At 69.3% G+C, this 115343-nt stretch carries 99 protein-coding genes, 2 tRNA genes and 1 riboswitch (1 of these 102 running past the window's edge); of the genes, 66 read left to right on the forward strand and 35 right to left on the reverse strand.

The features are described 5' to 3' along the window. Positions 1-54 precede the first annotated feature (54 nt). The gene (ilvD, locus tag ACFVW6_RS19475) at positions 55-1896 is read right to left on the reverse strand and encodes a dihydroxy-acid dehydratase (protein WP_378832286.1); all 1842 of its coding nucleotides are present in this window, start codon (positions 1894-1896) and stop codon (positions 55-57) included. 296 nt (positions 1897-2192) lie between these two features. Further along, positions 2193-2918 carry a PH domain-containing protein gene (locus ACFVW6_RS19480; RefSeq protein WP_378832284.1) on the reverse strand — a complete coding sequence of 242 codons (726 nt, stop codon included), beginning with the start codon at positions 2916-2918 and terminating at the stop codon, positions 2193-2195. 348 nt (positions 2919-3266) lie between these two features. Here ACFVW6_RS19480 and ACFVW6_RS19485 point away from each other — a divergent pair, with 348 nt between their 5' ends. The 6 genes from ACFVW6_RS19485 (at position 3267) to ACFVW6_RS19510 (ending at position 10574) form a co-directional block, all read left to right on the forward strand. Continuing rightward, positions 3267-5204 (forward strand): acetolactate synthase large subunit, encoded by a 1938-nt coding sequence (locus tag ACFVW6_RS19485; RefSeq protein WP_378832280.1) that lies wholly within the window; start codon positions 3267-3269, stop codon positions 5202-5204. Further along, complete coding sequence (gene ilvN / locus ACFVW6_RS19490) at positions 5201-5704, forward strand: acetolactate synthase small subunit (protein ID WP_019048314.1); 504 nt, start codon at positions 5201-5203, stop codon at positions 5702-5704. The genes ACFVW6_RS19485 and ilvN overlap by 4 nt, the downstream gene beginning before the upstream one ends. A gap of 50 nt (positions 5705-5754) precedes the next feature. Beyond that, positions 5755-6756, forward strand: coding sequence for a ketol-acid reductoisomerase (gene ilvC / locus ACFVW6_RS19495; protein ID WP_355282871.1), 1002 nt, complete (start codon positions 5755-5757; stop codon positions 6754-6756). A 129-nt stretch (positions 6757-6885) separates the two neighbouring features. Continuing rightward, positions 6886-8250, forward strand: a complete 1365-nt coding sequence (locus ACFVW6_RS19500) for a DUF2252 domain-containing protein (protein ID WP_378832278.1) — start codon at positions 6886-6888, stop codon at positions 8248-8250. 25 nt (positions 8251-8275) lie between these two features. Continuing rightward, positions 8276-9163 carry a MoxR family ATPase gene (locus tag ACFVW6_RS19505; protein WP_355282751.1) on the forward strand — a complete coding sequence of 296 codons (888 nt, stop codon included), beginning with the start codon at positions 8276-8278 and terminating at the stop codon, positions 9161-9163. 22 nt (positions 9164-9185) lie between these two features. Continuing rightward, positions 9186-10574, forward strand: a complete 1389-nt coding sequence (locus ACFVW6_RS19510) for a VWA domain-containing protein (RefSeq protein ID WP_378832276.1) — start codon at positions 9186-9188, stop codon at positions 10572-10574. A gap of 12 nt (positions 10575-10586) precedes the next feature. Here the strand turns inward: ACFVW6_RS19510 and ACFVW6_RS19515 are convergent, their stop codons facing one another. Together ACFVW6_RS19515 and ACFVW6_RS19520 are read right to left on the reverse strand one after the other, a co-directional pair. Then, complete coding sequence (locus tag ACFVW6_RS19515) at positions 10587-11039, reverse strand: nitroreductase/quinone reductase family protein (RefSeq protein WP_357344077.1); 453 nt, start codon at positions 11037-11039, stop codon at positions 10587-10589. Positions 11040-11090: 51 nt separating this feature from the next. Next, entirely contained in the window at positions 11091-11546 is a 456-nt protein-coding gene (locus ACFVW6_RS19520; RefSeq protein ID WP_218719210.1) for a carboxymuconolactone decarboxylase family protein, read from the reverse strand. Between the two features lie 174 nt (positions 11547-11720). On the opposite strand from ACFVW6_RS19520, the gene ACFVW6_RS19525 reads away from it, so the two are divergent. Beyond that, complete coding sequence (locus ACFVW6_RS19525) at positions 11721-14231, forward strand: tetratricopeptide repeat protein (RefSeq protein WP_378832272.1); 2511 nt, start codon at positions 11721-11723, stop codon at positions 14229-14231. Here ACFVW6_RS19525 and ACFVW6_RS19530 read toward each other — a convergent pair. After that, positions 14191-14724: a DinB family protein gene (locus ACFVW6_RS19530; protein WP_378832270.1), complete on the reverse strand. Its 534-nt coding sequence runs from the start codon at positions 14722-14724 to the stop codon at positions 14191-14193. The genes ACFVW6_RS19525 and ACFVW6_RS19530 overlap by 41 nt on opposite strands. Positions 14725-14787: 63 nt before the next feature. On the opposite strand from ACFVW6_RS19530, the gene ACFVW6_RS19535 reads away from it, so the two are divergent. Further along, positions 14788-15744, forward strand: coding sequence for a helix-turn-helix transcriptional regulator (locus tag ACFVW6_RS19535; RefSeq protein WP_378832267.1), 957 nt, complete (start codon positions 14788-14790; stop codon positions 15742-15744). A gap of 3 nt (positions 15745-15747) precedes the next feature. Here ACFVW6_RS19535 and ACFVW6_RS19540 read toward each other — a convergent pair whose 3' ends face one another. The 5 genes from ACFVW6_RS19540 to ACFVW6_RS19560 form a co-directional block, all read right to left on the reverse strand. Continuing rightward, positions 15748-16140 carry a hypothetical protein gene (locus ACFVW6_RS19540; RefSeq protein WP_355282769.1) on the reverse strand — a complete coding sequence of 131 codons (393 nt, stop codon included), beginning with the start codon at positions 16138-16140 and terminating at the stop codon, positions 15748-15750. A gap of 113 nt (positions 16141-16253) precedes the next feature. Beyond that, on the reverse strand, positions 16254-16496 hold the full coding sequence (locus tag ACFVW6_RS19545) for a hypothetical protein (protein ID WP_378832264.1): 243 nt from the start codon (positions 16494-16496) through the stop codon (positions 16254-16256). A gap of 77 nt (positions 16497-16573) precedes the next feature. Continuing rightward, positions 16574-17887 (reverse strand): hypothetical protein, encoded by a 1314-nt coding sequence (locus ACFVW6_RS19550; protein WP_378832262.1) that lies wholly within the window; start codon positions 17885-17887, stop codon positions 16574-16576. Between the two features lie 154 nt (positions 17888-18041). Then, positions 18042-19316 carry a hypothetical protein gene (locus ACFVW6_RS19555; RefSeq protein ID WP_355282775.1) on the reverse strand — a complete coding sequence of 425 codons (1275 nt, stop codon included), beginning with the start codon at positions 19314-19316 and terminating at the stop codon, positions 18042-18044. Then, on the reverse strand, positions 19313-19498 hold the full coding sequence (locus ACFVW6_RS19560) for a hypothetical protein (protein ID WP_355282778.1): 186 nt from the start codon (positions 19496-19498) through the stop codon (positions 19313-19315). Before ACFVW6_RS19560 ends, ACFVW6_RS19555 begins: the two co-directional genes overlap by 4 nt. 274 nt (positions 19499-19772) lie before the next feature. Between ACFVW6_RS19560 and ACFVW6_RS19565 the strand changes: the two genes are divergently transcribed. The 6 genes from ACFVW6_RS19565 (at position 19773) to ACFVW6_RS19590 (ending at position 32736) form a co-directional block, all read left to right on the forward strand. Further along, positions 19773-20897 carry a Shedu immune nuclease family protein gene (locus ACFVW6_RS19565; protein ID WP_378832257.1) on the forward strand — a complete coding sequence of 375 codons (1125 nt, stop codon included), beginning with the start codon at positions 19773-19775 and terminating at the stop codon, positions 20895-20897. Positions 20898-21890: 993 nt separating this feature from the next. Then, positions 21891-23255: a DNA cytosine methyltransferase gene (locus tag ACFVW6_RS19570; protein WP_378832255.1), complete on the forward strand. Its 1365-nt coding sequence runs from the start codon at positions 21891-21893 to the stop codon at positions 23253-23255. A 398-nt stretch (positions 23256-23653) separates the two neighbouring features. After that, entirely contained in the window at positions 23654-24088 is a 435-nt protein-coding gene (locus tag ACFVW6_RS19575; protein ID WP_387792560.1) for a very short patch repair endonuclease, read from the forward strand. A gap of 358 nt (positions 24089-24446) precedes the next feature. Further along, positions 24447-26258 carry a hypothetical protein gene (locus ACFVW6_RS19580; RefSeq protein ID WP_378832252.1) on the forward strand — a complete coding sequence of 604 codons (1812 nt, stop codon included), beginning with the start codon at positions 24447-24449 and terminating at the stop codon, positions 26256-26258. 47 nt (positions 26259-26305) lie between these two features. Further along, complete coding sequence (locus tag ACFVW6_RS19585) at positions 26306-27700, forward strand: hypothetical protein (RefSeq protein WP_378832250.1); 1395 nt, start codon at positions 26306-26308, stop codon at positions 27698-27700. Further along, positions 27700-32736, forward strand: coding sequence for an FtsK/SpoIIIE domain-containing protein (locus ACFVW6_RS19590; protein WP_378832248.1), 5037 nt, complete (start codon positions 27700-27702; stop codon positions 32734-32736). Before ACFVW6_RS19585 ends, ACFVW6_RS19590 begins: the two co-directional genes overlap by 1 nt. 268 nt (positions 32737-33004) lie before the next feature. Here the strand turns inward: ACFVW6_RS19590 and ACFVW6_RS19595 are convergent, their stop codons facing one another. Beyond that, positions 33005-33649 carry a hypothetical protein gene (locus tag ACFVW6_RS19595; protein ID WP_378832477.1) on the reverse strand — a complete coding sequence of 215 codons (645 nt, stop codon included), beginning with the start codon at positions 33647-33649 and terminating at the stop codon, positions 33005-33007. 65 nt (positions 33650-33714) lie between these two features. Here ACFVW6_RS19595 and ACFVW6_RS19600 point away from each other — a divergent pair, with 65 nt between their 5' ends. Then, positions 33715-34140, forward strand: coding sequence for an NUDIX domain-containing protein (locus ACFVW6_RS19600; RefSeq protein ID WP_378832245.1), 426 nt, complete (start codon positions 33715-33717; stop codon positions 34138-34140). On the opposite strand, the gene ACFVW6_RS19605 is transcribed toward ACFVW6_RS19600, so the two are convergent. Beyond that, complete coding sequence (locus ACFVW6_RS19605; RefSeq protein WP_378832243.1) at positions 34137-35426, reverse strand: hypothetical protein; 1290 nt, start codon at positions 35424-35426, stop codon at positions 34137-34139. The two genes, ACFVW6_RS19600 and ACFVW6_RS19605, sit on opposite strands and share 4 nt — an antisense overlap. A 286-nt stretch (positions 35427-35712) precedes the next feature. Between ACFVW6_RS19605 and ACFVW6_RS19610 the strand changes: the two genes are divergently transcribed. Further along, positions 35713-35916 carry a cold shock domain-containing protein gene (locus tag ACFVW6_RS19610; RefSeq protein ID WP_355282800.1) on the forward strand — a complete coding sequence of 68 codons (204 nt, stop codon included), beginning with the start codon at positions 35713-35715 and terminating at the stop codon, positions 35914-35916. Here ACFVW6_RS19610 and ACFVW6_RS19615 read toward each other — a convergent pair. Together ACFVW6_RS19615 and ACFVW6_RS19620 are read right to left on the reverse strand one after the other, a co-directional pair. Further along, on the reverse strand, positions 35913-36188 hold the full coding sequence (locus ACFVW6_RS19615; protein WP_378832240.1) for a hypothetical protein: 276 nt from the start codon (positions 36186-36188) through the stop codon (positions 35913-35915). The two genes, ACFVW6_RS19610 and ACFVW6_RS19615, sit on opposite strands and share 4 nt — an antisense overlap. Positions 36189-36278: 90 nt before the next feature. After that, positions 36279-37061 (reverse strand): MHYT domain-containing protein, encoded by a 783-nt coding sequence (locus ACFVW6_RS19620; RefSeq protein WP_355282803.1) that lies wholly within the window; start codon positions 37059-37061, stop codon positions 36279-36281. Between the two features lie 408 nt (positions 37062-37469). Here ACFVW6_RS19620 and ACFVW6_RS19625 point away from each other — a divergent pair, with 408 nt between their 5' ends. Further along, complete coding sequence (locus ACFVW6_RS19625) at positions 37470-37673, forward strand: cold-shock protein (RefSeq protein ID WP_014987157.1); 204 nt, start codon at positions 37470-37472, stop codon at positions 37671-37673. 59 nt (positions 37674-37732) lie between these two features. On the opposite strand, the gene ACFVW6_RS19630 is transcribed toward ACFVW6_RS19625, so the two are convergent. Continuing rightward, positions 37733-38542: a DNA polymerase beta superfamily protein gene (locus ACFVW6_RS19630; RefSeq protein WP_378832237.1), complete on the reverse strand. Its 810-nt coding sequence runs from the start codon at positions 38540-38542 to the stop codon at positions 37733-37735. Between the two features lie 133 nt (positions 38543-38675). Here ACFVW6_RS19630 and serA point away from each other — a divergent pair, with 133 nt between their 5' ends. Together serA and ACFVW6_RS19640 are read left to right on the forward strand one after the other, a co-directional pair. Beyond that, positions 38676-40274: a phosphoglycerate dehydrogenase gene (serA, locus tag ACFVW6_RS19635; protein ID WP_378832235.1), complete on the forward strand. Its 1599-nt coding sequence runs from the start codon at positions 38676-38678 to the stop codon at positions 40272-40274. Positions 40275-40392: 118 nt separating this feature from the next. Then, complete coding sequence (locus ACFVW6_RS19640) at positions 40393-41400, forward strand: 3-isopropylmalate dehydrogenase (protein ID WP_378832232.1); 1008 nt, start codon at positions 40393-40395, stop codon at positions 41398-41400. A 69-nt stretch (positions 41401-41469) separates the two neighbouring features. On the opposite strand, the gene ACFVW6_RS19645 is transcribed toward ACFVW6_RS19640, so the two are convergent. Beyond that, the gene (locus ACFVW6_RS19645; protein WP_378832475.1) at positions 41470-42627 is read right to left on the reverse strand and encodes an MFS transporter; all 1158 of its coding nucleotides are present in this window, start codon (positions 42625-42627) and stop codon (positions 41470-41472) included. Positions 42628-42959: 332 nt separating this feature from the next. Here ACFVW6_RS19645 and ACFVW6_RS19650 point away from each other — a divergent pair, with 332 nt between their 5' ends. The 4 genes from ACFVW6_RS19650 to ACFVW6_RS19665 all read left to right on the forward strand — a co-directional run bounded on the left by ACFVW6_RS19650 (position 42960) and on the right by ACFVW6_RS19665 (position 45578). Continuing rightward, positions 42960-43733: a fumarylacetoacetate hydrolase family protein gene (locus tag ACFVW6_RS19650; RefSeq protein ID WP_355282817.1), complete on the forward strand. Its 774-nt coding sequence runs from the start codon at positions 42960-42962 to the stop codon at positions 43731-43733. A gap of 18 nt (positions 43734-43751) precedes the next feature. Then, the gene (gene gltX / locus ACFVW6_RS19655) at positions 43752-45227 is read left to right on the forward strand and encodes a glutamate--tRNA ligase (protein ID WP_378832230.1); all 1476 of its coding nucleotides are present in this window, start codon (positions 43752-43754) and stop codon (positions 45225-45227) included. Positions 45228-45405: 178 nt separating this feature from the next. Then, positions 45406-45477, forward strand: a tRNA-Gln gene (locus ACFVW6_RS19660). A 28-nt stretch (positions 45478-45505) separates the two neighbouring features. Further along, positions 45506-45578: transfer RNA gene (locus ACFVW6_RS19665), tRNA-Glu, on the forward strand. Between the two features lie 44 nt (positions 45579-45622). On the opposite strand, the gene ACFVW6_RS19670 is transcribed toward ACFVW6_RS19665, so the two are convergent. Then, positions 45623-46324, reverse strand: coding sequence for an IclR family transcriptional regulator (locus tag ACFVW6_RS19670; RefSeq protein ID WP_218719237.1), 702 nt, complete (start codon positions 46322-46324; stop codon positions 45623-45625). Positions 46325-46387: 63 nt separating this feature from the next. Here ACFVW6_RS19670 and leuC point away from each other — a divergent pair, with 63 nt between their 5' ends. The 3 genes from leuC to ACFVW6_RS19685 all read left to right on the forward strand — a co-directional run bounded on the left by leuC (position 46388) and on the right by ACFVW6_RS19685 (position 49284). After that, entirely contained in the window at positions 46388-47812 is a 1425-nt protein-coding gene (gene leuC / locus ACFVW6_RS19675; RefSeq protein WP_378832226.1) for a 3-isopropylmalate dehydratase large subunit, read from the forward strand. Positions 47813-47844: 32 nt separating this feature from the next. After that, on the forward strand, positions 47845-48453 hold the full coding sequence (gene leuD, locus ACFVW6_RS19680) for a 3-isopropylmalate dehydratase small subunit (RefSeq protein ID WP_378832223.1): 609 nt from the start codon (positions 47845-47847) through the stop codon (positions 48451-48453). A 156-nt stretch (positions 48454-48609) separates the two neighbouring features. Continuing rightward, a complete protein-coding gene (locus tag ACFVW6_RS19685) occupies positions 48610-49284 on the forward strand; it encodes an HU family DNA-binding protein (protein WP_357344301.1) in 675 nt (224 codons plus the stop codon). 121 nt (positions 49285-49405) lie between these two features. Here ACFVW6_RS19685 and ACFVW6_RS19690 read toward each other — a convergent pair whose 3' ends face one another. The 3 genes from ACFVW6_RS19690 to cofC form a co-directional block, all read right to left on the reverse strand. Further along, positions 49406-50326, reverse strand: coding sequence for an NUDIX domain-containing protein (locus tag ACFVW6_RS19690; RefSeq protein ID WP_378832472.1), 921 nt, complete (start codon positions 50324-50326; stop codon positions 49406-49408). A gap of 20 nt (positions 50327-50346) precedes the next feature. Then, the gene (locus tag ACFVW6_RS19695) at positions 50347-52515 is read right to left on the reverse strand and encodes an RNA degradosome polyphosphate kinase (RefSeq protein ID WP_378832221.1); all 2169 of its coding nucleotides are present in this window, start codon (positions 52513-52515) and stop codon (positions 50347-50349) included. A 72-nt stretch (positions 52516-52587) separates the two neighbouring features. Further along, on the reverse strand, positions 52588-53268 hold the full coding sequence (gene cofC, locus ACFVW6_RS19700) for a 2-phospho-L-lactate guanylyltransferase (protein ID WP_378832218.1): 681 nt from the start codon (positions 53266-53268) through the stop codon (positions 52588-52590). 31 nt (positions 53269-53299) lie between these two features. Here cofC and ACFVW6_RS19705 point away from each other — a divergent pair, with 31 nt between their 5' ends. Both ACFVW6_RS19705 and ACFVW6_RS19710 read left to right on the forward strand, forming a co-directional pair. After that, positions 53300-54295 carry an NAD(P)H-dependent glycerol-3-phosphate dehydrogenase gene (locus ACFVW6_RS19705; protein ID WP_378832216.1) on the forward strand — a complete coding sequence of 332 codons (996 nt, stop codon included), beginning with the start codon at positions 53300-53302 and terminating at the stop codon, positions 54293-54295. Between the two features lie 43 nt (positions 54296-54338). Next, positions 54339-55433: a D-alanine--D-alanine ligase family protein gene (locus ACFVW6_RS19710; protein WP_357344306.1), complete on the forward strand. Its 1095-nt coding sequence runs from the start codon at positions 54339-54341 to the stop codon at positions 55431-55433. Positions 55434-55470: 37 nt separating this feature from the next. Here ACFVW6_RS19710 and ACFVW6_RS19715 read toward each other — a convergent pair whose 3' ends face one another. Beyond that, a complete protein-coding gene (locus ACFVW6_RS19715; protein WP_378832213.1) occupies positions 55471-56193 on the reverse strand; it encodes a DUF3515 family protein in 723 nt (240 codons plus the stop codon). Positions 56194-56287: 94 nt separating this feature from the next. On the opposite strand from ACFVW6_RS19715, the gene ACFVW6_RS19720 reads away from it, so the two are divergent. From ACFVW6_RS19720 to ACFVW6_RS19730, 3 genes are read left to right on the forward strand one after another with little or no spacing between them, the layout of a single operon-like run. Next, positions 56288-57292 (forward strand): thiamine-phosphate kinase, encoded by a 1005-nt coding sequence (locus tag ACFVW6_RS19720; RefSeq protein WP_378832469.1) that lies wholly within the window; start codon positions 56288-56290, stop codon positions 57290-57292. A gap of 11 nt (positions 57293-57303) precedes the next feature. Continuing rightward, positions 57304-57987: a uracil-DNA glycosylase gene (locus ACFVW6_RS19725; RefSeq protein ID WP_355282844.1), complete on the forward strand. Its 684-nt coding sequence runs from the start codon at positions 57304-57306 to the stop codon at positions 57985-57987. 49 nt (positions 57988-58036) lie between these two features. Continuing rightward, a complete protein-coding gene (locus ACFVW6_RS19730) occupies positions 58037-58288 on the forward strand; it encodes a hypothetical protein (RefSeq protein WP_365007057.1) in 252 nt (83 codons plus the stop codon). Between the two features lie 7 nt (positions 58289-58295). Here ACFVW6_RS19730 and ACFVW6_RS19735 read toward each other — a convergent pair whose 3' ends face one another. The 3 genes from ACFVW6_RS19735 to rpmB all read right to left on the reverse strand — a co-directional run bounded on the left by ACFVW6_RS19735 (position 58296) and on the right by rpmB (position 59828). Then, the gene (locus tag ACFVW6_RS19735) at positions 58296-59084 is read right to left on the reverse strand and encodes an enoyl-CoA hydratase-related protein (RefSeq protein WP_357344312.1); all 789 of its coding nucleotides are present in this window, start codon (positions 59082-59084) and stop codon (positions 58296-58298) included. A gap of 9 nt (positions 59085-59093) precedes the next feature. Next, the gene (locus ACFVW6_RS19740; protein ID WP_378832209.1) at positions 59094-59555 is read right to left on the reverse strand and encodes a GNAT family N-acetyltransferase; all 462 of its coding nucleotides are present in this window, start codon (positions 59553-59555) and stop codon (positions 59094-59096) included. A gap of 81 nt (positions 59556-59636) precedes the next feature. Continuing rightward, positions 59637-59828 carry a 50S ribosomal protein L28 gene (gene rpmB, locus ACFVW6_RS19745; protein ID WP_011210730.1) on the reverse strand — a complete coding sequence of 64 codons (192 nt, stop codon included), beginning with the start codon at positions 59826-59828 and terminating at the stop codon, positions 59637-59639. Positions 59829-60116: 288 nt separating this feature from the next. Here rpmB and ACFVW6_RS19750 point away from each other — a divergent pair, with 288 nt between their 5' ends. Both ACFVW6_RS19750 and recG read left to right on the forward strand, forming a co-directional pair. Further along, a complete protein-coding gene (locus tag ACFVW6_RS19750; protein ID WP_378832207.1) occupies positions 60117-62258 on the forward strand; it encodes a DAK2 domain-containing protein in 2142 nt (713 codons plus the stop codon). Then, positions 62258-64522 carry an ATP-dependent DNA helicase RecG gene (gene recG / locus ACFVW6_RS19755; RefSeq protein ID WP_378832203.1) on the forward strand — a complete coding sequence of 755 codons (2265 nt, stop codon included), beginning with the start codon at positions 62258-62260 and terminating at the stop codon, positions 64520-64522. The genes ACFVW6_RS19750 and recG overlap by 1 nt, the downstream gene beginning before the upstream one ends. Before the next feature lie 3 nt (positions 64523-64525). Here the strand turns inward: recG and ACFVW6_RS19760 are convergent, their stop codons facing one another. After that, positions 64526-65950 carry a short-chain fatty acyl-CoA regulator family protein gene (locus ACFVW6_RS19760; RefSeq protein WP_355282861.1) on the reverse strand — a complete coding sequence of 475 codons (1425 nt, stop codon included), beginning with the start codon at positions 65948-65950 and terminating at the stop codon, positions 64526-64528. Positions 65951-66262: 312 nt separating this feature from the next. On the opposite strand from ACFVW6_RS19760, the gene ACFVW6_RS19765 reads away from it, so the two are divergent. The 3 genes from ACFVW6_RS19765 to ACFVW6_RS19775 are packed head-to-tail and all read left to right on the forward strand — an operon-like array spanning position 66263 to position 69842. After that, positions 66263-67786 (forward strand): MmgE/PrpD family protein, encoded by a 1524-nt coding sequence (locus ACFVW6_RS19765; protein WP_378832200.1) that lies wholly within the window; start codon positions 66263-66265, stop codon positions 67784-67786. Further along, positions 67786-68700 carry a methylisocitrate lyase gene (prpB, locus tag ACFVW6_RS19770; RefSeq protein WP_378832198.1) on the forward strand — a complete coding sequence of 305 codons (915 nt, stop codon included), beginning with the start codon at positions 67786-67788 and terminating at the stop codon, positions 68698-68700. The genes ACFVW6_RS19765 and prpB overlap by 1 nt, the downstream gene beginning before the upstream one ends. A 2-nt stretch (positions 68701-68702) precedes the next feature. Continuing rightward, positions 68703-69842: a bifunctional 2-methylcitrate synthase/citrate synthase gene (locus ACFVW6_RS19775; protein WP_378832196.1), complete on the forward strand. Its 1140-nt coding sequence runs from the start codon at positions 68703-68705 to the stop codon at positions 69840-69842. Between the two features lie 89 nt (positions 69843-69931). On the opposite strand, the gene metE is transcribed toward ACFVW6_RS19775, so the two are convergent. Further along, on the reverse strand, positions 69932-72187 hold the full coding sequence (gene metE, locus ACFVW6_RS19780) for a 5-methyltetrahydropteroyltriglutamate--homocysteine S-methyltransferase (RefSeq protein WP_378832194.1): 2256 nt from the start codon (positions 72185-72187) through the stop codon (positions 69932-69934). A gap of 140 nt (positions 72188-72327) precedes the next feature. Then, a riboswitch (cobalamin riboswitch) is annotated at positions 72328-72537 on the reverse strand. Between the two features lie 260 nt (positions 72538-72797). On the opposite strand from metE, the gene ACFVW6_RS19785 reads away from it, so the two are divergent. From ACFVW6_RS19785 to coaD, 3 genes are read left to right on the forward strand one after another with little or no spacing between them, the layout of a single operon-like run. After that, the gene (locus tag ACFVW6_RS19785; RefSeq protein ID WP_378832191.1) at positions 72798-76196 is read left to right on the forward strand and encodes a pyruvate carboxylase; all 3399 of its coding nucleotides are present in this window, start codon (positions 72798-72800) and stop codon (positions 76194-76196) included. Then, entirely contained in the window at positions 76193-76756 is a 564-nt protein-coding gene (gene rsmD, locus ACFVW6_RS19790; RefSeq protein WP_378832188.1) for a 16S rRNA (guanine(966)-N(2))-methyltransferase RsmD, read from the forward strand. Before ACFVW6_RS19785 ends, rsmD begins: the two co-directional genes overlap by 4 nt. 3 nt (positions 76757-76759) lie before the next feature. Continuing rightward, positions 76760-77245: a pantetheine-phosphate adenylyltransferase gene (gene coaD / locus ACFVW6_RS19795; RefSeq protein WP_355280450.1), complete on the forward strand. Its 486-nt coding sequence runs from the start codon at positions 76760-76762 to the stop codon at positions 77243-77245. Here the strand turns inward: coaD and ACFVW6_RS19800 are convergent. Then, positions 77242-77772, reverse strand: a complete 531-nt coding sequence (locus tag ACFVW6_RS19800) for a GtrA family protein (protein WP_365007048.1) — start codon at positions 77770-77772, stop codon at positions 77242-77244. The genes coaD and ACFVW6_RS19800 overlap by 4 nt on opposite strands. Positions 77773-78021: 249 nt before the next feature. Here ACFVW6_RS19800 and ACFVW6_RS19805 point away from each other — a divergent pair, with 249 nt between their 5' ends. The 10 genes from ACFVW6_RS19805 (at position 78022) to ACFVW6_RS19850 (ending at position 88222) form a co-directional block, all read left to right on the forward strand. Next, the gene (locus tag ACFVW6_RS19805; protein ID WP_378832184.1) at positions 78022-78795 is read left to right on the forward strand and encodes a DivIVA domain-containing protein; all 774 of its coding nucleotides are present in this window, start codon (positions 78022-78024) and stop codon (positions 78793-78795) included. Between the two features lie 87 nt (positions 78796-78882). Continuing rightward, entirely contained in the window at positions 78883-79566 is a 684-nt protein-coding gene (locus ACFVW6_RS19810) for a YceD family protein (RefSeq protein WP_378832181.1), read from the forward strand. Positions 79567-79568: 2 nt separating this feature from the next. After that, on the forward strand, positions 79569-79751 hold the full coding sequence (rpmF, locus tag ACFVW6_RS19815; RefSeq protein WP_138447171.1) for a 50S ribosomal protein L32: 183 nt from the start codon (positions 79569-79571) through the stop codon (positions 79749-79751). 3 nt (positions 79752-79754) lie between these two features. Beyond that, positions 79755-80498 carry a ribonuclease III gene (gene rnc / locus ACFVW6_RS19820; protein ID WP_365007046.1) on the forward strand — a complete coding sequence of 248 codons (744 nt, stop codon included), beginning with the start codon at positions 79755-79757 and terminating at the stop codon, positions 80496-80498. 2 nt (positions 80499-80500) lie between these two features. Further along, a complete protein-coding gene (gene mutM, locus ACFVW6_RS19825) occupies positions 80501-81361 on the forward strand; it encodes a bifunctional DNA-formamidopyrimidine glycosylase/DNA-(apurinic or apyrimidinic site) lyase (protein WP_378832177.1) in 861 nt (286 codons plus the stop codon). A 63-nt stretch (positions 81362-81424) separates the two neighbouring features. Further along, complete coding sequence (locus ACFVW6_RS19830) at positions 81425-82006, forward strand: dihydrofolate reductase family protein (RefSeq protein WP_355280462.1); 582 nt, start codon at positions 81425-81427, stop codon at positions 82004-82006. Between the two features lie 6 nt (positions 82007-82012). Next, positions 82013-83047, forward strand: a complete 1035-nt coding sequence (locus ACFVW6_RS19835; RefSeq protein WP_378832175.1) for a PHP domain-containing protein — start codon at positions 82013-82015, stop codon at positions 83045-83047. A gap of 92 nt (positions 83048-83139) precedes the next feature. Next, positions 83140-84627: a PstS family phosphate ABC transporter substrate-binding protein gene (locus ACFVW6_RS19840; RefSeq protein ID WP_378832172.1), complete on the forward strand. Its 1488-nt coding sequence runs from the start codon at positions 83140-83142 to the stop codon at positions 84625-84627. 284 nt (positions 84628-84911) lie between these two features. Continuing rightward, the gene (locus ACFVW6_RS19845) at positions 84912-86081 is read left to right on the forward strand and encodes a glycosyltransferase family 4 protein (RefSeq protein ID WP_355280673.1); all 1170 of its coding nucleotides are present in this window, start codon (positions 84912-84914) and stop codon (positions 86079-86081) included. Then, on the forward strand, positions 86078-88222 hold the full coding sequence (locus ACFVW6_RS19850; protein WP_355280467.1) for a glycogen debranching N-terminal domain-containing protein: 2145 nt from the start codon (positions 86078-86080) through the stop codon (positions 88220-88222). Before ACFVW6_RS19845 ends, ACFVW6_RS19850 begins: the two co-directional genes overlap by 4 nt. Positions 88223-88277: 55 nt before the next feature. On the opposite strand, the gene ACFVW6_RS19855 is transcribed toward ACFVW6_RS19850, so the two are convergent. Genes ACFVW6_RS19855 through ACFVW6_RS19875 form a run of 5 tightly spaced genes read right to left on the reverse strand, consistent with a single transcriptional unit; the run spans position 88278 to position 93135 of the window. After that, a complete protein-coding gene (locus ACFVW6_RS19855) occupies positions 88278-89147 on the reverse strand; it encodes a potassium-transporting ATPase subunit C (RefSeq protein WP_378832170.1) in 870 nt (289 codons plus the stop codon). Between the two features lies 1 nt (position 89148). After that, positions 89149-91296, reverse strand: a complete 2148-nt coding sequence (gene kdpB / locus ACFVW6_RS19860) for a potassium-transporting ATPase subunit KdpB (protein WP_378832167.1) — start codon at positions 91294-91296, stop codon at positions 89149-89151. Position 91297: 1 nt separating this feature from the next. Continuing rightward, entirely contained in the window at positions 91298-92968 is a 1671-nt protein-coding gene (gene kdpA / locus ACFVW6_RS19865) for a potassium-transporting ATPase subunit KdpA (RefSeq protein ID WP_378832165.1), read from the reverse strand. After that, entirely contained in the window at positions 92969-93055 is an 87-nt protein-coding gene (locus ACFVW6_RS19870; protein WP_110035905.1) for a potassium-transporting ATPase subunit F, read from the reverse strand. Next, entirely contained in the window at positions 93052-93135 is an 84-nt protein-coding gene (locus tag ACFVW6_RS19875; protein WP_110035904.1) for a potassium-transporting ATPase, read from the reverse strand. The genes ACFVW6_RS19870 and ACFVW6_RS19875 overlap by 4 nt, the downstream gene beginning before the upstream one ends. Positions 93136-93417: 282 nt before the next feature. On the opposite strand from ACFVW6_RS19875, the gene ACFVW6_RS19880 reads away from it, so the two are divergent. From ACFVW6_RS19880 to ACFVW6_RS19930, 11 genes are all read left to right on the forward strand, one after another. Continuing rightward, positions 93418-93582 (forward strand): hypothetical protein, encoded by a 165-nt coding sequence (locus ACFVW6_RS19880; protein WP_355280474.1) that lies wholly within the window; start codon positions 93418-93420, stop codon positions 93580-93582. Next, entirely contained in the window at positions 93579-96122 is a 2544-nt protein-coding gene (locus ACFVW6_RS19885; RefSeq protein ID WP_378832161.1) for an ATP-binding protein, read from the forward strand. Before ACFVW6_RS19880 ends, ACFVW6_RS19885 begins: the two co-directional genes overlap by 4 nt. A 59-nt stretch (positions 96123-96181) precedes the next feature. Continuing rightward, a complete protein-coding gene (locus ACFVW6_RS19890) occupies positions 96182-96889 on the forward strand; it encodes a response regulator (protein ID WP_365007038.1) in 708 nt (235 codons plus the stop codon). A 92-nt stretch (positions 96890-96981) separates the two neighbouring features. Continuing rightward, positions 96982-97425: an OsmC family protein gene (locus ACFVW6_RS19895; RefSeq protein ID WP_355280478.1), complete on the forward strand. Its 444-nt coding sequence runs from the start codon at positions 96982-96984 to the stop codon at positions 97423-97425. Further along, positions 97422-97703, forward strand: coding sequence for an acylphosphatase (locus ACFVW6_RS19900; RefSeq protein ID WP_355280480.1), 282 nt, complete (start codon positions 97422-97424; stop codon positions 97701-97703). Before ACFVW6_RS19895 ends, ACFVW6_RS19900 begins: the two co-directional genes overlap by 4 nt. Positions 97704-97914: 211 nt before the next feature. Continuing rightward, the gene (locus tag ACFVW6_RS19905) at positions 97915-98451 is read left to right on the forward strand and encodes a hypothetical protein (protein ID WP_378832465.1); all 537 of its coding nucleotides are present in this window, start codon (positions 97915-97917) and stop codon (positions 98449-98451) included. Further along, complete coding sequence (locus ACFVW6_RS19910; RefSeq protein ID WP_357344357.1) at positions 98451-99614, forward strand: glutathionylspermidine synthase family protein; 1164 nt, start codon at positions 98451-98453, stop codon at positions 99612-99614. The genes ACFVW6_RS19905 and ACFVW6_RS19910 overlap by 1 nt, the downstream gene beginning before the upstream one ends. 34 nt (positions 99615-99648) lie before the next feature. Next, positions 99649-100104: a DUF350 domain-containing protein gene (locus tag ACFVW6_RS19915; protein WP_357344358.1), complete on the forward strand. Its 456-nt coding sequence runs from the start codon at positions 99649-99651 to the stop codon at positions 100102-100104. Between the two features lie 85 nt (positions 100105-100189). Then, on the forward strand, positions 100190-100696 hold the full coding sequence (locus ACFVW6_RS19920; protein ID WP_378832154.1) for a DUF1707 domain-containing protein: 507 nt from the start codon (positions 100190-100192) through the stop codon (positions 100694-100696). 200 nt (positions 100697-100896) lie between these two features. After that, on the forward strand, positions 100897-104523 hold the full coding sequence (gene smc, locus ACFVW6_RS19925) for a chromosome segregation protein SMC (RefSeq protein ID WP_378832152.1): 3627 nt from the start codon (positions 100897-100899) through the stop codon (positions 104521-104523). Positions 104524-104594: 71 nt separating this feature from the next. Beyond that, on the forward strand, positions 104595-105242 hold the full coding sequence (locus ACFVW6_RS19930; protein WP_378832150.1) for an HAD family acid phosphatase: 648 nt from the start codon (positions 104595-104597) through the stop codon (positions 105240-105242). Positions 105243-105276: 34 nt separating this feature from the next. Here ACFVW6_RS19930 and ACFVW6_RS19935 read toward each other — a convergent pair whose 3' ends face one another. Both ACFVW6_RS19935 and ACFVW6_RS19940 read right to left on the reverse strand, forming a co-directional pair. Then, complete coding sequence (locus ACFVW6_RS19935) at positions 105277-106485, reverse strand: MFS transporter (protein ID WP_378832147.1); 1209 nt, start codon at positions 106483-106485, stop codon at positions 105277-105279. A gap of 103 nt (positions 106486-106588) precedes the next feature. Next, complete coding sequence (locus tag ACFVW6_RS19940) at positions 106589-107500, reverse strand: NmrA family NAD(P)-binding protein (protein ID WP_378832145.1); 912 nt, start codon at positions 107498-107500, stop codon at positions 106589-106591. Positions 107501-107611: 111 nt separating this feature from the next. Here ACFVW6_RS19940 and ACFVW6_RS19945 point away from each other — a divergent pair, with 111 nt between their 5' ends. Then, a complete protein-coding gene (locus ACFVW6_RS19945; protein ID WP_378832142.1) occupies positions 107612-108376 on the forward strand; it encodes a TetR/AcrR family transcriptional regulator in 765 nt (254 codons plus the stop codon). On the opposite strand, the gene ACFVW6_RS19950 is transcribed toward ACFVW6_RS19945, so the two are convergent. Then, a complete protein-coding gene (locus tag ACFVW6_RS19950) occupies positions 108360-108749 on the reverse strand; it encodes a DUF2237 family protein (RefSeq protein WP_019048221.1) in 390 nt (129 codons plus the stop codon). The two genes, ACFVW6_RS19945 and ACFVW6_RS19950, sit on opposite strands and share 17 nt — an antisense overlap. A 155-nt stretch (positions 108750-108904) precedes the next feature. Here ACFVW6_RS19950 and ftsY point away from each other — a divergent pair, with 155 nt between their 5' ends. The 5 genes from ftsY to ACFVW6_RS19975 all read left to right on the forward strand — a co-directional run. Beyond that, the gene (gene ftsY / locus ACFVW6_RS19955) at positions 108905-110419 is read left to right on the forward strand and encodes a signal recognition particle-docking protein FtsY (protein WP_378832140.1); all 1515 of its coding nucleotides are present in this window, start codon (positions 108905-108907) and stop codon (positions 110417-110419) included. A 341-nt stretch (positions 110420-110760) separates the two neighbouring features. Further along, positions 110761-112077 carry an ammonium transporter gene (locus tag ACFVW6_RS19960; RefSeq protein ID WP_355280497.1) on the forward strand — a complete coding sequence of 439 codons (1317 nt, stop codon included), beginning with the start codon at positions 110761-110763 and terminating at the stop codon, positions 112075-112077. Between the two features lie 5 nt (positions 112078-112082). Continuing rightward, positions 112083-112421, forward strand: coding sequence for a P-II family nitrogen regulator (locus ACFVW6_RS19965; RefSeq protein ID WP_110036141.1), 339 nt, complete (start codon positions 112083-112085; stop codon positions 112419-112421). Positions 112422-112503: 82 nt separating this feature from the next. Further along, positions 112504-114945 carry a [protein-PII] uridylyltransferase gene (locus tag ACFVW6_RS19970; RefSeq protein ID WP_355280499.1) on the forward strand — a complete coding sequence of 814 codons (2442 nt, stop codon included), beginning with the start codon at positions 112504-112506 and terminating at the stop codon, positions 114943-114945. A 133-nt stretch (positions 114946-115078) separates the two neighbouring features. Beyond that, positions 115079-115343: the 5' portion of a hypothetical protein gene (locus ACFVW6_RS19975; RefSeq protein ID WP_378832136.1), read on the forward strand. It continues 50 nt past the right edge of the window; 265 of the gene's 315 nt are visible here — the first part of the coding sequence; its start codon is at positions 115079-115081; its stop codon lies beyond the right edge, outside the window.

The following is a 115343-nucleotide window of genomic DNA, read 5'->3' on the forward strand; positions in this document are numbered from 1 at the left end:
CGCATCGACGACCGGCGGCGCACTCGTATCTCGCCTCAGTTTCGAGTCGGGCGCTTACGGCACTTTGCGGACGGCGCCCTTGTCGGCCGACGTCGCCAGGGCGGCGTAGGCGCGCAGCGCGGTGGTCACCGGGCGGACGCGGTCCACCGGTTGCCACGGACGCTCCGAGGCCTCCATCTTCGCGCGACGTTCGGCCAGCACCTCGTCCGACACCAGCACCTCGAGCGCGCGGGTGTGCACGTCGACGCGGATGCGGTCGCCGTTCTCGATCAGGCCGATCACGCCGCCCTGGGCGGCTTCGGGGGAGATGTGGCCGATCGACAGGCCCGAGGTGCCGCCGGAGAAGCGGCCGTCGGTGATCAGCGCGCACACCTTGCCCAGGCCCGCGCCCTTCAGGAACGCGGTCGGGTGCAGCATCTCCTGCATGCCCGGGCCGCCGGAGGGACCCTCGTAGCGGACCACGATCACGTCACCGGGCTGGATCTTCTTGCCCAGGATCATCGAGACCGCCTCCTCCTGGGACTCGACCACCACGGCCGGGCCCTCGAAGGTGAACAGCTCTTCGTCGATGCCCGCGGTCTTGAGGATCGCGCCGTCCGGGGAGATGTTGCCGCGCAGCACGCACAGCCCGCCCTCGACGGTGTAGGCGTGCTCGATGTCGCGGATGCAGCCGCCCGCCGCGTCGGTGTCCAGCGAGGACCAGCGGTTGCTGGTGGAGAACGGCTCGACGGTGCGCACGCCACCGGGCGCGGCGTGGAACAGCTCGATCGCCTCGTCGGAGGCCTTGCCCGAGCGGATATCCCAGGTGTCGAGGAATTCCGCGTAGTCGGCGGTGTGCACTGTGGTCACGTCGGTCTCGAGCAGGCCGCCGCGACGCAGTTCGCCGAGGATGGCGGGGATGCCGCCGGCGCGGTGCACGTCTTCCATGTGGTAATCCGAGTTCGGCGACACCTTCGACAGGCACGGCACCCGGCGGCTGATCTCGTCGATGGTGCTCAGATCGAAGTCGATCTCACCCTCCTGCGCGGCGGCGAGGGTGTGCAGCACGGTGTTGGTGGAACCGCCCATGGCCACGTCGAGCGCCATCGCGTTGCGGAAGGCCTTGGCGTTGGCGACATTGCGCGGCAGGACCGAGGCGTCGTCGTCCTGGTACCAGCGCTTGGCGATGTCGACGATGACGGTGCCGGCCCGCTCGAACAGCGCGCGGCGCGCCGAATGCGTGGCCAGCGTGGAACCGTTGCCCGGCAGGGCCAGGCCCAGCGCCTCGGTGAGGCAGTTCATCGAGTTGGCGGTGAACATGCCCGAACACGAACCGCAGGTCGGGCAGGCCGAGCGCTCGACCTCGTCGAGGCCCTCCTCGGACACCGCCGGGCTCGCGCTCGCCGAGATCGCGCTGACCAGGTCCAGCGGCGCGTGCGCGACACCGTCGACGACCACGGCCTTACCGGCCTCCATCGGGCCGCCCGAGACGAACACCGCCGGGATGTTGAGCCGCATCGCGGCGTTCAGCATGCCGGGAGTGATCTTGTCGCAGTTGGAGATACAGACCAGCGCGTCGGCGGTGTGCGCGTTGGCCATGTATTCGACCGAGTCGGCGATGATCTCGCGCGAGGGCAGCGAGTACAGCATGCCGCCGTGGCCCATGGCGATGCCGTCGTCGACGGCGATGGTGTGGAACTCACGCGGCACGCCACCGGCGGCGCGGACGGCCTCGGCGACGATGTCGCCCATGTTCTTGAGGTGCACGTGACCGGGCACGAACTGCGTGTAGGAGTTCGCGATCGCGACGATCGGCTTACCGAAGTCGGAGTCGGTCATTCCGGTGGCGCGCCAGAGCGAGCGAGCGCCCGCGGCGTTGCGGCCGATGGTGGTGGTGCGTGAGCGGAGCGGTGGCATGGGGGAGTCCTCGTAGTGTCGCTGGGGGCGTCCAAGCGTGCGCGCAGGGGGCTGACCTGCGCGGCACAGAGCGAGTGCGCGGTGCGTCCGGCAACCCCGCACGTTACTCCGGCGCGCGCTGGTCGCGTCGCGCCGGTGGTGCGTGCGGAGGTGATGGAACCGGGCTCGAGGCGGGAGTGTCGCTCCGGAGGGTGTCGCCGCGGTGGTGCCGTCGGCGCGGGGTGCCCGGTGCCGTCAGCTTACCGGTGCAACCGCGCGCCGCACCGTGCCGATTCCCACAGTGATCGAGCGAACGCTCACTCCTCGGTGTCGGCCTCCTCGGCCTTCGCCTTCTCGGCCGCCCGCTCGGCGGCGACGCGCTCGGCCTCGGCCTGCTCGGCGGCGGCGAACACGTCGGGCAGGCGGCCGCCGGAGGCGTCGATCAGCTCACGCAGCCGGTCGTAGCCCACCGCGGGCAGCCGCACCTCGGAGTCGTCGGCCAGCCGGGCCTTCACCGCGCCGCGCTTGGGGATGCTGATGCCCTTGACCTGCGCCCAGTCGAGGTGCTTCTTGCCGATCATGGAGCTCAGGTCCAGCCCGGCGTCGGAGACCGTGGTGTGCGTCCGGACGACCCACCAGATCGCGACGAGCGGGAGCAGCAGCAGCCACCACAGCCCGGCGGGCCAGCCGACGAACGGGAAGAACACGCAGAACGCGAGCACCAGCACGCCGATGTAGGCCAGCCGCGGCACCCCGATGACGTACACGCCCGGCGTCGGCGTGCTCGGCCTGCGCGGGACCAGCAGCCAGATGATCACCGCGGTCGGCACGATCAGGCCGATCCGCAAGCCGAGCGACCAGTCCTGCACGGTGCCGACGACGACGAAGATCAGGTACGCGAGCACCACCGCGGCGATGGCCGCGAGCCTGCCCGGGCTCGCCGAGCGCAGACCGCCGGGTCGCGAGGGGCGACCCGTATCGGTTCCCTCGTCGGCGGTGTGGGACGATTTAGCCGGTGGCACGGACTGATGCGGTGATGACACCCTCCTATCCTCGCATCCTGGTACACGGACCCACGCAACCACTCACGTCCCACATAATGGGACGCCGAGAGTAGTCTGTTTGACTCTTCGGTCCACGCGCGCTTAACGTCGTGCACGTGAATCGAAACGAGTTGCTCGTACTCGGCCGGCGCGTCCAGCGTTGAGCCTGACTGCCTGAGTCGAATACGTCAGCTCGCGTTGCGACGCGCCACCCTCGAACAGCCATGCGCTGGTCGGGGGCTTTTTTGTGTTCGGGCATTACCCGATGCGCGACGGGTCGCAAGACACCGCGTGTCAGGCACAACTGTGTTGTCCGGGGTCAGAACGACAAAGTAAGGAACGTAGACGGTGAGTGCACCAACCGCACGACCCGGGCCATCGGCCCGCAGGTCAGCGCCTTCGGCGAACCAGCCTGCCGCTGGTAGCCCGGCGACCAACCCCACCCGCCGCCAGGTCGCGCCCGAGCGCGTCACCGGCGCCCAGTCGGTGGTCCGGTCCCTCGAAGAGCTCGACGTCGACACCGTATTCGGCATTCCCGGTGGCGCGGTCCTTCCCGTCTACGACCCGCTCTTCGACTCCACCAAGGTCCGCCACGTCCTGGTGCGCCACGAGCAGGGCGCCGGTCACGCGGCGACCGGCTACGCGCAGTCCTCGGGCAAGGTCGGTGTGTGTATGGCCACCTCCGGTCCCGGCGCCACCAACCTGGTGACCCCGCTGGCGGACGCCCAGATGGACTCGGTCCCGATCGTGGCGATCACCGGTCAGGTGCCGTCGAGCCTGGTCGGCACCGACGCGTTCCAGGAAGCCGACATCTCCGGCATCACCATGCCGATCACCAAGCACAACTTCCTGGTCAAGGACCCGATCGACATCCCGCGCATCCTGGCCGAGGCGTTCTACCTCGCCGCCTCCGGCCGCCCGGGTGCCGTCCTGGTCGACATCACCAAGGACGCCCTGCAGGCGCAGACCACCTTCTCGTGGCCGCCGGAGATGCGGCTGCCCGGCTACCGTCCGGTCACCAAGCCGCACGGCAAGCAGGTGCGCGAGGCCGCCAGGATGATCCTGGAGTCCAAGTCGCCGGTGCTCTACGTCGGCGGCGGTGTGATCAAGTCCGACGCCTCGGCCGAGCTGCTCGAGCTGGCCGAGCTGACCGGCATCCCGGTGGTCACCACCCTGATGGCGCGGGGCGCGTTCCCCGACAGCCACACCCTGAACATGGGCATGCCCGGCATGCACGGCACCGTCGGCGCCGTGGCCGCGCTGCAGCGCTCGGACCTGCTGATCACCCTCGGCGCCCGCTTCGACGACCGCGTCACCGGTCAGCTGGACTCCTTCGCGCCCGACGCGCGGGTCATCCACGCCGACATCGACCCGGCCGAGATCGGCAAGAACCGCCACGCCGACGTCCCGATCGTGGGCGACGCGCGTGAGGTCATCGTCGAGCTGATCGAGACCCTCAAGGCCGATCCGCAGTCCGGCGCCGCGCCGCTGCTCGACCTCACCGAGTGGTGGGGCTATCTCAGCGGGATCCGCGACAACTACCCGCTGGGCTGGAAGACCCCGAGCGACGGTTCGCTCTCGCCGGAGTTCGTCATCGAGACGCTGGGCCGGCTGGCCGGTCCCGACGCGGTGTACTGCGCCGGCGTCGGTCAGCACCAGATGTGGGCCGCGCAGTTCATCAAGTACGAGAACCCGCGCACCTGGCTGAACTCCGGTGGCCTCGGCACCATGGGCTACGCGGTGCCCGCGGCCATGGGCGCCAAGATGGGCACCCCGGAGAAGGAGGTCTGGGCGGTCGACGGTGACGGCTGCTTCCAGATGACCAACCAGGAGCTGGCCACCTGCGCCGTGGAGGGCGTGCCGATCAAGGTCGCGCTGATCAACAACGGAAACCTCGGCATGGTCCGCCAGTGGCAGACCCTGTTCTACGAACAGCGCTACTCCAACACCGATCTCGGCACGCACACCCTGCGGATCCCCGACTTCGTCAAGCTGGCCGAGGCGCTGGGCTGCGTCGGCATCCGCGTGGAGAAGGAAGAGGACGTCGAGGCCGCGATCCGGCAGGCGCAGGCGATCAACGACCGCCCGGTCGTGATCGACTTCATCGTCGGCAAGGACGCCCAGGTGTGGCCGATGGTCGCCGCGGGCACCAGCAACGACGAGATCATGTTCGCCCGCGGCATCCGCCCGCTCTTCGACGAGGACGAGCAGGTCTCCGAGCCCGCCGTCATCCACGAGGCGATGGAGCGCGAGCAGGCGGCCTTCGAGAAGGGTTCCCCGGAATGAGCACCACCCACACCCTGAGCGTTCTCGTCGAGGACAAGCCGGGCGTGCTGGCGCGTGTCGCGAGCCTGTTCTCGCGCCGTGGCTTCAATATCGAGTCGCTGGCCGTCGGCGGCACCGAGATCCCCGAGATCTCGCGCATGACGATCGTCGTGACCGTCGACGATCTGCCGCTCGAGCAGGTCACCAAGCAGCTCAACAAGCTGATCAACGTCATCAAGATCGTGGAGCAGGACGCCGACGCCTCGGTGGCCCGCGAACTGATCCTGGTGAAGGTGCGGGCCGACGCGTCGGTGCGCACCCAGGTGATCGAGGCCGTGCAGTTGTTCCGCGCCAAGGTGATCGACGTGTCGCCCGACGCGCTGACCATCGAGGCCACCGGCACCCGGTCCAAGCTGGATGCCCTGCTGCGCATGGTCGAGCCCTACGGCATCCGCGAGATCGTGCAGTCGGGCGTGGTCGCAGTCGGACGCGGTCCGAAGTCGATCACGGCCACCCGCTAACTTTTACCCACCAGAAATTATCCAGAAGGGACTCCACAGTGGCAGTCGAGATGTTCTACGACGACGACGCTGACCTGTCGATCATCCAGGGCCGCAAGGTCGCCGTGATCGGCTACGGCAGCCAGGGCCACGCGCACTCGCTGAGCCTGCGCGACTCCGGCGTCGACGTCCGCGTCGGCCTCGCTGAGGGTTCGAAGTCGCGGCCGAAGGCCGAAGAGGCCGGTCTGACCGTCGGCACCCCCGCCGAGGTTTCGGAGTGGGCCGACGTGATCATGGTGCTGGCGCCCGACACCGCCCAGGCGTCGATCTTCACCAACGACATCGAGCCGAACCTGAAGGACGGCGACGCGCTGTTCTTCGGCCACGGCCTCAACATCCACTTCGGTCTGATCAAGGCTCCGGCCAACGTCACCGTCGCGATGGTCGCCCCGAAGGGCCCCGGCCACCTGGTGCGTCGTCAGTTCGCCGACGGCAAGGGCGTCCCGGCCCTGATCGCCGTGGACCAGGACCCGACCGGCGAGGGCCAGGCGCTGGCGCTGTCCTACGCCAAGGGCATCGGCGGCACCCGCGCCGGCGTCATCAAGACCACCTTCAAGGAAGAGACCGAGACCGACCTGTTCGGTGAGCAGGCCGTCCTCTGTGGTGGTACCGAGGAACTGGTCAAGACCGGTTTCGAGGTCATGGTCGAGGCGGGCTACGCCCCCGAGATGGCCTACTTCGAGGTGCTGCACGAGCTGAAGCTGATCGTCGACCTCATGTACGAGGGCGGCATCGCGCGCATGAACTACTCGGTGTCCGACACCGCGGAGTTCGGTGGCTACCTGTCCGGTCCGCGCGTCATCGACGCCGGCACCAAGGAGCGCATGAAGGCGATCCTGGCCGACATCCAGTCCGGCGAGTTCACCCGCCGCCTGGTCGCCAACGTCGAGAACGGCAACACCGAGCTCGAGGGTCTGCGCAAGGCCAACGCCGAGCACCCGATCGAGGTCACCGGCGCCAAGCTGCGCAGCCTGATGAGCTGGGTCGACCGCCCGATCACCGAGACCGCGTAAGTTCTCGCTGTTCTTCTGAAGGGCCCGTTCGCCACGCGCGAGCGGGCCCTTCGGTTTGCCGGGCGTCCGCTGCGTTCCGGCCCGGCGCGGATCCTTGCTGTTGATCACCGATAGCGCGAGACTTGCTCGATGACGAACAAGACGGTGGAGGACTTCGCGGACGAAGCGGTCGAACAGGGAAAGGCGGCGCGCAAGCGGATCTCGCGCTCGGAGCTGGGGGAGTGGGGTGCGGGCCCGGATCGGGAGGACCCGGTCACCATTCTGGAGCGCCAGGCCGAGTCCAGGGTGCCGGAGCTGGTGCCGATCAGGTACGCCCGGATGAGCGTGTCACCGTTCACCTTCCTGCGCGGCGCGCCCGCGATCATGGCGGCGGATCTGGCGCAGAGCGCGAACAGCGGCCTCACCGTGCAGCTCTGCGGTGACGCCCACCTGTCGAATTTCGGTCTCTACGCCTCGCCGGAGCGCAATCTCGTCTTCGACGTCAACGACTTCGACGAGACCCTGCCCGGCCCGTTCGAATGGGACGTCAAGCGCCTGGCCGCGAGCGTCGCGGTCGCCGCCCGCGACAACGGCTGCGAGGACGATCGGGCCGCCACCGCCGCCGAGGCCGCCGCGCGCGGGTATCGCGAGGCGATGGACATGCTCGCCGAATCCGACAGCATGACCGTGTGGTACGAGCGGGTCGACGCCGATCAGGTCGCCGATCTGATCCGCAAACCCAAGACGCGCAAACGGTTCGACAAGACCGTCGACACCGCGCGGAGCAAGACCAGCCTGCAGGCGCTGAACAAGCTCACCGAGCCGGACGCCAACGGCGTCCCGCGGATCAAGAGCCAGCCGCCGCTGCTGGTGCCGATCGAGCTGGCCGACGGCAAGATCATCAAGGAGGTCTTCGCCGACTTCCGCCGGAGCCTGCCCGACGAGCGCCGCGTGCTGCTCGACCGGTATCGCGTCGTGGATCAGGCGATGAAGGTGGTCGGCGTCGGCAGCGTCGGCACCCGGTGTTTCATCGCGCTGATGATGGACAAGGAGTCGGGCGCGCCGCTGTTCCTGCAGATGAAGGAGGCCGAGACCTCGGTGCTCGCGCCGCACCTGAAGCCGAGCAAGTATCACCACCAGGGGCACCGGGTGGTCGTCGGTCAGCGGCTCATGCAGTCGGCCAGCGACGTCTTCCTCGCCTGGGCGACCGGTCCGGCGGGCCGGTTCTTCTACATGCGGCAGTTGCGCGACATGAAGGGATCCGCCGACGTCGGCACGATGACCCATCGTGAGCTGGCCCGGTACGCCGAATTGTGCGGCTCGGTCCTGGCTCGCGCGCACGCGCGCTCCGGTGACCGGGTGGCCATCGCCGCCTACCTCGGCGGCAACGATCGATTCGATCGCGCGATGGGCGAATTCGGCCTGTCCTACGCCGATCAGACCGTCACCGACCGGCACTCCCTGCTCGCCGCCATCGACTCCGGGCGGATCACCGCGGCCGCGCGCGCCTACTGAGCCGAGGCCACTACACTGGTTACCGATGAGTAAGTTCTTTGCCTCGGTGGACCAGGTGCAGGACCGGCTGACCGCGGCCGGCTACCTTCCGTCCCTCGACATCGCGACCGCGGTCTTCCTGGCCGATCACCTCGGCAAGCCGCTGCTGATCGAGGGACCGGCCGGTGTCGGCAAGACCGAGCTGGCCAAGGCCGTCGCCACGGCGGTCTCGGCCGAGCTCATCCGCCTGCAGTGCTACGAGGGCATCGACGAGGCCCGCGCGCTCTACGAGTGGAACCACGCCAAACAGCTGCTGCGGATCACCGCGACCTCGGGGGAGACCTGGGAGGGCACCCGCGACCACGTCTTCACCGAGGAGTTCTTGCTCGCCCGGCCGCTGCTGGCGGCCATCCGCAACCCCGATCCGACGGTGCTGCTGATCGACGAGCTCGACAAGGCCGATGTGGAGCTGGAGGGTCTGCTGCTGGAGGTGCTCGGCGACTTCCAGGTGAGCATTCCCGAGCTCGGCACGGTCACCGCCGTCCGCAAGCCCTTCGTGATCCTCACCTCGAATGCCCATCGCGACCTGTCCGAGGCGCTCAAGCGGCGCTGCCTGTACCTGCACATCGACTATCCGACGGCGGAGCTGGAGAAGGCGATCGTGCGGCTCAAGGTGCCCGAACTGGACGCGGCGCTGGCCGAGCCGGTCGTGGCCACGGTGAGCGCGCTGCGGCAGCTGTCCCTGCGCAAGGCGCCGTCCATCGCCGAAACCGTGGACTGGGCGAAGACCCTGGTCGCGCTGGGCAGCCGGACACTGAGCGCGGGGGTCGTCCGGGCCACGCTGGGTGTGCTGCTGAAGTATCAGTCCGATCATCGGGTGGCGATCGAGAAGCTCGGCCTCGACGAGCGGCCCGACGGCAGCGTGGTCCGATGACCGCCCCCGGTACGGCGTCGTGGTGACCATCGTGCCCGCGCACGGCGGGATCGCGGCGCCGATGTCCGATCGCCTGGTCGGCTTCGTCGGGTTGCTGCGTGAGCACGGCATCCACGCGGGCCCCAGCGAAACCGTCGACGCCGCCGCCACGATCGTCGCCCTCGGCACCGCGGACGCCCGGGTACTGCGCTCGGGGCTGGCCGCCTGTCTGCTGCGCCGCAACGGCCAGCGCACGGTGTTCGACCAGCTCTTCGACCTCTACTTCCTCGACGGGACCAGGCCGGTCGCGGCGGCGGGCGCGGACACCGATCCGCTGCGCGAGCGGGTGATCGCGGCCCTGATCCAGGGCGCCGACACCGCCGAACTCGCCAGGGAGGCGCTCAACACCTTCGGCGCCTACGGCGGCGCGGGGGAGAGCGCGGGGCGGGTCACCTCCGCGTCGGGCGCGGGCTGGTCGTCGTATCTGACGATGAAATCGCTGCGCCCGGACGAGATCTCCGAGCAGGTCGCCCAAACCATGGGCGGGACCGGACAATTCGACGCGGCGGTGCACACGATCGAGGCGCGTCGCCGGGTCGAGCGGTTCCGCACCGAGGTACAGGCCGAGGCCCGGCTGCGCTCGGCGCAGCTGCGCGGCACCGACTACATCGCGCGCCGCGGCGTCGAATCCGGTGCCGACAGTACGGATTTCCTGGGTGCCCGCGAACAGGACCTGGCCGAGATGCGCCGGCTCGTGCATCCGCTGGCCCGCAAACTCGCGACCCGGCTGGCGGTGCGCCGCAAGAAGGCCGTGCGCGGGCAGATCGACCTGCGCCGCACCCTGCGCCGGTCGATGGCCACCGGCGGTGTCCCGATCGATCCGGTGTTGCGTGCCCGCAGGCACGGACGCCCCGATCTCGTTGTGCTGGCCGATGTCTCGGGCTCGGTGACCGGTTTCGCCGAGTTCACCCTGCAGCTGGTGCAGGCCCTGCAGGACCAGTTCAGCAAGGTCCGCAGCTTCGGCTTCGTCGACGTGTGCGCCGAGATCACCGGCTACTTCACCCCGGGTGAACCGCCGCCCGCCGGCTTCGCGCGCGAGATCGTCCGCGACGCCGGGGTCGCCCGGTTCGGCTCGAGCAACTACGGCGAGGCCTTCCAGGGTTTCGTCGACCACTACCTCGACGCGCTGGGCCCGCGCACCTGCGTCCTCATCCTCGGCGACGCCCGCACCAACCGCACCGACCCGAATCTGGCCGCGCTGCAAGCGATGACCGAACGGGCCAAGGCCGTGTACTGGCTCAATCCGGAGCCGTCGCGCTCGTGGTCGACCGGTGATTCGGCCGCCCACGTCTACACCGACATCGTCACCATGCACGAATGCCGCACGGTGCGGCAGCTGGCCGAGGTGATCGGCCGGCTGCTGCCCGCGTGAGCGCGCGGTCGGTCAGCGCGCGCTGAGCCGCACCACCGCGTATTCGTGCTCGCTCTTGTCCTGGTACTTGCCGTACCGCGGCTGCGCGGCGGTGATCGACTCCCAGGCCGTGGCGCGGTCCGCGCCGGTGAGCACGTGCGGGGTGACCGGCAGCGGCGCCGCGCCGGGCAGCTCGATGGTGGCCTGCTCCGGGTGTCCCATCAGGTTGAGGTGCCAGTCGGGGTGCCCGTTCTTGCCACCCGAGGCCACCAGCAGCCAGGAGTCGCCGTCGGCGAACCAGGAGAGCGGGGTCTGGCGCGGCGCGCCGCTGCGGCGGCCGACGGTGTGCAGGATCAGCACGTCCATGCCCATGAAGGTGCCCTTGCCCGCGCGGACCTTGCGGTTCATCCTGGCGTTCATCCGGTGCTGCATCCACCGGGAGAAACCCCCGTGCGAGTTCTTCTTTGCGGACTGGTTGGTGGTCATCTCGAAGGTTTCCTTTCGGTGGATCAGGACGGGTCGGGGGAGGGGTGGGGCTCAGCCCCAGGCGCCGGCGATCTGGCGGGTGGTGGCGTTGAGCCGGTTGAACATGTTGGTGACGCCGATCATCAGCACGATCGAGGCGAGCTGGCGCTCGTCGAAGTAGCTGGCGGCCGCGTCCCAGATCTCGTCGGTGACGGCGTTGGGGCGGTCGGCCAGGCGGGTCGCCGCCTCGGCCAGTTCGAGCGCGGCGCGCTCCTCGTCGGTGAAGTACGGGGTCTCGCGCCAGGCGACGACCGTGGCGAGGCGATCCTCGCTGACACCGGCTTTGCGGGCGGTCTTGGTGCCGCCGTCGACGCAGGCGCTGCAACCGTTGATCTGGCTGACCCGCAGGTGCACCAGCTCCAGGATCTCGCCGTCGACGCCGCCGGTCTGCACCGCCTTCAGCACCTGCTGGATCGGGCCCATCGCGTCGGTGAGGACCATGGCCGGGTTCTGCATCCGAGACTGCATGTCGTGCTCCTTGTTTCCGTTGTGCTCCGCTGCTTGCGGTGTGACTCAATAACAGCCCGCCGGGCGACGGAACACGATGGCTGTGGGACACTGTGGGACAGTGGAAAACGGCCCTGACCTCCCGATTGTCATCGGGAAACTCGATGATCCGGGCCGGGACAACGACAGTGGGAAATGGTGGTTGTGCAACAGCAGACGGCAAGGGCCTACCCGCAGGACGAACTCGCGGCGCGCCTGCGCCTGATCCAGGAGCTGTCGGGTCGCGGCGTGCGCGCGCTGGCGCGCGACACCGGGCTGAGCTCGTCGTCGCTGTCGCGCTACCTCAGCGGGCAGACGGTGCCGCCGTGGCCGGCCGTGCTGGAACTGTGCCGCCTGGTCAAACGCGATCCGCGCCCGCTGCGGCCGCTGTGGGAGCGCGCCAACAACCCGCTGCCGGCGCCGCCGAAGACGAGCCGCCAGGTCGCCCCGCCGAGCCCGCCCGCCGACGCCCCGCCGCCGCCGCGCAACGACCTGCCCCGCGACGTCCCCGACTTCACCGGCCGCGACCAGGCCATGGCCGATGTGCTGGCCGCCGTCCGGGCCGACCGGGTGGTCGCCATCGACGGGATGGCCGGGGTCGGCAAGACCTCCCTGGCCGTGCACGCCGCGCATCAGCTGACCGCCGAATATCCCGACGCCCAGCTCTATCTCGACCTGCACGGCTTCACCGACGGCCGCCAGCCGCTCGACCCCGACGCCGCGCTGCGCGCGCTGCTGGCCGCCCTGCAGGTGCCCTCGGAGAAGGTGCCGCAGGACGGCGGGGTCGAGCTGCGGGCGGCGTGCTGGCGCTCGGAGCTGGCCCGGTTGCGCGCGGTCGTCGTGCTCGACAATGTGGCCGACGCCGCGCAGGTCAGCCAGCTGCTGCCGGGCGCGGGCGCGTCTGTTGCCATCATTACCAGCCGCAATCGGCTGCTCGAGCTCGACGAGGTGCCGCCGGTGACCCTCGACGTGCTCACCGCCGAGGAGAGCGCGGAACTGCTGGTCCGGGCCAGCGGCGACGCGCGCGGACCCGACGGCAGGCTCGCGCGGGAACCGGAGCAGGCCGCCGAGGTGCTGCGGCTGTGCGGCAATCTGCCGCTGGCGCTGCGGCTGGCCGCGGCCCGGCTGCGGCATCGTCCTGGCTGGTCGGTCGGCATCCTCGTCGAGCGAATGGCCGAGGGCGCCACCGAATTCGACACCGCGTTCGGCATGTCGGTGCGCCAGCTCAACCGCGATCAGCGCAGGTTGTTCCGGCTGCTCGGCCTGATCCCGGGATCCACCTTCACCGACTACGTCGCCGCCGCGGTCGCCGATGTGCCGCTGCGCACCGCGCGCGCCATGCTCGAGGACCTCCTCGACGCGCACCTGGTCCAGCAGCCGGCCGAGGGCCGCTACCGCCTGCACGATCTGGTCCGCCAGCACGCCCGGCACGCGAGTTCCGAGCAGGATTCCGACGTCGATCGCGAGCGCGCGCTGGGCCGGATCCTCGACTACTACGTGCACACCGCGGCCGCCGCCGACGCCGCGATGCCGTTCCTGTCGCCCACCCGCCCGGTCTCGGCGGGCTCGCCCCCGGCCGACCTACCGGTGTTCCCGCACCGCGACGCCGCGTTCTTCTGGTTCGTCTCCGAGTACACCAACCTGATGGCGGTGTTCTACGCGGCCGTCGAGGTGGGCGCGAACGTCCATGTGTGCGAGCTGCCGCGGTTCATGCGCGCGTTCTTCGCCCGGCGCTGCGGCACCACCCATCTCAACGCGCTGTTCGAGCAATCCCTCACCGCCGCAAAGCATCTCGGTGATCCACGGCAGCTCGCCGAAGCGCACAGCGACCTCGGTTTCGCCCGCTACAACGCGGGCCGGATGAGCGAGGCGGCCGCCGCCTACGCCGCCGCGGCCCCGCTGATCTCGGCCGCGGGCGACCCGCTGCCGCGCGCCGAGCTGACCATGCGCTGCGCCCACTTGCGCTGGGACGAGGGCGATACCGAGGAACCGCTCGAACTGTTCCGCCAGGCCCGCGACCTCTACGCCGACAGCGGGTGCCCGATGAGCGCCGCCGACGCCATCGCCAGCGAGGCCTGGGCCGTGCTGCAACTGGGCCATCGCGAACAGGCCGCGGCCCTGGCCCGCGAGGCACTCGACCTCCCCGCGGGCGACCCGTCCTGGCCGCCGTCGCTGCAGGCCCAGATCACCCTCGGGGTGGCCATCGCCGCCGACGAGCCGGAGGAAGCGCTCGAGCACCTGAGCAGCGCGCTGGCCCTGGCCCGCGCCGACGGCCACAAGCACAACGAGGCCTGGGGCCTGAACTGCCAGGGGGTCGCGCTGCGCCGGATGGGCCGCTACGAGGCGGCGCTGGCCAGCCATCGCGAGGCGTTCGCCCTGCTCGACGACCTGTTCGAGGAGCACTGGAAGATCCACTTCCTCAACGGCTACGCCGAAACCTGCCGCCTCGCCGGCCTGCCCGACGAGGCGCTGCGCCTGCATCGCCACACCCTGGAGCTGGCGCCGAGACTCGGCTACCGACTCGAGGAGGCGCTGGCCCACCAGGGCATCGCCGAGGTCCTCGAATCGACCGACCCGGACGCCGCCGCCGAGCATCGCGCGGCGGCCGAGGCCATCCAGTCCGAGCTCAGCCCATCGACTTCGCCCCGTCGAGGGATTCCCGGATGATGTCCGCGTGGCCGGAGTGCTGCGCGGTCTCGGTCATGATGTGCATGAAGACCCGGCGCGCGCTCCAGCGTCCGCCGGGCTCGAACCAGGGCGCCTGCGACAGCGGCTGAGTCACGTTCAGGTCGGGCAGCGTGCGCACCAGTTCGTCGGTGCGCGCGGCCACCCGCTCGTACTCGGCCAGCACGCCGGCGAGGGTCTCGTCCGGGCGCAGGACGAAGGCGTCGCCCCACGCGGCGATCTCTTCCTCGGTCATCGCGGAGAAATCGGGCGCGGCCTCGGGCCCGTCGAGGATGAACGTCGCCCAGTTCGCCTCCACCGCCGCCACGTGCTTGATCAACCCGCCCAGGGTCAGCTCGCTGGCGGTGGTCCGCGTCCTGGCCTGCTCGTCGGTCAGCTCGCGGGTGGTGAAACGCAGGAAGAACCGGTGCTTGGCCAGCATCTCCAGCAGGTCGGAGCGCTCGGCGTCGAGGAGGGTGGGAGTTGTGTTCGTCATGAAAACCAAGGTAGAACCCATTGCGGTCACTTTCTGTCCGCAATGTGCGCGAGAATGAAAAACATGGCCGACACGAGCGCACGCACCCTCCGTCTGCTGTCGCTGCTGCAGACCCATCGCTACTGGCCGGGCACGGAACTCTCCGGGCGCCTGGGTGTTTCGGCGCGCACCCTGCGCCGCGACATCGACCGGCTGCGCGACCTCGGCTACCCGGTGGACGCTCGTCCCGGCGTCGACGGCGGCTACCAGCTCGCCGCGGGCGCCGCGCTCCCGCCGCTGGTCCTCGATGACGACGAGGCCGTCGCCATCACCGTCTGCCTGCAAGCCGGGTCGCAGGGCGCGGGCGACGGCCTGGCCGAGCCGTCGATCCGCGCCCTGGCCAAACTCGTCACCGTCCTGCCGACCCGCCTGCGTCGCCGGGTCGACGCGCTGCGCGCGATGACCGTCTCCACCGGCTGGAACGCCGTCCCGCTCTCCGACGTCGACCCGGCCGTCCTCACCGACCTCGCGCTGACCTGCCGCGGCGAGGAACGCCTCACCTTCACCTACACCGCCGCCGACGGCCGCACCAGTACCCGCGAGGTCGAACCGCACCGCCTGGTCTCGCTGGGCCGCCGCTGGTATCTCGTCGCCTACGACCTGACCCGCCACGACTGGCGCAACTTCCGCGTCGACCGCCTCAGCGCCTCGCGCGCCACCGGCGTCCGCTTCCGTCCCCGCGAGCTGCCCGCCCCCGACGCCGCGGAGTTCGTCCGCGCGGGAATCGGTTCCCGCCGAACGGGTTACACCGTCACCGCCGAGATCGAAGCGCCCGCCCTCGACGTGCACGCCCGCGTCGGCCGCTGGTGCGTCGTCACCGCCCTGCCCGCCGACCGCACCCACATCGAGATGACCGTCGACAACCTCGACTGGCCGATGCTGTTGCTGGGCAAGGTGGCGGCCGAGTTCCGGGTCCTCGGACCGCCGGAACTGACCGAGCGAGTGGCGGAATGGGGAGCGCGGTTCAACGCCGCGTCCTAGCCCTCAGGCCCTGGTCGCGCAGGGGTGATAGTCCGCGGAACCTGGCTCGGTGGCGTCGGGCGAGATCGTCGCGACCGTCACCAGCGTCGCGTACACGCCGACCCCGACGAGCGCGAGGCCCGCCACCGTGATCGCGCCCGGTCTCCACCGCCCGGGGACGCGGGTCAGCGCCACGATCAGCCCGGCCAGCAGCACCACGGTGCCGAGCAGCAACCCGGCCCCGAGGGAGTTCAGCAGCACCGCCCCGCCGGGAACGTCGACCACGGTCGCGCAGTGCGCCGCGAGCAACGCGCGTTTCCGCTCGCCCAGCAGCGAGTCCGCGGCGACGAGCGCGCCGACCGCGCCACAGAATGCCGCCACCGCGGCACCGACGAAGACCAACGGCCCGCGTGTCACTACCAGAACTCCTCGCATCGAGATGATGCGCTCATTCTGGATATCCCGCACCGCCGCTGGCAATTCCACGGCGGCCAGGGCCCGCCCCGACCCGGAGGACGGGCCCCGATCGCTCAGTCGCAGCTACCGAACGCACCGTGCGGCAGCAGCTGATGCAGCCACTTCCGCAGCGGGTTGTGTCCCAGATGCAGGCCGTTGTCGTGGTCGTGCCAGCCGCGGTCGACGAACTCGGCAGCGGCGGGCGCCTGCTCGGCCTGCGCGCCGGCCGGACCGGCGACACCGACGAGTGGGAGGGCGAGGAACGCGCCGGTCAGCGCGAGTCGGAGCAGACGACGGTGGGGTTGTTTCGAGCTCACAGGTGAAATCCTTTCGAACCAGATCTTGCAGGGCTACACCCTGCCCCAGATTCCCGCCCCTGTCGTGCCCTGATCTGTCAGGCCCGGTATCCATCCTGCGGGCGATGATCCTGCAGGGGCACGCGATGTCCCTGCGGAGGGCCCTGATTCGGTGACGAGCTGTCCGGACGCTGGGCGTCGGGACTCAGCGGTGCGCTGGGATAGGGAGCCTGGGCGTCGGGCCGAGGGGCGTCCGGTGCGGGTTGGGCCCCGCCCGCGTTGGGCGCACCGGGTGCAGGTTGGGCGCCTATGGAGGGCACACCGGGCGCGGGGTGAGCCCCCGCGTAGGGCGCACCGGGTCGGGGCTGGATGCCCGCGTAGGTCGCACTGGGTGCGGGTATGGCCCCGACGGAGGGTGCACCGGGCGCCGGGTGGGCGCTCGCGTTGGGCGCACCCGGTGCGGGTTGGGCGCCTATGGAGGGTGCACCGGGTGCGGGGTGGGCGCTCGCGTATGGCGCGCCGGGTGTGGGCTGAGCGCTCGCGTAGGGCGCGCCGGGTGCGGGTTGGGCGCCCGCGTAGGGCGCGCCGGGTGTGGGCTGAGCACCCGCGTAGGGCGCGCCGGGTGTGGGCTGAGCACCCGCGTACGGCGCACCAGGTGTGGGTTGGGCGCTCGGATACGGAGTGCCCGGCGTCTGCTGCCCGCCCGGATGAGGCGCATCGACGAGCGGCCGCATCCCGGGATGCGGTGCACCGCCGACGAACTGAGCCCCAGGAAGTTGGCCATGGAGCGCGTGCTGCGGCGCGCCCGGCCCGGGTCGGCCCGGCGCACCGGCCACCGGCACCATCCCCCGCGCCCACGCCCCACCAGGCGGCCGCTGTGCTGCGGCCCCCTTGCACCACCGCTTGGTCGACGGCAGCACCGCGAGCACGAACGTCACCACCGGAAACACCAACAGCAGCACCGACACCACCCACGGCAGGTTGCGCTCCATCGAGTACAGCCCGTTGAACACCGACTGTCCCAGCACCACGTCGATATGCCGCCCGATCGGCAGGTCGTACTGGATCAGCTGAACCGCGGTCGACAGCGCCGTCACCACATACGCGCCCACCGTCCCGACGCTCCCCAGCATCACCATCGTCGGCCCCGCCGCACGCCGCCGGAACACCAGAATCGCCCCCACCAACAGCGCCACCGCGGACACCACGTCGACCAGCAAGGTCACCCCGGACACCACCGACACCCACCCCGGCGCGATCCCCCACCCGAACACCCCGGTCTCACTCCGCACCATCTTGTACAGACCGAACACCACCCCCACAACCCCGGCGATCCCCCCGAGCAGTGCGAGCACCGCCGCCACCACGGCCGTCCCCCCACTGGCCGGCCGCTGATCGGCAACCCTGTACATCCGCTCCTCCTCGCTGTTTCCGGTCGACCCCACCCTCTCCCGAATCCGCCCAGCTGTCCTGTCCACCGAGCCCGCGAGAGAGCCCGCCGCCCCTACCCAGTTACCCCGAGCGGCGGGCGACTACACGATGTCCGCGTCCGAGCCATCGGTCCGCTCAGCCGTTGCGATACCGCTGCATCCGCCGCCGCCGGAAGAACAGCTGATCCACCGCGACCGGATCCACCGCGGCCGTGATGTCCGCCAGCCGGGTGTCGTAGTGGTGCTCGTGGATGCACCGATGCAGATGCGCCCGCCGCTCCGGCACCAGATCCGACCACACCGCGCCGAATCGCCCCTGCGCGTCGGCCCCCGACACCGCGACCAGATCGAGCAGCGCGGGCCAGGACCCGGTCTCGGTGGCGTGCGCGGGCAACTCCGCGACCGTCGCGTCCGACAGCGCCGCCAGCGCGTACCCGACGACACCCCGAATGGTCTCGTCCATCCGCGACATCAACACGAACAGCCCCCGCCAGCTCCCCACGTCACTGCGATCGTCGAGCGGCGCGACCAGCCCGACCCCCACCCCCGGATCACCGAACACCGGATTCCCCACCAGCGTCCACAGCCCGAGCGGCGTGAGATGCCCGACCACCGTGAGGAACTCGGGCACCGCCCCCACCTCGATCGCGTTCCGCACCAGATTGGCGACCTCCCGCTGCGAGGCGCTGCCGAACAGCACGTCACCGACCCGGCTGATCACATCCGGCGCGCACCGCGAGAACACCGACAGCGCGGCGTGTTGCAGCGCGGGCCGCCCCGCCATCACCGCCTGCGCCATCCGCGGGATCCGCCGATGCGGCCCATCGAGCAACTGCCGGATGACCGAGCTCAGGATGTCGGAGTCGTAGGAGTACGCCGCCGAGTGGATCAGCCCCGCGTCGTCCTGCACGTCGGCCTCGACGGCGGCGATCAATTCCGGTGTGGCACAGGACAGGAACGGCCCCGCCGTCACGTAGTCACACCGCCGCAGCAGCTCGTTGACGATCTCCACCACCGGCCCCGGCGGCGCCACGTCCGCCAGCTGCGCGATGGCCCGCGGATCCAGATAGGGCGCGCAATCCGCCGCGTACCCCGGGTCCAGCATCATCAACGTCTCCGCGGCCTTGACCGGATGCTCCACCCCCACCGACCCCGCCGCCCGCCCGGTCGTCATCGGCGGAACCAGCCGCTGTACCAGCGGAATCGAGATCGACAGCGGAATGAACGGCACCAGCGCGCTGATCCGCCGAAACGTCTCGGTGTGCTGATCGAACAGCACCCCCGCGATCTGCTGCTGCAACTCGTGCAACCGATCGGCCCCCAGATACCGCAGATGCTGCACCCGTTGCGGATGCACATGCAGCGTGCGAGCCAGCAGGATCAACTGCGCCCGCGTCGTCAGATCCGTCATCTGCCGCCGAACATGATCTTCTTCGTCACCGCGCGAAACGGCCGCGGCAACGCCCCCAACATCGAGTCGATCGACTTGTCCAGCGCCTTCGCCTCGAACGTCACCGCCGCCCGCATCAACTCGAACAGATCCCGAGCCTCATCGGCAGGCAAACTCTGTAGCGAAGGCAGCGTCGCGGGCACGCCACCCTCACGGTCACTTCGACTCATCATGTGACTCCTGGGTAACGCGAACTCCCCACCGAGCATGCCGTCTCCCCCCACCCCCGACCACAACTTCGCGAATATCTGTGCACAGCAACGAAAACAACGGCACGAATACATGTGAACCGACGTCCCACCGACGATGTTCAAGGACTATGTCTATCGGCAGTGAGCTCGCGCCGATTCCTACCTAGCCCGCACTACGGGGTTATCCATGTCTTGACGACGACTGATTAGACAGATCGCGGTTGGAGTGTGGCCGAGTCGCGCAGGTTTTGGCACTGTTGCTGAGGGCTGCATCGACTGGCTATCGCCATGTGGTGCGGCTGCGCTGTCGGACTCAGGGGGTTGGGGCATGGCCAGGGTGACGAAGGTCGTCAAGAATTCGCAGCGAATCCGACCACACAGCGCCGAATCGAGTGTGGAGTGCCGATACCAGGAGATCACCGACGGCGACGGCGAGAAGCTGTTGCACCTGTCGACGTTCGGATCCAAACATCGAGCGTCCGAACCGAAGAGCAGTCAATCGCTGCAGGTTGATCGGACGATCGGGATCAGCCTCGTCGAGTTGTTCTGCGAGACGTTCGGGTTGGCCGCGCCCGGTGACGACTACGAGCCGCGTCTGGTCGAGGCGTACCGCGCCAATCCGGCCCTGTTCCGCCAGCTCATCGCCGAAGATGTCACCGCGAACGACGTCATCGGATGGGCGCACCGTCGGGTGCAGGTCGAACGATTCCGACGACTGATGACCGACGACGACGCCTTCGCCGAGGAGGCCGCCGAGATTCCCGGCAAGGGCACGGAGAAAGTGTGGCAGCGCTTCTTCGAGCAGAATTCGTGGATTCTGGGCACCTCGCTCGCTACCCAGCTGTTGACCTCGTGGAGCGACGATCGGCTGGAACAAGTGGTCGCCGGCTATTCGATCGCGGAGGTCGGCAAACGGACCGACGCGTTGATGCTCACCGCGGGTCGGGTGCGGTCGATGGTTTTCGTCGAGTTCAAAACGCATAAGACCGAGCTGCTTCGGGAGAGGGAGTACCGCTCCGGCGTGTGGATGCCGTCGTCCGAACTCTCGGGAGCGGTTGCCCAGGTGCAGTCGACGGTTCACCTCGCCACGAAGACGATCCACGACCGACTGCAATCGAAAGACGCCGAGGGCTTCTATGTCCCGGACGACTGGACCTACATGCTGCGGCCGCGTTCCTATGTGGTGGTCGGGCAGCTGGGTCAGTTCCTCGCCCCGTCCGGGGGGCATCACGAGCAGAAGATCCGATCGTTCGAGCTGTACCGCCGCGACCTGACATCGCCCGAAGTCGTCACCTTCGACGAGCTACTCGCCAAAGCCGAATGGATGGTGTCGACCCCGTTCGCGGGCTAGTCACGAACCTGCCCTGGCTGGGGCATGCCGCCCCTGCGTGTCGCGTGTAACGGTCATCTCGCCGGCCCCGGGACAGTTCTACGAATATTGGTGCCGGTGATGCGGGGTGACGATGATGGGCGACTGGCAGTTCGATGTGCCGACGATGGGGCGGAAGTGCCTACCGCCAGTCGCTCGGCATTGGAGGCGCAAGCCAGTCAAGGCACGGTTACGGCTACGACAGCACCGAGCTCACGACCCTTCGGTACCGCTTCACCACCCTCGACGCTGACCGACTCCAGTGCGTTACCTACCTCTGGCGGGCGGTGCGCTTCCAGCTCGTCTTCGACGCGGCGGGCAGGCTGGCTTACCGACGCTATCCAGGTCGATCGCGCTGCGTACGGCGCGATCGATCCTCGGACCCGACAGGAAATCGGTCAGAGCCGCGCCGGCGGCACCGCCCAGCGTATGGACCTCCTCGGCGAGGTCGTCAGCCGCGTCCGTGCAGTAGCTGCCGAGACGAACCGCACCGCTATCCGCTCCGTAGCCTGGTGCGCCCACATCGCCTTGTCCATGTTCGGAGCGGGTGCAGGATCGGATGACAGTGCCGTCTATCCACGCATATGCCCCGGGTCCCGTCAGGGCGGCCTTGACGCTGCTTGCTGACCGTTAAGAATCCCTCATCGAACTAGCTGACGATGCTCGCTTCCGCGGGCGGGCGAGGACGGCCGCGACGCCATCCAACACGCCCGCTATGGGTCGCCTCCTTGTCCAGGCGTGGCCAACTGGCTGATGCTACTGGGCGCTTGGTGCGTTCAGCGGTGCTCCGCAGGAATCCGAGTCGATCGCGGTGGTGTCGGAGCCGAGCAGCCTGTGGATCGTTCGAGGACTTCCGAGCCTTCCTTGGCCGCTGTCGTGACGATTTCGTCGGCGGTTGCTGTGCGACCTTGCTCCGCCGAAGTCGCTACATCGAGCATGCGTTCGATTGCGCCGTTCCGCGGTATGGTTTCCGCTATGTCGCAGCAGCCCAGCGAGGAAGTCCACGAGCGCACCAGCGTAGAGCTCTTCGCGGGCGGTGGCGGGTTGGCGATGGCCGTTGGCCGGGCCAAGTTTCGGCCGCTCCTATTCAACGAGTTCGCGAAGCGCGCGTGTGAGACGCTCGCTGACAACGCGGCCAGACGTGTCGAAATTGGTGCCACGCCGTGGATCCCCGTGGGTGAGCAGCGCCCGCCCCTGGTGGAGGGGGATGTGGCGAAGGTTGATTTCGAGTATCTTCGTGGCCGAGTCGATGTTCTCGCTGGTGGCCCGCCGTGTCAGCCGTTCTCCCTCGGTGGGGCGGCGCGCGGCGACGAGGACGACCGCAACGGCTTCCCTCACATGTTTCGCGCCATCCGCGAGATGCGCCCCAAGGCGGTGATCTGCGAGAACGTGCGTGGCCTATTGCGCCCGTCGTTCAGGCCGTACTTCGACTACATCGAGCGGGAGCTGTCTCTCCCGTTTGAGCGACGGGCCGAGGGATCAGACTGGGAGGAACACAACGCGATCCTTCGTGGACTGTCGAACTCCTCGTCGATTCCGGAAGACGAACGGTATGAGGTGGATCACTTCCCAGTGAATGCCGCCGACTACGGCGTACCGCAGATCCGAAACCGGGTGATACTCATCGCCTTTCGCCGGGACCTCGGCGTCGACTTTGACAGGTTCCGGGAACTCGTGCGCCCCACGCACTCCGATGCGCGTCTGTACGCGGACATGCACGACGGCACGTATTGGGATCGGCACCGGAGGGCGAACATCCCTGCGGCCGTGCGGAAATCGGCCGTAAGCCGGATCCCTCCTATGTCCCAGAGACCGCTGCTGATGGACGAACCGCATCTTCAGCCGTGGCGGACCTTACGTGACGCGCTGCTCGGCGACGAGGCCAATGGAATCCCGCCCCTGCCGGAAATCCCTCTACATCATCTGGACCGCAAGGACCACTGGAGGGATCTTGCCAAAAGGCACTGGAGCCCCGTGACCAGGGCGGTCGTGGTCACGGACCACGTCGGCTGGCCGGACGCGCGAATCTATCAGGGCCATACACCGAACGAGCTGGACCGGCCGGCGAAGACGGTCAAGGCGGGAGTGCACGGCGTTCCTGGCGGAGAATCGGTGATGCGGCTCGACGACGGGACCCATCGCTACATGACAGTCCGCGAGACGGCCAGGGTGATGACGTTCCCTGACGACTGGGCGCTCTCTGGCCCTCGCGGCGAGAAGATGAGGCAACTTGGGAACGCGGTGCCGGTCCGGCTTGGCGAGGTATTCGCGACCGCAGTGGCCATGGTACTCACAGAGGCGGAGGCCAGGGTCGCCGAAAGGGCCAAAGGCGAGAATTAGGTACGACGGTGACTGGATTGAACCCAAACCGGTGGCACGACGGGATACCACCGGACAGCGCGTGGAAGTGTCGGCCCGGGTTGGACAGGGCCAAGCGGACCGCGGAGCAGGACAGAGCTGCGGGCGGAAACCGCAACCGGCTGGTAGGGCTCGACGACGACCGGGTCGCCCATGCATCAGTCGTTTTGAAGGTGTTGCCACGTACGCGCCGGATCCGCGCCTACGTTCGCTGGTACGACCGTGACAGGACTGTCACGCGCTACGTCGGGGAGGTCGATGCCAGTACGCGGAGGGGGAACCTCGAGCAGGCATGGAAGTCGGTTATCGCGATGGGACTTCTGCCGGCTCCGACCGACACGGCGGGTTCCTGGGCGAGCGCCCCTGCGGTTCGGGCTGTGATGCGAGGCAACAAGAGCCGCAACACCAAGCCGGAACTCACGTTGCGCAAATACCTTTGGGCGCGAGGCCTCCGGTATCGGGTCGACGCGCGACCACTTCCGCAGCTCCGGCGACGAGCTGACGTCGTCTTCGTGGGTGCACGGGTCGCGGTCTTCGTGGACGGTTGCTTCTGGCATGGTTGCCCGGATCATCACAGGCCGTCACGGAAGAACGCCGAGTTTTGGGAAGGCAAGATCGCGGATAATCGCGAGCGTGATGCCGACACCGACGTTCGACTCGTCGAGGCGGGGTGGACCGTCCTCCGAATCTGGGAGCACGAGGACCCGGCCGCAGCGGCCATTCGTGTCGAGGACGCGGTGCTCCAGCACCGGCACAACCCCTCCGCTAACACGGTCGTTCGCACTACCACTTCGGCTCGGCCTCGCTCGCCGTAATCGAGGCGCGGACGCGGCCGGAGGGGACTAGATCGTTGGTCAGACAGTCGCTCAACAGAATCTGCTGTCTCGGCCAGTCCAGCTTGGCTGGACGAACATAGGCCGTTCCAGCATCGATCCGGTTGACGTGGCTTTGGCCACCCCGATGCTCCAGAGTTTGCCCTGGTCACGGGTACCATCCGGAAGCTAGGAGTTCCAGACTCCCAATCGGGGCACGAAGACCTGAGTCGACCACGCTACACCGTCGCTCACAACGAGGTACTCCGAACTCTCCGACAACGGATTTGAATTTCCGTCGGCAGCGCTTCCGGCTAGAATTTTGCAGCGCTTCAGGGTCGGTCGATGAGGGGAAGTCAGTATGCCGCTTGAGGTCAACAAACACGTCCAACGCATACGTCGCTACCAACCATTCGACGCCGATGCCTCCGAGATGATCTACGAGCAGCAGGCGGACTCTACGCAGACGCTGTTCACTGTCGCCACGCTCCCCTATCTACAGGCGGCTATCGAGAGGCCGACGACGAAAACCATCGTCCTGACCGGGGACGCCGGACACGGGAAGACGAGTCTGTGCGCCAGCCTTCTCGCTGAGCTGCGGTCCGATACGGCGTCGGTCACGACCGAAGCCGCCCGGAAGGCGGTCTTCCGTGAGCTGTTGGATGCCGGCGACGCGAGCCGCCCGATCGGCTGGACCCATGCCGGTCGGCCGCTGTACATCATCAGAGATCTCAGTGAGCTCAGCGTGCCGATCGGGGCCGAGACGCTCGTGAAGCTGCTCGATCCTCCGGATGGGGGTGTTGCGATCATCTGCGCCAACGAGGGCCAGCTACGCAAGTGTGTCGCCGAGGACGACACCGGGCGCGCGAGGATTCTGGTGACTACACTCGCGGCCGGTATCATGCGAGGACAGGTCAGCGACCCTGACGGCCTGGTCACGGTCATCAACCTCAACTACCAGTCCGTCGCGGCCGACAGCCGCAGCGGCGGACTGATCCAGTGGGTCCTTAAGCAATGGACGATGCAACAGCGGTGGAAGACCTGCGAGACCTGTGATGCGCGAAACGTCTGCCCAATCCTGGCCAACCGCAACGAACTAAGCGACCCCACTCGTGGGCCTCAGCGCAGGACCGCGATCCGAGACGTGTTCGCTGCGGCCGAGCGCACCGGGGCCGTTGTCACTACCCGTCAGGCGCTTTCAGTAACCAGCTACATGCTGACTGGCGGCATGTCTTGTGGAGACGTCCATGCTAAGTACAGAAGGTCGCACACGGACACGTCCTGGCAGGCTCCCCACATGTATCACCAGGCACTCTTCGGAGACCAGCTGACCCAGCAGCAACGTCATCGGGTTGCAACTTTCCTGGCCTTGCGAAAGTTGGACCCGGGCAAGGTCTCTCGCCGCCAAGTCGACGACCAACTGGATCCAGACGCGGCCGGCGACTTCCCTCCCTCGGACGCCAGTAGCTACCTACAGAAGGTCCGTACGAATCGAGAAGTTCAGCGACAGGCCGAACAGTTGCGTGGCTTGTACACGTTCCTTCGACGGGCTGACTTCTTCAACTGTGACAACAACAAGGACCGGTTCGCCCGCATGGGCCTGCTGGCCGGGGACGATTTCATCAGTGTCGAGGATGAGAATCGGGACCCGGCAGACACCCGAGTGCGAGATGGGTTCCTCAAGGGCCTGGAGGCTGTCCAAGGTATCTACCGAGCAGGGCGCAACCCCGATTTCTTGATACTCGACCCAGCGTTCCTTACACACCACGCCCGCGCTGCCGTGATCTCTCGGCGGGAGACAAGTAAGGACATCGAGGTCGTCGACCAGGTGACTCAGTGGCAGCGGGAAAGTCAGACGAACCTCACTCCGGAGATGCAGGACGCCGTAGAGTGGCTGAACCGGGCTATCTACATCCGAATCCCGGCCGTCTCCCCGGGCGATGCCGCGGTTTCCGTGGAAGCCGATCTTCTCCGCTTCGAGATGCTGACACGGTGGGCTGCGGGCCTGCGGAGCGAGGTCCAGCATGAGGCGGAGATCCGGGGTTTGAGCGCATCCCTCGCTCGGCTCACCGATTCGACGGACAACGTCAAAGAGATCCAGGTGCTGGTTGGCGACGAGATGAGGAAGCTCATGATCGACGTCGGCGACAAGATCAGATCGGTGCGTGCGTGATGGTGGCTGACTATTCCAGGTCCGAGGTCGTCCGTGGCCTCTTCGGCGTGAATCTTGAAGAGCACGGCCGGGGATTTTATATACCGCTTGAGATGCTCGCTATCGCCCGTGGTGTCTACCTAGCGCATCAGGACGACCCGGATAGATTCGCGGGACTTCTGGCGGATGGAGATGACACAGCTTTCAAGCGCACCTCGCACGACTTGGCGCGGCGGATCGCCACCAAGACTGTCATCGCCGAAGGCGACGAGGAACTCGGCAAGGCCATTGATCTGGACTCGAGTGAGACACTCGCGACGCTGCATGCCCTGTTCTCGTCTCTGTTGGTCGAAATCCCGGGGCGTCGTGTCCAACCCAGCTGGTTCGCCGCGCACTTCTATCCGTTCGTCGGTGAGCTCATCCACTACGACGCGGTTGACCGGAGGATCAAGCAAAGCGATGCCTCTAGGGGCTCAAGCGCAAAGAAGCGGGCACTGGCTAGCAGGGTCTCAGCTGGAACCAGCACCAAGGCTCCGAATATAGAGCGCTACCTCTTTCGCGATGGTGGTACCTGGGCCTACAAGGTCCTACGCACCGACCGTGACCTTGACCGCAAGGAGTTGACCCGCCAGGGTCTCACCGAGCTCGTACGGGACAGCGGCACGCCCCTCGGCGATCTCGCCAAGGCCCTCAGCGCACACGACTTCGCCTCCGACGACGGGCCCATGAGAAACTCGGATGCGGAGATTGAGCTTCACGAGAATCTCAGCCCGTGGCCCGATCTGCTGAGAGAAGGGACCCGCAACATCGTCACACGGGCGAACGCTCCTCGGGCCAAACGCACGGAGAGCCTCATGCGCTGGGTCCCTTACTGCTTGGCGCGCCATCAACTGCATTTGGCACACGTGAAGCTCGGTGCCACCGATCGCGGGTCGATCCTGTTGGACTTCGGCAACGAGACGAGTCCACTTCGCAGTGAATCACAAAAGAACCTCAATAACTGCCGCAATGACATCGTCAACGCGATCAACGTCCAGGCCACGGAAATGATCCGCGACGCCAAGGACGACGAGGTGAAGAAGCGCGGCTACGAGAGATTCACCAAGGCGGGCAAGGCTGTCGCCTCGCCCCGATCATTCTTCAGTGAGACCCTCGCCGCCGTGGGCGCCCTCAACGCGACGAGTGGGCGCCGACACTTCACCATGAAGCCCGCGATGCTTGAGTGCCTGGTCTATGCCACCGTCCCGCAGGGCCAGGAGATGGAGTTCGATCAGTTCTGCTCACTGCTGTACGAGACGTACGGGCTCGTGACGGGAAAGATTGCGGGTGTGGGCCACCTAGCCTATGAGGTCGATCGATCGGTCTTCGACCACAACGGTAGGGCGTTCAGGGAAAAGCTGGCCGCGATCGGTTTGCTTACGCAATATTCGGATGCGACCAGCATGGTTCGAGGGGGAGTCTAGTGAGCGACAGCAGTATTCGAGCTCTCGGTCGCTTCGTCGCTGACGAAGCGCTCCGAAAGGTCACTGAGATCACTGAAGCCCGCGCCAGCCTGCGAGTCAGCGGGTTCGACCGTCCAATCGTGACCGAGGCCCTACGCCATGTCGCCCAGCGCCAGGTGCGGTCGCTGGGTCGTCAGGTAGTTGTCAAGGTCGGCACCTCTGAGCCTATCGAAGGCGTACCGGCTGAGTACTTGCTGGATCCGCAGGTCCAATTGACCAAGTGGAGAAATTCGGGGCAGGGTACGGCGGTGTTGCTCTTCGAGTGGGACGAGTCGCCGGACGCGCAGGGGTTGGCGGCTGTGAACGCCCTTGATGACGCCATGATCTTGGGCGACCATCACGACGTCGCTGGCCAGCGTGGGTTCGACAGGCTTATGGCAGAGGCATGGTGGGAGGCGGGTGGCAGCGGTGCCGTGCCAGACGTGATGGCCAGCTCCCTGTCCGAGATCTGGCGCGCCACCACCGACGCGGAGCCTCGGTCTCTTCACCGATGGGCGGCTTTTCTGGTCGAGACCGCGCAAAGGGTCGCGGCGATCCCAGTCCGCACCGCTGACACGGTCTACCCCGAGATCTCTGCGGCCCTACCCGCACTGGACCTCTTCCCGGACCGACAACTCTTCACAAGGCCCGCCGCACTGACTGCCCGGATCAAGAAGAACGTCTCGGTCAGTGCCTTCAAACAGCCCACCGGCAAGGAGATCTCCGAAGACGACTTGAGCGACCGTATCGGCGAGACCGAGTTCAGCGAGGAATCCCTCGACCACATCGGTACGAACGCCGATACTGCCAAAACGCGCATGCGAAACCTCGTACTCAACCGCAATCGCGGTGGGTCCGCCCCGCGGGATCCGCGTCAGCTGCGCGGCGAACATGACCTGACGCTCTGGCTGGAGGTCTTTGAGCAGAAGTCCACGAAGGTCGGCCTGGGCCAACAGATCCGGCAGGAGATCGAGAGGACCGCGCCAGGCCGGGTCGATGAGTTCGACGCCATGCTGATCGAAGACGCTCTCGACCGCGGTGATCAGGAGTCCGCCCAACGATTCCTCGACGAGGCTCCAGCCAATGAGGTCGACTCGCTCGCTGACTTGTTGTCCAAGCGGTCCCGCCGCAGAGTCGAGAAGCTTGCTTTTCCGAACACTCAGTCCGTCCAGGACCCACTCCGGGCGCTGCTGCGCGAGCTGACCTACTTCGCGGACGATGAGGAAGGCTCTATCGTTGTCGGGCTCGAAAGCAGCCACACTGCTGGGCCGTGGAGCCGTTGGTTGTTCGCCTTCCTCTACGCGCGTACCCTGCGTGATATCCAGGACTCCACCGGACTTCGCCTGAGTCTGGATATAAAAGACTACTTGTTGGACCTGACCAAGCCGCCCCTTCCTGCAGAAGACGAGCCGTTTGACCCGAACACCGAGTGGGCCCCGCTGCGCATCCTGGTCGAGATGGATGGCGCCGCGCAGCGACGTTTTCGCTGGGACCCGTTGGGTATCCCCGGTCAAATCGCGCTGGCGGCAATAATCCACGGCCGGAGATATCCGCCCGGTTATGTTAGTGATCTGACCTTCGACACCTTTCTCGGAAAGTTCAATGACCCGCGACAATGGCAGGTAAACGAATCTGAGGCTGTCTCCACGACACATTTCGCCGACCAGCTGGAAAAACTAAAGATCGAGCACTTCAAGCGGTTCTCCGATGGACTCGATGCCGGGAAGATCAGCGACTATATGGACGAGTGGGAACGCGTAATCCGCGAAGCCCGCGCTGCCTTGGTTCCCAACAACGCTCCGGACGCGGATCTGAGTGCGGTCGTCCTGACTGATGTCATCATACTTGCCGACCGCCGCATGATGATGCTGGCGACTCACCCGCTGAAAATGCGCTGGCTGGCGAAGAACTACATCGAGACCGCCCGCAATATCGGAACCGCTCTGAACAGCGAAGGGGGCTTAAGTCTCAATCAGGAGAACGAGGACTTGTTCTTCGATGCCATGGACCGGATCTCCCCACACGGGACACCGGCGGTCCTCGTCGGTCCGGGCGACACTATCGCCATTCCTATGCGCGAATCCGCCGGGCACGAGGAGTACGCGCCGGTCCGTTACGGCGGCAACGAGTCCAAGGACTGGCTCTCAAGCGTGGACGAGACTGCCATCGACGAGATGGTCCGTGTCATCACCGACTACCTGACGACCTACCCCCACAAACTCGACGGTCTGCGCGTACTACTTCTGGACCGCAACGGCGACCCTGTTTTGCCTATGCGCGTGGCGAGGCAAATGCGTGCGAAGAACCCTCGCCTTAAGGTTGATCTAGTCGTGCTGGCTCCTCAGGCTACCCATCACGAGATCATCCAGGGCTTCGACCTGCAGTTCTCCGGCGCGGAGATGTCCGAGGACAGCTTCTTACCCGACGTACAACTCATCTTGCGAGCATGGGAGCCTGAACAGGAAGCAGACCTGTCGGGTTTGGAAGACTCCATCGATCTCGCTTTGGCTCCCGCGCTGTTCGGCGCACAAACGAGCATCAACCAGAGCACCAAGAAGGAGTCTCTGTCCGGCTCGTTCAACTCCTGGAAGCACCCGGCCTCGCATAACTTGGCTCAGACCAGCGAGAACGTCGTCAGGGCTCTATTGCCCGAGACCGCCGACGAGGCGCTCGAGTCCTGGTCGACATTGTGCGTGCGTTGCCACCGTAATTCCCCGGTCGCCCGCGAGAGCGTCGACGGCATCGACTACTTCGAGATGCAGGTGCGCTTTGACCAGCACCTGAATCTGTTCGCGAAACTGCACCATGTGGCCCACTGGGTCGTCACCCTCGACAGCTTCATCGGTCGTGAGCAGATCGACGCCCTGCGTAACCGTCCTGACGTGATCCTCGTCAAACCTAACGTCGGCAAGAACGAGTCATACACCCTGATTGTCAGCTCCCAAACCGGTCAGCAGTTCGTTGTCCAGCGATTGCGGCGGAGGCTGGAGCAGATCAATGTCGTCAGTTCGCAGGATTCCGAAGGCACCGCCAGGCGGATATACGAGGTCGCCCGCAATGTTGCCCCCGGCGCCGTCCTTCGTTCGCTTGGCATCGGCACTACAGTCAACGAGGTCGTCGGCTTGGTCGCGACCCGGTTTGTCATCGATCAGCAGTTCCCGGTCTCACTCGGGGGCACGAGTCTCGTCACTTGGATTAGCTTCGACGAACATCACCGTTGGTTCGGTCGTAGCCAAAAGACCCGCGCGGATCTAGGCCGGTTCGTACTGACCGTTCAGAATGACGGCACGATTCAGCTGGATGTGCTGGTTGTCGAGTCCAAGTTCCGCCAGAGCTTCGATGTAGGCTCAGCCGAGGAACAGCTCAATCGCACCACCGACCTGTGCGTGGATGCCTTCCGGTCGGATGGCGAGGCTCATGATGACCGTCCCTTCTGGCTGGACGAGCTCGCGGCCGCGATCACTCAGACAAGCGGCAGCGTCCGACTGCCTGCGGATCTTCCAGCTCGGTTCATTATTGGAAGCGAAGACCCCCGCCAGGTTGAGGCGAAAGTCCTTGACGCCCTGCGCTCCGAGGATGTTCGACTGGGTCAAGTCGCCGGCGTTGCCGTGGCCATCTCCGCTGAGGATGAACGGCCAGCCCCAGCGGTTAGCGGCTTCGGCAGGCACACCTTGGTGAGGCTGAATAAACACGAGTTACTGAATCTGATCGGTGCTCTGCGTGCCAACCAAGATCCCACGAATGCCGCCCCCCTTGTCGCCCTTCGAGGGCGAATCACCGCGACTGTCTCAGACGTGGCCGTCGAGTCCGTATCCGCAGATACTTCCGCCGAACGACCAGCGACAGAAGTGTCGGCGGTATCTGCCGATATTTCCGGAGGGACACTTACGGCAACCAAGCTGACAACCATAGTGGAACGTAACCTTGCTGCGCAGATGGACGTTGCTCCTCTCAATGCCCAGTCTGGCGCGCTCTCTGAGGAGGAGCTGAGGCTCCGATACAACAAGGTTCTCGACGTCTTCTCGCATCACAAGGTCACTGTAACGGCGCCAGATGTCAACAGGTGGCAAGAAGGGCCTGGCTTCTACATCTTTCGGTTTATTCCTAGTCCTGGGGTTACCGTCGATAAGTTGATCAATCGACGCGACGAAATTTTCCTGGCCCTGGAACTGCCTTCCGGATTCGGCATTCGTACCCGAACCGACCGCGGCTCCGTACTCTTCGAGATTCCCAAGACCGATGACGAGAAGTACGGTGTTGATGCCAAGGTGCTGTGGCAGCGGTGCCCGATAAATCCCGACACCCTTATAGCCCCGCTGGGTGCTGACATCGAAGGTAACCCAGTCACCGTTGACCTGTCCTCCGCGGACTCACCGCATTTGTTGGTGGCCGGCACGACCGGTTCAGGAAAGTCCGTCGCTCTGGATACGATCCTGAAGGGCTTGGTCCGATACCCCAATAATGCCCTGCGGCTTCGCCTTGTCGATCCTAAGGGTACTGAGCTGGTCGAATTCGAGAATGACCCTCACCTTGATGGAGTGATCGGTATGGACGCAGCCGACGCCATCGAGATTCTCGAGGAAACGGTCGAAGAGATGACTGTGCGCTACGCCGACATGAAGGCGATCCGCACGCGCAAACTAGCCGAGTACAACGCAAAGGTAGATGTAGCCGACCGAAAGCCATGGATTGTCATCGTCCTAGACGAGTACGCCGACCTCACAAGCGACCCTGACGAGAAGAAGCAAATCGAACTACTACTTAAGCGCCTGACGCAAAAGGCCCGAGCCGCGGGCATCCATGTCATCGCGGCCACGCAACGCCCGAGCGCGGATGTCATCTCGACGACGATCCGGTCCAACTTCCCCGCCCAACTCGCCCTGCGGGTCAAGACGGCAACTGACAGCCGCATCATTCTAGACGAAACTGGAGCCGAATCACTGGCCGGACAAGGCGATGCCTTCCTGCACACAGTCAAGGGCACCGTACGACTGCAGGTTGCGTATGACGGGAGCTGACCTGGGGCCGTGGCCAGATTCTTAAGCAGGTAGGTCTGCTACGAGCGTGTATTCCGAACTGCGACGATGTGGGACTACCGGCCAAATCTCGTCGCGAACCCGTGACAAAGTCACCCCGGCCCTGGATCGTGGAAAACCCCATCACCCTACTCAGCCTGTGCCGGCGCCGGTTGATCCGGTTGGAACACCGAATCGACATCCCACTGGGGGGGTCGCTGAATCTCGTTGCAGCACTGATTCGCTCGCGACATCTCTACATCCTGGATTCTCAGTTCGTGGCCCTGACCTTGATGGCGTCGTGGGAGATCAGGACGTCGTATTCGCCGGGGGTGGCGATGACGGCGTTGCCATAGGCGGATTTGACGAAGGGGGAGGTGTACCAGGTGCCGGTGTTCATGTCTTCGAAGAAGTCTCGGTCGCTGCCGTTGAGCATGGTGTGGTCCTGGGTGGTGGCTTTACCGTCGAGGCGCTGGCCGTAGAGGCGGGTGATCTTGTAGCCGGAGTGGAAGCCGAGGGCGTTGACCCAGGGGTGGAGTTCGACGATGTTGGCTTGCAGGGCCCAGAGGTTGCCTTCGACGCGGTGGGTGGTGCGGGTGTCGACGGCGCCGTCGTCGTCGAAGAGGGTGAGTTCGAGGTCGAGCTGGTCGGACTGGCCGGCAACGGGTTTCGCGACGACGTGGGCGGCGGTGATCTCGCCGGACAGGCCAAGGTAGGTCTGTAGGAGGGTGGCGATCCAGAGCAGGAGGGTGGCGACGAGGAGCAGGGCCAGGCCGGGGGCGCCGCGACCGAGGACGGATGTGAGGCCGCCGCGGCGGCGGGCCGCGAGGACTGCCGAGACGAGCAGGGCTACGGCGAGTGCGAGCAGGGCGAGCAGGCCGATCTGGGCGAACCCGAAGGTCACCGGGAAACTCATGTACCGGTTGTACCCCGAATCCAGCTGTGACAGGGGTGGTCTCGGCATCTCGGTAGGGTGAATTCGTGGACAAGTATCGGGTGTTGGTCGGGGTGCATCTGGTTCTGCTCGACGGGGAGGGGCGAGTGCTGTTGGGGCGCAGGCGCGATACCGGGTTCGGGGACGGGTTGTTCCATGTGCCGGCGGGGCATCTGGAGGCGGGGGAGTCGGCTGTCGCGGGGTTGATCAGGGAGGCGCGCGAGGAGGTGGGGGTCGAGATCGACGCGCGGGAGGTGGAATTCGCGCATGTGTTGCACAGCGACGAGCGGGTGCAGCTGTTCTTCACCGTGCGGCGCTGGGGTGGGGAGGTCGCGAACCGGGAGCCGGCGAAGTGTTCGGAACTGCGGTGGTTCGATCCGGCGGCGTTGCCGTCGGAGATCGTGGCGTACTGCGCGGTCGGGGTGCGGGCGGCGCTGAGCGGGCGGGTGTTCTCCGAAGTGGGCTGGGACTAGACGGCGGGCCGACGGCGCTGCAGCAGCACGATCGCGGCGGTGCAGGCGAGGGCGATGCCGATCGACGCCGTCGCGGGGATCGGACCTCGGTCGACGTCGGCGGTGCGGTACCACGAGGGGGAATATGCCAGGTGGCCGAATTTGTCGTCGCTCAACGCCACGCCGAGCGACGGCACGAACAGGATCGACAGGCCGACGACGGCGGAGGTGGGACTCCGCGGGACCGCCGAGCCGACGCAGTACCCGCACACCGCGCCCAGCGCCAGGCAGCCGACGGCCGCGTTGAGCGCGGCGGGCGGGTCGAGGAGGTCGGTGGCCAGCACGAATACCGACAGCCCGACCACGGTGAGCGCGGCGATGATCGCGCGGGGCGCGCGCAGACCGAGCAGGAGCCCGGCGCCGAGGGCGATCATGGTGGCCAGGTCGACCAGGCCGGAGCGGGGGAGCGGGATGACGAGGCTGCCCGCCACGGCGAACGTGGTCATCAGCAGGAGCAGGACACCGTCGCGGTCGGGCAGGATCAGCGCCGCCGCCGTCGCGGCCGCCACGACCACGATCGCGCCGGCGAGCACGTACGGGACGGTGATCTCGCGGACCGCCAGCGCCAGCGACGTCGCCAGGATCACCGAGAAGGCGATGACGGCGGCGAACACGGGAGCCAGCGGGATCGCGGTGTCGAGGACGGAGCGCGGCGGGGTGGTGGTGGTCGCCGCGAAATAACCGAGGGCGAGCACGGTGGCCGCGATGAACCACAGCGGCAGCGAGCCGGCGAGGACGCCGTCGAACCCGGCCGAGGTCTGGTCGGTGGGTGCCTCGGTGAGGTCGCCGAGCACGGTCGCGGCGGGCACGGCGAACAAATACACCGTGCGCAGCAGCGGGCTCGGCCAGACCGCGATGGCCAAGGCGCCCACCGCCATTCCGGCGAGCAGGGCGTCGAGGAAGTTCAGCGTCGGCAGGGACAGGCCGGTGAAATGCGTGCTGTCGACGTTGCGCGCCAGGACCAGATGGCTCAGCAGAATCCCCGCGAGCGCGACCTGCGCCGTCCATTTGGCGGTGCGCACGCTGCCGACGGCGACGGTGACCGCGGCGGTGATGACCGCGACGAACGCGCCGCCGGTCATCGCGCGCGGAATGTTGAACACCAGCAGGTCGACATGGCGCGACTCGGCCAGGGCGGCGAAGCTGATCGGCAGCATGATGGCGAGGACGGCGACCGCGGCGGCCACGAACACCGTGACCGCTTCGACGGCGGTCCGGATCTCGGTGGCGGTCGGCCGCCGGATCATCGGACGGCCCGCGCGGGTGGTCGCGGTGTGTTCGGGCCTCGCGCGATGGGGGCGTGCACCGAATCTCCGTTCTCGCGACCGGGCGGTCCGGGCGGACCTGTGCAGGGAGTCTAGCCAGGGCCGATGCGCGCGCGAGGTCGCGCGCTGCCGTGTCGTGGACCGGGTGGCGCGCGGGCGGTGTCGCCGGGACGGGAACGGTCGCCGACGCCCTGCTACAACTCGATGGCACCGGCATGCGACGATGAACGAATCTGCATGTCAGGTAATTGATTCGGAAGGTCGGTCGATGCCGAACGGCGTTGTGAGCTGGTTCGACAGCGGTAAGGGATTCGGGTTCATCACCCCCGACGCCGGTGGGCCCGAGGTGTTCGTGGAGTACACCGAGCTCGTCGGCGAGGGGTTCCGCACATTGCGGGCCGGTCAGCGCGTGGAATTCGGGGTCAGGGAGACGCGCCGCGGCCCGGAAGCGCACCACGTGCGGGTCGTCTAGTAGGCGCCGACGGCATAGACGGCGAACCCGGTCGCGGCCAGGCAGACGATCGCGCTGACGATCAGCAGTCGGGCGCTGAGCCGGTGTAGCCGGTCGTGACGGGCGCGCAGGGCGAAGAAGCTGTTGGTCGGATTTCCGTCGCCGATGAAATTCGACGCGGCTCGTGAGGCGAGCAGCGCGTCGTTCGCCCTGGATTCGGCGAACGAGGCCGCGAACAGGGTCAGCGTGCCGGTACCCGCGCACAGCGCGGCCGCGATGATGAAGAACAGCATGTGGATCCCCCGGTGCGACGCGGTCGAGCCGAGGCCCGAGCCGGTTTTCTCTACCTCCCCAGTGTCGCAACCGGGTACGACAGATTCGGGCTAGTTCTGGCCGCTCGGCCAGAAACGGCTCGCGCGCTGACCGTGCACCGGCCGGGACAGGTTGGGGTCCTCGGCCTCGGTGATGCCGACCTGCATGAGCAGGATCATGGTGACCATGCTGATGCCGATGATCAGCGGGGTGAGCAGCTGGGTGGCGGTGGCGCCGGTGGCATGGGCGACGTGGGCGCTGGTGTGCGCGCTCATCGAGAACATGCCGGTGTAGTGCATGCCGGTGACGGCGACGCCCATCAGCAGGGCGGCGCCGATGGTGGCGATGATGCCGTGGATGTGCAGCGCGAACCAGAGCGCGGCCGTGGAGGCGACGACGGCGATGACCATCGAGACGGCCACCACGAACGGGTCGTAGACGATCTCGATATCGGTCTTCATCGCGTACATGCCGGAATAGTGCATCGCGCCGACCCCGAGTCCGGTGATCGTCCCGCCCACCGGGAGGGCCGCGCTGTCCCAGCTGCGCCGCACCACGATCGACAGTCCGAGCCACACCACGCCCATCGCGACGGCGGCGCTGAACAAGGTGATCGGGACGTTGTAGCGGATGGTCGCGCCGTGCACGGAGAAACCGAGCATCGCGATGAAATGCATGACCCAGATTCCGGTGCCGCCGAGGGCGATCGCGGCCGCGGTGAGCCAGCCGCCGTGACTACCGGAAGCGCGCGAGCGAACCATACAACGCAGTGCCAGCATCGACCCGAGGACCGACATGAGATACGCCAGCAGTGGGGTTACCCAGCCGTAGGTGAAATGGTTGATGTCCAGCACTGTCTACTCCTTGCGTGATTTCTCCACGAGGTGTGTGCTCCCTCACGATCTCGGAAAATACGCTGGTAGGAAATTTGCCGTACGAGGTTTCTCGAAAATGTCTAGGGATGCTGACGGTGACGGCTCACTGCCGCGTAGAGGTGTCGATGGTGAACCGTGCCAGTCGGTTTGGTGAGCGCTTCCGCGGTAATCCGGCATCCGCGCCGCAACTACCTCGGCATACGCCGAGCATCCACCTCGTTGCCCGGCGCGCCCGCTGTGTGACAGCACCAGGTGGCAGCAACCACGGGTTGGGTTCCTCACAGTGCGCGAGCTCGGGTGTGGAGGAATTCGTCGGATCATGGCATTGTTGATGCCGAGACCGGGACCGGACTATTAGGACCTGGCTCGTCTACAGAAGGTTTTGAAATGGCTCAGGGCATTGTGAAGTGGTTCAACAGCGAGAAGGGCTTCGGCTTCATCGCGCAGGACGGCGGCGGACCCGACGTCTTCGTGCACTACTCGGCTGTTAGCGGCTCGGGCTTCCGCTCCCTCGACGAGGGCCAGCGTGTGGAGTTCGAGATCGGTCAGGGTCAGAAGGGCCCGCAGGCTCAGGACGTCCGCGTCCTCTGATTCTGCGCTCGACCAGCGTACGAACGTGAAGCTCCGCACCGGTAGGTGCGGAGTTTCTGCTATCTGGGGGCCAGTGCCTCCGCACGGAAGAACTCGTCGGTCACGGCCCGCGCCGCCGTCAGATCCCGCGGCCCGCGCGCGGTGAACTCCGCGGTCGCCAGCTCGAACTCGGCCGCGATGAAATCGGTGATCAACCGCGGCGGCTCGCCCGTCCCCATCTCCCTGGTCCTGGACTTGAGCGCCGTCAGCTCGCCGATCGCGGCGACCAGGTCGGCGGGCAGCTCGCACTGGGCCAGCAGGGTCGGCAGGTGCATCGGCGCCACCGCGGCGCCGGGATGCTCGCGCAGCCAGCGCAGCGCCATCGCCGGGCGCAGCGCGTAGAACACCTTCTTCAAACCGCCGTTGCGCTGGAACAACGCCCACTGACGGGTGCCCAGGTGCAGGTAGTGGCGGGCGATGCGGTCGCGATCGGCCACCTCCTCGGCCACCGCGCGCAGCCGGGTGCGGAACGCCTCGTCGCCGCGGTAGACGATGGGTGACATCAGCCACTCCACCAGCACGGCATTGCCCCTGACCAGCAGGCGCAGGGCCTTGGCCAGATCCCAGCCGTTCACGTCGAGCAGCCCGACCAGCGGCGTCTCGATGACATCGCGGGTCGACCACGGCGACAGGTAGGTCTCGAGGCTCGCCACATAGACGAAACGGCAGTCGTAATCGGAGTCCGGTGAGGGGAAACCCCAAGCCCGGCTGCCGCTTTCGATGGCCAGGCGAATCGTCACGCCGTGCTCGGCCGCCACCCGGTCGAGCTCGGCGTCGACGGCGGCCACGACGGCCGGATCCATCGAGGCGGGGACGGTGCGCAAGGACATGGCGTGATGGTAGGCGGGGCGACGCCCAGGGTTCACCCGGTTTTCGGGCAGGGGGGTAAGGGCACCCGAACCCCGGCGACTATTCTGGTCGGCGGTAACTGCCGACCCCTTTCTTCCCCAGGAGTACCCCACAGTGAGCCAAGCAGGCCGTCCTGTAGTTCTGATCGCCGACAAGCTCGCCCAGTCGACCGTCGACGCGCTCGGTGACGGTGTCGAGGTTCGCTGGGTCGACGGCCCCGACCGCCCGGCGCTGCTCGCCGCGGTCCCCGAGGCCGACGCGCTGCTCGTGCGCTCCGCCACCACCGTCGACGCCGAGGTGCTCGAGGCGGGCAAGAAGCTCCAGATCGTCGCCCGTGCCGGCGTCGGCCTCGACAATGTCGACGTGCCCGCCGCCACCGAGCGTGGCGTGATGGTCGTCAACGCGCCGACCTCCAACATCCACACCGCCGCCGAGCACGCGGTCACCCTGCTGCTCGCCGCCGCCCGCCAGATCCCGGCCGCCGACGCGACCCTGCGCGAGAAGACCTGGAAGCGCAGCAAGTTCAACGGTGTCGAGATCCTCGGCAAGACCGTCGGCGTCATCGGCCTCGGCCGCATCGGCCAGCTGTTCGCGCAGCGTCTGGCGGCCTTCGAGACCAAGATCGTCGCGTACGACCCCTACACCTCGCCCGCGCGTGCCGCCCAGCTCGGCATCGAGCTGCTGAGCCTGGAGGAGGTGCTCGAGCGCGCCGACTTCATCTCGATCCACCTGCCCAAGACGCCCGAGACCAAGGGCATGCTCAACGCCGAGACCCTGGCCAAGACCAAGCCGGGCGTCATCATCGTCAACGCCGCGCGCGGTGGCCTGATCGACGAGCAGGCGCTGGCCGACGCGATCAAGTCCGGCCACGTGCGGGCCGCCGGCCTGGACGTGTTCGAGACCGAGCCGTGCACCGACAGCCCGCTGTTCGACCTGCCCGAGGTTGTCGTGACCCCGCACCTGGGCGCCTCCACCGCCGAGGCCCAGGACCGCGCCGGCACCGATGTCGCCAAGTCGGTGCTGCTGGCGCTGGCCGGTGAGTTCGTGCCGGGTGCGGTGAACGTCACCGGTGGCGCGGTCAACGATGTGGTCGCGCCGTGGCTCGACGTCGTCCGCAAGCAGGGCGCGCTGCTCGGCGCCATCGCCAACGAGCTGCCCGTCAGCGTCGAGGTGCAGGTGCGCGGCGAGCTCGCCTCGCAGGACGTGGCCGTGCTGGAGCTGTCCGCGCTGCGCGGCGTATTCTCGGCGCTGGTCGAGGACCAGGTCACCTTCGTCAACGCCCCGGCGCTGGCCAAGGAGCGCGGCATCACCGCCGAGGTCACCACCGCCACCGAGAGCCCGAACCACCGCAGCGTCGTCGACCTGCGCGCCGTGTTCGGCGACGGCTCGACCCTGAACGTGGCAGGCACGCTGACCGAGCCGAACCTGGTCGAGAAGATCGTCAACATCAACGGCCGCAACTACGACATGCGCGCCGAGGGCCTGAACCTGGCCGTGCTGAACTACGGCGACAAGCCGGGCGCGCTGGGCAAGATCGGCACCAAGCTGGGCGAGGCCGAGATCGACATCCTGGCCGCGCAGCTGAGCCAGGACGTGGACGCCGAGGGCGCCACCGTGGTGCTGCGCGTCAACCGGGAGGTCTCCGCCGAGGTGCAGACCGCGATCGCCGAGGCCGTCGGCGCCTCGAAGGTCGTCCTCGTCGACCTGGCCTGAGTTGTGACGTCCCGATAGCCGGGACATCGGCAGCTGCGCGCCGTCACCCCACGGTGACGGCGCGCTCCTGTATCCGCGGCGCGGCACGATCCGCCCCGACTTCGAACGGAGCTAGTTCATGAAACTCGCAGTCATCGCCGGTGACGGCATCGGTCCCGAGGTCATCGCCGAGGCGCTCAAGGTGCTCGACGTGGTCTCGCCCGGCGTCGAGAAGACCGAATACGACCTGGGCGCCGCCCGCTACCACCGCACCGGCGAGATCCTGCCGGAGTCGGTGCTGCCCGAGCTCAAGCAGCACGACGCGATCCTGCTCGGCGCGATCGGTGACCCGTCGGTGCCCAGCGGCGTGCTCGAGCGCGGTCTGCTGCTCAAGACCCGCTTCGCGCTGGATCACCACGTGAACCTGCGGCCCTCGAAGCTGCACGCCGGCGTCACCAGCCCGCTCTCGGGCAACCCGGACATCGACTTCGTCGTCGTGCGCGAGGGCACCGAGGGCCCGTACACCGGCACCGGCGGCGCGATCCGGGTCGGCACGCCGCACGAGGTGGCCACCGAGGTCTCCAACAACACCCGCTTCGGCATCGAGCGCGTGGTGCGCTACGCCTTCGCCACCGCGCAGGCGCGCCGCAAGCACCTGACGCTGGTGCACAAGAACAACGTGCTCGCCTTCGCCGGTTCGCTGTGGCAGCGCACCGTCGACGAGGTCGCCGCCGAGTTCCCGGATGTGCAGACCGCCTACCAGCACATCGACGCCGCCACCATCCACATGGTGACCGACCCGGGCCGCTTCGACGTGATCGTCACCGACAACCTGTTCGGCGACATCATCACCGACCTGGCCGCCGCCGTCAGCGGTGGCATCGGCCTGGCCGCCTCGGGCAACATCGACGCCTCCGGCGTGAACCCGTCGATGTTCGAGCCGGTCCACGGCAGCGCCCCCGACATCGCGGGCCAGTCCAAGGCCGACCCGACCGCCGCCATCCTGTCGGTCTCGCTGCTGCTCAACCACCTCGGCAACACCGAGGGCGCGGCCCGCATCGAGTCCGCCGTCGCCAAGGACCTGGCCTCGCGCACCGGCACCGCCTCCACCGTCGAGGTCGGCGACCGGATCGCCGCCATCGTCTGAGGACGCTGAACCACCGAAGGCCCGTCCCGGTTCGCCGGGGCGGGCCTTCGGTGTTCCGGTGTGCGGTCGCTACTTTCCGGTCGCTCGCGGGACCAGGGGGACTGCCGCGGCGGCGGCGATCGCGGCCATGGCGAAGGCGGCGGGGAAGCCGGTGGCGGTGATCAGCAGGCCGAAAACCGGTGGGACGGCGGCGATGGCGAGGTTCTGGCCGGTGTTCTGGATGCCCAGCCCGCGACCGCTCCAGAACGGGCCGGCGATCTCGGCGACGGCGGTGAAGGCCAAGCCGTTGTCCGACACCGAGATCACCGACGCCGCGACCATCAGCGGAACGGCCAGCCACCACCAGTCGGTCCAGGCGGTGACGGTCAGCGCGGCCATCGCCACGACGGCGGCCACCGCCACCTGACGCAGCGGGCCCAGCCTGCTGCCGACCCGGTCCGACCAGGCGCCCGCGCCGATGCGCCCGGCGGCGCCCAGGAACTGGGTGGCCGTCATCAGCGCGCCCGCGGCGGCCAGCGACCAGCCCAGGTCCCGGTGCAACCACAGCAGGGCGAAGGTCCACAGGGTGGCCTGCGGGAAGACCAGCAGGATCGACACGGCGTGGATCCGCCACAGGGTGGAATCACCGCGATAGGGGTTGGCGCGGTCGGCGGCCTTGGCGGGCGGACGCGGCGGGTCGACGATGCCGACCAGACAGCCCACCGCCGCGACCCCGGCCATCAGCGCGGGGACCAGCAGCGCGGCGGGGATGCCGTGCTGGGTGGCGACCCACGGGATGCTCAGCGCGGCCAGGCCGACACCCAGCGGCTGCGCGGTCTGGCGGATGCCCATGGCCAGACCACGCCGGTCCGGCGGGAACCAGCCGACGATCACCCGCCCGCTCGCGCCGTTGGAACTGGCCGCGCCGACACCGCCCAGGAACAGCAGCACGCCGAACGCGATCGGGTTGTCCACCAGCGCGGCGGCGACACCGGCCACGAACATCAGCGCCGTGCCCGCCACCAGCACGACCCGCTCGCCGATCCGGTCGACGACATAGCCCCACGCGATCAGCGTGCACACCAGGCCGACGGTCGGCAGCGCGACCAGCGCGCCCGCGGCGGCCAGCGAATCGCCCCTGGCCGTCAGCGCGGGCAGCAGGAACGGCGTGCCGTGGATGAAGATCGCGCTCGAGGTCTGCGCGAAGACGCCGAGGGCGAGCATCAGCCAGCGTCTGCCGTCGCTCATCCTGGTCGTCTCGGCCGTCAGCCGCACCTCTGTCACGATTCTCACCTCGCCCGATTGCACGATTGCATCTCAATATTTGAGATCGATGTCTCATGTGGTGAACATCTGGGTTCACGGTACACCCGTGACCGCCGAATGGCGCCCCTCGATTCGGTGTCTGACAGATCACAACCGGCGGCCGCGGCGCGGGTGGCGAATGTCGCAGGCGGGCAGCGGCTTCGAATCACATCGGTGTGAGCTTTCCCGCATCCGGTGCGCGCGCGCATGACCGCGCGCGTCCGGCATCCCGGGCGCGTTCGGGCAGGTGGGCGCGTCTCGATAGACTCCGGGGCATGCGCTTAGGTCGAGTTGCCAGTCCCGATGGAGTCGCGTTCGTCAGCATCGAAGGTGACGGCAGCGATGCCACCGCCAAGGAGATCGCCGAACACCCGTTCGGCTCGCCGACGTTCACCGGCCGGAGCTGGCCGCTGGCCGATGTCCGCCTGCTGGCCCCGATCCTGGCGAGCAAGGTGATCTGCATCGGCAAGAACTACGCCGCGCACGCGGCCGAGATGGGCGGCGAGGCGCCGGCCGACCCGGTCATCTTCCTCAAGCCCAACACCGCGATCGTCGGCCCGAACGCGCCGATCATCCTGCCGCCCAGCTCTTCCCAGGTCGACTACGAGGGCGAGCTGGCCGTGGTGATCGGCCGTCCGTGCAAGGACGTGCCCGCCGCGAAGGCCGCCGAGGTGATCCTGGGCTACACCGTCGCCAACGACGTCACCGCCCGTGACCAGCAGCGCCACGACGGGCAGTGGACCAGGGGCAAGGGCTACGACACGTTCTGCCCGCTCGGCCCGTGGATCGAAACCGCCATCGATCCAAGCGATCTGGAGATCGTCACCGAGGTCGAGGGGGAGGTCCGCCAGCGCAGCCGCACGTCGCTGTTCCTGCACGACATCCCGAAGATCATCGAGTGGGTGTCGACCGTGATGACCCTGCTGCCCGGTGACGTGATCCTCACCGGCACACCGGAAGGCGTCGGCCCGCTGGCGGCCGGGCAGAACGTGTCGGTCACCGTCGAGGGCATCGGCACCCTCACCAATCCTGTTGCCACCAAGCGCTGATACCGCGGAGAGAGAGTCATGACTGAAGTACGGGTCCGTTTCTGCCCGTCGCCGACCGGCACGCCGCACGTCGGCCTGATCCGCACGGCACTGTTCAACTGGGCGTACGCGCGCCGTCACGGCGGCAGTTTCGTCTTCCGCATCGAAGACACCGACGCCGCACGCGATTCCGAGGAGTCCTACCGGGCGATCCTGGACGCGCTGCGCTGGCTGGGCCTGACCTGGGACGAGGGCCCCGAGGTCGGCGGTCCGTACGAGCCGTACCGGCAGTCGCTGCGCCGGGATCAGCATCTCGAGGTCGTGCGCAAGCTGGTCGAGGCGGGCGAGGCCTACGAGTCCTTCTCCACGCCGGAGGAGGTCGAGGCGCGCCATCGCGCGGCCGGTCGCGACCCGAAACTGGGTTACGACAACTTCGATCGCGACCTGTCCGCCGAGCAGATCGCGGCGTATCGGGCCGAGGGCAGGCCCGCCGTGATCCGGCTGCGGATGCCGGACGAAGATCTCGGCTGGAATGATCTGGTGCGCGGGGAAACCACCTTCAAGGCCGGCACCGTGCCCGATTTCGCGCTCACCCGGGGTAATGGCGATCCGCTCTACACGCTGGTGAATCCGGTCGACGACGCGTTGATGAAGATCACCCATGTGTTGCGTGGTGAGGACCTGCTGTCCTCGACGCCGCGCCAGCTCGCGTTGTACGCGGCGATGCAGCGTATCGGGGTCGCGGAGTTCACCCCGCAGTTCGGTCACCTGCCGTTCGTGATGGGCCAGGGCAACAAGAAGCTGTCCAAGCGCGACCCCGAATCGAATCTGTTCGTCCACCGGGACCGTGGATTCATCCCCGAGGGTTTGCTGAATTACCTGGCCCTGCTCGGCTGGGGTATCGCCGAGGACCGCGACGTGTTCTCGATGGCCGAGATGGTGGCCGCGTTCGACATTTCGACGGTCAATTCGAATCCGGCCCGATTCGACCAGAAGAAAGCCGATGCCATCAATGCCGAGCAGATTCGTTTGCTCGAGCCGGGTGATTTCGGCCACCGTTTGCGCGAGTTCCTGACGGCGCAGGGTCATATCGGCGCCGAAATCGACGAGAAGACCTTCCTCGCCGCCGCCGAACTGGTGCAGACCCGCATCGTCGTGCTCGGCGATGCCTGGGACCTGCTGAAATTCCTGTTCGTGGCGCCGGCGGAGTTCGCGATCGACCAGGCCGCGGGCGGCAAGAACCTCGGTGCGGAGGCCGACCCGGTGCTCGACGCCGCCATCGCCGCGGTGGAGCCGCTGACCGAGTGGACCACTCCGGCCCTGGAAGAGGCGCTGAAGAAGGCGCTGATCGACGATCTGGGGCTCAAGCCGCGCAAGGCGTTCGCGCCGGTGCGCGTCGCGGTGACGGGCTCGCACATCAGCCCGCCGCTCTACGAGTCGATGGAGCTGCTCGGCCGCGAGGTCTCGCTCGACCGGCTCCGCGCCGCCCGCGGTTGGGTGCCCGCCGCGCAGTGAGCGCGTCCGGGGCGGCGTCCGCGCCGCCCCGGAACGGTCGAAACAGTCAAAAATAGGCTCCTGACCAGGCGATTTGTAGTTTACCCCACTGTGGCTGGTAATCTTCTCCTCGCCGCGGAACACGGCCTCGCAACACCGACAACCAGCCGGTGAGAGGGAGGTCGGACGTTTCCATCCTTGGGGTATGGTGTAATTGGCAACACAGCTGATTCTGGTTCAGCCATTCTAGGTTCGAGTCCTGGTACCCCAGCAAGATTTCACTTCGGTGAGATCGTCCTGGCCCCGTCGTCTAGCGGCCTAGGACGCCGCCCTCTCAAGGCGGTAGCGCGGGTTCAAATCCCGTCGGGGCTACAAAGAAAGACCCCCGGTCGAATTCGACCGGGGGTCTTCTTCGTTTACAGCCGCTTGTGCAGCGCCTCGGCGGCGGCCACCAGATCGGCGGCCCAGCGCGCGCCCGGCCGCCTGCCCATCCGATCGATCGGGCCCGACACCGAGACCGCGGCCACCACCACGCCCGCCGCGTCGCGCACCGGCGCCGAGACGCTCGCCACGCCCTGCGCGCGTTCGGCCGCGCTCTGCGCCCAGCCCCGCTTGCGCACCTCGGCCAGCGCGCGGTCGCCGAACACCGCGTCGGCCAGGACGGTGCGCTGGAGCTCCGGATCGGCCCACGCCATCAGGACCTTGGCTGCCGAGCCCGCGGTGAGCGGTAGTCGGGAGCCGACCGGCACGGTGTCGCGCAGGCCGACGGGCGGCTCCAGCGCGGCCACGCAGACGCGCGCGTTGCCGTCGCGGCAGTACAACTGGACGCTCTCGCCGGTGATCTCCCGCAGGCGGGGCAGAATGGCCCCTGCGGCCTCCACCAGTGGATCGGCGGCCCCCGCCGACAGTTCGGTGAGCGCGGGGCCGGGACGCCACAGCCCGTTGCCGTCACGTGCCAGCAGCCGGTGCGTCTCCAGCCCGACCGCCAGCCGGTGCGCCGTGGCGCGGGGCAGGCCGGTGCGGGTGCACAGGTCGTTGAGACCGCATGGCTCGTCCGCGACGGCATAGAGCACCGCCACGGCTTTGTCGAGGACCCCGATACCGCTATGCTGTCTCATAGAACGATACTAACGTCTCATATCTTGAGATTCCAGGTATGTCCGTCGAAAGGTGATGAAGCAATGGCCGAGCGCGCCCGCACACTGGCCGAGAAGGTGTGGGACCAGCACGTCGTCGTCCCCGGCGAAGGTGAAGGTTCCGCCCGCGAACCCGACCTGATCTACATCGATCTGCATCTCGTGCACGAGGTGACCAGCCCGCAGGCCTTCGACGGGCTCCGCGCGGCGGGCCGTCCGGTGCGCAGGCCCGATCTCACCATCGCGACCGAGGACCACAACGTCCCCACCGTCGACATCGACAAGCCGATCGCCGACCCGATCTCGCGCACCCAGGTCGAGACCCTGCGGCGCAACTGCGCCGAGTTCGGCGTCCGGCTGCACCCGATGGGCGACGTCGAGCAGGGCATCGTGCACGTGGTCGGCCCGCAGCTGGGCCTGACCCAGCCGGGCATGACCGTGGTGTGCGGTGACAGCCACACCTCCACCCACGGCGCGTTCGGCGCGCTGGCGATGGGCATCGGCACCAGCGAGGTCGAGCACGTGCTGGCCACCCAGACGCTGTCGCTGCGCCCGTTCAAGACGATGGCCATCACCGTCGACGGCGAACTGGCCCCCGGCGTCACGAGCAAGGACCTGATCCTGGCCGTGATCGCCCAGATCGGCACCGGCGGCGGCCAGGGCTATGTGCTGGAGTATCGCGGCGAGGCGATCCGCAAGCTGTCGATGGAAGCGCGGATGACCATCTGCAACATGTCCATCGAGGCGGGCGCTCGCGCCGGCATGATCGCCCCCGACGCGGTGACCTACGAATTCCTGAAGGGCCGGCCGCACGCGCCGCAGGGCGCCGACTGGGACGCCGCGGTGGCCGCCTGGGAGGCACTGAAGACCGACGACGGCGCGGCTTTCGACGCCGAGGTCCACATCGACGCGAACCAGCTGACCCCGTTCGTCACCTGGGGCACCAACCCCGGTCAGGGCCTGCCGCTGGGCGCGAATGTGCCGGATCCGGCCCAGATCGCCGACGAGAACGAGCGCGACGCCGCCGAGAAGGCCTTGCGCTACATGGACCTGACGCCGGGGATGCCGCTGCGTGAGGTCACCGTCGACACCGTTTTCGTCGGATCCTGCACCAACGGCCGGATCGAGGATTTGCGGGCCGTCGCCGATGTGCTGAAGGGCCGTCATGTGGCCGACGGCGTGCGAATGCTGGTCGTTCCCGGCTCCATGAAGGTGCGCGCCCAGGCGGAAAAAGAAGGACTCGGCGAGATTTTCACCGCCGCAGGCGCGGAATGGCGCCAGGCGGGCTGCTCGATGTGCCTGGGCATGAATCCCGATCAGCTCGAGCCGGGCCAGCGCTGCGCGTCGACGTCGAACCGCAATTTCGAAGGCAGGCAGGGCAAGGGTGGCCGTACCCACCTGGTCTCGCCCCTGGTCGCGGCCGCCACGGCGGTCCGCGGGACCCTGTCCTCGCCCGCCGATCTGGCCTGAGCCCCGACCACCACGATCGAAGGAGAATCGTTATGGAAGCCTTCACTGTTCACAAAGGCATCGGGGTCCCGCTGCGCCGGTCCAATGTCGACACCGACCAGATCATCCCGGCCGTTTACCTGAAGCGAGTGACCCGCACGGGTTTCGAGGACGGCTTGTTCGCCGGTTGGCGGGCCGATCCGGACTTCATTCTGAACACCGAGCCGTACCGCCACGGCAGCGTGCTGGTGGCCGGGCCGGATTTCGGCACCGGATCGTCGCGAGAGCACGCGGTGTGGGCGCTGTCGGACTACGGCTTTCGGGTGGTCATCTCGTCGCGTTTCGCCGACATCTTCCGCGGGAATGCGGGGAAGGGCGGCCTGGTGGCCGCGCAGATGTCACAGAACGATGTCGAAATGCTGTGGAAGCTGATCGAGGAACAGCCCGGCCTCGAATTGGTTGTCGACCTGACCGCACGCACCGTGACGGCGGGAACCGTCGTGTTGCCGTTCGATATTGACGACTACACCCGGTGGCGTCTGCTGGAGGGTTTGGACGACATCGGCCTCACGCTGCGGCAGGCCGACGTCATCGGCGAGTTCGAAAAGGGAAGGCCGTCATGGAAACCCGTGACGCTGCCGGAGCCTATTTCGCAGGCGTAATCACCTGGGACGCTTAGTGGCGCTTCCCTGGGGGCGGTAGCTGGACGTGTGCTAAACCACATGAATTTTGGCGTGGCACATAGACTCTTGCTCAAACTGGGTTTACCGTGGTACCTAGTCGGTCCGACGACGGGCCATTAGTCTGCGGAGGATTCAATGAACAAGGCGGAACTGATCGACGTTCTGACCGAAAAGTTGGGTACGGACAGGCGCACGGCAACTGCGGCTGTCGAGAACGTGGTCGATACCATCGTTCGCGCCGTGCACAAAGGTCAAAGCGTCACCATCACCGGATTCGGTGTGTTCGAACAGCGCAAGCGTGCCCCCAGGGTTGCCCGCAACCCCCGTACCGGCGAAACCGTGAAGGTCAAGGCGACTTCGGTGCCTGCCTTCCGGCCGGGCGCTCAGTTCAAGGCGGTGATCGCGGGTAAGCAGAAGCTGGCCGCGTCCGGGCCCGCCGTCAAGCGTGGCGTGAACGCCCCGGTGGCGGCGAAGAAGGCGGCAGCCAAGAAGACGGCGGCCAAGAAGACCGCCGCCAAGAAGGCGACGCCGTCGAAGGGTCCGGCCAAGACCACCGCCCGTAAGGCAGCCACGAAGGCACCCGCCGCCAAGAAGACCACGACGGCGGCAGCGAAGAAGGCCACCGCCGCCAAGAAGACCACAGCGGCAAAGAAAGTGACCGCGGCCAAGAAGGCTCCGGCCAAGAAGGTCACGGCGGCGGCCAAGAAGGCGCCGGCCAAGAAGGTCACCGCGGCCAAGACCACGGCCGCCAAGAAGGCTCCTGCCAAGAAGACTGCTGCGAAGAAGACAGCCACCCGTCGTGCTCGTTGATCCCGCCGCAGCGGGATCAGGTCGGGGAATGTGCACGTAGGCCGCATCACCCACCACTGGACCGAGAACGGCCCCGGGAATCCGGGGCCGTTTCGGCTGTTTCGGGGGCGCTGCGCGCGACTCAGGCGGTGACGATTCCCGTCGAGAGCGAGCGGTCCATATGGTCGGCCGCGACCAATCGGTCCGCAACGAACGACAATGCCCAGACGCTGCCCTTGCGATTGCGCGCGGGCGGCAGGGTGAGCCCACCCCGCTCGGCGAGCCACTGCGTCAGATCCGGAATCACCCCGCCCTGACTGCACACCACCGGCACACCCCGATCCGTTACCAACGACAGAAATCGTTGCCGCGCGGCGCTTTTCGCTGAATCGTAACCTTGCTCGGAAAACATTGGCTCGCAATTGATTTCGGCGTTCAACTGTTCCGCCAACGGGGTCACGGTTTGGATACAGCGCAGCGGATCGGCCGAATGGATCTCGGATGCGCCGAACGCCAGCAGATTCGGTGTCAAAGCCTTCGCCTGCTGCTCGCCGGCGGGCTCGAGCGGGCGCAACTCGTCGGGTCCGTCGAAACGCGCGCGCTTGCCCGCCTTGGCGTGGCGGACCAGCAGCACCGTGTTCGTCCGCGCGGGCAGCCGGGCGAACATCCGGATGACCTGACGGTCCATCGGATACGACAGCTGATCCATCACCTGGTCGAGCGGGAACCAGCGCAGCTGGTCGACCTCGGCGTTGACGGCGAACTCGCCCGCCGCCGCCTCCGCGGCCCAGTAGTCGACCCGCTTGAGCTGCCGGTGGCCGGGAATCGGATAGGTGACGTGCCCGAGATAGCGCCCGAGCGTGCACGGCAGGCCGGTTTCCTCGCCGACCTCGCGCACCGCGGCGACCACCGGGGTCTCCCCGGGGTCGAGCTTGCCCTTGGGCAGCGACCAGTCGCCGTACTTGGGCCGGTGGATCACCGCGATCTCGGGCCCCGCGGCGCTCTCGCGCCACAGGACCGCGCCCGCGGCATGGATATTGGGTCGGACCCGGGGATCATGCATCGCGGTCTGTGCGTCCTTGCTCACGGCTGATCAGGGCGACGCAGTCGCATCAGGAACTGCTGGTGATCGCGCACCTGGTCGGCGTCGGCGTCGGTGGGGCTGGCCTGCCAGGTGCCGTCCGGGCCGAGCACCCAGCAGCGGGTCATCGGATCGAGCGCCGAATCGAACACCACGGCCAGCTGTTCGACCAGGCGCGGATCCTTCACCTGCACCATGACCTCGACGCGGCGGTCCAGATTGCGGTGCATCATGTCGGCGCTGCCGATCCAGGTCTGCTCCTGGGCCCGGAACTCGATCACCCTGGAGTGCTCCAGGAACCGGCCCAGGATCGAGCGCACCTCGATGTTCTCGCTCAGGCCCGGCACCCCGGGACGCAGGCCGCAGATGCCGCGCACCACGATCTGCACCGGCACGCCCGCCTGGGAGGCCCGGTAGAGCGCGTCGATGATCTGCTCGTCGACGATCGCGTTGGCCTTGAGCCGGATCCGGGCGTCGAAGCCCTCCCCGGCCAGCTCGATCTCGCGGTCGATCCGCTCGATGATGCCGGCCCGCACACCCAGGGGGGCGACCATCAGATTCCGGTAGTCCTCCTTGCGGGAGTACCCGGTCAGCGAGTTGAACAGGTCGGTCAGATCGGCGCCGATCTCCGGTGCGGCGGTGAACAACCCGACGTCCTCGTACAGGCGCGCGGTCTTCGGGTTGTAATTGCCGGTGCCGATGTGGCAGTAGCGGCGGATGGTCGAACCCTCGCGCCGCACCACCAGGCAGGTCTTGCAGTGGGTCTTGAGGCCGATCAGCCCGTAGACCACGTGCACGCCCGCCTGTTCCAGCGCGCGGGCCCATTTGATGTTGGCCTGCTCGTCGAAGCGGGCCTTGATCTCGACCAGCGCGACGACCTGCTTGCCCGCCTCGGCGGCCTCGATCAGCGCGTTGATGATGGGTGAGTCACCGGAGGTGCGGTACAGCGTCTGCTTGATCGCCAGCACCTGCGGATCGGCCGCGGCCTGCTCGATGAAGCGCTGCACGCTGGTGGAGAACGAATCGTAGGGGTGGTGCACCAGCACGTCGCCCTCGCGCAGCGCCGCGAAGACGTTGCGTGGCGTCTCGCGCTCGCCGAAGGCCGCCGGAGTGGCCGGAACGTACGGCGCGTCCTTGAGATCGGGCCGGTCGACGCCGTAGACCTGCCACAGGCAGGACAGGTCGAGCAGGCCGGGCACCTGGATGACGTCGGCGGGGTCGACCTCGAGCTCCCGTAGTAGCAGCTCCAGCATGTGCTCGGTCATGTCGTCGGAGACCTCGAGCCGCACCGGCTTGCCGAAACGGCGCCGCGCGAGTTCGCGTTCCATCGCCTGCAGCAGGTCTTCGTCGCGGTCCTCGTCGACCTCGAAGTCGGCGTTGCGGGTGATCCGGAACGAATGCGTCTCGACCACGGTCAGGCCGGGGAACAGCAGGTCCAGGTGCGCGGCGATGAGGTCTTCCATCGGCAGGAACGCCGCGATCGCCGAGGGCGCCTTGGTGCGGCGCACGCGCACGAACCGGTCGACGTTGTCGGGCACCTTCACGCGGGCGAAGTGCTCGCCGCCGGTGCCCGTGTCCTTCACCGTCACCGCCAGGTTGAGGCTCAGGCCGGAGATATAGGGGAACGGGTGCGCCGGGTCGACGGCCAGCGGGGTGAGCACGGGGAACACCTGATCGGTGAAGTAGCCCGAGAGCCGTTGCCGTTCATCGTCGTCGAGATCGGCCCAGCCGATGAGGTCGATGCCCTCCGCGGCCAGCGCCGGGTTCACCTCGTCGAGGAACACGTGCGCGTGCCGCTCGGCGAGTTCCTGGGCGCGGGCGGCGATCATCTCCAGCTGTTCCGACGGGGAGCGGCCGTCGGCGGAGCGCACGGACAGGCCGGTCTCGGCACGGCGTTTCAGGCCGGCGACCCGGACCATGTAGAACTCGTCGAGGTTCGAGGCGAAGATCGCCAGGAACTTGGCGCGTTCGAGCAGCGGTAACGAGGCGTCCTCGGCGAGGGCCAGCACGCGGGCGTTGAAGTCCAGCCAGCTCAGCTCGCGGTTGAGGTAGCGATCTCTGGGCAATCGCTGCGCCGTCGGGTCACCGCCCGAGGCGGTGGCGGCCGCAGGTGGCGGGGAAATCGGAGACTGCTGCTTGATGGTTTCCGTATCGCTCACGCTGTCAATCATCCCCTACGAACCGGGCAGTCCGCAGTATGACGTTGCCGCGTTCGTCCGATCCTGGTCAGTGGCGGCGATCGGCTAGCACACGGTGCGAACCGGATCACCGAAGTGACCGGACAGCGCGAATTCGCGGAGCGTGCGCGTGGTGTGCGGGCCGACGCCGAGCCCGTGGACGGTGGCGAGGTCGGCGGGGGTGTCCACGTCGCACCGGAGGCCGGGCCAGTGTCCGGCGAGCGCTCGCGCGCCGTCGGCGCGGTGCGCGTTGGCGGAGTCGGCGCCGAATCGGGGCGCCAGCGCGGCGGTCGTGTCGCGGACCAGTAATGCCGCGGTGCCGGTCCCGGTGTGGTCGATCACCACCGAGCGGACGCCGTCGGGGGCGACGGTGAGCAGGTCGGCCAGTTCGGCCGGGCGTAATGCGGGCAAATCCGCTTGCAGCGCCAGCAGATGGGCCGGGCCGTGCCGGTCGCGCACGTCGGCCGCGCCCGCGGACAGCGCCGCGTTGAGCGGATCGGGGGCGCCGGCGGGCTCGCCGAGGACGTGCGCGCCGAGCTCGCGGGCGCGGGCCGCGACGACCGGATCGGGGGTGACCACCGTCAGCGACAGCACCTCCGGCACGGCGGTCGCGGCCACGACGGTATCGGCGAACATGGCCAGCACCAGCTGACCGCGCTGCTCGGGAGTCAGCACGTCGGCCAGCCTGCTCTTGGCCCGATCGATGTGCTTGACCGCCATCACGGCGTGCACGGTGTGCGGACGCATGACATCAATCCTTACATGGCATATTGAGCTGATGACGAGGGCGGCGGTTATGGGTGCGGGGTCGTGGGGCACCGCGTTCGCGAAGGTGTTGGCTGAGGCGGGGACCGAGGTCACGATCTGGGCCAGACGGAACGAGGTGGCGCAGGCGCTCGACAGCGAGCACCGCAATCCGTTCTACCTGCCCGGCGTGCAGTTGCCACCCGTGCGCGCCACCGACGATCACCGGGCCGCGCTCGACGGCGCCGACCTGGTCGTCCTCGCGGTGCCCTCGCAGTCGCTGCGCGCGAATCTGGACCGGTGGAAGGGCGACATCGACCCCGACGCCACCCTGCTGAGCCTGGCCAAGGGCATCGAGACCGGCACGCTGCTGCGGATGAGTCAGGTGATCGCCGAGGTCACCGGGGCCGAGCCGGGCCGCATCGCGGTGCTGTCGGGCCCGAATCTCGCGGGCGAGATCGTCGAAAGGCAGCCCGCGGCCACCGTGATCGCGTGCAGCGACACCGAGCGGGCCGGGGCCGCGCAGCGGGCCTGCGCCACCGGGTATTTCCGGCCGTACACCAACACCGACGTGATCGGCTGCGAGATCGGTGGCGCGTGCAAGAACGTCATCGCGCTGGCGTGCGGGATCGCCTCGGGGATGGGGCTGGGCGACAACACGATCGCCAGCCTGATCACCCGCGGGCTGGCCGAGGTCATCCGGCTCGGGGTCGCGCTCGGCGCGCAACCGGTCACCCTGGCCGGGCTGGCCGGGGTCGGCGATCTCGTGGCCACCTGCACCTCGCCGCTGTCACGCAACCGGTCCTTCGGGCACGTGCTCGGCGCGGGCGGGTCGATGCAGGCGGCGCAGGAGGCGACCAATGGGCAGGTGGCCGAGGGTGTGAAGTCGTGCACATCGGTGCGGGCCCTGGCGGCCGCGCACGACGTGGAGATGCCGCTGACCGACGCGGTACACCGGGTGTGTCACGAGGGTCTTTCGGTCAGCGAGGCGGTCGACAGTTTGCTCGGCAGGCGGATCAAACCCGAGTAGGTCGATAGCGCCGCAGGTCGGCCGACCGGTTACGGTGACGTTCATGACGAACCGGATCAGGGTGGCCGTGGTTTTCGGCGGGCGCAGCAGCGAGCACGCCGTCTCGTGTGTGTCGGCGAGCAGTGTGCTGCGCAACCTCGATCCCGAGCGCTACGAGGTGGTGCCGATCGGCATCACCACCACCGGCAGCTGGGTGCTCGCCGACGGCCTCGGCGCGCTCGAACTCAGCCATGACGCGCTGCCCGCGGTCGACGCGGCGGGCACCGCGCTCACCCTGGCCGCCGACCCGGGCCGCGGTGGCGCGCTGGTCGCCCTCGACGATCCCGGCGCCGCACTGGGCGGTGTCGATGTGGTGTTCCCGATCCTGCACGGTCCGTTCGGCGAGGACGGGACACTCCAGGGCATGCTCGAGTTAGCCGGCATCCCCTATGTGGGGGCGGGCGTGCTGGCCAGTGCCGCGGGCATGGACAAGGAGTTCACCAAGAAATTGCTGGCCGCCGAGGGGCTGCCGGTCGGCGTGCAGGTGGTGCTGCGCCCCGGCACGGCGACGCTGACCGCGGACGAGCGGGCGCGCCTCGGCCTGCCCGCGTTCGTGAAGCCCGCGCGCGGCGGGTCGTCGATCGGCATTACCAAGATCACCGACTGGGCCGATCTGGACGCCGCCGTCGCGGCCGCGCGCGAACACGATCCGAAGGTGATCGTGGAGGCGGGCATCGTCGGCCGCGAAGTCGAGTGCGGCGTCCTGGAATTCGCCGACGGTCAGGTGCGGGCCAGCGTGGTCTCCGAGATCCGGATGCCCGACGCCGACGCCGCGGCCCCGGAGTTCTACGACTTCGCCACCAAGTACCTCGACGACGTCTGCGAATTCGACGTCCCGGCCAAGCTCGACGACGCGGTCGCCGACCAGATCCGCGAGCTGTCGGTGCGCGCCTTCCGCGCCCTGGACTGCCAGGGCCTGGCCCGGGTCGACTTCTTCGTCACCGCCGACGGTCCGGTGATCAACGAGATCAACACCATGCCCGGCTTCACCCCGATCTCGCAGTACCCGCGGATGTGGGAGGCGACCGGTGTCGACTACCCGGCTCTCGTCTCGACGTTGATCGAAACAGCTGTCGCGCGCGGCACCGGTTTGCGCTGACAGCAGGCTCGACCACCACGCGTTCGGCCGCCGAAGGTCAGAGCTCGCCCGGGGTCGGTTCGCGGGCGGGGAGATTCGCGGTGATCACCCCGGACACGGTCTGGATGGCGTCGGTGCCCGAGCCGTCGGGGACGGTCAGGGCGACGTAGGTCTCGCGGTCGACGGCGAACCAGGTGCCGACCTTGCCCACCTCGTCGCGGACCTGGAACCACTTCACGCCGTCGATCACCGTCAGCGGGGACGCGCGGTTGAATTCGAGCGGCCGGTCCAGGCCGCAGCGCAGCACGATCGGCTCGCCGCCGTCGGGGTGCTGCCAGGCCCGGGTGGCCGGTGGCGCCGGTTCGACCAGGGTGGACTTGGTGTACTCGCCGAGATCGGCGGGCAGGGCCGGGAGCAGCGCCTGGCAGGCCGGGCTGTCGGCCGCCGGGGCGGGGACCGGGCCGAGGGCGAGGGGCTCGCGTTCGACGGGAGCGCGCAGGGCGATGAAGGCGGCGACGAGGACGCCGACGATCAGCACGATCGGCAGGGCGACGGCGGTGGCGATGAGCGCGGGGGAGTAGGGCGTCGACGCGTCGTCGTCCTCGGAGTCCGGCTGTGTCCGGGTGGTCGGCTTCGCCGTGCCGTCGGTGGAACTCGCGTCCGTCGACTCGGCTGCCGCGCCGGTCGCGGACCGGTCGGTCGTGGCTTCGGGGGTGTCGCCACCCGGGGACGTGTCGTCCCGGTCGTCCGCCGCTGTCGGGTCCGACGAATCCGCCGCCATAACCGTCTGGTCCTTCCGTTGTGTCCGATCGCCTCCGAAAGGGTACCGTCGGGGCGATTTCGTCGGTCAGCAGCACACTGGGAAGGGGCCGGTCATCAGCGAGGACAGCCGTCCGCAGACGGTGCGTGAGCTGGGTGAGTTCGCCCTGATCGACCGGATCACCGCGAACCGCGAGCAGGCGCCGCACGTGCTGCTCGGGCCCGGTGACGACGCCGCGCTGGTCGCCGCGCCCGACGGGCGGTTCGTGGTGAGCACCGACATGCTCGTCGAGGGCAGGCACTTCCGCCGCGACTGGTCGGCGCCCGAGGACATCGGCCGCAAGGCCATCGCGCAGAACGCCGCCGACATCGTCGCGATGGGCGCGCGCCCGACGGCGTTCGTCGTCGCGCTCGGCTGCCCGGCCGACACCCCCGTTTCGGTGGTGACCGGCATCGCCGACGGCATGTGGGCCGAGGCGGGGCGCGCGGGCGGGTCCGTCGCGGGCGGCGATCTGGTGCGCAGCGACCAGCTGGTCGTCTCGGTGACCGCGTTCGGCGACCTCGGTGGCCGGGCGGCGCTCACCCGTTCCGGCGCGCAGGTCGGCGACATCGTCGCGGTGGCGGGCGAACTCGGGTGGTCCGGGGCCGGGCTGGCCGTATTGTCCGGCGACGCCGACCCTTCCGATCCGGCCTTCGCGCATGCCCTTGCGACGCATCGGGTTCCGCAGCCGCCCTATGCCACGGTGCTCGATGTCGCCGGGGGTGCGGTGCCGACCGCGCTCACCGACGTCTCGGACGGACTGCTCGCCGACCTGGGTCATCTCGCGACCGCCTCGGGCGTCGCTGTCGACGTGGACAGCGCGGCACTGACGGACCCCGAACTGGCCGCGGTCGCCGCACTGCTCGATGTCGATGCGGCGCAATGGATTCTGGCCGGCGGCGAGGACCACGCCTTCGCGGGGACCTGGCCGGCGGGCACCGCGCTGCCGCCGGGCTGGCGGCCGATCGGGGTCGTCACCGCAGGCAGCGGCGTCACCGTGGACGGTGCCGCGCCGACCGGCGGCACCGGCTGGGAATCGTTCCGTGGGGCGGACGCCACGCCCGGCGCCCGGAACCGATAGGTTGTGCGGTCATGGGTGCCAAACCACTGTCGGAGATCATCGATCCGGGCTGGGCCCGGGCACTGGAACCGGTGGCCGACCGGATCAGCGAGATGGGCGAATTCCTGCGCGCCGAGAATGCCGCGGGCCGGGGCTATCTGCCCGCCGGGGAGAACGTGCTACGCGCGTTCCGCCGTCCGTTCGACGCCGTGCGCGTGCTGATCGTCGGCCAGGATCCCTACCCGACGCCGGGCCACGCGATGGGGCTGAGTTTCTCTGTCGCCCCTGATGTCTCGCCGGTGCCGCGCAGCCTGTCCAACATCTTCGCCGAGTACAGCAAGGACCTCGGCTTCGATACGCCCACCTGCGGCGACCTGAGCCCGTGGTCGGATCAGGGCGTGCTGCTGCTGAACCGGGTGCTCACCGTGACGCCAGGCACCCCGGCCTCGCATCGCGGCAAGGGCTGGGAAGCGGTCACCGAGCAGGCCATCCGGGCGCTGGTCGCCCGGGACGAGCCGCTGGTCGCCGTGCTGTGGGGGCGCGACGCGGGCTCGCTCAAGCCGACCCTCACCGAGGCCGAGATCCCCTACCTCGAATCGGCCCACCCCTCACCGTTGTCGGCCTCGCGCGGATTCTTCGGTTCGCGGCCCTTCTCCCGGGTCAACGAACTGCTCGACGAACTCGGAGCCGAACCCGTCGACTGGCGGCTGCCCTGACCCGGGGCGTCGCCCGCACCAGAAGAAAATGATGAAGGAGCACAACCCGATGCACATCACCACCGTTCGCGCCGCCGTCGCGACCGCCGCCGTCGCCGCCGCCCTGACCGCGGGCGCCGCCTCGGCCAACGCGGCGGGCCTCGCGCTCGAGCCCTACGACGAGCAGGCCGCGCCGGTCGCCACCACCCAGATCGGTGAGGAGTGGACCTCCACCGGCACCTCCACCATCTCCTCCGGCGTGAACGCGAAGGTGACCTGCCTGCTGCAGAACACCTTCAGCGCCCTCGGCGCCGCCTGCTGACGTCGAGTCAGCTCAGCCCGAGGTACTCGGGCTTGCGCTTGCCGACGAAGGCATCCACGCCTTCCCGGCCGGTTGCGCCGTTCGCGGCGGCGGCGATGCTGTCGCGTTCGGCGTCGAGCTGCTGGTCCAGAGTCGCCGTCGGCGATTGGGCCAGCAGCTTTTTCATGGCCGCGTAGGTGGTGCGGGGGCCGGTGACGAAGCTCTGGGCGACCCGCAGCGCCTCGGCGCGCACCTCGTCGTCGGCGACGGTGCGGCTCAGGATGCCCAGGCGCACGGCCTCGTCGGCGCCGAGCACGGCGTCGGTGAGCAGGATCTCGGCGGCCCGGCTCTTCCCGACGATTCGGGGCAGCAGCCAGGACATGCCGCCGTCGGGGCTCAGGCCGATGCCCGGGTAGGCGGGGCGCAGCTTGGTCGACGGGCCACCGATCGCGATATCGGCGGCGCACACCAGGCTCATGCCCGCGCCCGCGGCCCAGCCGTGCACCGAGGCGACGACCGGAACCGGCGTCGCGGCCAGCGCGCGCACGAAGTCGTGCAGCTCGGAGGCGAGCTGGTGCAGGTAGGCGCCACGGTCCTCGGCGCCGGCGAAATGGTGGACGTTGCCGCCCGCGCAGAAGTTGGCGCCGGTGCCGGTGAGCAGCACGGCGCCGACCTCGGGATCGAGGGCGCGCAGGGCCTCGGTGCCCGCGTTGATCAGGTCGAAATTCATCGAGGTGCCCGCGGCGGCGGTGGCGATCGGCAGCTGCAGGACGCCGTCGACGACCGTGACGGCGGTGACCGGTTCGGTGGTACTCATGGCGTCACCCTAGCGAGCGCCGCGCCGCCACCACTGTTCGGGCAGCAGGGTGAAAGGGTCGACCCGGCGAACCCCGGTGTCGGCGAAGCCGTGTCTGCGATAGAAGGCGTGGGCGCGCGGATAGTCGCCGAACACCCACAGCGTGCACGGCGAGCCGGGGGCGGCGGACTCGATCAGGGCGTCGGCGACGCCGGTGCCGTGCCAGGCCGCGCGGATGTAGAGCGCTTCCAGTTCGAACTCGGTCGCCGAGGCGAAGCCGATCAGCCGGTCACCGGCCAGCGCGATCGGCAGCCGGTGCGCGCCGTCGGTGCGGCGGCGTTCCCAGGTGAGCGCGGAGCGTTCGAGATCGAAGCCGGACAGCACGTGGCCCGGCACCAGGGCGTCGTAGGCCTCCCGCCAGCTCGCGATGTGGCAGGCGGCGAGCTCGGTGACCCGCTCGGCGGTCAGCGCCTCGAGGCGCCAGTCAGCCACGTCGGCCCCCATCGACGACAAAGCCCCGGACCACCCACGCGGGGTGCCGGGGCACTGTCGGCAGAATGTACGGGCTGAGAATCAGCCGCGGACGACCTTGCCCGCCTTCAGGCAGGAGGTGCACACGTTCATCCGGCGGGTGTTGCCAGGGGCAACCTGCGCACGCACGGTCTGGATGTTCGGGTTCCAGCGACGGTTGGTGCGCCGGTGCGAGTGCGAGACCGACTTCCCGAAACCGGGGCCCTTGGCGCAGACGTCGCAAACGGCAGCCATGTCGCGAGCTCCTTCATGTCATAAGCGGTCAGCGCGCACGGATGCCCGCTGTACCGGAAACTGATGTCGTTAAATGCCTTGCCGACTCGCGTCGGCCAGCGCAGACCGGATGGCCGCGCGAGGCAACCCTGCAAGGGTAGCTGGCCGGGCCGTGAACTTCCAAACCGGGTGTCCCGGTCGACACGCCGGGTACGGCCCGGATGACGGGCCCGTCCGCGCTCAGCATACCCCTGTCGGTCGCTGGCGCTAACCTGGCGTGCGGTGCCCGGCGGGCGGGCACGGCAAACAGTGAGCGAGGTGACGGTGTCGCAGGTGCGGGAGGCGCTGGACGGCGCCGAGCTGCTGGACTGGGCCAGGACCTGCCGCACCGATCTGGAACTACGCCGCGCCGAGATCGACGCGCTCAATGTGTTCCCCATCGCCGACTCCGACACCGGCACCAACCTGCTCGCCACCATGCGCGCGGCCGTCGCCGCGGCCGAACGCGCCGTCCCCGACACGACACGTCCCGACCGGACCGCTGATCGCGCCGTGTCCACGGCCGCCGATCTCGGTATCGGTGACGGCTCGGCAACCGCCGGCTACCCGGACGCGGAGGGCGGCACGGCGACCGCCTCGGGGCACGACCGCGGTGCACCGGTGGGCCGTGGCCGGGCATCGATCGGTGCCGCTGACGTGGGCGATCGTCGTGCCGGTACCGAGGTGCCCGCGCATCTCGTCGCGCAGGCGCTCGCGCGCGGCGCGACGACGGGCGCGCGGGGGAACTCGGGAATCATCCTGTCGCAGGTACTGCGCGGGATCGCCGAGGCGGTAGTCGGGGGCCCGCTGACCGGGGAACGGTTGCGGACGGCCTTGCGGCGGGCAGCGGTGCTCGTGCGCACCGGCCTCAGCGCCCCGGTCGAGGGCACGATCCTGACCGTGCTCGATCGCGCCGCCGTCGCGGCCGCCGGTTCGGCGGACCTCTCGCTCGTCTCCGTCGCGCAGTCGGCGGCCGAGGGCGCCGCACGTGCGCTGAACGAGACACCGGCGCAACTGGGTGTCCTGCGGGCGGCCGGGGTCGTCGACGCGGGCGCCAGGGGACTGCTGGTCCTGCTCGACTCCCTCGTGACGCAGGTCTGCGGGCAGGCGCCGGCCAGGGACAGCTATCTCCGGGCCGACCGGTCGGGCGCAGCCCAGCGCAGGTCCGGCGCCGATGACCACCGGCCCGATGGTGAGCGCCCCGGCGACCTCGCCCGATCGCCGGCCGTCGATGGCCGGGAACGTCCGGCCATCCTGTCCGACGCACGGACCACCGAGGCCGACTCCTGGGACGGCCACCGCGATTCCCCCGACCCGCACTTCGAGGTCATGTACGTGATCTCGGGCACCGACGAGGCCGCGGCGGGCGGCCTGCGCGACCGGCTCGCCGTCCTCGGTGACTCGGTCGTGGTGGTCGGCGACGGTGACAGCACCTGGTCGGCCCACGTGCACTGCCGCGACGCGGGCGCGGCGATCGAGGCCGGCCTCGCGATCGGCACCGTCACCGGCATCCGCATCGAGAGCTTCGCGGTGACCGCGCCCCACGGCGGACATGCCGAGCACCTCGCCGCCGACGCGGCGTGCGACGGCGCGCGCGCCGATGGTCCGCGCCGCACCGGCGAGGTGGTGGCGGCGCAGGTCGCCGGGGCAGCGGACGCGGGCAGTGCGTTCCCCCACGCAGCGGGCACCGGTACGGCGACACCGGGCAGGCCGACGGTCGACGGTAGCTCGGGCGGGCCCGAGGTGAACCCGCCGGCCGACCGGGGCATCCTCGCCGTGGCCTCCGGCGCGGCGGCCGCCCGCCTGTTCGAGGACGCGGGCGCGGTGGTGCTGCGCGGGGACCGCCAGCTCGACACGACCGCCCTGCTGACCGCCATCCGCGCGATGCCGAACCGGGAAGTCCTCGTGCTGCCCAACGGCGCGCTGCCCGCGCAGGAACTCGTGGCCGCCGGTGTCGCCGCCCGTGACGGGTCACGTGACGTCCTGCTGCTGCCGAGCGCGTCGATGGTGCAGGGCCTGGCCGCGCTCGCGGTCCACGATCGCGGCCGGATCGCCGTCGACGACGCCTTCGCGATGTCGGAGGCGGCCGCGACCACCCGCTGGGGTGCGCTGCGCCCGGCGCGGGTGCGCGCCCTGACCATGGTCGGAATGTGCTCGCCCGGTGACGGACTCGGCCTGGTCGGCCAGGACGTCGTGGTCATCGACCCCGATGTCGTCGGCGCGGGCCGCATCCTGCTGAACCGGATGCTCGGTCTCGGCGGCGAACTGGTGACCTTGCTGATGGGCGCCGACGCGGGTCCCGAACTGGGCGCGGTCCTGGCCGAGCACGTGACGGCCGGTTTCCCCGGAGTCGAGGTCGTGGTGTATTCCGGTGGGCAGCAAGCGGATCTGGTGCAGATAGGGGTCGAGTGATGGCGACGTTGAGTGACCGGCTCGACCACGTGCTCGGAGTGAAGGCGGCCGACCGGCTGACCGAGGCGTTCGACATGGCCACGGTCGAGGACCTGTTGCGCCACTATCCCGTCCGCTACGCCACCCAGGGGCAGCCGCTCACCGAGGAGGAACCGGAGGAGAGCGCGCACATCACCGTCATCGGCCGGATCACCAAAACCGAACTGCGCCCGATGAAGAACCGGCGCGGCTCGCTGCTGAAGGTGCAGCTCGACACCGGCGCCGCCCGCCCGATCGAGGCCACCTTCTTCAACGGCGACAAGGTGCGCTACCTGGTGAAAGAGGGTGTGCGGGCGATGATGTCGGGCACCGTGCACTGGTGGCGCCCCGACCGCTGGAACCTCTCGCACCCCGACTATCTGATCCTGCCCGACAAGGCCGAGGCCGGTGTCGAGGAGCTGACCTCGGTGCGCGGCAGCGGCGCGTTGCGCGGGCTGGCGCAGAGCGCGAAAGGCGCCGGGGGCGTGGACGCGTCGTTCTTCGAGCGCGAATTCGTGCCGGTCTACCCGGCGACCGCGAAGGTGCAGAGCTGGGACCTGCTGGCCTGCATCCGCCAGATCCTCGACCAGCTCGACCCGATCGAGGACCCGCTGCCCGCCGACCTGCGCGCGGAACGTCACCTGCTCGAGGTGTCTGACGCGCTGCGGCTGATCCACCTGCCCGAGCACAAGCTCGACATCGAGAAGGCCAGGGACCGCCTGCGTTTCGACGAGGCGCTGGCCCTGCAACTGGTGCTCGCCGAGCGCAGGCACGAGGTCGAGGGCCGCACCGCCCCGGCCTGTCCGCCGCGCACCGACGGCATCGCCGCCGCCTTCGACGAGCGGCTGCCGTTCGAGCTGACCGAGGGTCAGCAGCAGGTGATCGACGAGATCTCCGCCGACCTCTCGCGCACCCGCCCGATGCACCGGCTGCTCCAGGGCGAGGTCGGCTCGGGCAAGACGATCGTCGCCCTGCACGCGATGCTGCAGGCGGTCGACGCCGGCAGGCAGTGCGCGCTGCTCGCGCCGACGGAAGTCCTCGCCGCCCAGCACTATCGGTCGCTGCGGGCGATGCTCGGTGACCTCGGCACCGCGGGTGAGCTGGGCGCGGCCGAGCAGTCGACGAAGGTGGTGCTGCTGACCGGTTCGATGTCGGTGGCGGCCAAGAAGGCGGCGCTGCTGGACGCGATGACCGGCGAGGCGGGCCTGGTCATCGGCACGCACGCGCTCATCCAGGACGCGGTGGAGTTCTTCGACCTCGGCCTGGTGGTGGTCGACGAACAGCACCGCTTCGGCGTCGAACAGCGAGATGCCCTGCGCGCCAAGGCCAAGGACGGCATCAGCCCGCACCTGCTGGTGATGACGGCCACCCCGATTCCGCGCACCATCGCGATGACCACGCTCGGCGACCTGGAGACCTCCACTCTCACCCAGCTGCCCAGGGGCCGCTCGCCGATCGTGTCGAAGGTGGTGCCGCGCAAGCTGCATCCGGGCTGGGTGGACCGGGCCTGGGAGCGCATTCTCGAAGAGGTCGCCGCGGGCAGGCAGGCGTATGTGGTGTGCTCGCGCATCGGCGAGGACCCCGACGCCCCGCCCGCCAAGGGCAAGAAGTCGGCCGAGGAGAAGGAAGGCCCGACCACCCAGGCGGCGGTCGAGATGTACGAGACGCTGAGCGCGGGCGCGCTGTCCGGCGTGCGGGTCGGGCTGCTGCACGGGCGCCTGCCGTCGGACGAGAAGGACCAGGTGATGCGTCAGTTCAACGACGGCGCCATCGATGTCCTGGTCTGCACCACGGTCGTCGAGGTCGGCGTCGACGTGCCGAACGCGACGGTGATGGTGATCGTCGACGCCGACCGGTTCGGCGTGAGTCAGCTGCACCAGCTGCGCGGCCGGATCGGGCGCGGCAAGCATCCCGGCCTGTGCCTGCTGATCACCGACGCAGCGCCCGGCGGCACGGCGATGGCCCGGCTGGAGGCGGTCGCCGCCACCACCGACGGCTTCGAACTCTCCGTGCTCGACCTGCGGCAGCGCCGCGAGGGCGATGTGCTCGGCGCGGCCCAGTCCGGCACCGCCCGGTCGCTGCGGTTGCTGTCGCTGCTCGACGACCTCGAGGTGATCACCGCCGCCCAGGAGCTGGCCAGGCGGGTCGTCGCCGACGATCCCGGCCTGGTGAAGCATCCCGGGCTGGCGGGGATGATGGACGCCGCCGTCGACGGCGAGCGCATCGAGTACCTCGCGAAATCCTGACGCTCAGCGCGGGAGGCGCGGATACGGCAGGTCGGTGCTGGTGTGCTCGGCCACCGCGAGCGGGCGCCCGATCTGCGGGAACGCGCGCTGCGGGCACGCGGGTCGCTCGCACACCTTGCAGCCCGCGCCGATCGGCACCGCCACCTGCGGATCGTCGAGTTGCAGGCCCTGGGAGTACACCAGCCGGTCGGCGTACTCGATATCGCAGCCAAGCCCGATGACGAAGTTCTTCGACGCCGTGCCGAAGCCCTGCGCCGAGGCCGGGGTGGTCCGGGCGATCCACAGGTAGCGGCGACCGTCGGGCATCTCCGAGATCTGGGTGAGGATGCGGCCAGGGTGGGCGAAGGCCTCGTGGGTCACCCACAGCGGGCAGCTGCCACCGACCCGGGAGAAGTGGAACGCGGTGGCGGACTGCCGTTTCGAGATATTGCCCGCCCGGTCGGTGCGCACCAGGAAGAACGGCACCCCGCGCTGGCCCTGCCGCTGCAGGGTGCTGAGCCGATGGCACACCGTCTCGAAGCCGACCTCGAAGCGCAGCGCGAGCAGGTCGACGTCGTAGCGCAGTTCCTCCGCCGATCGCAGGAAGCGGCCGTAAGGCAGGATCAGCGCGCCCGCGAAGTAATTGGCCAGCCCGACCCTGGCCAGCGTGCGGGATTCCCCGGTGAGCGCGCGCGATTCGGCGAGGACGTTGTCGATCTCGCGCCCGTAGAGCAGCAGGCCGAGGGTGGTCGCGATCTGGAAGGCACGCTGTCCGGGCCGCAGCCGCCGGGCCAGGGTGAGCGTGCGGGTGTCCGGGTCGTAGTGGCGCTTGGGGATGGTCGGGTCGGCGCCGTCGCCGCGGACCAGCACGGTGACGCCCGCGCGTTCCTCGGCGATCCTGGCCAGCTGCCGGTCCAGTGAGCCGATACTCAGCCCGGACTCCTCGAACAGCTGCTCGGCGGCGTGATCGAGGGTCGAGATGTGGTTGCGGTGGTCGTAGAAGAAGTCGCGCACGTCCTCGTAGGGCATGGGCGTGCCCGGCGCGCCGCTGGGCGTGTCCACCCGGGAGGACAGCAGGTCGAGCTGATCGGTGGCCGCGCGCAGGCGCCGGTGCATGGCGATGACGATGCGGGCCACCTCGGGCAGCCGGGTCGCGAGTTCCTCGACCTCGGTGATCGGCGCGGTGTCGCCGCCACCCGCGGCTTCCACCAGGACCTCGTGCAGATCCGAGACCAGTCGCGCGTCGGAGTCGGCGGCGAAGAACTGGACGTCCAGGTCGAAGGTCGAGTTCAGTTTCAGCAGAACGGGAATGGTGAGCGGGCGCTGATCGCGTTCGAGCTGGTTCAGATAACTCGGGGACAGATCCAGCGATTTCGCGAGCGCCGCCTGAGTCATCCGTCGTTCTTCACGCAGCCGTCGTAGCCTGGCCCCCGCGTACATCTTCCGCACGCCGGAGATCCTAACTCGCCGGGTTTGCAAAGTTCGCTCGAAATCGTGATTGTCTGGGGAGAAGCCCAGTCCTGCAAGGGATTTTACCTGTGACTACCGGTGCGTAACGTGCGAAGAGACCGGTGGGTCGGGTCTGGGGTCCGGAGCGGTCGGAGATCACCCCACCGACTCTAGCGCCCGATCTTCGCAACCTTCGCCGATTCGTTGGGTGTCGCACGCAAAAATACGCTTGTTCAGCATGTTCTCCGGGTTGTTCGAGGTGCGTAGCGTGCGAATTGTGGCTGGGATCGACCGGCTGGAATCGGAGGATCAGTGAAGACCCATATCGTTCGCAGTGTCGGCGCCGCCGAGGAGTTCCCCCGCGCGCAGCATCTGGCCACCCTGGTGGCGGAGGTGGCCACCGACCCCGTGCCGGTATCCGGCGAGGTCACCGACATGATCGTCAACCGGATCATCGACAACGCCGCGGTGGCCGCGGCCTCGGTCCTGCGCGGCCCGGTGCGGACCGCCAGGGCGCAGGCGAGCGCGCACCCGTTGCCCGCGCACTCGTCGCGGCACGGTGCCACCGTGTTCGGACTGCCGGGCGCGCAGCGCTTTTCCCCCGAGTGGGCGGCGCTGGCCAACGGTGTGGCCGTGCGCGAGCTCGACTTCCACGACACCTTCCTGGCCGCCGAGTACTCCCATCCCGGCGACAACATCCCGCCGATCCTGGCCGTCGCCCAGCACGCCCGGCGCAGCGGCGCCGAGCTGATCCGCGGGCTGGCCACCGGCTACGAGATCCAGATCGACCTGGTGCGCGCGATCTGCCTGCACGAGCACAAGATCGACCACGTCGCCCATCTCGGCCCGTCGGCCGCGGCGGGCATCGGCACCCTGCTCGGTCTGGACGCCGAGACCATCTACCAGGCGGTCGGGCAGGCGCTGCACACCACCACCGCGACCCGGCAGTCCCGCAAGGGCGAGATCTCCAGCTGGAAGGCCTACGCACCGGCGTTCGCGGGGAAGATGGCCGTCGAGGCGGTCGACCGCGCGATGCGGGGTGAGGGCGCGCCCGCCCCGATCTGGGAGGGCGCCGACGGCGTCATCGCCTGGCTGCTCGGCGGGACCGACGCCGAATACCACGTGCCGCTGCCCGGCCCCGGCGAGGCCAAGCGCGCCATCCTGGACAGCTACACCAAGGAGCACTCGGCCGAATACCAGAGCCAGGCTCCGATCGACCTCGCGCGCAGGCTGCGCGCGCGGATCCCCGACACCGCCCGGATCGCCTCGATCGTGCTGCACACCAGCCATCACACGCACTACGTGATCGGCACCGGCTCCGGCGACCCGCAGAAGTTCGACCCGCGCGCCAGCCGCGAGACCCTCGACCACTCGCTTCCCTATATCTTCGCCGTCGCGCTCCAGGACGGCACCTGGCATCACGAGCGCTCCTACGCGCCCGAGCGCGCGCAGCGGCCCGACACCGTCGCGCTGTGGCACAAGATCGCGACCGTCGAGGACCCGGAGTGGACCCGCCGCTACCACGCGACCGACCCGAGGGAGAAGGCGTTCGGCGCGCGGGCCGTGGTCACCCTCGACGACGGCACGGTGATCGTCGACGAGCTCGCGGTGGCCGACGCGCATCCGCTGGGCGCGCGACCGTTCGCCCGCGCGCAGTACCTCGAGAAGTTCCGCGTCCTCGCCGACGGCGTCGTCACGCCGGCGGAACAGGACCGCTTCCTCGACGCCGCGCAGCGCACCCCGGAACTGGCCGCGGGCGAGCTGGACCAGCTGACCTTCGCGGTCGACCCGGTCCTGTTCGACGTGCTGCCCGCCGCGCGGGAAGGACTGTTCTGATGAGTGTCGAGGGACTGCTCGCCGCGCAGGCGAGTCCGGCGGCCAAGCGCGCCGCCTTCCGGGCGGGCTTGGCCGCCGGGACCTTGCAGCGGCTGCCCGGCGCGGTGAACCCGCTGGTGGCCAGGCTGATCCAGGAGATCGGGTTCGACGGGGTGTATGTCTCCGGCGCGGTGATCTCGGCCGAGCTGGCCCTGCCCGATATCGGCCTGACCACGCTCACCGAGGTCGTCGAACGCGGCCGCCAGATCGCACGCGCCACCGAACTGCCGGTCCTGGTCGACGCCGATACCGGCTTCGGCGAACCGATGAACGCCGCCCGCACGGTGACCCTGCTCGAGGACGCGGGCCTGGCCGGCTGCCACCTCGAGGACCAGGTCAATCCGAAGCGATGCGGTCATCTCGACGGCAAGGCGGTCGTCGACACCGCGACGATGGTGCGCCGGATCCGGGCGGCCGTGGCGGTGCGCCGCGATCCGGGCTTCGTGCTCTGCGCCCGCACGGACGCGCGCGCCATCGAGGGGCTGGACGCGGCGATCGACCGGGCCAAGGCGTACGCCGACGCCGGCGCCGACCTGATCTTCACCGAGGCGCTGGTCGACGAGGCCGAGTTCGCGAAGTTCCGTGCCGCCGTGGATGTCCCGCTGCTGGCCAACATGACCGAGTTCGGCAGGACCCCGCTGCTGTCGGCCGCGACACTGACCGACCTCGGCTACAACGCGGTGATCTACCCGGTCACCACGCTGCGGCTGGCGATGGGCGCGATCGAGGACGGCCTGCGCGAGATCGCCATGGCCGGTACCCAATCGGCCCTGCTGGACCGCATGCAGCACCGGTCCCGGCTCTACGAACTGCTCGGCTACCAGCGCTACAACGAATTCGACTCCGGCATCTTCGATTTCACAGTGGGTGAGTGACCATGACCAGTGGACAGACGGCACCGAGCGCCATCGCCAAGGGGCTTGCGGGCGTGGTGGTCGACACGACGAGCATCTCCAAGGTGGTCGCCGAGACCAACTCGCTGACCTATCGCGGCTATCCCGTGCAGGATCTGGCCGCGCGCTGCTCCTTCGAGGAGGTCGCCTACCTGCTCTGGTACGGCGAACTGCCCGACGACGGGCAGCTGCAACAGCTGTGCCAGCGCGAACGCGCGCAACGCCGGATCGACCGGTCGGTGCTGGCGCTGGTGGAGAAGATGCCCGACACCTGCCATCCGATGGATGTGGTGCGCACGGTCGTAAGCTACCTCGGCACCGAGGACGCCGCCTCCGAGAGCGTCGGCGAGCGGGAAAGGCTCTCCGCCGCACTGCGATTGACCGCGCTGCTGCCCACGGTGATCGCGGCCGCGATGCGCAGGCGGCGCGGCCTGGACCCGATCGCCCCGCACTCCCAGCTCGGGTTCGCCGAGAACTTCCTGTACATGTGCTTCGGCGAGATCCCCGCGCCGCGGATCGTGCGGGCGTTCGAGATCTCGCTGATCCTCTACGCCGAGCACGGTTTCAACGCCTCCACCTTCGCCGCCCGGGTGGTGACCTCCACCGGCTCGGACATGTACAGCGCGATCACCGCGGCCATCGGCGCGTTGAAGGGCAGGCTGCACGGCGGCGCCAACGAGGCCGTCATGCACACCATGCTCGAGATCGGTGACCCAGAGCGGGCCGCCGCCTGGGTCGCCGAGACGCTGGCCGCGCGGCGCAAGGTGATGGGTTTCGGGCATCGGGTGTACCGCGACGGCGACTCCCGGGTGCCCACGATGAAGGCCGCCCTGGACGAGGTCGCCGCGGTGACCGGGGAACAGCGCTGGGTGCGGATGTACGACGCGCTCGCGGCGGCCATGGCCGAGCAGACCGGCATCGCACCGAATCTCGACTTCCCCGCCGGGCCCGCCTACTACCTGATGGGCCTCGACATCGAGATGTTCACGCCCATCTTCGTGATGAGCCGGATCACCGGCTGGACCGCGCACATCGCGGAGCAGTCGGCCGCGAACGCGCTGATCCGGCCGCTGTCGGAGTATCGCGGCGTCGACCAGCGCCCGGTACCCGCCACGCGCCACTGAACCGGCCTGCGTCGTCCGCCCCTCATCGCGGACGACGCGGCCCGGCGCCCCTGCCCCGGACGGCTCGCGCCGTCCGGGGCAGAGCTGTATCAGCGCAGCGCGGCGGCCGCCGTCACCAGATTGCGCAGCGACGCCTCGACCTCCACCGGGCCGCGGGTCTTGAGACCGCAGTCCGGGTTCACCCACAGCCGCTCGGCCGGAACCGCCTTCAGCGCCGCCGACAGCGAGGTGGTGATCTCCTCGACCGAGGGCACCCGCGGCGAGTGGATGTCGTAGACACCTGGGCCGACCCCGAGCGCGAAACCGGCCGCGTTCAGGTCGTCGAGCACCTCCATGTGCGAGCGGGCCGCCTCGATGGAGGTGACGTCGGCGTCCAGGCCCGCGATCGCCGAGATCACCTCGCCGAACTCCGAGTAGCACAGGTGCGTGTGCACCTGGGTGGTGTCGGCGACTCCGGCGGTGGCCAGCCGGAACGCGTCCACCGACCAGCGCAGGTAGGCGGGCTGATCGGCCGCGCGCAGCGGCAGCAGCTCGCGCAGCGCGGGCTCGTCGACCTGGATGATCCGGGCGCCCTGGGTCTCCAGGTCGACCGTCTCGTCCCGGATCGCCAGCGCGACCTGCCGGGCCGAGTCGGCCAGCGGCTGATCGTCACGGACGAACGACCACGCCAGGATCGTCACCGGACCGGTGAGCATGCCCTTGACCGGCTTGGCCGTCAGCGACTGGGCGTAGCCGATCCACGACAGCGTCATCGGCGCGGACCGGGAGACGTCGCCGAACAGGATCGGCGGACGCACGCAGCGGGTGCCGTAGGACTGCACCCAGCCCGCCTCGGTGGCGGCGAAACCGTCGAGCAGCTCGGCGAAGTACTGGACCATGTCGTTGCGTTCCGGCTCGCCGTGCACCAGCACGTCCAGGCCGAGCCGCTCCTGGAGGGTGATCACGTCGGCGATCTCGGCGCGCATCCGGCGCACGTACTCGGCCTCGTCGATCTCGCCGGTGCGCAGCGCGGCGCGGGCCAGGCGGATGGCCGAGGTCTGCGGGTAGGAGCCGATCGTGGTGGTCGGCAGCACCGGCAGGTCCAGGTGATCGCGCTGCGCCGCCCGGCGTTCGTCGGCGGGGGAGCGGGTGAGGTCGGCGTCGTCGAGCGCGGCCAGCCGGGCGCGGACCCGGTCGTCGTGCAGGCGCGGGTCGGTGCGCCGGGTCCGCGCCGCGGCGCGGGCGGCGGCCAGCTCGGCGGCGACCGCGCCGGTGCCCTCGGCCAGCGCGGTCGCGAGCACCCGCACCTCACCGACCTTCTCGGCGCCGAAGGCCAGCCACGACCGCAGCCGGTCGTCGAGCCCGGTCTCCGGAGTCAGCGAGTACGGCACGTGCAGCAGCGAGCAGGACGTCGACACGGCCACCTCGCCGCCCAGGGCGCCGAGCGTGGCGAGCGCGGCGTCGAGGTCGGTGCGCCAGATATTGCGGCCGTCGACGACACCGGCGACCAGCAGCTTGCCCGCCAGCGCCGGAATCCCGGCGAGCGCGGACGTCTCGGTACCGGCGGTGAAATCGAGCGCGACGCCGTCGATTCCGGTGTCCGCCAGCGCCGTCAGCGCGGCGCCGGGGTGCCCGAAGTAGGTGGCGACCAGGATCGCGGGCCGGTCCGGCGCGGCCGACAGCGCGGTGTAGGTGTCGCGCACCAGGTCGATCTCAGCCTCGGTCAGATCGGTGACCAGCACCGGCTCATCGATCTGCACCCACTGCGCGCCCGCCGCGGCCAGGCGCGCCAGCAGGTCCAGGTACAGCGGCAGCAGTTCCGGCAGCCGGTCCAGCGCGGCACCGTCGGCGGACTTGGCCAGCTTCAGGAAGGTCAGCGGGCCGATCACCACCGGCCGCGCCTGCACGCCGAGCTGGATCGCCTCGGCGAGCTCGGTCAGCAGCTGCTCCGGGTGCAGGGTGAACGTGGTGGCCGCGTCGATCTCGGGCACCAGGTAGTGGTAGTTGGTGTCGAACCACTTGGTCATCTCCAGCGGCGCGACGGTGTCGGTACCGCGCGCGGCCGCGAAATAGCGGTCCAGCGGGTCGGCGATCTCGGCCACCCGGTGCGGCAGCGCACCGAGCAGGACCGCGGTGTCGAGCATCTGGTCGTAGTAGGAGAAGGTGCCGACGGGCACCGAATCCAGTCCGGCCGCCTGCAACGCGGCGAACTGCACGGTGCGCAGCATGCGCCCGACGGCGTGCAGGTCCTCGGCGCCGAGCCGGCCTGCCCAGTAGGACTCGGTGGCGCGCTTGAGTTCCCGGCGCGGGCCGACCCGCGGCAGGCCGAGAACCGTCGCGGTGAACGGGGAGTGCGAAACAGTCACGGAGATTCTCCAGTGTCGTGCGGGGAGAGCCGACGCCTTTCGCGGGCGACGCCGACACCGGAGGAACCCGTCGTGAGGACACGACGGGTCGGCACAGGTGGTCCGCGCGCCCGATCCACGAGGCGGTGGCCGCCGGATACGGCGTATCCGGCACAGTCGGCAGGTCTTCGGACTCGCGGGCACCGGTCGTGTGATCGACCGACCTACTGGCCGTCGCTTCCCGGGCATCGTGCCCAGTGCTGATGACGGCGGTCGTTCCTGCATACCGCTGCGGGACAGTCCCGGATTCCCACCGGGTTCCCTCTTCACCCGGCACGGTGTGCCCGGGCTTCGACACCGGCGCGGGAGGTCGGGGCTCCGACTCTTCCACCGCGCAGGCGAACCAGCTGCGCCACCAAGCATAGGGCCTCGGCGCGGGCCGCCGCGACCACCCCGCCCCGCGCGGCCCGCGTGACCTGCGCTTCGGCGGCGCACCGCGGGCCTGCCGCCGCGGTGAGATGTGACGGCCCGATGAACGCAACTTCGCAGGTGGGCGGGTGTGCGATGTGAAGATTGCTGCGAAGCCACCTTGCGTGACAGTGCTGCGGTCGCGGCCGGGTACCGTGGTCCAATGTTCTCGAAAGTCTTGGTCGCCAATCGTGGTGAGATCGCCATTCGCGCCTTCCGCGCGGCATACGAACTCGGCATCGGAACGGTCGCGGTGTTCCCCCATGAGGACCGCAACTCCGTCCATCGGCTGAAGGCGGCCGAGTCGTATCAGATCGGCGAGGAGGGGCACCCGGTCCGGGCGTACCTGTCCATCGAGGCGATCATCGACGCGGCCAAGAGCGCGGGCGCCGACGCGATCTACCCCGGCTACGGCTTCCTGTCCGAGAACCCCGACCTCGCGGCCGCCTGTGAGCGCGAGGGCATCACCTTCATCGGTCCCTCGGCCGCCGTGCTCGAGATGGCGGGCAACAAGGCCACCGCCATCGCCGCCGCCAAGGCCGCCGGGCTGCCGGTGCTGAAGTCCAGCGAGCCGTCCGCCGACATCGACGCGCTGCTGGCCGCCTCGCGGGAATTCGAGTACCCGATCTTCGTCAAGGCCGTCGCCGGTGGTGGCGGCCGCGGCATGCGCCGCGTGGCCGCGCCCGAGCAGCTGCGCGAGTCGATCGAGGCGGCCTCGCGCGAGGCCGAGTCGGCCTTCGGCGATCCGACCGTGTTCCTCGAGCAGGCCGTGGTGAACCCGCGCCACATCGAGGTGCAGATCCTGGCCGACCAGCACGGCAATGTCATGCACCTGTTCGAGCGCGACTGCTCGCTGCAGCGCCGCCACCAGAAGGTGATCGAGCTCGCGCCCGCGCCGAACCTGGATCCGGCACTGCGCGAACGGATCTGCGCCGACGCCGTGGCCTTCGCCCGCCAGATCGGCTACAGCAACGCGGGCACCGTGGAGTTCCTGCTCGACGAGCGCGGCAACCACGTCTTCATCGAGATGAACCCGCGCATCCAGGTCGAGCACACGGTCACCGAGGAGATCACCGACGTCGACCTGGTGCAGTCGCAGCTGCGCATCGCGTCCGGCGAGAGTCTGGCCGACCTGGGCCTGAGCCAGGACACGGTGTCGATCCGTGGCGCCGCGCTGCAGTGCCGCATCACCACCGAGGACCCGGCCAACGGCTTCCGCCCCGACACCGGCCGCATCACCGCCTACCGCACCCCCGGCGGCGCGGGCATCCGCCTCGACGGCGGCGCGAACCTGGGCGCGGAGATCGGCGCCTACTTCGACTCGATGCTGGTCAAGCTGACCTGCCGCGGTCGCGACCTGCCCGCCGCGGCCGCCCGCGCCCGGCGCGCGCTCGCCGAGTTCCGCATCCGTGGCGTCACGACCAACATCCCCTTCCTGCTCTCGGTGCTCGACGATCCGGACTTCCAGGCGGGCCGGGTCACCACCTCGTTCATCGACGAGCGACCGGAGCTGCTGACTTCGCGCGGCTCGGCCGACCGTGGCACCAAGATCCTGAGCTACCTGGCCGACGTCACCGTCAACAAGCCGCACGGCGACCGCCGGACCACGGTGTACCCGTACGACAAGCTGCCCGCCGCCGACCTGACCCTGCCGCCGCCGGACGGCTCGCGCCAGCGCCTGCTGGCCCTCGGCCCGGACGGTTTCGCCCGCGCCCTGCGCGAGCAGAAGGCGCTCGGCGTCACCGACACCACCTTCCGCGACGCGCACCAGTCGCTGCTGGCGACCCGCGTGCGCACCAACGGCCTGCTCGGCGTGGCCGGGCACGTCGCCCGGCTGACCCCCGAACTGCTCTCGATCGAGGCGTGGGGCGGCGCGACCTACGATGTGGCGCTGCGCTTCCTGCACGAGGACCCGTGGGAGCGGCTGGCCGCGCTGCGTGAGGCCGTGCCGAACATCTGTCTGCAGATGCTGCTGCGCGGCCGCAACACCGTCGGCTATACGCCGTACCCGGAGCAGGTCACCCGGACGTTCGTCTCCGAGGCCGCGACCACCGGAATCGATATCTTCCGCATCTTCGACGCGCTCAACAATGTCGACCAGATGCGCCCGGCCATCGACGCGGTGCGCGAAACCGGCACGGCCATCGCCGAAGTCGCGCTCAGCTACACCGGTGACCTGCTCGACCCGAACGAGTCGCTCTACACGCTCGACTACTACCTGAAGCTGGCCGAGCAGATCGTCGACGCGGGCGCGCACGTGCTCGCGATCAAGGACATGGCCGGTCTGCTGCGCGCGCCCGCGGCGGCGAAGCTGGTCACCGCGCTGCGCAGCAACTTCGATCTGCCGGTGCACGTGCACACCCACGACACCCCGGGCGGGCAGCTGGCGACCTACCTGGCCGCGTGGCAGGCGGGCGCCGACGCGGTCGACGGCGCCTCGGCCGCGATGGCGGGCACCACCTCGCAGCCCGCGCTGTCGGCGATCGTCGCCGCCACCGCGCACACCGAGCGCGACACCGGCCTGAACCTGCAGAACGTCTGCGATCTGGAGCCGTACTGGGAGGCGCTGCGCAAGGTGTACGCGCCGTTCGAGTCGGGTCTGCCCGCGCCGACCGGGCGCGTGTACACCCACGAGATCCCGGGCGGTCAGCTGTCGAACCTGCGTCAGCAGGCGATCGCGCTCGGCCTGGGTGACCGGTTCGAGGAGGTCGAGGCCAAGTACGCCGCGGCCGACCGGCTGCTGGGCCGACTGATCAAGGTGACCCCGTCGTCGAAGGTCGTCGGTGACCTGGCGCTGGCGCTGGTCGGCACCGGCGTCGACATCGAGGACTTCGCCGCCGATCCGGGCCGCTACGACATCCCCGACTCGGTGATCGGCTTCCTGCGCGGCGAGCTGGGCGAGCCCGCCGGTGGCTGGCCGGAGCCGTTCCGCAGCAAGGCGCTGGCCGGGCGCAACGAGCCCAAGCCGGAGACCCCGCTGACCGCGGCCGACCAGGCCGGGCTCGACGGCACCTCGGCCGAACGACGCCACACCCTCAACCGCCTGCTGTTCCCCGGCCCGACCGCGGAGTTCCAGGCGCACCGGGAGAAGTACGGCGACACCACCGGCCTGTCGGAGAACCAGTTCTTCTACGGTCTGCGCCGCGGCGAGGAGCACCGGGTGCAGCTGGAGAAGGGCGTCACGCTGCTCATCGGGCTCGAGGCGATCTCCGAGCCGGACGAGAAGGGCATGCGCACGGTCATGTGCATCATGAACGGGCAGCTGCGCCCGATCGCGGTGCGGGACCGTTCGATCGCGTCGGAGGTGCCCGCCGCGGAGAAGGCCGACAAGAACAACCCCGGCCACATCGCGGCGCCGTTCGCCGGTGTCGTCACGCTGGCGGTGTCGGAGGGCGACGAGATCCACGCGGGCGACACCGTCGGCACCATCGAGGCGATGAAGATGGAGGCGGCCATCACCGCGCCGCGCGCCGGCATCGTCGGCCGGATCGCTACCGCCAAGGTGCAGCAGGTCGAGGGCGGCGATCTGCTGGTGGAACTGGCAGCGCGCGAGTCGGAATGACGCGCATCGTCGCGGGTACGGCGGGCGGGCGGCGGCTGAAGGTGCCGCCCGCCGGTACCCGGCCCACCTCGGACCGGGTGCGCGAGGCGCTGTTCAGCGCGATCGACGCGCGCCTGGACCTGGACGGCGCGCGGGTCGTCGACCTGTACGCCGGTTCGGGCGCGCTCGGCCTGGAAGCGCTCTCGCGCGGGGCCGCGCACGCCCTGCTCGTCGAGGCCGACCGCACGGCGGCCGCGGTCGTGCGCGCCAATATCGCCGAGCTCGGCCTGCCCGGCGCGGAACTGCGCCTCGGCACGGTCGGCACGGTGCTGGCGCACGCCGCGCCGGACACCTACGACGTGGTCTTCTCCGATCCGCCGTACGACGTGAGCACCGAGGACGTGATCGCCGACCTCACCGCGCTGGCGGCCAACGGCTGGCTCGCGCCCGACGCGCTGGTGATCGTCGAGCGGTCCATCCGCTCACCCGAGATCGCCTGGCCCGCAGGCTATGCGCCGCTGAAGCCGCGCAAGTACGGGGAGACCAGAATCGAGCTCGCCGAATTCGGTGCTAGCGTCTGAACCATGGCTGCAGCACTGTGCCCCGGCTCCTTCGACCCGGTCACCAACGGTCACCTCGACGTGTTCGCCCGTGCGGCCGCGCAGTTCGACGAGGTGATCATCACCGTCATGGTGAACCCCAAGAAACAGGGCATGTTCACCGTGGACGAGCGCATGGAACTGCTGCGCGAATCGGTCACCCACCTGCCCAACGTGCGCGTCGCATCCTGGCAGGGCCTGCTGGTCGACTTCGCCAAGCAGGAGGGTGTCGGCGCGATCGTGAAGGGCCTGCGCGACGCGGGCGACTTCGGCTACGAGCTCCAGATGGCCCAGATGAACCACAAACTGGCCGGCGTCGACACCTTCTTCATCGCCACCAACCCGTCCCTGAGCTTCCTGTCCAGCTCACTGGTCAAGGAAGTCGCGGCCTACGGCGGCGACGTCAGCGACATGCTCCCGCCCGCCGTCCACAAGCGCCTCCTCGACCGCTTGGCCGAGCGTCGGGGCTAGAAGACCAGACCGCGCAGGGCGAGGAAGCGCATCCCGCCGACCGCGGCGGTGATGGCGAGCACGGCCAGGGCCTGCACACTGTCGCCGAGGCCGGGCGCCCATACCCCGAGGGCGGCCAGGCCCGCCGTCGTGATGCCCAGCCCCAGCAGGGCCAGTCCGCCGCCCTCCCACTGCGCGGTGAACCAGGTGACCCGGTCGGCCGCGTGGAAGGTGAGCTGACGGTGCAGTTCGTTGGCGATGATCGTGCTGACGACCGAACCGGCGACATTGGCGATCAGCGGGCCGACTCCGTGCATGGCGAAGAACAGCAGCACGTAGGCGATATTGCTGGAGCCGCCGACCAGGGCGAAGCGGATGAGCTGGGGGAGTGCGCGGTCGCCGCGCAGGTAGGCCAGGGTCTTGTCGAACCGCGGGCGCAGCGCGGGCGCGGGTTCGACCGGCGCCACGAGCGGGAACGGACCCGCCCAGGGAGCGAACATGCCCGCAACGTGCAGCACCGGGTTTCTCGGTGTTTCCAGAACGGTCATGGTCGACTCCGATCCTGTGAAAGGCGTCGAGGAGTACAACAGCAAAAAACGTGCAGTGCTTCCCGGCGGACGGCGATGTCGTGCCTACCGATGGTAGCGGAAGTGGAGGGATTCACTCCACTTGATATCTGTGCGATCTAGGACACTCTCGCGACACACCGCGACGACATTCGGAACACGCGCCGCCGACGGGCACACTGGGCCACGGCGGTAGTGGTTTCGCCGTGAGGAAGCAGGAGGGTAGTGAGCATGTATCGCGTATTCGAAGCACTCGACGAACTGGTCGCCATCGTCGAAGAGGCGCGCGGCATCCCGCCGACCCGCAGCTGCATCGTGCCGCGCGGCGATGTCCTCGAACTGCTCGACGACGTCCGCGACGCCCTGCCCGGTGAGCTCGACGACGCCCAGGACGTCCTCGATCATCGCGACAAGATCGTCGGCGACGCCCGTACCGGCGCCGAGACCACCGTGACCTCCGCCAACGAGCAGGCACGCACCACCATCGAGTCCGCGCGCGCCGAGGCCGACCGCATCCTGGCCGACGCCAAGGCGCACGCCGACCGGATGGTCGCCGAGGCCACCACCCACGCCGATCGCCTGGTCGCGACCGCGCAGGCCGAGGCCGATCAGGTGGTCGCCGACGGCAACGCCGAGTACGACGAGCTCACCGGCCGCGCCCAGATCGACGCCGACCGGGCCATCCAGGCGGGCAAGGACTCCTACGAGCGCTCGGTCGCCGACGGCAAGGCCGAGCAGGCCCGCCTGGTCGCGCAGACCGAGGTCGTGCGGGCCGCGCACGCGGAGTCGGCGCGCCTGATCGACAGCGCCCAGGCCGAGTCCGACCGGGTGCGCGCCGAGTGCGACGACTACGTCGACGAGCAGATGGCCGATTTCGGCGGCAGGCTCGCCGAGATGGAGGAGACGCTGAACACGACGCGGCGCACGATCACCCGCGGCCGTCAGCAGATGCGCGGCGGTCAGTCCGCCGAATACCCGGAATACGCGGCCGACCACCGGCGCTGAGCGCGCGGTCGCGTTTTGAGTTCGGGCGGGGTCCTGCCGTACTGTTGAGTGGTTGCCCAAATCCCCTCAGAAGTAAGTGAGTCAGTGATGCCCGCCGCTTCCGGTTCGCCGTCGCGTCCGCACAAGACCAGTGGTCCTGTGTCCGACGCGGGCTTCGTGCTGGATGTCCGCAGTCTCGGCCGCAGGCCGGGAACCATGCGGGAGCTGCGGCGTACCGTCACCGACCATGAGCGGCTGGGTCTGGACCTGATCGCCATCCCGGCCGACGCCGCGGTGGAACTCGACCTGCAGCTGCAGGCCGTCTCGGAGGGTGTGCTGGTCACCGGCACGGTGTCCGGGCCGACGGTCGGGGAGTGCTCGCGCTGCCTCGAACCGTTCGACGACCAGGTCGAGATTCGTCTGACGGAGCTGTTCGCGTATCCGGACAGCACCACCGAGCAGACGACCGAGGACGACGAGGTCTACCGCATGGAAGACGACCTCATCGACCTCGAGCCGGTGATCCTCGACGCCATCGGGCTGGAGCTTCCGCTGCAGCCGCTGTGCACCCCGGACTGCGCGGGCCTGTGCCCCGAGTGCGGTGTGCGGATGGCGATTGCGGGTCCTGATCATGGGCATGAGATACTGGACCCTCGCTGGGCCAAGTTGGCGAGTTTCGCCGCAGAGGCGCCCGGCACCGGCGACCCCGCTGAGGGTTCCACCACCCCAGACCGATCCGCTCCCGTGGCAAACGATGCCCACGTGGCCAGCGAAAACACAGAGGAGAAGTAGCCGTGGCTGTTCCCAAGCGCCGGATGTCCCGTTCCAACACCCGGTCGCGGCGCAGCCAGTGGAAGGCCGTCGCGCCGACCCTGGTCACCTGCCCGAACCGTGCCTGCGGTGAGAAGACCCTCCCGCACATCGCGTGCCCGTCCTGCGGCACCTACAAGGGCCGCCAGGTCACCTCTGCTGTCTGATTCGTGACAGCGAGCAAAGAAACCGCAGGTTCGGCCGATCACGCCAGCCTGCTCACCGCCCTCGGTGTCGACGTACGACCGGAGCTTCTGCGCCTAGCGCTGACGCACCGGTCGTACGCGTACGAGAACGGCGGTCTGCCGACCAACGAGCGCCTCGAGTTCCTCGGCGACTCGGTCCTCGGCCTGAGCATCACCGAGCGCCTCTACACCGAGCACCCGGACAAGTCCGAGGGTGAGCTCGCGAAGCTGCGCGCCAGTGTGGTGAACATGCACGCGCTCGCCGAGGTGGCGCGTGGTCTCGGCGACGGCGGACTCGGTCAATACCTGCTGCTCGGCAAGGGCGAAGAGCTCACCGGCGGCCGTGACAAGCCGAGCATCCTCGCCGACGGCATGGAGTCCCTGCTCGGCGCCGTGCATCTCGAGCACGGCATCGAGGTGGCCCGTGGCGTCGTGCTGCGCCTGTTCGCCGAACTGCTCGAGCGCGGCCCCCGCATGGGCGCGGGCCTCGACTGGAAGACCAGCCTGCAGGAGCTCACCGCCGAACGCGGGCTCGGCGTGCCCAATTACGAGATCACCTCCACCGGCCCGGACCACAACAAGGAGTTCACCGCGACCACGGTGATCGCCGGTCGTCCGTACGGGCAGGGTGTCGGCCGCTCCAAGAAGGAAGCCGAGCAGAAGGCCGCAGGCACCGCCTACAAGGCACTCACCGACGAATCCTCGGCCACCGAAACCACCGAAGCCTGACCGTGCCCGAACTGCCCGAAGTCGAGGTGGTGCGGCGCGGTCTGGCCGATCATGCGGTCGGCCGGGCGATCGACGCCGTCACCGTCACCCATCCCCGGGCCGTGCGCAGGCACCTCGCGGGTGGCGCCGATCTGGCGGCCCGCCTCACCGGCCTGAAGATCGAGGACGCGCGGCGCCGCGGCAAGTACCTGTGGCTCACCTTCGACGAGCCGGAGACCGCCCTGGTCGTCCACCTGGGCATGAGCGGGCAGATGCTGGTGCAGCCCGCCGGCGCCCCGGTCGAGAAGCACGCCCACATCCGCGCCGCCCTCGGTGACGGCAGCGAGCTGCGCTTCGTCGATCAGCGCACCTTCGGCGGCTGGGCGCTGGCCGACCTCGTGGAGGTCGACGGCACCGTCGTCCCGGACTCCGTCGCCCACATCGCCCGCGATCCGCTGGACCCGCGTTTCGACGCCGAGGCCGTGGTGGCGGCGATCCGGGCCAAGAACACCGAGATCAAGCGGGTGCTGCTCGATCAGACCGTGGTGTCGGGCATCGGCAACATCTACGCCGACGAGGCGCTGTGGCGGGCGGGTCTGCACGGCACGCGGGTGGCCGCCGAACTCACCCGGCCGGTGGTGCGCCGGCTGCTCGAGGGCGTCACCGCGGTCATGAGCGAGGCGCTGGCCGTCGGCGGTACCTCCTTCGACGCGCTGTATGTGAATGTGAACGGCGAGTCCGGCTATTTCTCCCGGTCACTGGCCGCCTACGGCCGCGAGAACGAGCCGTGCGACCGGTGCGGCGCGCCGCTGATCCGTGAGCAATTCATGAATCGCTCGTCGTTTTCCTGCCCGAAGTGTCAGCGGAAGCCTCGCCGCCGCTGATCCGGGCACGCTACCGTTTCTCCTGACAGGTCGTATCGGACCGGGTCCGTGCAGGAGGACGTTATGCGCAAGCTGACCTATTTCGTGGCATCGACGATCGACGGATTCATCGCCGCCGAGGACGGGACCCTGGACTTCTTCCCGGTCGGCGGCGACCACGGGCCCGCGATCATCTCGCAGTATCCCGAGACGCTGCCGACCAAGGTGCGCGAGGCGCGCGGCATCGCGGCGGGCAACGTCTACTTCGACACCGTGATCATGGGCCGCAAGACGCACGACTTCGGCGTGCGCACCGGCACCGCCAGTCCCTACGAGCACCTGCGCCAGTTCGTGGTGTCGACGACGCTGCCGGAATCGCCGGCGCCCGGGGTCGAGCTGATCACCGCCGACCCGATCTCCGCCGTCCGCGCGCTCAAACGCGAAGCGGGACTGGGGATCTGGCTCTGTGGCGGCGGTGAGCTGGCCCAGGCGCTGCTGCCCGAGATCGACCAGGTGTTCCTGAAGCTGCATCCGGTGGTGCTCGGGACCGGTCGGCCGCTGTTCGGCGGCGGCGCGAAACTGCCGGAGCCGGAACGCTTCCGGGTGATCACCAGCCGGGTGTACGCCGACGGCGTCGCATTCCTCAAGTACGGCCGGATCAGGTAGCGCACGGTGACGGCGGCGGGTCCAGGCCCGGTGGCGGCCCTGCGGGAGATCGGGTTCTGGCTCGAGCGATCCCGCGCGGAGACCCACCGGGTGAAGGCGTATCGCCGCGCCGCCGATATCGTCGCCGGGCTGTCCGAGTCCGAACAGGCTGCGCGGGCGCGCGAGCACAGCTGGCGCGAGCTGGCCGGGATCGGGCCGAAGACCGCCGCCGTCATCGAACAGGCGTGCGCCGGTGCGGTTCCCGACTACCTGGCCGAATTGCGCGGCGCCGCACAACCCATCGGGCCGGCGGGCGACCCGCTGCGCACGGTGCTGCGCGGCGACCTGCACACCCACTCGGACTGGTCCGACGGCGGCAGCCCGATCGGGGAGATGATGGGGGTGGCCGCCGCGCTGGGGCACGAATACTGTGCGCTGACCGATCATTCGCCACGGCTGAAGGTCGCCAACGGCCTGTCCGCCGACCGGCTGCTGCGCCAGCTCGACGTGATCGCCGAACTCCAGGAGCAGCTCGCGCCCTTCCGCATCCTCACCGGCATCGAGGTCGACATCCTCGACGACGGCACCCTCGACCAGCGCGCCGAGCTGCTCGAACGGCTGGATGTCGTTGTCGCCAGCGTGCATTCACACCTGCGCGACGACAGCGCCACCATGACCAAACGCATGGTCTACGCCGTCGCGAACCCGAATGTCGACATCCTCGGCCACTGCACCGGCCGCCTCGTCGAGGGCGGCCGCGGCACCCGCCCCGAGTCCAGTTTCGACGCCGAACTCGTCTTCGAGGCCTGCCGGAAATACAGCACCGCCGTGGAGATCAACAGCAGGCCCGAACGCCGCGACCCACCCGGCCGCCTCATCGACCTGGCCGTCGAGATGGGCTGCCACTTCAGTATCGACACCGACGCGCACGCCCCCGGCCAGCTGGCCTGGCAGGGCTACGGCTGCGAACGCGCACTGGCGCACGGTGTCCCGGCCGACCGGGTGATCAACACCTGGCCGGTCGACGAGCTGCTGACCTGGTGCGCGACGACCACCGGGTGAAGACTCGCCGAACAACCGGCGCCGGGCGCCGCGATGTCGGATCGGCCTGATAGACAAGCGGAGACAGGTATCCGGGTGGGGGAGGGGAGCCGATGGGCGAGTTCCCGGTCGAGATCGTGCTGTCGGTGCTCGGTCTGTTCGTGGCGACGGCGGCGTTCCTGCGGGAGTTCGTCTTCGTCGGCCGCAAGCGCCTCGGCTACCGCGTGCAGATGAACACGCCGGCCAGCCGGATCCAGCTCGCCGACCCGAACGGCGCGACGGCCCAGGGCGGCACGTCGACCGCGGATCCGGTGTCGGTGGTGCTGATCCGGATCGAGAACTACGGCTCCACGGCGATCGAGGCCGACGACTATGTCGGCGAGAGTCCGCGACTGCTGTTCCCACACCACACGATCCGCGCGCTCGAGGTCACCGAGCGGGTCACCCGCACCGGGCACTCGGTGACCGCGTTCAGTGACGCCCTGCGGGAGCTGGCCGCCGGTGTCGGCGCGGACAACGCCGCGCGGATCGTGCTGCCGAGCGAACGGCTCGAACGCGGAGAGCACTACAAGGTGCTGGCCGTGCTCGCCGGTCCGGCGCCCGATCCGCAGGACATCAACGCGGCGAAGGTGGTGACGAAGGCGGGCAGCCTCAAGGGCGGCCGATTCGTCGAGACCACCAGCCGCTCCCGGCGCGAACCCGCCCTGCTCGGCCTGAGCGTGTTCCTCGCCCTGGTGGTGATGGTGCAGTTGCTGGCCACCGTGCTGCGCGGTGATCCACCCCCGCGGGACTGCGCCGCGGGCGAGCTGACCGTCGTCGGTTCGACCGCCATGGCGCCGATGATCCGCGCGGCCGCGCGGAACTACGAGAAGACCTGCACCGGAGCGCGATTCACCTTCGATTTCATCGGCACCGAGCCGGGCCTGCGCGCGATCACCAAGGCCGGACCGACGCCGGGCATGCTCGCGATCGGTGACGGCGCCAAGGGAACCTCGTTCGCGGCGCTCACCGAACTCCCGCTGGCCCTTGGCTCGTTCTCGCTCGTCGTGCATCCCGGGGTCGGGCTGAAAGACCTCTCGACCCAGCAGATCCGGGACCTGTACCGGGGAAACATCAAGAACTGGAACCAGATCGGCGGACCCGATCTCCCCGTGGTCCTGATCGACCGGACCGCGGGCTCGGGCACCCGGCGCGCGCTGGAATCGCGGCTGCTCGAGGACAACCGCAAGGTGTTCCGCTATACCAGCTGCGTCGGCATGGCCGTGGGCGGCGAGCAGTGCGAGGTCGACGTCACCGACGAAGTGGCTATGTTCGTTGCCAAAATTCCTGGTGCGGTGGGGTATCTGGAGACCTCGGCGATCGCCGACGGGGTCGCGGCGGTCACGATCGACGGGGTGCGTCCGGCGCCGGAGACGATCCGGTCCGGTGCCTACCGCTTCACCGGCGTGGAATACGCCTACACCCACGGCCCGATCGCCGGTGATTCGCTGGTCGCGCAGTTCCTCGACTACCTGACCCGGGGTAAGGCCAGGCTCACCATGACCGAGTTCGGCAACATCCCATGTGTCGACCCGGTGGAACCGAAATTCTGTACGCCGTAGACCGCCTCTGACGGCGGAATCTCCTGTCTCGTCACGGAATCGCCGACACGTTTTGCCAGCAACCCACTGGTTTACTCTCCGGTAGCGGGGTACGTTCCACTACGGCCCCTCTGTTCAGGCGGGCACCCGCGTGGTGCGCTTCCCGCTTGGCCAGGCCAACCATGCCCCATGGACGGCGGTGAAGCTCTCGTCTCCACCCCCGCCGAGGCGGCCATCTCTTGTTCGCGCAAGTGTTGCGAGGTTGTGTCCCTGGAAGGAAGGTCATGAGTGCAGATACGTCGGCAATGTCGCCGACCGGGTTCTCCACGTCCGATCTCTATGCGATCGAGCACAACGGCGGCCCACTGCGGATCGCGATGGTTGTTCCACCGTATTTCGATGTACCCCCGAAGGCGTACGGCGGCGTGGAAGCCGTCGTCGCCGATCTGGTCGACTCGCTGTGCGAGCGCGGCCATCACGTCACCCTGTTCGGAGCGGGCGAGCCGGGTACCAAGGCGGATTTCGTCCCGCTGTGGGACCGGATCGTCCCGGAACGACTCGGTGATCCGTTCCCCGAGGTGGTGCACGCGCTGCGGGTGCGCCGCGCGATCGAGCGCCTGGCCGAGACCCAAGGGATCGACCTGGTGCACGATCACACCTTCGCCGGCCCGCTCAACGCCCCGGCGTACGCCAATCTCGGCCTGCCGACCGTGGTGACCGTGCACGGGCCCGTGCAGGACGACTGCTACCGCTACTACCGCGAACTGGGCGAGGAATGCTCGCTCGTCGCGATCAGCGACCGGCAGCGCGAACTCGCGCCCGAACTGCCCTGGGCGGGCCGCGTGCACAACGCGCTGCGGCCGGACCTGTGGCCGTTCGCGACCGAGAAGCAGGACTACGCGCTGTTCCTCGGCCGCTTCACCATGGACAAGGGCCCCCATCTGGCACTCGACGCCGCGCACGCGGCGGGCATCCCGCTCATCCTGGCGGGCAAGTGCTCCGAGCCACCGGAGAAGGCCTACTTCGAGGAGTACGTGCGACCGCGGCTGACCGACGCCGATCATGTGTTCGGCCTCGCCGACGCGGCGGCCAAGCGTAAACTGTTGTCCGGAGCACGGTGTCTGCTGTTCCCCATTCGCTGGGAGGAGCCGTTCGGCATGGTGATGATCGAGTCGATGGTCTGCGGAACGCCGGTGGTCGCGTTGCGCGGTGGTGCGGTGGCCGAGGTCGTGGTCGACGGCGTCACCGGGCGGATCTGCGAGGAACCGGACGAGCTGCCCGCCGCCATCGCCGAAGTCGCGACCTTCGATCCGGCGGCCTGCCGGGCACACGTGGAAGCGAATTTCGGCGCCGACACCCTCGGCGGCGGCTACGAGCAGGTGTACCGGCAATTGTTGGCCCGCACCACGATCGGCTACGGCAACGCCTTCACCATGCCGATGCCGGTCGGGGCGGCGGTCAGCGGGCGCGGATGAGCCTGAACAACGCGTCGTCGCCGAGCCCGCTCAACGCGGGGGAACCCGCGGGGCTCGGCGGCAACGGCGGCAACGTCACCCTCGTCGAAGGCGGCACCTTCTGCCTGTCCGACCGGCTCGGTGACATCGAGCCGGGCAAGCCGCAGGGCCTGTTCTTCCGTGACGCGCGGGTGATTTCGCGCTGGGAGCTGATGATCGACGGCAAGCGGCCCGAGCCGCTGTCGGTGCTCAGCCCGGAGGCCTTCGCCGCGCGGTTCGTGCTGCGCAGGCCGCCGCAGCAGGGCCGGGCCGACAGCACCCTGCTGGTCGTGCGCGACCGGCTCGTCGCCGAGGGCATGCACGAGCTGATCACCCTGGAGAACATGAGCCGCGAGGCCACCGCGGTGGTGCTCGAGCTGCACGTCGACGCCGATTTCGTCGACCTGTTCTCGGTGAAGGAAGGCCGGATGGGCGGCCGCCGCGCGGAGATGACCACCTCCGACGGCGAACTGCTGCTGCACGACCGGGCCGACCTGTCGCGCGGGCTCGCCCTCACCTCGACGGTGGAGCCGATGGTGCTGCCCGGCACCATGATCTGGCGCGTCGTCGTGCCCGCGGGCGGCCGCTGGCAGACCGAGATCACCGCGCAACCGGCGGGCGCCGCGCAGCGCCCGCAGACCCAAGGCACCCCGGGCGAGCGCTACCGGGCCAGCGAGCCGGTGCGCAAGATCCAGGCCTGGCGGGCCACCGCCACCGATATCAGCGCCGATTCCGGGCTGCTCAACCAGATCCTGCGCCGCAGCGAGAGCGATCTGGGCGCGTTGCAGATCCATACCGATTCCGGCACCGGGCGGCCGTTCGTCGCCGCGGGCGCGCCCTGGTTCATGACGCTGTTCGGCCGGGACTCGCTGCTCACGGCGTGGATGTCGCTGCCGCTGGAGACCGATCTCGCCCTGGGCACGCTCCAGCAGCTGGCCGAATTGCAGGGCCAGACGGTCGATCCGCTGGTGGAGGAGGAACCGGGCCGGATCATGCACGAGATGCGGCGTGGTCCCGCGGTCGGGCAGGTGCTCGGCGGCCAGATCTACTACGGAACCGTCGACGCCACACCGCTGTTCGTGATGCTGCTGGCCGAGTGCCTGCGCTGGGGCGCCGAGCCGGCCTCGATCGCGACCTTGCTGCCCGCGGCCGACGCCGCGATCGGCTGGATCACCGATTTCGGCGACCGCGACGACGACGGCTTCGTCGAGTACGTGCGCGCCACCGATCGCGGACTGATCAACCAGGGCTGGAAGGACAGCTTCGACGGGATCAACGACGCCGCGGGCCACATCGCGCAGGCGCCGATCGCGCTGTGCGAGGTGCAGGGGTACGTGTACGCGGCGTATCTGGCCCGGGCGGAACTGGCCGATCAGTTCGACGATCCGGCCCTGGCCACCCGCATGCGCGAGCGGGCCGCGGAACTGCGGACCAAGTTCGCCGAACAGTTCTGGCTACCCCAATGCGGCTGGTACGCCGTGGCATTGGACGGCAGCAAGCGTCAGGTCGACGCGCTGACCAGCAACGCGGCGCACTGCCTGTGGTCGGGCATCGCCACCGACGAACACGCCGAGAGCCTGATCGCGAACCTGGCCAGGGCGGAGATGGACTCGGGCTTCGGCCTGCGCACGCTGGCCTCGACCATGGGCGCCTACAACCCGATGAGTTATCACTGCGGGTCGGTGTGGCCGCACGACACGGCGATCGCGGTCGCCGGGTTGATGCGGTACCAGCATGTGCCGGGCGCGGTGGCGCTGGCGACGAAGCTGGCGGGCGGATTGCTCGACGCGGCCGCCGCGTTCGACGGCAGGCTGCCCGAGTTGTTCTGTGGCTTCCCCCGTGCCCGTTTCGCGGCGCCGGTGCCCTATCCCACCTCGTGCTCGCCGCAGGCGTGGGCCAGTGCCGCGCCGCTGCTGCTCGTGCGCTCGTTCCTCGGGCTCGACCCCGATGTGCCCGCCAAGACCCTGACCGTGCGGCCGCAGGTGCCGGAGGCGTGGGGATGTGTGCGGCTCTCGGAGTTCCGGCTCGGTGACGTCACGGTCGACCTCGAGGTCTGCGGGTCGGCGGTGACGGTGCACGGGCTGCCCGAGGGGTGGGCGCTGATCACCGACGAAGAGCAGTAGACGGCACCGGGGCCGGATCCGTACGGATCCGGCCCCGAATGTCGCGCGGTGGTGCTCAGCCCTGGAACGGGAAGCGTTCGTCCAGCGCGAGGTTGAGCTCGACGACATTCACCCGCGGCTCCCCGAGGAACCCGAGTGTGCGCCCGGCGGTATGGGCCGCCACGAGCTCGCGCACCTGATCGGCGGTGATCCCACGCGCCTTCGCCACCCGCTCGACCTGGATCGCCGCGTATTCGGGGGAGATGTGCGGGTCCAGGCCGCTGCCGCTGGCGGTGACCGCGTCGGCGGGCACGGCCACCTGGGCCGGGGCGTCGCCCAGGATCGGGATGATCCGGCCGACCGAGTAGTCCTCGCCCTCCTTCGCGCATTCCACGGCAACGCCGCGGAACGTGGCCAGGAACGGCGGCGTCGGGCACAGTTCGTTCACGCTGACGACCTGCACCGGCCGCGACACGTCACCGTCGGCATCGCGCGGGCCGATCACCGAGAGCACCGCGCCGACACCGTCTTTCGTGCAGAACTGGCGGGCGCCGTCGACCCCCTCACGGTCGCCGACCTCCTTCGAGCGCGCGCACACGGTGGTGAGCAGGCTGGTGCGGGCAGCCGTGTCGACGATGTCCTCCGGGCCGAGGTTGCTCGCGGCGGTGGACAGCGGGTCGTAGCCGTCGCCCGCGGCCGACGGGCGGCTCTGGAAGTACTGCGTCATGGCCTTGCCGTCGGCGTCGGTGAACGACTGCCCGATCAGGCTGGAGCCCACCAGTTTTCCGTCGCGCTCGATCAGCGAGCCGTCGGCCTTGTCGTTCAGTCCCGGCAGCTGAGCCACCGCGAACACCACGACGGGATACACGATTCCGGTGATCACGGTCAGCACGAGCAGGGCGCGCAGGGCGGCCAGGTGCTGGCGGATCCAGGTTGAGGTACGCATGTCAGGACATCCCGGGGAGGAGTTGGACGAGCAGGTCGATGATCTTGATGCCGAGGAACGGCGCGATGATGCCGCCGAGGCCGTAGATCGTCAGGTTGCGGCTCAACAACTTCGAGGCATTGCTCGGCCGGTAGTCGACACCGCGCAGCGCCAGCGGAATCAGCGCCACGATGATGATCGCGTTGAAGACGACCGCGGACAGGATCGCCGACTGCGGGCTGGCCAGGCGCATGATGTTGAGCGCGTCCAGGCCGGGGAACAACGCCACGAACAACGCCGGAATGATGGCGAAGTACTTGGCGATGTCGTTGGCGATGGAGAACGTGGTCAGCGCGCCGCGGGTGATCAGCAACTGCTTGCCGATCTCGACGATCTCGATCAGCTTGGTCGGGTCCGAGTCCAGATCGACCATGTTGCCCGCCTCTTTGGCGGCCGAGGTGCCGGTGTTCATCGCCACGCCCACGTCGGCCTGGGCCAGGGCGGGGGCGTCGTTGGTGCCGTCGCCGGTCATCGCGACCAGGCGGCCGCCGTCCTGTTCCTTCTTGATCAGGGCGAGCTTGTCCTCCGGCGTCGCTTCGGCGAGGAAGTCGTCGACGCCCGCCTCGTCCGCGATCGCCTTGGCGGTCAACGGGTTGTCGCCGGTGATCATCACCGTGCGGATGCCCATGCGGCGCATCTCGTCGAAGCGTTCCCGCATGCCCTGCTTGACGACGTCCTTGAGATGGATGACGCCCAGCAGTCGCGGGGTGCCGTCCTTGACCTCACCGACCACCAGCGGCGTGCCGCCCGAGGCGGAGATGCCGTCGACGATCACCGCGGCCTGCTCCGGTACCGCACCACCCTGGGCGCGAACCCATTCGGTGACGGCACCTGCTGCCCCCTTGCGCAGCTGGTGCCCGTCGGCGAGGTCGACACCCGACATGCGGGTCTGCGCGGTGAACTCCACCCAGGTGGCACCGGGCAGCTCGCCCGCCGAGCGTTCCCGCTTGTTGAACGTCTGCTTGGCGAACACGACGATCGAGCGCCCCTCCGGCGTCTCGTCGGCGAGGCTGGACAGCTGCGCCGCGTCGGCGAGCTCGTCGTCGGGAACACCCGGCATCGGCACGAATTCGGCGGCCTGGCGGTTGCCGAGGGTGATGGTGCCGGTCTTGTCGAGCAGCAGGGTGTTCACGTCGCCCGCGGCCTCGACCGCGCGACCCGACATGGCCAGCACATTGCGCTGCACGAGCCGGTCCATGCCGGCGATGCCGATGGCCGAGAGCAGCGCGCCGATGGTGGTCGGGATGAGGCAGACCAGCAGCGAGACCATCACGATGCCGGTGATGCCGTGCGCGTCCAGCGCCGAGGTGTCCGGCACGCCCGGGTTGTTCGCCTTGGCGAAGATGGCCAGCGGCTGGAGCGTGGTCACCGCGAACACGAAGATGATGGTGAGCGCGGCCAGCAGGATATTGAGCGCGATCTCGTTCGGCGTCTTCTGGCGGCTCGCGCCCTCGACGAGCGCGATCATCTTGTCGATGAAGCTGGCGCCAGGCTCCTGGGTGATCCGCACGACGATCCGGTCCGAGAGCACCGTGGTGCCGCCGGTGACCGCCGAGCGGTCGCCGCCGGATTCACGGATGACCGGGGCGGATTCGCCGGTGATGGCCGATTCGTCCACCGAGGCGATGCCTTCGACGACGTCACCGTCACCGGGGATGACCTGACCGGCTTCGACCACCACGTAGTCGCCGCGGCGCAGTTCGGGAGCGGCGACGCGCTCCTCGACGATGCGGCCGCCGGGGGTCCAGTCGGCCAGCCGCCGTGCGACGGTGTCGGTCTTGGCTTTGCGCAGGGTGTCGGCCTGCGCCTTGCCGCGTCCTTCGGCGACGGCCTCGGCCAGATTCGCGAAAACCACGGTGAGCCACAGCCAGACGACGATCGCCCAGGCGAAGAAGCTCGGATCGGCGATCGCGAGGATGGTCGACCAGACCGCGCCGATCTCGACGATCAGCATCACGGGGTTCTTCCAGAGCGTGCGCGGGTCGAGCTTGCGCAGCGCGTCCGGGAGGGAGGTGAGCAGCAGCTTCGGATCCAGGACGCCCTTCTGCACGCCCCTGGTCCGGTGCTCGGGCCGCGGCGCGGCCGGTGATTCGAGGGTGGGACTGGTCATTTCAGTGAATTCCTTCGGCGAGCGGCCCGAGCGCGAGAGCGGGCAGGAAGGTGAGCGCGACCAGGATCACGGTCACGCCGACGACCATGCCGACGAACTGCGGCCGGTGCGTCGGCAACGTGCCGATCGACGCGGGAGTGGTGCCCTGCTGGGCCAGCGCACCGGCCAGCGCCAGCACGAAGATGATCGGCAGGAACCGGCCGAACACCATCGCCAGGCCGAGCGCGGTGTTGAACCACTCGGTGTTGCCGGTGAGACCGGCGAAGGCGGAACCGTTGTTGTTGGCCGCGGAGGTGAAGGCGTACAGCACTTCCGAGAGGCCGTGCGGGCCACTGTTGAGCATGCTCGCGCGCTGGCCCGGCAGGGCCATGGCGACAGCGGTACCGATCAGCACGATCAGCGGGCTCACCAGGAAATACGAAGCGGCCAGCTTGATCTCGCGCGGGGTGATCTTCTTGCCCAGGTACTCCGGTGTGCGACCGACCATCAGGCCCGCGACGAACACCGTGATCACGGCGAGGATCAGCATGCCGTACAGACCGGAGCCGACACCACCGGGCGCCACCTCACCCAGCTGCATGTTGAACATCGTCATCATGCCGCCGAGGCTGGTGTAGGAGTCGTGGAACGAGTTCACCGCACCGGTCGAGGTGAGGGTGGTCGACGCCGCGAAACTGGCCGAATTCGCCACGCCGAAGCGGGTTTCCACGCCCTCCATGGACGCGCCGATCGCGGTCGGCACCGTGCCGTGGTGCTGCAGCTGGAACAGGTTGGTCAGCCCGATGCTGACCAGCGCGATCGTGCCCATCACCGCCACGATCGCGTAGCCCTGCTTGGTGCTGCCGACCATCCGGCCGAACGTGCGCGGCAGCGAGAAGGCGATCACCATCAGCAGGAAGATCTCCAGGAAGTTCGTCCAGGTGCTCGCGTTCTCGAACGGGTGCGCGGAGTTGGCGTTGTAGAAGCCGCCGCCGTTGGTGCCCAGTTCCTTGATGACCTCCTGGCTGGCGACCGGCCCGCCGGTGAGCGTCTGCGGGGCGCCGCCGATGGTCTGGGCGACCTGATCGTGCAGGTGGAAGTTCTGGATGACCCCACCGGCGATCAGCACGATCGCGAAGACGAACGCGATCGGCAGCAGGATCCGCAGGGTGCCGCGCACCAGGTCGACCCAGAAGTTGCCGAGCTCACCGGTGTGGCGGCGGGCGAAGCCGCGCACCAGCGCCACCGCCACCGCCATGCCCACGGCCGCGGAGACGAAGTTCTGCACCGCCAGCCCGGCCATCTGCACCAGGTGCCCCTGGGTGGACTCGCCGGAGTAGTTCTGCCAGTTCGTGTTGGTGACGAAGCTGACCGCGGTGTTCCAGGCCAGCGCCGGGGTCATCTCGGTGCCGGGGTCGTTCAGGTGCAGCGGCAGCGCGCCCTGCGCCAGCTGGAAGAAGAACAGGAACAGGATGCTCACCGCCGAGAACGCCAGCACGCTGCGGGCGTAGATCGGCCAGGTCTGCTCGACCTCGGGTTTCGCGCCGATGGCGCGGTAGATCAGCCGCTCGGCGCGGGAGTGCTTGTCACTGCTGTAGACCCGGTACATGTAGTCGCCGAGCGGCACATGCACCAGGGCCAGCGTGATCACCAGGGCCGCGACGAACGCGATCCCCGCTGTTGTCGTGTTCACCTAGAACCTCTCGGGGAAGAGCAGCGCCGCGACCATGTACACGGCGACGAGGACGGCCAGAGCCAGACCGACAAGGTTCGCGATCACAGCTTCTCCACCCCCCGCTGGATCACGCCCAGCAGCGCGAAGATCGCCACGGTGAGCACCGTGAACACCACGACAGACATTTCCAACCTCCTTGCGCTCCGAGGTGGAGCGCCAAGGTGAGTGAAACGCCGGAACGGGACGCGGCGTGGGTTCCTTACGACTCCTTAGCGCCGGGCGGCGCGGCCTTTACGGCCTGTTGACGCGGGGGCGCCCCGATCGGGTGTGCGGAAGCCGTCAAGGCCGGGGCCAAAGCCGTCAACACCCCGTAAAGATCGAGATCGGGCGACGAACACGCGGTGAGAATGGGGCTCCGGCCGGCGACGGACGCCGCCGGGCCCCTGTTCACGGAAAGTGAGATCGCGGTGTCTGTTGTGACCCTTGCGGTGATCCTCGGTTTCGTCGGATCGCTGCTGTTGATCCGTGTGCTCGGCAGGTTGAACACCTCGCACGCGCCGATGGTGACCGTCGGTGTGTTGCCGGTGCGCTCGCCTGCCCCGGCCCGCCGACCCGCGATGATGGACTGGTGAAACGCGGACAACTGCGCATCTACCTCGGTGCGGCGCCGGGCGTCGGCAAGACCTACGCCATGCTCGGCGAAGCGCACCGGCGGCTGGAACGCGGCCGCGATGTGGTCGCCGCCGTCGTCGAGACGCACGGCCGGAAGAAGACCGCCGACCTGCTCGACGGCATCGAGCGGATTCCGCTCAAGACGGTCGTCTACCGGGGGACGCAGCTGCCCGAACTCGACGTCGACGCGGTGCTGGCCCGCAGACCCGCGGTGGTGCTCGTCGACGAGTTGGCGCACACCAACGTGCCGGGCAGCGTGCACGAGAAGCGCTGGCAGGATGTGGAACAGCTGCTCGACGCGGGCATCGACGTCATCTCGACGGTGAACGTGCAGCACCTGGAGAGCCTCAACGACGTCGTCGCGCAGATCACCGGAATCGAGCAGCGCGAGACCGTGCCCGACGCGGTGGTGCGGGCCGCCGACCAGGTGGAACTGGTCGACCTCACCCCGGAGGCGTTGCGGCGCAGGCTCTCCCACGGCAACGTCTACGCCGCCGACAAGGTCGACGCGGCGCTGCGCAACTACTTCCGCCCCGGCAATCTGACCGCGCTGCGCGAACTCGCGCTGCTGTGGCTGGCCGACCAGGTGGACGCGGCGCTGGCCAAGTACCGGGCCGACCACAAGATCACCGAGCTGTGGGAGGCCCGCGAACGCGTGGTCGTGGCGGTCACCGGCGGCCGGGAATCGGAGACCGTCGTGCGCCGGGCCGGGCGGATCGCGTCGAAGGCCAGCGCCGATCTGGTCGTCGTGCACGTGGTGCGCGGTGACGGGCTGGCCGGGGTCTCGACCGAGCGGATGGCGACCCTGCGCGAACTCGCCGCCGGTCTGGACGCCTCGCTGCACACCGTCACCGGTGACGACGTGCCCACCGCGCTGCTCGAATTCGCCCGCGAGGTCAACGCCACCCAGCTGGTACTGGGCACCTCGCGGCGCTCCCGGTGGGCGCGAATCCTCGACGAGGGCATCGGCTCCACCGTGGTGCAGCGCTCCGGCAAGATCGACGTCCACATGGTGACGCACGAGGAAGCCAACCGCGGCGTCCGCAAAGCGTGGCTGCGCCCGCGCAGGCCGGTGACGGCCTGGCTGGCCGCGATCGTCGTGCCGGTGCTGGTGAGCCTGGTGTGCGGGCTGCTCCTCGACGGCTGGCTGCAGCTGGGCGGGCTCAGTGCCATGTTCTTCATCGGGGTGGTGGCGGTGGCGCTGTTCGGCGGCGTGGTGCCCGCCGGGCTGTCGGCGCTGCTGTCGGGCCTGCTGCTGAACTGGTACTTCACCGATCCCCGCTACAGCTTCACCATCGCCGAGCCGGACAACTTCGTCACCGTAGTGGTCTTGCTCATCGTCGCGGTGGCCGTGGCGGCCCTGGTCGATGTCGCGGCCAAGCGGACGCTGCAGGCGCGCAAGGCCTCGCGCGAGGCGGAGCTGCTGACGATGTTCGCCGGCTCGGTCCTGCACGGCGCCGATCTGCCGAATCTGCTCGAGCAGGTCCGCGAGACCTACGGGCAGCGCGCGGTCAGCGTGCAGTGCGGTGAGCAGATCGTCGCCTCCGTCGGGGTCGACCCGCCCGCCAGGGCATCCGACGCCGACACCGTGATCGAGGCGGGCGACGCGCTGAGCCACCTGCTGCTCGCGGGCCGGGCGATCGATTCCTCCGACCGCCCCGTGCTCAACGCGGTGGCCAACCAGGCCGTCGGGCTGGTGCGGCAGGCCGAGCTGGCGGAAGAGGCCAGTGCGGCGGCCGCGTTGCTCGAGGCCGACCGGCTGCGCCGGGCGCTGCTGTCGGCCGTGAGCCATGATCTGCGCACCCCGCTGGCCGGAGCGAAGGCGGCGGTGTCGAGCTTGCGCAGCGACGATATCGAGTTCTCGGCCGAGGACACCGGCGAACTGCTGGAGGCGATCGAGGAGTCCGTCGACCAGCTGACCGCGCTGGTCGGCAATCTGCTCGACTCGTCGCGGATCGCGGTCGGTGTCGTCACCCCGCAGCTGCGGCAGGTCTACATGGACGAGGCGGTGCATCGTGCGCTGGTCAGCGTCGGGATGGGTACCCGCGGCCTGCGGCGCGCGGCGATGGACCGGGTGAAGGTGGAGGTCGGGGAGGTCTCGGTACTGGCGGACCTCGGTCTGCTCGAACGCGTGCTGGCGAATCTGATCGACAACGCGCTGCGCCACTCCGGTCGCGATACACCGGTACGAGTCACCGCCGAACATGACGGCGACCGGGTCTCGATCGCCGTCGTCGACGTCGGGCCCGGCGTCCCCGCAGGCACCGAGGAGCAGCTGTTCGAACCCTTCCAGCGCCTAGGGGACCGCGACAACACCACCGGCGTCGGCCTTGGTCTGTCGGTGGTCCGCGGCTTCGTCGAAGCGATGGGCGGCACCGTCCACGCCGAGCCGACCCCCGGCGGCGGGCTGACGATGCTCGTCGACCTGCCGTCGGGCACCAGCGCCGCGCCGACGACGGACGATGACAGCGCGCCCGAATCCGACGAGACTGACCGATGACCGCATCGGCAGTCGCTCCAGCTCGGGTCGGGACGCCCGGCCACAACTCAGGAACGGTGATGACGGACAAGAATCAGGCTCCTGCGGCCACCAAGGTGCTGGTGGTCGACGACGAGCCACAGATCGTGCGGGCCTTGCGGATCAATCTGTCGGTGCGCGGGTACGAGGTGATCACCGCGGGCAACGGTGCGGCCGCGCTGCGTGCCGCCGCCGAACGGCACCCCGACGTCATCGTGCTCGACCTGGGCCTGCCCGATATGGACGGCATCGAGGTGCTGGCCGGTTTGCGCGGCTGGACCTCGGCGCCGGTGCTGGTGCTCTCGGCGCGCACCGACTCCGCCGACAAGGTCGAAGCGCTCGACGCGGGCGCCGACGACTACGTCACCAAGCCGTTCGGCATGGACGAACTGCTGGCCCGGCTGCGCGCCGCGGTCCGGCGCGGCGCGACCGAGGTCGACAGCGTCGACCCGGTGGTGGTCACCGATTCGTTCACCGTCGATCTGGTCGCCAAGAAGGTCACCAAGCGGGGCGAGCCGGTGCACCTGACCCCCACCGAGTGGGGGATGCTCGAGATGCTGGTCCGCAATCGCGGAAAACTGGTGGGCCGCAAGGAACTCCTGCGCGAGGTGTGGGGGCCCGCCTATGCCACCGAGACCCACTACCTGCGGGTCTACCTCGCGCAGCTGCGCCGCAAACTCGAGGACGACCCGGCCAACCCCCGGCACCTGCTGACCGAGGCGGGTATGGGGTACCGCTTCCAGGAATGAGGGGTGCCGCGGGTCACCCCGCCGGAATGCCGCCGCGCACGCAGGCGTTCCCAGGCGTGAATCGTCCGCGACGTGAATGGCAGGATCTAGGCATGGCTGAGCAGAACGCACCCGTGACCACCGCACCCACCGAGCTGTGGGTCGAGCGCACCGGAACCAGGGCCTACACCGGGCGCAGCAACCGCGGCGCCGAGGTACTGATCGCCTCGCAGGGTGTGGAAGGCGCGTTCACCCCCGGTGAGCTGCTGAAGATCGCGCTGGCCGCCTGCACCGGCCTCAGCTCCGACCTGCCGCTCTCGCGCCGCCTCGGCGACGACTTCGACGCCACCATCCGCGTCTCCGGCGACGCCGACCGCGAGAACGAGCTGTACCCGCAGCTCGACGAGGTCCTCGAGCTGGACCTGTCCGAACTCGACGAGGCCGCGCGCGAGCGACTACTGGTCACCGTGCAGCGGGCCGTCGACAAGGTGTGCACCGTGGGCCGCACCCTCAAGGCGGGCACCAAGGTGACGCTGAACTTCGATATCGACGCATGAGCGAGGGGCCGCAGCGGCTCAGCGCGTGGGTGCACGGGATGGTGCAGGGGGTGGGTTTCCGCTGGTGGACCCGCTCGCGCGCACTGGAACTCGGGCTCACCGGCTATGCCCGCAACCACAGCGACGGGCGGGTGCACGTGGTCGCCGAAGGACCGCGAACGGCGGGCGCGAAGCTGCTGGACCTGCTACGGTCCGGCCAGGCGCCTGGTCGGGTCGACCTGGTTGTGGAAAGCTGGGAGCCCGCGCGGGGCGACATGACGGGATTCGAGGAGCGCTAGTGGTGACTTCGGGGGCTAGGGGGCGGCAGCGGTGAGCACACAGAACCCTGGTCCGCCCGATGAGCCGCCTGCGCGCGGCTCCGGACGCTCGCCCCACCAGCCACCGGACCCCGGTGCGGGCTGGACACCGCCCGACCCCGGTGCGGGCTGGCCGCCGATGCCGCAGCAGCCGCCGGAACCGCCGGCGAACGAGCAGGCGCGGCCCGGCCGGATGGCCAGGCAGGAACCCGGGGTCACCCAGCCCCGCCCGCCGACGGTCGGCGAGGCACGGGCGCGCGACAAGGCGCGCAAGCAGGCCGAACAGGCCCAGCGCGCCGCCGCCGAGGCCGCGGAAGCCAAGCGGCGCACCAGGAAACGGGTGATGATCGGCGGTGTCGCCGTCGTCGGTGTCGCCGCCCTGGTCGGCGGTGGCTATCTGGCCTACCGCGCCATCTCGGCGCCGGATCAGGTGACCGCGTCCTGCGTGCAGATCGACCAGAACGGCAACGAGGTCGTCGTCGCCGACGAGTACTGCGGTAACGGCAAATCCAACTTCCGCAGCGACACCAGCCACGGCGGCGCGGGCAGCCTGATCCTGCTCGGCTGGCCGCAGTACCGCTACCACTACGGCGGCACCCCCACCATCGGCAAGCCGCCCAGCGGCGGCAGCTCGGTGAAGCCGCGCAACGCCACCGTCACCACCAAGAGCGGCACCACGATCCAGCGTGGCGGGCTCGGCAGCAAGTCCACCGGCGGGAGCGGGTCCTAGTGCGGCGGGTGGCGAGTACGCCGCGTCCGGGCTGGCAGCAGATCATCGAGAGTCAGGGACTGGTCTACGGCGCGCCCGGCCGCGATGCCAGCGGTCAGCCGCGCCCGTACTGGGACGAGTCGGTGCACTACGAGTTCTCGATGGACGAGATCCTCGCGCTGGAAGCCGATGTGGAACTGCTGCAGTCGATGTGCCTGCACGCGGCCGAGCACGTGGTCCTCACCGAGCGCTACGCCGATTTCGGCCTGCCCGAATGGAGCTGGGGGCCGATCGCCGAATCCTGGCGGCGCAGTGACCCGTACGTCTACGGCCGCTTCGACCTGCGTTACGACGCGCGCCGACCGGCCAAACTGCTCGAGTACAACGCCGACACCCCGACCTCGCTGCTCGAGGCCGCGATCATCCAGTGGCACTGGTTGCAGCAGGTGTATCCCGGTGGCGACCAGTGGAATTCGCTGCACGAGAAGCTGGTGGAGCGCTGGACCGAGCTGCGCGGCGTGCTGCCCGGCACCGAGCTGCACTTCACCTGGTCGGGCGCGGACGCGACCGGCGAGGACAACGTGACCACCGCCTACATGCAGGAGACCGCCGCCGAGGCGGGCTTCGACACGGTCGCGCTGCCGATCGAGGAGATCGGCTTCGACACCGAACTGCACCGGTTCGTCGATCTGGCCGAGGCGCCGATCGAGGCGGCCTTCAAGCTGTACCCGTGGGAGTGGATCCTCGACGACGACTTCGGCAAGCGCGTGGTCGAGAGCCTGCCCGCCACCGCCTGGGTCGAACCGCTGTGGACCACGCTGCTCAGCAACAAGGCGCTGCTGGCGGTGCTCTGGGAGATGTATCCCGGCCACCCGAACCTGCTGCCCGCCTACCTCGACAGCCCGCACGAGCTCACCGAGTACATCCGCAAGCCCAAGCTCGGCCGCGAGGGCGCCAACATGACCATCGTCGGTCCCGGCATGGAGACCGCGACCGGCGGCGTCTACGGCGCCGAGGGCTTCGTCTACCAATTGCTCGATCCGCTCCCGGAATTCGACGGCATGCGCCCGGTGCTCGGCGCCTGGGTCGTCGGTGACACGGCGGCGGGCCTCGGCATCCGGGAGACGGCGGGCCTGATCACCGACGACGGCGCCGCCTTCGTCCCGCACCGCATCGTCGACTGACCGTGACCACACAACACTGTTCGAAAGGACCACGATGACCGCCCTCGCCCTGGAATCGGGTTATTGGAGCGCGCTCGGTGAAGGCGTCGGCGCCATCATCCTGTACTGCCTCATCGGTCTCGCGCTGATGCTGATCGGCTTCTTCGCCATCGACCTGACCACGCCCGGCAAGCTGCGCGACCTCGTCGTCGCGGGCAAGCCGAACGCGCTGATCGTGTCCGCGGCGGGGATGGTCAGCATGGCGTTCATCGTCGTGTTCGCGGTGCTGGCCACCGGCGGGGTGAACAAGCTGTCCGAGGGGCTGATCGCCGCGGTCGTGTACGGCCTGGTCGGCATCATCGCGCAGGTGGTCTCGGTGCGGGTGATCGAGAAGGTCACCGGCATCGACATCGGCCGCACGCTGCATTCCGACACCTACACCCCCGAGGTGCTGGTGGTCGCCGCCGCGCACTTCGCCCTGGGTCTGGTGGTGGCGTTCGCCATCCTGTGACCGGCGCCGCGGTTGACATCACACAGTGGAGGGTGGAGGCTGGAAACAGCTGTCCACTGTGGTTGGTGAACGAGAGGATGTCGGGATGGACATCACCCCAGGCACACGCGCGTCCGATGCCGAGCGCAACGCCATCGTCGCGCAGCTGAGCACCCATCTCGCCGACGGCAGGCTCGACCTCACCGAATACGACCAGCGCGTCGCCAAGGTCTACGCGACCGCCACCCGCGACGAGCTCGCCGTCGTGCTGTCGGACCTGCCGCAGCTGACCACGCAGCAGCAGGCGAGCGCGCCCGCCGAGAAGAAGGGCGCGCGGATCCCGGTCTGGCAGCGCATCGAGGCGGGCAGCTGGCTCGGCGTCAGCCTGATCGTGGTGGTCATCTGGGGTCTGATCTCGTTGAGCGCGGGCGAGCTCACGTATTTCTGGCCGATGTGGGTCATCGGCCCGTGGGGCGCTGTCCTGGTCTTCCGCGTCCTCACCGGCTGGGAAGCCACGCCGGGCACCCAGACCCACCTGCGCCAGCTCGAGAAGCATATGAAGCACGTCCAGCACATGGACCCGCACAACCCGGATCGCCCGCACCGGGGCTGAGCGCTCGGCGGCCCGGTGGCCGCCCCACGGCCCGGATCGCCCGCACTGCCGCAGAGCAGCCGGTAGCGACGGGTATGCTCACGCGAGCACACGGGTATCTCGTCGGGAACGGGCTACCGCAACCCGATACCGACCGCCAGCCGCATGCGCCGATTTCCTCGCGCTCGAGTCTGGCCTGATCGCGGAGAGGCGGGCCGGCCTTGCATCTCAAGAGCTTGACCCTCAAAGGGTTCAAGTCCTTCGCTTCCGCGACCACGCTGCGCTTCGAACCGGGGATCACCTGTGTCGTCGGGCCGAACGGGTCCGGGAAATCCAATGTCGTGGACGCGCTCACCTGGGTGATGGGTGAGCAGGGTGCCAAGGCGTTGCGGGGCGGCAAGATGCAGGACGTCATCTTCGCCGGCACCACCGGTCGCGCCCCGCTCGGCCGCGCCGAGGTGACGCTGACGATCGACAACTCCGACGGCGCGCTGCCGATCGACTACGCCGAGGTATCGATCACCCGGCGGATGTTCCGTGACGGCGCGGGCGAGTACGAGATCAACGGCAGCAGCTGCCGGCTGATGGACGTGCAGGAACTGCTGTCGGACTCCGGTATCGGCCGCGAGATGCACGTCATCGTGGGGCAGGGCCAGCTCTCGGCGATCCTGGAGTCGCGCCCGGAGGACCGGCGCGCGTTCGTCGAGGAGGCCGCGGGTGTGCTCAAGCACCGGCGGCGCAAGGAGAAGGCCGTCCGCAAGCTCGACGCGATGCAGGCCAACCTCGCCCGGCTCACCGACCTCACCACCGAACTGCGCCGCCAGCTCAAGCCGCTCGGCAGGCAGGCCGAGGTGGCGCGGCGGGCGCAGACCGTGCAGGCCGACCTGCGCGATGCCCGGCTGCGGCTGGCCGCCGACGATCTGGTGACCCGGCGCGGCGAGCTGCAGTCCCAGCTCAGCAAGGAGGCCTACGCCCGCGAGCAGCAGATCACCGTGCAGACCGAGCTCGACGCCGCCAATGCCGCGCTCGCGCAGCAGGAGTTCCAGCTCTCCCGGCTGAGCCCCAGCGCCGAGGCCGCCGCGCAGACCTGGTTCCAGCTGTCCGCGCTGGCCGAGCGGGTCAACGCCACCATCCGCATCGCCGGTGACCGGGCGCGGCACCTGCACACCGAGACGCCGGTCGGTACCGGCCGTGACCCCGAGCAGCTCGAGGCCGAGGCCGACCGGATCGAGGCCGAGGAAGCCGAGCTGCGCTACGCGGTGGAGATGGCCGCCGAAACGCTCGAAGCCGCCAGGGAGGCGCTCGCCGACCGCGAGCACGCCGCCAAGGCCGCCGAGCAGGCGCATCTGGCCGCCGTGCGCGCCATCGCCGATCGGCGCGAGGGGCTGGCCCGGCTCGCGGGCCAGGTCGAGAACCTGCGCACGAAGTCGCAATCGGTGGACGCCGAGATCGCCCGGCTCTCGGTCGCCATCGCCGACGCCCGCCATCGCGGCGAGGCCGCCCAGGTCGAATACGACGCGGTGCAGGACGAACTCGGCGAACTGGACGCGGGGGAGAAGGGCCTCGACGCCCAGCACGAGCACGCCGTCGCCGCCCTGGCACTGGCCGACGAACGCGTGCGGGAGCTGCGTGAACACGACCGCGAGGCGAGCAAGCTGGTGGCCCGGCTCGGCGCCCGCATCGAGGCGCTCGGGATGAACCTGGCCCGCAAGGACGGCGCGGCCTGGCTGCTCGAGCACGGGGTCAGCGGCCTCGGTGACCGGCTCTCGGCGCAGCTGCGGGTCGACGGCGGTTTCGAGGCCGCGGTCGCCGCGCTGCTCGGCCCGCTGGCCGACGCGATCACCGCCGAGACCCCGACCGCCGCCGACGCCGCCGTGCGCGAGCTGCGCTCCGGCGACGGTGGCCGGGTCGCCTTCGTCTTCGCCACCGCCGGACTGGTTCCCACCGAACGCGGCGGCCTGCCGTCGGGAGCGCGCTGGCTGGCCGAGGTCGTCGACGGCGCCGAGGCGGTGCGCCCCGCGCTGGCGGCGCTCACCGCGGGGGTGGTGGTCGTCGACGATCTGGCGACCGCCACCGAACTCGTCGCGCTGCGTCCCGAACTGCGCGTGGTCACCCGCGACGGCGATCTGGCCGGGTCGGGCTGGATCGTCGGTGGCTCGGAGCGGATGCCGAGCCAGCTCGAGGTGCAGGCCGAGATCGATACCGCCACCGCCGAATTGGCGGCCGCGCAGCGCCGGGCCGAGGAGCTGGAAGCGGCGCTGGCCGGCGCGCTGGCCGAGCAAACCGACCGCAAGGACGCCGCCGACCACGCGCTGATGGCGCTGCACGAATCCGACCAGGCGCTGCTGGCGATCTACGACCGGCTGGCCCGGGTCGGCCAGACCGCGCGGTCGGCGCAGACCGAGGGCGAGCGCCTGGCGACCCAGCGCGCCGACGCCGAGGCGGCCAGGGAGAAGTCGCTGGCGTCCCTCGCCGAGCTCGAGGACCGGCTGCGCCACGCCGAGATGGAACACGACGGCGGCGACGACAGCTACGGCGCCGCGGGCACCGAGACCGCGGGCCGCGAACGCGAGGAGGCCGCGGCCGCCCTCGCCGAGGCCCGCACCATGGAGGTCGAGGCCAGGCTGGCCGTGCGCACCGCCGAGGAACGCGCGGAATCGGTCCGCGGCAAGGCGGATTCGCTGCGCCGGGCCGCCCGCGCCGAGCGCGAGGCCAGGGCCAGGGCCGAACGGGCACAGGCCGCGCGCCGCCAGGCCGCCGCGGTGGCCGCCGCGGTCGCGGAGTCGGGCGCGAAGATCGCGCACGAGCTCGAGCGGGTCGTGGCCGCCGCCGCGGCCCGGCGCGACGAGCTGGTCCGGCGCCGGGGTGAATGCGCCGCCGCGCTCGAGCAGGTGAAGGAGCGGGCGCGGGCGCTGACCACCCAGCTGGCCCAGCTCACCGACGCCGTGCACCGCGACGAGGTCGCCAAAGCCCAAGCGGCGCTGCGCATCGAACAGCTGGAGACGACCATCGCCGAGCAGTTCGGCATCGCGCTGGCCGATCTCGTCGCCGAATACGGACCCGATGTCCCGCTGCCGCCCTCGGCGCTGGAGATGCAGGAGTACGAGGCCGCCAAGGAACGCGGCGAGCAGGTCAGCGCGCCGCAGCCGATGCCCTACGACCGGGCCTCCCAGGAGCGCCGCGCCAAACGCGCCGAGAAGGACCTCACCACCCTCGGCAAGGTGAATCCGCTCGCGCTGGAGGAGTTCGCGGCGCTCGAGGAGCGCTACAACTTCCTCGCCACCCAGCTCGAAGACGTCAAGAACGCGCGCAAGGACCTGCTCGACGTGGTCGCCGAGGTCGACGCGCGCATCCTGCAGGTGTTCACCGAGGCCTACGCCGACGTGGAGCGGGAGTTCGTCGGCGTCTTCGCCAAGCTGTTCCCCGGTGGCGAGGGCAGGCTCGTGCTCACCGACCCCTCCGACATGCTCACCACCGGCATCGAGGTGGAGGCCAGGCCGCCGGGCAAGAAGGTCAAGCGGCTGTCGCTGCTCTCCGGTGGCGAGAAGTCGCTGACCGCGGTCGCCCTGCTGGTCAGCATCTTCCGGGCGCGGCCGTCCCCGTTCTATGTGATGGACGAGGTCGAGGCCGCCCTGGACGACACCAACCTGCGCAGGCTCATCGGCCTGTTCGAGCAGCTGCGGGAGAAGAGCCAGCTGATCGTCATCACCCACCAGAAGCCGACTATGGAGATCGCCGACGCGCTCTACGGCGTGAGCATGCGCGGTGACGGCATCACCCAGGTGATCTCGCAGCGGTTGAACCGGGCCGAGGCGACCGATACCGATCCGGTGGGCGCTCCGGCGTAGCAGTCCCACTGTCCGGGATTGTGAAATGCCAACACATTTCATCGGTCGGGGCCGCTGTTAGCGTGCGACGGATGAAACGTGTTACAGCATCGCTGGTCGCCGGCATCGCGGCCGCGCTCCTCGCCCCGCTCCCCGTGGCGGGTGCCGACACCGGATCGTCGTCGCTGTCCGGTGGTGGTTCCTCCGGTGGTGGCTCGTCCTCGCTGTCGGGCAACAAGTCCGAGCTGCCGCCGTACGCGCAGTGGATCGGGGAGATCACGCCCGTCGTGGCCGAGGCCAAGACCTACCTCGCCGGCAGGCTGCCCGGCGCGACCAAGCCCGCGATCGTCTTCGACATCGACAACACGACGCTCGAGACGTCCTACAACGCGGGGCTGATCATCCCGGCGATCCAGCCCGTGCTCGACCTGGCCACCTGGGCGAAGCAGAACGGCGCGGCGATCATCTTCGTCACCGGCAGGCCCGCGCTGATCGGCGCCTACTCGCAGGCGAACCTGACCTCGGTGGGCTACCCGGTGGACGGGCTGTACGGCAGCGCGCCGACCACGCTGTCGGCGGGCAATGCCGGACTGGCCGAGTACAAGACGGCGAGCCGGGTCGATATCGAGAGCAAGGGCTACACGATCGTCGCGAATATCGGCAACAGCCCATCGGACCTGTCCGGCGGGCATGCCGAGCGCACCTTCAAGTTCCCGGATTACAACGGCGCGCTGAACTGATCCGCGCGGCGCCGGGTCCGCGCGGCGGCGGTGGTCAGCGCATCATCGGCCGCGCCGACGGCGAGCTGCCGAGCGCGACGGCGGTCGCCGCGGCCACGATCGCGAGTGCCGCGATCGTGGCCGTCGCGGTCCAGCCGAACCACTCGACCGCGGCCGCGCCGAAGGCGGTGCCGAGGCTGCCGCCCACGAAGTACACGATCATGTACGCGCTGTTGAAGCGGGCGGGCGAGGCCGGGTCGATGGCGAGCACGGTGCTCTGATTCGCGACCTGGGCGGCGAAGAGCCCGGCGTCGAACAGCGCGAGGCAGACGAGCGTGACCGCGGTGCTGCTCAGCGTGCCGCCCAGGACGAGCGCGGCGAATCCGGCCAGCGCGAGGCCGATCAGCAGGACCCGCCGCGGGCCGACCCGATCGGTCCACGCGCCCGCGACCCGCGTCGCCGCGATGCCCGACAGCCCGGCCAGGGCGTACAGGCCGATCCGTTCCGCCGAATACGCGAACGGCGGCTCGGCCAGCGCGACCGCGAGTCCGCTCCACACCGCGCAGAACGCGAAGAACCACAGCGCGCCCCGGATCGACGCGGTGCGCAGCGTGTCGTCGCGGGCCAGCAGGCGGGGCAGCGAACGCAGCGTCTCGAGGTAGCCGCGGTCGGTCGCGCCCCGCTCGCCGGGCAGTACCACCAGGCAACCGAGGGCGACGAAGCCGCAGGCGGCGGCGAAGGTCAGCTGCATTCCGCGCCAGCCGATCTCGTCGGCGAGCCACCCGCCGACGATCCGCCCGGCGAGGATCCCGGCGGAGATCCCCGCGGTCACGATGCCGAGGATCGTCGCGCGCCGATGCGGTGGCGCGAGCCGCCCCGCCACCGAACTGAGCCCGGCGCCCACCGCCGAACACGCGCCGACGACACCGATCACCAGCCCCAACTGCCACGCGCGCTCGACCGCCGCGCACACCGCCGACGCCCCGGCCAGCACCCCGAACTGCACCGCGAGCAGCCGCGCGGGCGAGAACCGGTCGACCAGCGGAACGAGCAGCCCGAGCCCGACCAGGTATCCGACCGGCCCGCACGCCAACGCGACACCCACCACCGCGATCCGCGCGTCGACCGAGTCCGCCACCCCGGCGATCGCGGGTTGCAGCGGATAGAGCGCCGCGGTCCCCAGCGCCGCGGCCAGCGACATGAACAACACGACGGAGCCACGCAGCGGGGTTCTGGGCAGCGTGGCGACAGCTTCAGCATTCACATCGATCGACGGTAGGAATCGGCCGTACCGGTGGCTGGCGGGATCCCGCCGTCACCGTCCCGGCGTGCCGATTCTGTCTCGTGGCGGGGGGAGCCGGTGGGCGTCAGGCGACCGGCGCCGACTCCTCGATCGTGGCCAGAATCCTGGCCGCACCGCCGGTGGACAGCCATTCGCGCAGTGTCGTGAGGCCCGGGTGCAGCAGGCGCAGGGCGGGCAGGTCGGCGTGCCAGCCGCCGGTCTCGCGGATCAGGCGCCAGGTATTGCCCAGCTGGGGGCCGATCGCCTCGGCCTCGGACTCCGCGATCTCGCGGTAGTGGACCGGCCTGCCGATCGCCTCGGCGATGGCCGCGGCGGCCGCGACCGGGGTGATCGCCTCGCCCGCCAGTTCCAGGGTCCGGCCGTGCCAGCCGGCCGGATCGGCGAAGGCCAGCGCGGCGAATTCGGCGATGTCGGCCAGGGCGATCATCTGCAGCGGCCGGTCGGCCGGGAACAGGTGCCGATGTTCCCCGCCCGCCCTGATGCCGTCGACCGGCAGGCCCTGGATGAGGTAGTTCTCCATGAAGCGCACCGGGCGCAGCACGGTGTAGCGCAGCCCGGATGCGGCGACCGCGTCCTCGATCCGGCGTTTTCCCTCCTGGCCCCACGACTCGGCCGAGCCGAGGGTGGCCACGCCGGTGAAGACGATCTGGTCGGCGCCCGCCGCGCGGGCCGCGTCGACCATGGCGGCGCCACGGCGGCCCTCGTCGCCCGCGTCCCAGCCGTCGGGTCCGTAATCGGCTGGGGGAACCAGGAATACGGATCGCACGCCGGTGGCCGCCGCCCGCAGCGTCGGCGGGTCGTCGAAGTCGCCGACGGCGAGTTCGGCGCCCGCGGCGGCCAGGGCGCGGGCCGCGGGGGCGGCGGGATCGCGGACGAGGGCGCGGACCGGGTGACCGTCGGCGAGCAGCTTGCGGGCGGTGGCGCCGCCCTGCTTGCCGGTCGCGCCGGTGATCAGAACGGGCAGTGCTGACGACATGTGGATGAGCTCCGTTTCGTTCCCTACAATCGGGTCGGTCGACCCGTATGCCGGACGGTACGGGCGGGACGACCCGGTCGACCAGGTGTGGTGTGGGGAAGGCGTAACGAAATGACCGTCGACAACGGCGTGGAACCGGTGATCCGAGCCGATGCCCGGCGCAACCGCGCGCTGATCCTGGTCGCCGCCCAGCGATTGCTCGCCGAGCGCGGCACCACCGTCTCACTCGCCGAGGTGGCCCGCCGGGCCGGAGTCGGCGCGGGCACGGTCCACCGGCATTTCCCCACCAAGACCGACCTGCTGGAAGCGGTCATGCAGCAGCGGGTCGACCGGCTCGCCGCGCTGGCCGCCGACCACCTGGCCGATCCCGACCCCGGCGCGGCCTTCTTCGCGCTGTGCACCCATGTCATCGTGACGACGCCGGGCAACAAGGACCTGTGCGACCTGGTGCAATCCGACGACGGCTGGCCGCGCGCCCTGCTGCGCGGCGCGGGCAACCGCTTCCATCGCGCGCTCGGCGCCCTGCTCACCGCCGCCCAGCGCCAGGGCGCGGTCCGCCGCGATGTCGGCGTCGCCGACGTGCTCGACATCTTCACCGGCTGCGTGGCGATCCAACGGCATCGGCGCGCGGGCGAACCGCTCGCGCCCGCCGTCGTGCTCGTCCTCGACGCGCTGCGTGGCCGCCCGTCGAGCGTCACGGAACCGACGACCTCAGACCGTGACGAAACGCACCAGAGTGACGAAACTCCGCGGTGTCCCGTGTGCGCCGAGCCGGTACGCCGGTCGGGCACCGGCAGGCCCGCCCGCTACTGCTCGGCAGCCTGCAGGCAGAAGGCGCACCGCAGGCGTCACCTGGCGCCTACAGCAGATCGCTGACGTCGTCCGGGACGTCTACCGCGTATTTGCGGAGGATGTCCATGGAGATGACCTCCAGGGCGTTCTCGTGTGTCGCGGCCAGCACCACCGGCGCGGCGACACCGTCCTCGTGGGCGTGCAGCCAGCGCACCGCCACCACGCACCAGCGGTCGCCCGGCTGCAGGCCGGGGAAATTGTTCTCCGGACGCGGAGTACTGAGGTCGTTGCCGATGGATGCCTGATGCTCCAGGAATTCCGCCGTCACGACCGTGCACACGGTGTGGCTGCCGAGATCCTCCGGACCGGTGCTGCAGCAGCCGTCCCGGTAGAAGCCCGTGAGAGGATCGGTGCCGCACTCTTCCAGCGGCCCCCCAAGCACGTTTCGATCGGTCACGTCGCCGATCCTATGGGGCGAGCGCCAGAAGTTCCGCAGGACAACGAATCTGTAGTGTTTCCCCGGCGTGCCGATGCGCCCCGGCGCCCGTCACCGACCCGCCGCGCCGACGCCGCCGACGTGCCGCGACCCGCCCCCCGAATAGACTCGGCCGGGTGAGTTCGCAAGCGTGGATCCTGATCGCCGCGATCGCCGCCGTGCTGTTGGTGGCGCTCGTCGCGGGTTTCGTCCTGTACAAGCGGCGCCAGATCTCCCTGGCACCGCCCGAGCCGGACAAGGAGTTGACGGACCGGTCCGGTGGGTACACCGCGTCCGGCGGATTCAGTTTCAGTCAGGGCGGGTCGGCGGCCACGCTGCCGAAGCCCGAACCGGTGGGGGAGCGCACCGACGACGAGGGCCAGCCGCACGTCGGTGACGACGCGGCCGTCCCGCGCGATGCCCCCCGCCGCGGGATCACCGACGTGCCGCTGCCCGAGGCCGATGTGCAGGTCGACGAGACCGTCGTGGTCCCGGACGACCTGAGCTCCCTCGACACCACCGCGACCGACACTGCCGCGACCGAAACCACCGCGACCGAAACTACCGCGACCGATGCCGCGCCGACCGACACCGCGCCCACCGAGCCCGCGCCGGTCGAGACCGAACCCACCCCGGCCGAGGCCGCCCCCGCCGAACCCGCCGTCGCCGAGGAGCCCGCCCCCGCCGAGGTCGACGCCGTCGCCGCCGCGATCGAGGAGATCGACCCCACCGCGGGCCGTCTCGAACGCCTGCGCGGCCGCCTGTCCCGCTCGCAGAACGCCGTCGGCAAGAGCCTGCTCGGCCTGCTCGGCGGCGGTGACCTTGACGAGGAGTCGTGGGAGGAGATCGAGGACACCCTGGTGCTGGCCGATATCGGCACCGCGAGCACCGCGAAGATCGTCGAACGCCTGCGCGAGGAGATGGCCGCGCGCAGCGTGCGCACCCCGGAACAGGCCCGCGCCGCGCTGCGTGACGTGCTGATCGAGGCGCTGCGCCCCGAGCTGGACCGGTCCATCCACGCGCTCCCGCACGCCGATCATCCGGCGATCCTGCTGGTCGTCGGTGTCAACGGCACCGGCAAGACCACCACCACCGGCAAGCTGGCCCGCGTGCTCGTCGCCGACGGCCGCCGGGTGCTGCTCGGCGCCGCCGACACCTTCCGCGCCGCCGCCGCCGACCAGCTGCAGACCTGGGGCGAGCGGGTCGGCGCCGAGACCGTGCGCGGCAAGGAGGCCGCCGATCCGGCTGCCGTCGCCTTCGACGCGGTCACCGCCGGCATCGATCGCGGGGTCGACGCGGTCCTGGTCGACACCGCGGGCCGCCTGCATACCAAGACCGGCCTGATGGACGAGCTCGGCAAGGTCAAGCGGGTCGTGGAGAAGAAGGCCGAGGTCGACGAGGTGCTGCTGGTCCTCGACTCGACCGTCGGCCAGAACGGCCTGATGCAGGCCCGGGTGTTCGCCGACGTCGTCGACATCACCGGTGTCGTGCTCACCAAACTGGACGGCACCGCCAAGGGCGGCATCGTGTTCCAGGTGCAGCACGAGCTCGGGGTGCCGGTGAAGCTGGTCGGTCTCGGTGAGGGCGCCGACGATCTGGCGCCGTTCGAGCCCGGTGCCTTCGTCGACGCGCTGCTCGGCGGCGCCGCGTAACCATCCCTACGATGCCCGCCCGATCCAGCGATCGGGCGGGCATCGTCGTTTTCCTGGGGAAACGCCGTGTCCACCTCCCCGCGCGAACCGCGGGCGAACCGCACACTCGTACCGGCCTCACCGTGAGGTGCTCCGCGATGGCCAACCACAGGAAACGTGGAAGCAACACAACCGCGCTATCCGTTCACTCAGGTGAAACACCACAGCTCAACGGATGAAACACCGAGTGGCGACCCTTCTGTACAGGTCCTTTTGCCGTCATCGGCGAGGCCCGAGATGAGGAGGAAGACAAGGTGGCATTTCCACTGATCGGTACACCGGATACCGGTGACACCGCTTGGATGCTGGCGTCCGCAGCGCTCGTGCTGCTCATGACGCCGGGTCTGGCGTTCTTCTACGGCGGTATGGTCCGTGGCAAGAACGTGCTGAACATGATCATGATGAGCATCTCCGCGATGGGCGTGGTCACCGTCCTGTGGGTTCTCTACGGCTTTTCGATGGCTTTCGGTGAGGACAAGGGCAACCTCCTCGGTGACCCCCTCCAGTACTTCGGGCTGAAGAGCATCTTCGGTGGCACCGGCGCCGACTCGCCGGGTATCCCGCTGTTCACCGCGACCCCGGAGGACCCGACGGCCCCGATCACCGCGGGTATCCCGCTGACGGTCTTCGTCGCCTTCCAGCTCATGTTCGCGATCATCACGGTCGCACTCATCTCGGGCGCGGTCGCCGACCGCCTCAAGTTCGGCTCGTGGCTCGTATTTGCCGGAATCTGGGCCACGGTCGTCTACTTCCCCGTCGCGCACTGGGTCTTCGCCTTCGACGGCTACACCGCTGAGCAGGGCGGCTGGATCGCCAACAACCTCAAGGCCATCGACTTCGCCGGTGGTACCGCGGTGCACATCAACGCCGGTGCGGCGGGCCTGGTCCTCTGCCTGATCCTCGGCAAGCGCAAGGGCTGGCCGAAGACCCCGTTCCGTCCGCACAACCTGCCGTTCGTCATGCTCGGCGCCGGTCTGCTGTGGTTCGGCTGGTACGGCTTCAACGCCGGTTCGGCGCTGGGTGCCAACGGCATCGCGGGTGCCACCTTCATCACCACCACCATCGCCACCGCGGCCGCGATGCTCGCCTGGCTGCTCGTGGAGAAGATTCGTGACGGCCACCCGACCTCCCTCGGTGCCGCCTCGGGCATCGTCGCCGGTCTGGTCGCGATCACCCCGGCCTGTTCCTCGGTGAACGTGGTCGGCGCGCTGGCCATCGGTGTCGTCTCCGGCGCGCTGTGCGCCCTGGCCGTGGGCCTGAAGTTCCGCTTCGGCTTCGACGACTCGCTCGACGTCGTCGGCGTCCACCTGGTCGGTGGTCTGGTCGGCACCCTGATGGTCGGCCTGGTCGCCACGGCCGAAGCTCCCGCAGCTGTCGAGGGTCTGTTCTACGGTGGTGGAGTCGAGCAGTTGAAGCTGCAGGCTGTCGGTGCCTTCACCGTCCTGGCCTACTCGCTCGTCGCGACGGCCGTGATCGCGTACGCGATCAAGTTCACCATCGGCCTGCGCGCGAGCGAAGAGTCCGAGGCGGCGGGCCTGGACGAGTCCGAGCACGCGGAAACCGCTTACGATTTCGCTGCTGTGGGTGGCACGGCACGCTCGCTCGTCAAGGAGGCATGACGAACATGAAACTGGTTACGGCAATCGTCAAACCGTTCACGCTCGAAGACGTGAAGACCGGGCTGGAACAGGCAGGCGTGCTCGGCATGACCGTCAGTGAGGTCCAGGGGTACGGCCGGCAGAAGGGCCACACCGAGGTCTACCGCGGCGCGGAGTACTCGGTGGACTTCGTTCCGAAGGTTCGCGTCGAGGTCGTCGTCGACGACGCGTCGGTCGAGAAGGTCGTCGAGGTGATCGTCGAGGCCTCGCGCACCGGGAAGATCGGTGACGGCAAGGTGTGGGTGACCCCGGTGGACACCATCATCCGGGTCCGCACCGGCGAGCGCGGAAGCGACGCACTGTAATTCGGTAGCGACGCACGGTTGTAAACGATCGAGCGGCGGCCCCGCTCCCACCGGCAGGACCGGTCGGGGCGGGGCCGCCCGCATGAATGGCGGTGGGACTGTGGCACAACAGAACGGCGGTATTCAGAACAACGGGGCGGCCGACCTGGTGAAGGCCAGGGCGCAGCTGCTCGACGGGGCGGGGCCCCGCAATCCCCGGCTCGATCCGGAATCGCTGCGCGCGGCTTTGGTCGACCTGTTCGAACTGTGGCTGACCAGCAAGGGCAACGAGCTCGGCATCACCGCCGACAGCGGCCTGGCCGTCGTCGCGGTCGGTGGCCTCGGCCGCCGCGAGATGCTGCCGTTCTCCGACTTGGACCTCGTACTGTTGCACGACGACGTCGACCCGGCCGTGGTGTCGGAGGTCGCCGATCAGCTCTGGTATCCGCTGTGGGACGCCCACATCAAGCTCGATCACAGCGTCCGCACCGTGCCGCAGGCCCTGCGGGTGGCCGCCGACGACATGGTCGCCGCGCTCGGCCTGCTCGAAGCCCGCCACATCGTCGGCGACGAGGACCTGTCCAACCTGCTCATCGGCGGCGTGCGCCGGGAATGGCGGACCGGCATCCGGTCCCGTTTCGACGAGCTGATCGCCCAGACCACCGCGCGCTGGCAGCGCAGCGGCGAGATCGCCCACCGCGCCGAACCCGACCTCAAGAACGGCCGGGGCGGCCTGCGCGACATCCAGCTGCTCGACGCGCTCGCCATCGCCCAGCTGACCGACGCCATGCCCGGCCTCGGCCCCGAGGTCCCCGGCGGCGGGCTGAAGCAGGCCCACCGCAGACTGCTCGACGTGCGCACCGAACTGCACCGGGTCGCCGGGCGCGCCCGCGACCAGCTGCGCGCCCAAGACGCCGACGAGATCGGCGCGGCCCTGCGCATCGGCGACCGGTTCGATCTGGCCCGCACGTTGAGCGATTCGGCCCGCACGGTGAGCTACTCGACCGATGTCGGTCTGCGCACCGCGGCCAACGCGCTGCCGCGCCGCGGCCTGGCCAGGCTGCGGCGGATGCCGGTGCGCCGACCACTCGATGAGGGGGTGGTCGAGCACTCCGGCGAGGTGGTGCTGGCCAGGGACGCGCGGCCACAGCGCGATCCCGGCCTGATCCTGCGGGTCGCCGCCGCCTCGGCGCAGACCGGGCTGCCGATGTCGGCGACCACGCTCAACCGGCTCTCCGAGGACGCCCCCGAGCTACGCGAGCCGTGGCCCAAGGACGCCCTCAACGACCTGCTGGTCCTGTTGGGCGCGGGCCGCGGCAGCATCGACGCGGTGGAGGCGCTCGATCGCACCGGCCTGTGGGGCAGGCTGTTTCCCGAGTGGGGCGCGGTCCGCGACCTGCCGCCCCGCGACGCCCTGCACACCTGGACCGTCGACCGGCACCTGATGGAAACCGTCGCCTACGCGGGCGCGCTCAGTACCCGGGTCGCCCGGCCGGACCTGCTCGCGCTCGGCGCGCTGCTGCACGACATCGGCAAGGGCCGGGCGGGCGATCACAGCGTCGTCGGCGCCGAACTGGCCACCCACATCGGCCGCAGGCTCGGCCTGTGGCCCTCGGACGTGCGCACGCTCAGCGCGATCGTGCGCCACCATCTGCTGCTCCCCGACACCGCGACCCGGCGCGACCTGGCCGACCCGGAGACCGTGCGATTCGTCGCCGACGCGCTCGGTGGTGACGTCGGTCTGCTCGAACTGCTGCACGCGCTGGCCGAGGCCGACTCGATGGCCACCGGCCCCGGCGTCTGGGGTGACTGGAAGGCCTCGCTCATCGGCGATCTGGTGCGCCGCTGCAAGCTGGTGATGGCGGGGGAGCCGCTGCCGCAGCCGGAACCGATCGACCCCGACCTGCTGGAGAAGGCGCGCGCGGGCGGCGTCCACGTCACGCTCGCCCCGGGCGAGGGCAAGCACACCTACCTGGTGACCGTCATCGCGCCCGACGAGCCCGGCCTGCTCTCCGACGCCGCCGGCGTGCTGGCCCTGCATTCGCTGCGGGTGCTGTCGGCCTCGCTCGGCAGCGCGGGGGAGTCGGCGATCAACACCTTCGCGGTGACCCCGAAATTCGGCGACCCGCCGGACGCGGGTCTGCTGCGCCAGGAGCTGATCCGGGCCACCACCGGCGCGCTGAACCTGCCCGAGGTGCTCGCCAAGCGCGAGGCCGAGGCGATCGGCGCCGGACCGGGCCGGTACGCGCGGGCCCAGCCGCGGATGATCTGGTCGGCGACCAGTACGCCGGGGCAGGTGATTCTCGAACTGCGCGCCGAGGACCGGGTCGGCCTGCTCAGCAGGCTGGCCGGTAGCTTCGCGACGGCCGGGGTGAACGTGCGCTGGGCCAAGGTGGTCACGATGGGTTCGGCCGTGGTCGACGCGTTCTGTCTCGATCTGGGCGACGCCGACAGCCCGCAGCTGCGCGACCGCATCGAGAAGGCGGTCCTGGACGTGGTCCCGCTCCCGGCACCGCCGCCGCCCCCCGAACCGAGCGCCGACTGAGACAGTCAGGACACAGTTTCACCACCGATTGCTATCAGGTTGCCCGTCAACGGTCTCCGGTGCCCGATCAGTCGAGATGAGACCTATAGCATTCGAGAGGTCTGGCTGTCACTCGTTCGAGGGGAGCAGATCCGTGGCTATCGAAGTCGTATCCGCATCGATGATGACCAGCGACGCGACCTCGCATATCGCGCGCTGCGTCGGCGGTGACCTGTGGGTGGTTTCGTGGCTACCGGGGCGCACGCTCTCCGGCGCCCAGGCCCTGGCGGCGATGACCATCGCCTCCACGACCGCCCGGCACGTCGACAGTCCCGATGCCGAATGGGAGCGGATCGAGTCGCTCTCGCGTGAGCTGGGTCTCACCGGCCGGGAGGCGGTGTACCTGGTGAACATCGAAA

The sequence above is a fragment of the Nocardia sp. NPDC058244 genome (genome assembly GCF_042882065.1).
GTDB lineage: Bacteria > Actinomycetota > Actinomycetes > Mycobacteriales > Mycobacteriaceae > Nocardia.

Coding starts and splice junctions, on each gene's coding strand:
- ilvD (WP_378832286.1), bottom strand. CDS start 1,896: ATGCCACCGCTCCGCTCACGCACCACCACCATCGGCCGCAACGCCGCG.
- ilvN (WP_019048314.1), top strand. CDS start 5,201: ATGAGCACCACCCACACCCTGAGCGTTCTCGTCGAGGACAAGCCGGGC.
- ilvC (WP_355282871.1), top strand. CDS start 5,755: ATGTTCTACGACGACGACGCTGACCTGTCGATCATCCAGGGCCGCAAG.
- ACFVW6_RS19500 (WP_378832278.1), top strand. CDS start 6,886: ATGACGAACAAGACGGTGGAGGACTTCGCGGACGAAGCGGTCGAACAG.
- ACFVW6_RS19505 (WP_355282751.1), top strand. CDS start 8,276: ATGAGTAAGTTCTTTGCCTCGGTGGACCAGGTGCAGGACCGGCTGACC.
- ACFVW6_RS19515 (WP_357344077.1), bottom strand. CDS start 11,039: ATGACCACCAACCAGTCCGCAAAGAAGAACTCGCACGGGGGTTTCTCC.
- ACFVW6_RS19520 (WP_218719210.1), bottom strand. CDS start 11,546: ATGCAGTCTCGGATGCAGAACCCGGCCATGGTCCTCACCGACGCGATG.
- ACFVW6_RS19525 (WP_378832272.1), top strand. CDS start 11,721: ATGGTGGTTGTGCAACAGCAGACGGCAAGGGCCTACCCGCAGGACGAA.
- ACFVW6_RS19530 (WP_378832270.1), bottom strand. CDS start 14,724: ATGACGAACACAACTCCCACCCTCCTCGACGCCGAGCGCTCCGACCTG.
- ACFVW6_RS19535 (WP_378832267.1), top strand. CDS start 14,788: ATGGCCGACACGAGCGCACGCACCCTCCGTCTGCTGTCGCTGCTGCAG.
- ACFVW6_RS19550 (WP_378832262.1), bottom strand. CDS start 17,887: ATGTACAGGGTTGCCGATCAGCGGCCGGCCAGTGGGGGGACGGCCGTG.
- ACFVW6_RS19555 (WP_355282775.1), bottom strand. CDS start 19,316: ATGACGGATCTGACGACGCGGGCGCAGTTGATCCTGCTGGCTCGCACG.
- ACFVW6_RS19570 (WP_378832255.1), top strand. CDS start 21,891: ATGTCGCAGCAGCCCAGCGAGGAAGTCCACGAGCGCACCAGCGTAGAG.
- ACFVW6_RS19575 (WP_387792560.1), top strand. CDS start 23,654: ATGCGAGGCAACAAGAGCCGCAACACCAAGCCGGAACTCACGTTGCGC.
- ACFVW6_RS19580 (WP_378832252.1), top strand. CDS start 24,447: ATGCCGCTTGAGGTCAACAAACACGTCCAACGCATACGTCGCTACCAA.
- ACFVW6_RS19595 (WP_378832477.1), bottom strand. CDS start 33,649: ATGAGTTTCCCGGTGACCTTCGGGTTCGCCCAGATCGGCCTGCTCGCC.
- ACFVW6_RS19605 (WP_378832243.1), bottom strand. CDS start 35,426: ATGATCCGGCGGCCGACCGCCACCGAGATCCGGACCGCCGTCGAAGCG.
- ACFVW6_RS19610 (WP_355282800.1), top strand. CDS start 35,713: ATGCCGAACGGCGTTGTGAGCTGGTTCGACAGCGGTAAGGGATTCGGG.
- ACFVW6_RS19615 (WP_378832240.1), bottom strand. CDS start 36,188: ATGCTGTTCTTCATCATCGCGGCCGCGCTGTGCGCGGGTACCGGCACG.
- ACFVW6_RS19625 (WP_014987157.1), top strand. CDS start 37,470: ATGGCTCAGGGCATTGTGAAGTGGTTCAACAGCGAGAAGGGCTTCGGC.
- ACFVW6_RS19630 (WP_378832237.1), bottom strand. CDS start 38,542: ATGTCCTTGCGCACCGTCCCCGCCTCGATGGATCCGGCCGTCGTGGCC.
- ACFVW6_RS19640 (WP_378832232.1), top strand. CDS start 40,393: ATGAAACTCGCAGTCATCGCCGGTGACGGCATCGGTCCCGAGGTCATC.
- ACFVW6_RS19645 (WP_378832475.1), bottom strand. CDS start 42,627: ATGAGCGACGGCAGACGCTGGCTGATGCTCGCCCTCGGCGTCTTCGCG.
- ACFVW6_RS19650 (WP_355282817.1), top strand. CDS start 42,960: ATGCGCTTAGGTCGAGTTGCCAGTCCCGATGGAGTCGCGTTCGTCAGC.
- gltX (WP_378832230.1), top strand. CDS start 43,752: ATGACTGAAGTACGGGTCCGTTTCTGCCCGTCGCCGACCGGCACGCCG.
- ACFVW6_RS19670 (WP_218719237.1), bottom strand. CDS start 46,324: ATGAGACAGCATAGCGGTATCGGGGTCCTCGACAAAGCCGTGGCGGTG.
- leuC (WP_378832226.1), top strand. CDS start 46,388: ATGGCCGAGCGCGCCCGCACACTGGCCGAGAAGGTGTGGGACCAGCAC.
- leuD (WP_378832223.1), top strand. CDS start 47,845: ATGGAAGCCTTCACTGTTCACAAAGGCATCGGGGTCCCGCTGCGCCGG.
- ACFVW6_RS19685 (WP_357344301.1), top strand. CDS start 48,610: ATGAACAAGGCGGAACTGATCGACGTTCTGACCGAAAAGTTGGGTACG.
- ACFVW6_RS19690 (WP_378832472.1), bottom strand. CDS start 50,326: ATGCATGATCCCCGGGTCCGACCCAATATCCATGCCGCGGGCGCGGTC.
- ACFVW6_RS19695 (WP_378832221.1), bottom strand. CDS start 52,515: ATGATTGACAGCGTGAGCGATACGGAAACCATCAAGCAGCAGTCTCCG.
- cofC (WP_378832218.1), bottom strand. CDS start 53,268: ATGCGTCCGCACACCGTGCACGCCGTGATGGCGGTCAAGCACATCGAT.
- ACFVW6_RS19705 (WP_378832216.1), top strand. CDS start 53,300: ATGACGAGGGCGGCGGTTATGGGTGCGGGGTCGTGGGGCACCGCGTTC.
- ACFVW6_RS19710 (WP_357344306.1), top strand. CDS start 54,339: ATGACGAACCGGATCAGGGTGGCCGTGGTTTTCGGCGGGCGCAGCAGC.
- ACFVW6_RS19715 (WP_378832213.1), bottom strand. CDS start 56,193: ATGGCGGCGGATTCGTCGGACCCGACAGCGGCGGACGACCGGGACGAC.
- ACFVW6_RS19725 (WP_355282844.1), top strand. CDS start 57,304: ATGGGTGCCAAACCACTGTCGGAGATCATCGATCCGGGCTGGGCCCGG.
- ACFVW6_RS19730 (WP_365007057.1), top strand. CDS start 58,037: ATGCACATCACCACCGTTCGCGCCGCCGTCGCGACCGCCGCCGTCGCC.
- ACFVW6_RS19735 (WP_357344312.1), bottom strand. CDS start 59,084: ATGAGTACCACCGAACCGGTCACCGCCGTCACGGTCGTCGACGGCGTC.
- rpmB (WP_011210730.1), bottom strand. CDS start 59,828: ATGGCTGCCGTTTGCGACGTCTGCGCCAAGGGCCCCGGTTTCGGGAAG.
- recG (WP_378832203.1), top strand. CDS start 62,258: ATGGCGACGTTGAGTGACCGGCTCGACCACGTGCTCGGAGTGAAGGCG.
- prpB (WP_378832198.1), top strand. CDS start 67,786: ATGAGTGTCGAGGGACTGCTCGCCGCGCAGGCGAGTCCGGCGGCCAAG.
- ACFVW6_RS19775 (WP_378832196.1), top strand. CDS start 68,703: ATGACCAGTGGACAGACGGCACCGAGCGCCATCGCCAAGGGGCTTGCG.
- ACFVW6_RS19785 (WP_378832191.1), top strand. CDS start 72,798: ATGTTCTCGAAAGTCTTGGTCGCCAATCGTGGTGAGATCGCCATTCGC.
- rsmD (WP_378832188.1), top strand. CDS start 76,193: ATGACGCGCATCGTCGCGGGTACGGCGGGCGGGCGGCGGCTGAAGGTG.
- coaD (WP_355280450.1), top strand. CDS start 76,760: ATGGCTGCAGCACTGTGCCCCGGCTCCTTCGACCCGGTCACCAACGGT.
- ACFVW6_RS19800 (WP_365007048.1), bottom strand. CDS start 77,772: ATGACCGTTCTGGAAACACCGAGAAACCCGGTGCTGCACGTTGCGGGC.
- ACFVW6_RS19805 (WP_378832184.1), top strand. CDS start 78,022: ATGTATCGCGTATTCGAAGCACTCGACGAACTGGTCGCCATCGTCGAA.
- ACFVW6_RS19810 (WP_378832181.1), top strand. CDS start 78,883: ATGCCCGCCGCTTCCGGTTCGCCGTCGCGTCCGCACAAGACCAGTGGT.
- ACFVW6_RS19830 (WP_355280462.1), top strand. CDS start 81,425: ATGCGCAAGCTGACCTATTTCGTGGCATCGACGATCGACGGATTCATC.
- ACFVW6_RS19840 (WP_378832172.1), top strand. CDS start 83,140: ATGGGCGAGTTCCCGGTCGAGATCGTGCTGTCGGTGCTCGGTCTGTTC.
- ACFVW6_RS19845 (WP_355280673.1), top strand. CDS start 84,912: ATGTCGCCGACCGGGTTCTCCACGTCCGATCTCTATGCGATCGAGCAC.
- ACFVW6_RS19850 (WP_355280467.1), top strand. CDS start 86,078: ATGAGCCTGAACAACGCGTCGTCGCCGAGCCCGCTCAACGCGGGGGAA.
- ACFVW6_RS19855 (WP_378832170.1), bottom strand. CDS start 89,147: ATGCGTACCTCAACCTGGATCCGCCAGCACCTGGCCGCCCTGCGCGCC.
- kdpB (WP_378832167.1), bottom strand. CDS start 91,296: ATGACCAGTCCCACCCTCGAATCACCGGCCGCGCCGCGGCCCGAGCAC.
- ACFVW6_RS19875 (WP_110035904.1), bottom strand. CDS start 93,135: ATGTCTGTCGTGGTGTTCACGGTGCTCACCGTGGCGATCTTCGCGCTG.
- ACFVW6_RS19890 (WP_365007038.1), top strand. CDS start 96,182: ATGACGGACAAGAATCAGGCTCCTGCGGCCACCAAGGTGCTGGTGGTC.
- ACFVW6_RS19895 (WP_355280478.1), top strand. CDS start 96,982: ATGGCTGAGCAGAACGCACCCGTGACCACCGCACCCACCGAGCTGTGG.
- ACFVW6_RS19900 (WP_355280480.1), top strand. CDS start 97,422: ATGAGCGAGGGGCCGCAGCGGCTCAGCGCGTGGGTGCACGGGATGGTG.
- ACFVW6_RS19905 (WP_378832465.1), top strand. CDS start 97,915: ATGGCCAGGCAGGAACCCGGGGTCACCCAGCCCCGCCCGCCGACGGTC.
- ACFVW6_RS19915 (WP_357344358.1), top strand. CDS start 99,649: ATGACCGCCCTCGCCCTGGAATCGGGTTATTGGAGCGCGCTCGGTGAA.
- ACFVW6_RS19920 (WP_378832154.1), top strand. CDS start 100,190: ATGGACATCACCCCAGGCACACGCGCGTCCGATGCCGAGCGCAACGCC.
- ACFVW6_RS19930 (WP_378832150.1), top strand. CDS start 104,595: ATGAAACGTGTTACAGCATCGCTGGTCGCCGGCATCGCGGCCGCGCTC.
- ACFVW6_RS19940 (WP_378832145.1), bottom strand. CDS start 107,500: ATGTCGTCAGCACTGCCCGTTCTGATCACCGGCGCGACCGGCAAGCAG.
- ACFVW6_RS19945 (WP_378832142.1), top strand. CDS start 107,612: ATGACCGTCGACAACGGCGTGGAACCGGTGATCCGAGCCGATGCCCGG.
- ACFVW6_RS19960 (WP_355280497.1), top strand. CDS start 110,761: ATGCTGGCGTCCGCAGCGCTCGTGCTGCTCATGACGCCGGGTCTGGCG.
- ACFVW6_RS19965 (WP_110036141.1), top strand. CDS start 112,083: ATGAAACTGGTTACGGCAATCGTCAAACCGTTCACGCTCGAAGACGTG.
- ACFVW6_RS19970 (WP_355280499.1), top strand. CDS start 112,504: ATGAATGGCGGTGGGACTGTGGCACAACAGAACGGCGGTATTCAGAAC.